Origin of the sequence: Limnoraphis robusta BA-68 BA1 (assembly GCF_034932365.1) — a bacterium.
Classification (GTDB): domain Bacteria; phylum Cyanobacteriota; class Cyanobacteriia; order Cyanobacteriales; family Microcoleaceae; genus Capilliphycus; species Capilliphycus robustus.
In genome coordinates, this window is the sequence record NZ_JAYGHR010000006.1 from 1 (window position 1) to 115,343 (window position 115,343).

The window sequence follows — 115,343 nt, forward strand, 5'->3', positions numbered from 1 at the left end:
ACAGGCGGTTGTTGGTGGATGTTACCCAGTTGCAGAACTGCGCCCAAACGTTGGCGCTTTCGCGCTGCTGTAAGGTAGTTGTCATGTTAGGTATGATTGCTATGTATTTTTCGAGGTTCGTCGGTAGGTGTTTGTTCCTGCCGTTATTACTATATTAATCGAATTTTGAGTTTTGTAAAGGAGTTTAACGAAAGTTTTTTTAATGTAAAGTATCAGGAAAACTAATCAAAACGCAAAAAAGCGTTAGAGTGTCTTTGGGGTAAGGATATTAGCCGATCGCATGGGGAAACGATCCCCTAAAGCCAAAACCGGATATCCTGAAGGCTGAAGACTAAGCGCAGAAAAGCAATTCAATCGTTACTTTTATTCATAAAGGTCATTCCCTGCAATGAGTGAAACAACACTGTCACTATTTTGGCAACTGGTGGGATGGGTATTTGCCCTAAATGCTGAGGCTTTCCGGGTCGTCAGCACAATTGGCCAAGGCTTAAGCATCGCCCTATTTATCGTCTTATTTGCGGGACTATCCCAAGCGATCGCCCAAAGCATTATCTTATTTATCAACCAAGTTCAGCCCATTCGGTATGTCTTCAGCCTGCTGATCAACGCCATTTTGTTTGTAGCGGGTTTTTTATTCTTGGTTTTCAGTACCTGGTTAATTACCCTCTTACCCGGATCAGTCAAAGTTAGCTTAATCACCTTGATCACCGTTTTAGGAATTAGCTACGCGCCCTTAGTCTTCAGCTTCTTAGGAACCTTGCCCTATCTCGGAGTTCCCCTACTCTCATTACTCTCGGTGTGGCATTTGCTAGCGATTGTAGTCGGGTTTGATGCGATTACTGGGATCGGAGTTGAGAAAGCCTTGGGTTATGTCGTCTTCGGGTGGATTATGTTGCAGGTCTTGCAACAAACGCTAGGACGCCCACTCGCGAACTTTGGTCGATGGTTAACGGATACTGTGGCTGGCGTCGATCTGTCCACTCGTCGTCAAGACGTTGCTCATATTGTTCAAACCCGCGCCCAAGAGTCCTCATCCGTTTGGCAAGAACAACTACGAGAACGAATTACAGAAATTCGACAACCCAACAATTTATCAGAATTCACCGCACAAACGACAGGAACAAAAAACAGACCCGTAAAATCGTCAACCTCAACAACAACAGCAACTCTTTCTCGACCTCCAGAAACAATAGAAAACCCTAAAACCCGGATCAACAGAACCCTAAACACGATTCTCGGCCTATTGGGAATGGCCCTGTTAACCTATGTGATCATCGTCTTTCTGAGGCCTGTGCGTGAATGGTGGTTTGGCTGGTACAGTAGTCTACCGACTGTGTTCAGGCTGACTTTCAAACTCTTCTGGATTGGTCTTGTTGCCCTGGTCGTCGCTGGAATACTCGCCCCCTTAGAAACCCTGGGTTGGTGGGCGGGTTGGTATGATGATCAAGTTGATACTATTGATAATGTAGGAGAACTCGCTGAACCTGTTGCTGATCCTAAAAACATCTCTCGCTACATTGTTTATTTGGATGGCATTGGTAAATCAAACTATGAATACTTACCCGATATTGAAGAATTTTTAAACACTTTAGCCCCAGCCTTACCGGATGATATTGCTCTAATTCGGGGAATCTTGCCCTATTCTGTTCTCAGTAAACCCCTTGATCAAGATAGACCTTTAGCTTTTTTCTGGAAACTCGCTGACCAAGCCAGAATTGCCAATCCCGCCAGTTTGCTGGGGTTATTAATTAATATCCGTAATGTTTTAATTGTCGGGGTTTCAGCCGATCAACGTTACGGGCCTCTCTATAATCAAGGAATTGCTCAAGTTGTCTACAACGGCTTAGTTAAAAACGGCTATCCGCTTAACAGCAGCATTCCCATTACCTTAATTGGTTATAGCGGTGGCGGTCAAATGTCTTGTGCTTGTGCTACCTTTTTAAAACGAGCCTTAAGCGCACCTATTGATGTGATTTCCTTGGGCGGTGTGATTAGTGGCAACTGTAATATTCTCAAACTCGAACACCTCTATCACCTCGTCGGAGACAAAGATGGAGTCGAACAAATAGGGCCTATCATGTTTCCCGGACGTTGGAAACTCCTTCTGTTATCCTATTGGAATCGAGCCAAACGACGGGGAAAAATCTCTATTTTCTCAATGGGGCCTGTCGGACATCAAGTTCCCGGTGGTATTCTTGACCCTAACGTGATTTTATCGGATGGTCGGAGTTCTCTCCAACAAACTATCGACTATATTAAAAAGATTGTACAAGGTGATTTACTTCCTCCCATAGATTTAAGTGCGGTTCAACCCAGCAATTATCAACTCTATCGCCAAGCTGATTTTAACCATCCTGATTACTATCCCATTGATCAAAGCGTTAATCCAAATCTCTACAAACCTATCGGGACTTGGATGGGACGGTTAATTTTACCAAAACTCGAAGAACGTCAACAGATCCGAGGGGTTTTATTTGAAGTTCATCATGGGGATGCTGACCATCAACATCTTATCGGACAAGTGGTTAAATTACGGTGGGTTGCTCATCGGGAAGTTCAAAAACGGGTTCAAGCGGTCACTCAAGATGTTCACTTCAGTGCTGATGCTGAATATACCAGCAAATATGGTGGACTGGTTCATCCTGTCCGTCTCAACCATTGGCAGCAAGTTGATCCGTTAGAATCTTTAGCAGGTTCTCATCCGGTTGATGATGTCATCGTCATGTTGGAGGGTGCAGTCAGCGTCGAAGAAAACCCCACAACCACTTCTAACTATCCGGTAACATTGGGAATTTATCACACTCCGATTCAAATTACTGGACGTTACTATGGTTTAATTCAATTTGTCGAACCCATTGCTGATACCGATCAATTTCGAGTCATTCACTTTAACCGGATTTCCCGTCAGTTTGACGGCCCTGAAGAACGGGTGCGTTTACCGCAAGTGGTTCTGGGGAAAGATTCTGCAAGTTATCCCTCTACAACCCATGACATTGAACGATCGCCTTTAAACGAAACAGGTTGGTATATCTATGGGGCTAAAGATAAAAATGGACAGTTTGTTGTTCAGTCCCTCGCTCCGCGATCTCTGTTGCGTCTGCAACCAGAGCAAGTAATATTTGGCAAAGCGGCTTCTCGCTACATTCGCTCACAGGCTTGGGATAATATTGTCGCGCAAAAAGGACGAATTTCTTCTGTATTGTGTTTAAATGGCGAGGATGAGTCTTCATCGGCGATTCAAAATGCAATTGATGCTTGGCAAGAAGGCGATCGCGCTCTTTTACTTCATACTTATGGGGGTATTGGGGGTAAAAACAAAGAACCTGCGGCATCTACGCCGATTTTCTTTGGACATTTTGCCTATGGGGTGGCGCAAGTGGTTCGTGATCCATTAGCCGATGAATTGCGCTTCGAGATTAGTTATCATCAGGTTTACACCCACAACCCCGATGGATTAATTGCCGGAACCCTACATTGGTCAAGGTATTTAGGCGATCGCCAATTCGGTTGGCTGGGAAGTCGTCCGGTTTGCGATATCTTGGTTAAACTGGATGCCTTTACCGGAGATTACGATTTTGAAGGTTTACAGCGATCGCCTCTAACAAGGATGTTGGCACAGTTGCAAGTAATGACTGCCCGTTATCGGATTGGAGATGGCACCGGAGGAACCTATGTTGGGCCTGCGAATAATTGCGCTCAAGACTCTAACCAAGCGTTATTTGCCAGTATTCAACAGACAAAAGCTATCATTCAATCGAATCAGGATTGGTTGCAAAATTGGGGAAGTGTTTATCCTCAACAAGCCGAACGTTTTGGACAGTTGATCAAGTTGGGCGCAGATCTCAAACGTGAACTGCAACCGTTTGGTAAACCTCGTCCCGACTGGGAGAATCAGGAGTATAATCTCGGCAGTACCTTAGAAGATGAACCCCTGAGAAATTTGGCGATGGGACTGGGGAGTTGGCGAACTTTGCTTCCCCGCAAAGCTAGTGATACGGTTGTTCAAATTTTCCTCAAGTACAACGCTTGCGTGTGGGTGCTACGAACCAATCAAGTTGGCGGATATGACCCGGATATTGAACCTGTTGCGCCGATGACGTTTTAGGGAACAGGTTACAGGGAAAAGGCTATCTTGCAAGAGGTGATGGGGTTACTTTTCACTTTTGACTGTCTCCTCTACTCCATGCACAGGAAAGCTAGATACATTAACCTATAGATGAAAATGCGTCCCGACAGATTTCTAAAAAACATGGTGAAACAGCTTACCTCGCCCTATTCTGCGACTTGGATTAGCAATCTGGCCGAAATCCCCAAATCTGAATGGGATACTTTGGCAATACCGTTAAAAACGCCTTTTTTTGAATGGGATTGGCTGCACAACATGGAAACCTCAGAAAGTGCAACCGGACATACGGGTTGGCTTCCGCATCATCTAACAGTCTGGCGTGATGGTCAACTGGTGGCTGCGGCGCCGTTATATATTAAAGGTCACAGTCGGGGTGAATTTGTTTTTGATCATCAATGGGCAGATTTAGCCTATCAGCTTGGGATTCAATATTATCCGAAAATGTTAGGAATGTCGCCGTTTACTCCGGCTGAAGGCTATCGATTTTTAATGGCACCAACGGAAGATGAAGAGGAATTGACGGCTTTTATGGTGCATGAAATTGATCAGTTTTGTATTCGTAATAATATTTCGGGGTGTAATTTTCTCTATGTTGATCCGCAGTGGAAAGCGTTAATGGAACGCCAGGGATTTACGGCTTGGTTACATCATAGCTATATTTGGACGAACCAAGGCTTTAATTCTTTTGATGACTATTTGCAGGTATTTAATGCCAATCAGCGTCGAAATATTAAACGAGAACGCAAAGCCATTGAGAAAGCGGGATTACAGTTAAAAACATTAACGGGAGATGAAATTCCAAAGTCTTTGTTTTCTTTAATGTATCATTTTTATGCGGATACTTGTGATAAGTTTGGCTGGTGGGGAAGCAAATATTTAACCCGAAATTTTTTTGAACAACTCCATCACGACTATCGCCATCGAGTGTTATTTGTTGGGGCTTATCGTGAACAAGATGAACGGGAACCGATGGGAATGTCATTTTGTTTGACTAAAGGTGATCGCTTGTATGGTCGCTATTGGGGAAGTTATCAAGAAATCGATTGTTTACATTTTAATGCCTGTTATTATACACCGATTGAATGGGCAATTCATAACGGGATTCAAACCTTCGATCCCGGTGCAGGTGGACGACACAAAAAACGTCGGGGTTTTCCGGCGATGGATAATCATAGTTTACATCGATTTTACGATAACCGTCTGAGTAAGATTTTAAAGTCTTATATCGACAAAGTGAATGCGATGGAAGAGCAAGAAATTGAGGATGTTAATCAAGATTTACCGTTCCGTCAGGAGGAGGAAAATCATTAGGATTTAGAATTTAGTGAGGGCGGGTTTATGTTGGTTGTTTGTGGGAAGAGATACATCTAGGCGGAACCCGCCCCTACAGCACTGGTGAGAGTTCACGGATCTAAAGGGGCTATTTCACCTCCCAAGTTGGGAGTCACTGGATTAGCCCCAGGTGTGTCTGAAGGCGGAGGAGACAATAAAAACGGGTTGGGGGGTGCGTCTGAACCTTCTGGGAAAGCGGGAAGCAGAGGATTTTCAGCATCCGGTGAACCGGGAGGAACTAAATTCGTGGGATTGCTTTGAGTGGGGAGTTCCGCCGAACTCGGTAAGGTAGCCAGGGCGACTCGTTCACCGCCAACTGCCCGCAACTTATCTAAGACTTGAACGACATCATTATACCGAGCATCTTTGGGTGCATATAATACCATTAATCCATTGGGATTCCAACGGCGAAATCGCACTAAAGCCCGATCTAATTGTTGATCATTAACGGCTTGCTGATCAATATAGGTTCTTCCCTGATCATCAATTCCGACAATCAACATTTTTTGGATCTGAGTTTCTCCAGTTGTCGCCTTGGGTAAATCGACATTAATCGCTTGCTGACGGGTTAACTGAAGGGCTGCCAAAATAAAAAAGGTCAGAATACAAAAGACCACATCAATCAAGGGCAGGAGTTCAATCCGAGCGTCATCGGGGGAAGAATCAAAATTCAATTTCATAGGTCGCTCTTGGCTGGGTTTGTAGAGAAGTGTGCTGAAAATTGTCAGAGAAGCAAGTCTCCGCTTTCAAAAAGTGGATCAAATTTTAGTTGATCCGATCTTCTTCTTCGTCGGGTTTTTCATCATCTTCTAGATGTTCAGAAGTTTCAACGGATTGAATTTCAGTATTTCTCTGAATTTCTGTGTTTCTATGATTCAAAGAACGTTCTTCTGATTCTTCGGATTTGTCTAGGTCGATTGTAGAAGCATGGCTGTTATTATTAAAAGCATGATTCCTGTCTGCTTCATACTCAAGTTGTGCTTCTTGATTGCGAATCACTTGTAACTGAGATTGCACCTGGGGCCAGTCTTGACGATAGAGTAACTCTAACTCATTACCAACTTTACGAAACACCTTAATCTGACTGAAAGAGAGTGCTTGAAATAAACGATAAAACGTTAAGCTGACAATTGCCACAATCAAACCGGTAGCGGTAGTAATTAACGCTTCGCCAATCCCCAAGGTTACATCCGAAGCTGAAGAAGTTCCAATATCACCCAAGCGAATCGAACCGAGTGAGTTAATCAAACCTAAAACCGTACCCAACAAGCCTAACATCGGAGATAAAGCAATGACCGCTTCTAAAATTTTGTCACCTCGTCGCATGGAAGCGAGTTCATCATCGGCGGCGGCTTCTAACGCCAGTCGAAACAACTCCGGATCTGGATTATTCAGGCGTAACGGGGCATACAGAAATCGACCAACGGGTCGGTTACTCGCCTGTCGGGTGGCTTGATAAGCGACTCCCCACTGTCCTCGACGGGCTGCATCCACAACTCTGTTGACAATTTGCTGTTCCCGAGTCAGGGTATTGGCCCAAAACCACAATCGTTCAATAATGGTACTAACAGATAAAATCGATAATACCAATAGCGGCCACATCGCGGGGCCACCTTTCGCAAAGATTTCTTGAATATCCATTGATTAGCACTCCTCTACAACAGGCTTAACCCCAAGTTTGAACTTTGTAACCGCAAACGAGATCCGACCAAAGCACTCTCAATTTTAATCGCTTGCCAGGGATTGACAAGTCTAAATCGGCGATGGTCAAATTTTCCAACAGTTCTAGAAAGGCTACCATTACTTGAACTCGGCAAAATTGGAAATCTTACGCTAAACTTTAACAGCATATCAGTTGATTATTTATAACTACACTTACTATCTTGACTGGTATAAATCCCGATGGGTTCTATGATCTAACCCCCAACCCGGATATTTTTCAGATCGAGGCAAATTTGCTGACGAACCTGGCGGGTGGGTTGCGGGGTTTAGAAGGCGATGACCGAATTATCGGATCGGAAGTTGCAGAAATCATTAACGGCAATCAAAATAACGATACAGTAGTTGGTAATCAAGGCAATGATACCTTATTTGGCGGAAAGGATTCTGATGTCTTAAGTGGAGAGGAGGGAGAAGATCAACTCTTGGGAAATTTGGGAGACGATCAACTCTTGGGGAACTCGGGGAATGATACCCTGTGGGGCGGAAAACAAAACGATATCTTGACGGGAGACGAAGGAAACGACTGGTTAAGCGGTGATTTCGGTCAAGATACTTTAAGCGGGGGTGAGGGAGAGGATATTTTTGTTTTGGCTCAAGATTTGAGTCGCACTAATATTACCACTTCTGATTTTATCGAAGATTTTGAGATCGGTTTGGATCAAATTGCCCTAACAGATAGTTTAACGGTTGAGAATTTGAGGTTAGAGACGGTTATGATTGGAGAAATTATCGCGACATTAATTGCAGTTGAAAGTACAGGCGAAGCTTTAGCAACGGTTTCGGGTGTCTCGCCCTCCCAATTGAATAACGAACAGTTTATTGTATTAGCAGATAACAATTCTATCACGACCGAAACCCTCAGTCCCACACCCATAGAGATCGAGGTTGAAGAATTACCCCAACCCTACGCCACCGAAAGCGCCAGCAACTCTCCCCAAGTGATTCCTATTCCTGAAAATCCCGTTTTAAAGGTTCCTGAAGGCTTCACGGTTAACGTGTTTGCGGAAAATTTAAACGACCCCCGATGGTTGGCGTTAACCCCAGATGGGGATGTCTTGGTAACGGAAACACCAGACAACCGTATTCGTCTGTTGCGGGATGAAGATGGCGACGGTGATGCGGATGTTTCTAAAACGTTTGCTGGACCGGAAAACGGGTTAAACTTGCCTTTTGGGATGGCGTTTAGCGAGGATGCTTTTTTTGTGGGAAATACAAATGCGGTGTTAAAGTTTCCCTACCGTATCGGTCAAGAACAACTCGAAGGCACCGGAGAAAAAATCACCGACTTACCCGGACAAGGTTACAATCAACATTGGACGAGGAATGTGGTGATTTCTCCCGACGGACAACAGCTTTATGTTTCGGTGGGTTCGGCTTCTAATGTAGACCCAGAACCTCTACCGAGGGCGTCAGTACAAACGATGAATTTAGATGGTTCTAATCAACAAACTTTTGCTTGGGGTTTACGAAACCCAGTTGGGTTAGATTTTCACCCCGTAACAGGTCAGTTGTTCACAACCGTAAATGAACGAGATGGACTGGGCGATAATTTGGTCCCCGACTATTTAGCAGGGTTGAATTTTGGCGAGTTTTATGGTTGGCCTTACGCTTATATTACCCCGAATAATATTGACCCTCGTCGGGAGGGAGAAAATCCCGATTTAGCCGCAAAAACCACAACGCCGGAAGTGTTATTTCAGTCTCATTCGGCGGCGTTAGGGTTACAATTTTATGATGGGGAAACGTTCCCCGAAAAATATCAAAATGGGGCGTTTGTCGCGTTTCGGGGAAGTTGGAACCGTGACCCTGGAACGGGTTATAAATTGGTGTTTGTTCCCTTTGATGAAAACGGTCAACCGACGGGAGAATATGAAGATTTTCTCACAGGTTTTTTGATTGATCCTTCTGTTCCGAAAACTTGGGGGCGCCCGGTGAGTGTGTTGACAATGCCGGATGGTAGTTTACTGTTTACCGAAGAAGCGAATGATCGCATTTATCGGGTTCAATATCAAAATTAGAACGCTCTAAAACCCGACCCTAACCCGATCTTTGAAGGAGAGAAATTTGGTAGGATCTATGTCTACAGAAACTCAAAACTTAAAGCAAAAAGCCGTTATTGTTGGTGGGGGGCCAGCAGGTTTTGCCACCGCATTAATGTTAGCAAAGCGGGGTTGGTCGGAAATTACCGTATTAGAAAAACGTCCCTCGGCTGATTTTTATGAACCGGATAAATCCTTTAATTATTTAATTGATGGTCGGGGGCAAAAATTTACTGATTTATTGGGTTTTACTGAAAAGTTATCAAAAATTGGTGTTCCCAATACCGAGTTTTACTTAACAGAAATCAAAGCGGATGGCACTTGTAAAACTTCAAAAGTACCCGTTGTAGACCCCAACCGAAAAACGGCTTATTGGTTGCCACGTCGAGCATTTTTGCAGTTGCTTTATCAAGAAATAGAGGAAAATTGGCAGGGTTGTATTCAGGTTTTATTCAATACAAAATGTGTAAAACTTGACTCAAGTGTTGAAGAAAATTTGGGGAAATCTAAACTAACCGTTTTTGCTCAAGAAATTAATAACGAAAAAGTTGTCACATTTGAAGCCAATCTCTTAGTTGGTTGTGATGGGATTAACTCTGTTGTTCGGGAAACTTTAGATCGCTGGGAAAACTCGGAAACAAATCAATTTAAAATGCAGTTGTTTCCCTCTGCAAGTTCGGGTTTGAAATACAAAGTTTTGACTCTATCGCCAAACTTTCCCCTCGATAATAATAAGTCTAAACGGGCAGTTTGTACAATGGCTTATGCGATTCGTTCGGCCTTTACAGACCCTCAGCGTTGCTTATCTCTGGGTATTTTACCTTTTGCTGACCCCAACGAACCGAGAACCGCAAATATTATCAGACCACCCGATCATCAAATTTGGAAAATACAAGACGGCGAACAGTTGTATACATTCCTAGAAACCGCTTTCCCCCAGTTGCCAATACCTGAAATTGTATCGCCCGAAGAAAGCGAACGTTTTGCAAAAAGTGAAGGTGGATTTTTTCCCGTCCCTCAATATTGTTCTGGGTTGCATTGGTTAGTATCGGCTAAAAATTATTCAAGTGGTGTGGTATTATTGGGGGATGCTGTGCATTGTTTTCCCCCGGATATTGGACAGGGGGTTAACTCGGCATTGGAGGATGTTTGTATTCTCAATCAAGCCCTATCTCAAAGTAATGATAGAATCTCCGATGCTTTGCCATTATATCAGTCTTGGCGTTCTCCCGATTTGAAACCTTTAATCCGTCTGGCTCAAACGGCTTTTCCCTGGCAATATAATCAAGATATTCTTCGGAAACGACTGTGGATGATTAACTTTTTGCTCCGGTTATTGTTGAGCCGAATTTTACCTTTTATTTTCAGCCCTCCCGCTTTTATTTTAATACAGAATCATCAACTCAGTTATCGTGAAATCTGGAATAGGACGGAAAAAACCACCAAAATTCTTTATCTATTGCTTGGGTTGATATTGGTGGGGAGTTTATTGATTTTATCTTTCGGCTATATCATAAATTAAACTAATCAATAACTGGGTTTAGCTTCTAAAGTTTCTATCAATACCCCAAAATTTACAAAACTTAACTCAAGAATAATTCTCAATAAGCAACGAGCTTGCGTTGTTTCAGCCTTTATGGTATTCTAATCTGTGAAAATAATTCCTGATTGGTGTGACCAATCAGGAATTTTGCTTGGGTATAACGCCTCAAACCCTTATTTTTCCGTTAGTTTATCCCGTCGCACCCCCCAAATTAACACCCTCATCTCAACCGACGACGCACCAATTTTTACCTCTCTCTTTTCACTAGCCTTGACAAAAATCTATAAATGTGCATACTCGCAGTCTGATTTGATAATTTCCGGAATATTTTGTCTGAAGTTTCGGGAATTCTCGATTCCGATGATGTAGGGCTTTTTAGCCAATTTGGGTATTTCTCTATTCATTCTAACCTTTAGGGGTGCAAAAGGCTAGCACCCGAAATAAATAGATTTCGCGGAATTGAAATCTGGTGTAAATTTACCCGTTTACAACATTAATCGAGGGGAACCAATGAACTCTTTTGCAACAGTAATGAATTTGCTGCGAGAAAGACAGCAATTTTTAGAAGATATTCGTCTGGGCGTTAAACTCAAGCCAAAACTTGTAAATTTATTCATTTCAAGCTCGGTTTTTTTTGGAATTTACGGTTTAATTATAGGTTCGTCGAGTAGCTTTTTACAAGCTCTTTTTTCGGCGATTAAGCTTCCCGCTCTTTATTTGCTTACCCTGATTATTTGTTTTCCAACGTTATATTTTTTCAATGTGATGTTTGGGTCTAAGCAAACCTTTGAACAGTATTTAACGCTATTAATGACAGCGATGGCTGAAATTAGTGTTTTACTTTTGGGGTTTGCGCCTGTCACGTTCTTTTTTATGTTGAGTACCCAAGATTATCAATTTTTTAAACTTCTCAATGTGGCAATTTTTGCTCTGACGGGATTTTTAGGGATAAAATTCTTTTATGATGGAATGCAATTTATGTCTGAAAAAGATGAAGAAGGTCATAAGCTGCGTTTAAATATTTTGCGCTTTTGGTTAATTCTCTATGCTTTTGTGGGGAGTCAACTGGGATGGACGTTAAGACCTTTTTTTGGTGCGCCGGGAGAACCTTTTCAACTGTTTAGAGAACAAGATAGTAACTTTTATGTGAATGTTTTAGAATCCTTAAGTCAACTCTTTCAATAAACATGAATTATGACTTCAATTGTTTGATATTTTCTGAAGAAGAACTGGATGAATTAACAGGTTTATCTCGGGAGAGTTTAACGGGTACTCTTTGTCAAAACAAGGGAATTAGACAAGCTGTTTTAAGGAAGATTTGGTGCGATCGCCAAAAACTATTTTCCTTCATTTCAACAGAAATAATCGCATTATTTCTCAGTCTAATTCTCGCTTTTCCTCTGACATTACTGCTACTCGATAGAACAATAACTCCTGATCTTCAAACAACCATCCAGTTTTTACTCAAAGCTATTGCTTTATCTTTTGTTCTCACTCTAGTTGTTAATTTAGGAGTTTGGTTGAAGTTAAAACCTCTGCGAAATGTCTTGCATTTAATGGATGAAGTGGAAAAATACAATGATACAGTCAAAGCGGTTGAAATTTTAGATCAGTTAAGGAGAACCGGAAACGTACAAGAAAATCTCGTTAACCGAGAAGAAGTCATTCAAGCCTTAAAAATTACTCGAGAGAGTTTAGAGAGTGCCTTTCAAACTGAACGAATACTTCGAGAACATCAAGACTTTATTGATCGCCGTTATGAATTATTCGCTCATTTAGAAAACAACTTAACCGCTTTAATGACCTTCAACATGACCAACCAAGCCAATGAATATGGAGAGTTACTCAATGAAGCCTTACAAATTGGGATCAGTGTTCATCGAGAAATCCAAAAAATGAAACGAAATTAAAAAAGACTCAAAAACTTTCTGTCTATGTCTTTGTGTCGAGCGTGTTTTTTTTCACCTACAAGCAAAAACAAGAGGCTTCAGCCTCCTGTTTAGTTTTTATGAGTTTTTATTAATTTGAGGGCTAACTTTCGCTGTAAAATTAGCTTTTGCGACTGATAACCTTCTTTCCGAAAACTACACCACCGAGAGTTAATAATCCTAACAGGGTTCCGGGTTCAGGAACTTCTTGAGGTTCAGGTTCATCAACGAATTGTTTGGAAGCAACAAATAAAGAGGCGTGAGATAAACCTTTTCCTTCGCCATTATTTTCGTTAACTTCAACGCCTAAAGTGTTGAAGAAACCTCCTGTAATGGCGCTATCAAGATTCTCGAAGTAGTAAGCACTCCAAGAGGTTGAAGATTTGAGGCTGAGAATAAATGGGCTTTCGAGTGCAGTGCTGAGACTCCAGTTTCCAGAGTTGCTACCGGGCGCAGTGATACCAAATGGACCTTTATTTCCGTCAGACTTTCCAGATAATTCCCAATCCCAAGAACCGATTTCTTCTCCAAACAAGTCACCACTCTCGAGTAGAGTTAACAAAGGATCACCTGCACCTGTATCATTCCCTTTATAACTACCTGCACATTTTGTGGCTCCGTAAACATTACCGAGTGCGTCTGTAGCGTTTACGGTACCTGCTTCACAACTTAAACTTCCTAAAGCTTGCTCTACGATTTCCTCATTTGCTAAAACGTTATCGTTATTCGGTTTATTGGGATTTGTATTCCCATTGTCTGACTTTGCTTGTGCGGGGGCGGCGATTGCTCCGATAACAACAATAGTAGCGAGTAATCCAGAAGTTAATAATTTGTAAGACATAGTTTTTATCTCCGTTTAACTGTCAATTGTTGACATAGACTGGTTGGGATTGGTTTGCTGTATCCCTTAGTGGGTCAAAGCCTTTTCTTCCCTAGTGTTAACTATATTACTTCTATTTTACGAGAACTGTCTAGTTTTTTTTGATACTTTTACGGTATCTTTACACCGAATTTATCAGAGATTTAATTTTACCTAAAACCTATGTAAAATTAGGGTTTACGGCTTCTTTAAAACACTTTTTAATCTCTATAAATTACATAAGTATTGAATGAATTGATTATTGAATATAGTCAAAGTCAGTAGAAATTCTGAGGATACAAAGTATTATTTATTACAACTGTACTTAAGTAGACTAGGAAAAGCCAAAAATAGCGATAAACAGATCCTTTGTCTATCCCCAGAATTTTCGGAGTCAATTTTGAAAAAATAGGTAGATTTGCTCTATATTTCAAACAAGTTCAAGGGGTTTTTTGATTAGCTGACCCCTAAGCCTGAGTCCTGAATTCTAAAAATCTGGACTGTGTTCTGTATCCCAACACTCTCCGTGCAACCAAATTCTTCCCGTTTTTTGGCAGTCGGCTTGATTTGTTAGCCAAGGAATAGATGTCGGCGCCACCATACCGGAAGGTGAACCCCATTTTAAAATAAGATAGATAGACATGGCGATGGTAAAGGCGAAGCTTCCCAAGGTAATCGCCATAACGAGAATATTCAAGGGAGTCCACAGGCGATGTTTGTGACGTTCAAGTTGGTTGCGTTGACCATTGCGACGTTCTCGACCGGCTAACAGGACCAAATAAAACTTTAAACCCGGAATGGGAACGGTTAGACGCAGGTTAACAGCATGATTATTTTGCCAGGGTTGAACCGTTCGGGCTGTTACCAACGCTTGAGTAATTGCCATCACTTGTTCTTCGTTTAAATTAGAATTGATAAGTGCCTGGGTAATCACAGCAGCCTGTTCTGGAGTCAAAACCGTAGAAACTTCCTGAGATAATCTCAGAACCTGTTTTCTATATTGATATTCTTCTTGCGGTTGGTCGGGTTCCATTGGGAATTAAATTTTAAAGACTACAAGATCTTTCTTATCAAAAAAGTTGGTGATTGAGAAGAAATTTAAGCTTTTAATTGTCAGATTTTGACTAAGGTTGACTCATCTTTTCTAAAGCCACTTGTAACGCTTGAGTCAAATTCTCCACCGCTTGACGCCGACTTGCTTTATAATCTGACCATCGTTGAGAAATAGAAATCGGTTTCCCGACTGTCATTTGCACTCGTCGTTTTCCTAAGTAGGGGGTTTTGCAGGGGTTTGCACCTTTGAGTCGGGCAATCATCGTCCAAACAATTGTAGTAATTTCTGCGAAACGCTCATAAGTAGGATTTTCCTGCACGTATTTCCCACTAACAGCAACAAAACTTTCAACTAATCTCATATGCCACATTCGTAGACTGGCTTCTTCTGCTATGCGATTGGCTAATCCTCGTTCGACAGGTGACAACGCTTCCACATCTTTGATATCTTCTCTATAAATATAATCCCATCCGGTTTGTTCGATGCGACGACAACGCTCTGTTAAACTGCCTTTGGGTTTAATCCCAAAGTAACTTTCTGCTACTTGTAAAGCAATATCTAACAGTCTTTGTAACCGCACGGGTAATTCTTCGCTACTCTCTTTGGGGATATGTTGATGGTAATATTGACGATAGAAATTCTCCATCAAATCTAACAAATAATTCCCTAAGTTAATCAGACGGGGATAGAGTGAACTGGGTGTCGCTTGAGAATTATAAGTCCTTAAACCACAGTCACTTTCCATTTCAGATAAAAGTTGGGCGAGTGCTTCCCAGTTATCTTTAATATAATGATATTGAATGCCTAATGGCACCATGAAAACTTCTTCTGTTCGGTTGGCTTTTTGCAGATCTTCGACACACCAAAACCCCAATTGTGCAATTCCGGGTTCTAGAGGACTAACCCGATAATTATGACCATTTGTGGCACCTTCGGGGGCGGCTGCTATTGGAAAACGACCATTTACAAATAAATCTCGGGCTGATCTTAACCCTTGACGATCTAGTTTTCCCCGTAATATTGAAGTTCCGCCCAATTTGGGAAATAACCAAGTTACATAGTTTCCCGCCCATAACGGAATACCCCGATCATACATAAAATGAGCATGAATGGGAGGTTTTAAAGAAATTCCTTGTTTTTTTGCCTGTTGGGGAATGTGACGCCAAAATAACTGAGAAATCGGTAAAGGATCGTCAGGGTTGGGATGACGAAAGGCTAACATAAACCGAATTTTTTCCTGTTGGAATTGTTGATAAAGTTCAACTAATTGTTCGACGTTTTCGGTTTGAATTTCGGTGATTGGGGTTCGGAAACGTATCCACCAAGGAAATACCCATTGGCAGACTTGCAAAACTCCGGGTTGAAAGTCTGGAGGGATAAATGCTAAGGGGGGTTGTATGTTAATCATTTCATTGGACATTTTTCGGTTTCTCTTGTTATTTGATTTACCCTATTCCTGTTCGGTCTTTTTGTATAGCCTGAAAAAGGGAACAGGGAATAGGGAACAGAGGTAAGATTTTTCGGCTTTTTATCTCTTTTGGGATTTCTGACAAATCATTCCTGATTGTTATCGCTGATTCTGTCTTACTTCCCAATACAAAACCGACTGAATATTCGATCTAAAACAGACTCGGTGACTTCTTCTCCGGTGACTTCTCCTAATGCTTGAATCGCTTCTCTTAAGTCTATTGTCCAAAAATCAAGAGGCAGTTCATTCTCTATTGTTGTTTTCATTTGGTCTAAGGCAATTTTAGCACGAGTAATCGCAGCAGCTTGACGTTGGTTGATGGCAATCTCTAAATTTGAGGCTTGCACGTTTCCCGCGTTAATTGTCGTTAAAATGGCTGTTTCTAATTCGGGAATTCCTTTGTTTAACGCTGCGGCTGTTTTGACTATTAACAATTCTTCTCGGTTGAGTTTGGATTGAACTTGCTGGAGTTTTGACTCTAATTCGTTCTCGGAAACTTGATCAATTTTATTCAGGATTAATATTAAGGGACGATCTTGAACCTGTTGATAAATTTCTTGATCACTGTCTGTCCATCCGGCTTCTGCATCTATGGTTAATAAGACTAAATCCGCAGATTTTGCCACCGATCGCGATCGCTCTATGCCGATTTTTTCGACTTGATCTTCTGAGTGACGAATTCCAGCCGTATCTAATACTTGCACGGGAATTCCACCTACCACTAATTGTGATTCTACAATATCCCGAGTTGTACCGGGAAGATTAGTCACAATGGCGCGATCGCTTTGACTCCACGCATTTAATAAACTTGATTTTCCCACATTTGGACGACCCACAATTGCCACCTTTAAACCACTTCTTAAACGCTCACCTTTTTCGGCAGTTTCTATTAGTATTGACAATTCCGCAGAAATATGGTTTACTTGTGATACAATGTCTGGAACGTTTAGTGGCGGTAGGTCTTCCTCGAAGTCGATCCGGGCTTCTATTTCGGCTAAAACATCCAAACAAGCCGCCCGAAATTGGCGAATGGGCGTGGCGAGTTTTCCCTGTAATCCCGCTAAAGCAGCTTGAGATGCCGCTTGAGATTGAGAACCGACCAATTCTGCCACACTTTCGGCTTGAGTCAAGTCTAGACGTCCATTGAGAAACGCCCGCAGTGTAAATTCTCCGGGTTGAGCGAGTCTGGCTCCGGCTTCCAAACAGAGTTGTAGCACCTGTTGAACGGGGATAATTCCGCCATGACAGTGAAATTCCACCACATCTTCGCGGGTATAAGAACGGGGTGCCAACATCAACAAGAGCAAGACTTCATCGATGATTTGTTGAGTTTGGGGATGGCGAATATAGCCGTAGAGAATGCGATGACTTTCCCAGCGTTGACGTCCGGGCGCATCAAACAACAGTTTAGCGATCGCTTGGGCTTGACATCCCGACAGACGCACAATACCAACGCTCCCCTGTTGAGGAACAATCGCTGTTGCGATCGCTGCAATTGTTTCACCGCCTGTCCGAATTTCAGACATGAGCCGCCCATTAAACAAATCTAGTCTTGATTTTACCAGCAAAGGTGAGATTATTGTTAAGCGAACCCGCCCCGACCTCAGAAAGAAACAATCACAAATCTAAAAACTTAATAGAATTGAAAACAGGTTCAAAACCTCCCGAAGCCTTTAAATTTATTCATTTCGGGGGTAGACCTCAGAGCAAAGGAATTGCTAAGATAATCAGCATTATAAGATTAATTGTCCATAATTGTTATCTATGCAACTTGCTTCCCAAAACGATGTTCAGGTTGAGTCTACTCCGCCGACTCAGGCAGAAACCATTATCTTAGATGTAGGTGGAATGAAATGTGCTGGCTGTGTCAACGCCGTTGAACGTCAGCTAACCCAACAAACGGGGGTACTTTCCGCCCGGGTTAATTTAGCGACTGAAGTGGCAACCGTTGAATGTCAAGTTGATCGCGTCAATGCAGAAGAATTAGCCCAAAAATTAACAGCAACAGGGTTTCCGTCTCAACCTCGGAGTGGGAGTAGCAAACGTGCCGAAGCGAGTGCAAGTTTAGCAGAACGTCACCGCCAAGAAGTTCGCCAACAAATTCGTCGAGTCATCACTTGTGGCTTATTAATTTTACTCTCCGGTTTAGGGCATTTACACCATTTTGGGTTCGGACATTTACCGATTTTAAATAATATTTGGTTTCACTGGGGGTTAGCAACGATCGCGTTATTATTTCCCGGTCGGTCTATTATTATAGATGGGATGAGGAGTCTGCTGAGAAATGCGCCGAATATGAATACGCTTGTCGGGTTGGGAACATTAACCGCTTATACAACCAGTTTTGTCGCGTTGTTGTTTCCGCAACTGGGTTGGGAATGTTTCTTTGATGAACCTGTGATGTTGTTAGGGTTTATATTGTTAGGGAAAACATTAGAACAACAAGCCAGACATCGGGCGACAAATGCGCTGCAATCTTTAATCGCTCTACAGCCAACAATAGCCCGTTTAATTCCGCCACCGCAACCGGAACAAGAGCAAAATATTGCCCAAGCGGTTGAAATTCCCGCCGAACAAGTCAGAGTTGGGGAATGGTTACAAGTCTTACCGGGGGAGAAAATTCCCGTTGATGGCGAGATATTTTCCGGGAAAACAACGGTGAATGAATCGATGTTAACAGGTGAGTCTATGCCTGTAGTGAAACAAGTGGGAGATTTCGTTTCAGCCGGAACAATAAATCAGTCGGGTGCGATGATTATTCAAGCCACTCGTACCGCAGAAGAAACAACTTTAGCTCAGATTGTGAGTTTAGTTGAAAATGCCCAAACTCGTAAAGCCCCTATTCAAAATTTAGCGGATCAAGTAGCGGGATATTTTACTTATGGGGTGATGAGTTTGGCGGCGTTAACGTTTCTATTTTGGTACGGAATAGGCACGAAAATATGGCCCGATGTGATTAACTTTGGCGCGTCAGAAATGGCAACTCAAGCTCCACTATTATTAAGCATGAAATTAGCGATTGCGGTTTTAGTGATTGCTTGTCCTTGTGCGTTGGGTTTAGCAACGCCGACTGCTATTTTAGTCGGTTCGAGTATCGGTGCGGAACGAGGATTATTAATTAAAGGCGGCGATATTTTAGAACGGGTTCATCAACTCGATACGATTGTTTTTGATAAGACGGGAACTCTGACAACAGGTCATCCAACGGTAACAGATTGTTTAGCGATCGGTGATCAAAATTCAGATCATATATTACAACTTGCTGCTACCGTTGAACAAGGTTCAAGTCATCCGATCGCTAAAGCGATAATTAACCAAGCCAAACACCAACAATTATCTCTCCTCCCCGCAGAAGATTTTCAAACCGAAGCAGGTTTAGGAGTTTCTGCAAATGTGAACAATCAACGAGTTTGGGTGGGAAACAAATCGGGGTTATCTCAGCAAGGAATTGAGTTTCTTGAAAATACTCCCGATGTTGCTGGAAAAACGGCGGTTTATGTGGCGCTTGAGAAACAGTTAGTTGGTTTAATTGGCGTCAGTGATCCTTTAAAAGAGGATGCCAAATCGACGGTCAAACAGTTGCAAAAAATGGGATTACGAGTTATAATATTAACAGGCGATCGCTGTGATGTTGCTACCTCTATTGCTGAACAATTGGGTTTAGAACCCGAAAATGTCTTGGCAGAAGTGCGACCGGATGGTAAGGTAAAAGCGATTACTGATTTACAACAGCAAGGTCAGCGAGTCGCAATGGTCGGTGATGGGATTAATGATGCGCCTGCACTCGCTCAAGCCGATGTGGGAATTGGCTTACATACGGGAACCGATGTGGCGATGGAAACGGCTGATATTGTATTGATGAGAGACTCGCTGATGGATGTGGTTGAGTCTATTCGTTTGAGTCGTTCAACCTTTAATAAAATTCGCCAAAATCTGTTCTGGGCGTTTGGTTATAATACGTTAGGAATTCCGGTAGCTGCGGGTTTGCTATTACCGAGTTTGGGGATTATTCTCAGTCCGGCTGCTGCGGGAGCATTGATGGCGTTTAGTTCGGTGAGTGTTGTGACAAATTCGCTCTTATTGCGGCGTAAATTTTCCTGATATTGAAGTGAGTTTGTTAACCCCTTCTTCTAGAGATTATAGCACAGAAGGGGCTTGATTTCAAGATTAACGTTGTTTTTGTGGAAATAGAATACCGAAACCAAACACTGCAATTAAACCGAATAAAGTAGCGGGTTCGGGGATCGGTTTAGCTACCCAAGTTCCCGATGAATACACTTTATAATAACCGTATTCAGCCTCATCAAAATCTTCGTTGAAGAAATCGTAACTTAAAGCATGAGTCCAAGTTCCCGATCCTTGGGTGCCATTCATTCTGAGGAAATATTCTGCAAAGTAGGGATCGCCAAAAAACCAAGAATCATTACTTTGGAAGATTCCATAGCGAGAAATCGTTGCATTATTGGGTGATTTGGTTTCTTCATCCCACCAATAATAACCCGCAGAATCTCCTAAACTCCAGTTATATTCTGGCAGATTGGCGTTGAAGCTGTCAAGCCCCGTTTGAACGTAGAAACCATCATCAGTATAAAAGTTGTCTGGTACAAAACTCTCCGTATCGAGATCGTAGCTAAAACTTCCTTTTCCGACTAACTCTCCTGAGTCACCAAAAAAGTCAATTTGCCATTTTTTAATATTAGTCGCTTGCGAGGGTTCTATGGCGATCGCACTGCATACACAAGCAATGCTAACTGTTGTCAGGGTGAGTTGAGAAATATAGTTTTTATTCATTTTTTGATATTGTCATAGCGTTAAAACAGGTTGTTTCTAAAATACATCGCATCTTTCCTCCTTGATCGTAATAACCGGAGACTTTATCAACTCTTTACAGCATTCCTTCACAAAAGAGGAGTGAATGTAAAGCCATCACCCCTCCTGTTAATTTTTATCAACAATCAACCCTGAGTTTAGATTGATATTTTAAGATAGATCTACAATGCAATACTTTCTAAAAGTTCCCATTCACGGTTATCAATAATCAGCTTACTAATATAATCAAACATCTGACGACAGTGGTTATTCACTTTTAAGGGGAGTTCTTCATTTTTGATCACGAGTGTCATTTTGGTTTCTGAGTCGGTAGAAGTCGCCGTGTCAAATACAACCTCAACGGTGACTAATTGAGGAACGGGAACTCGTCCAATCACTTCTCGACAAATAATTGAACTCGGGGTTTCATACATCATGTCTAAATTACAAGTTTCTAATATCTCAATTAACATCAGTCGTAACTCTTCAATGGGAGTAGCAATCACGAAAAAACCAGTGTAGCGAGCCATACAAAACTCCAGACTTTTTTAACAATAAACAAATGGATTCAGTGGGATTAACCTTGTCAAAAGGCTTGCTCTAAATTGAGAGTGAGGAACTTTTTTTCATCTCGTTAAATTCTGATCATCAGGTGAAAGGGTTTCAGCTAGCTCGTTGGATATAAAATGATATTAGCCAGTTAATGCGAAACTTTTTATGTCCTAACAAAGTTGAGTAAATAACTTACTCTAGCTCTGTCTCACCGATTGAAAGTTTGAGCTTTACTGCTTTGCGGCTAGGCTACTAGAATTGTTCTTCAAATCATTTCTCCCAATATCAGAGAATTTTTTTTCAAATCTCCAAAGATGAATGATTTGATCCCCACAGAGGTTGGACAGATGCCTCCCTTAACCCTCAAAAATCTTGATCACTCTATCAATCCGTCTGCAAAATCTATTGTGTGAATTATATCAAAGTCTAGCCGTTTTCTTCTGTGGGTCAGGTAAAATAGCTAGCTTAGATTTAAACAGGGTGAGCGAGTTATACTAGAGGACAACAAAAACAAGTATCAAGAAGGCCTTGAACCTGAGAAAATAACTTCAGGTTTAGCAAAAACAGTCAATGGACGGAAAATTAATTGTATTTGAAGGGATCGAAGGTGGCGGGAAAACAACCCAGATCCAACAAACTTGTGATTGGTTGCGTGATCAACTGGGATCATCTGCACCTGCTATCCTGACAACGAAGGAACCAGGAGGAACGGCTTTAGGGCGATCGCTGCGGAAAATTCTACTCGATAGCCGTCTCGAAGAACCCATCGCCTCGCAAGCTGAATTGTTGCTGTTTGCAGCCGATCGCGCCCAACACGTGGAAACCTTTCTTAAACCCCATCTCGAACAAGGCGCAATTATCCTCTGCGATCGCTTTACCGATTCTACCATCGCCTATCAAGGTTATGGTCGGGGTTTGGATCAAGATTTAATTGTACAACTCAATCAGATTGCGACAGGAGGTTTACAAAGTGATTTAACCTTGTGGTTCGATCTCGAGGTTGAAAAAGGGCTAGCGCGTACTCAAACCCGAGGTGAGATGGATCGGATGGAACAAGCAGATTTAGCGTTTCATCAACGAGTTAATCAAGGGTTTTGTGAATTGGCCTCTCAAGCAGGCGATCGCATCATCCGCATTGATGCCCATCTTAGTTTAGAACAAGTCAGCGAAAAAATCCAGAGGGTTTTGAGTAAACACTTAAAACAATGGGGCTTTCTCCTAAAATCATGACTTCAGAAAATGCCTTTTCTCCTCTAATCTCCCAAAAAAAAGCGGTTGAGTTGCTAACTCAAACAGTTCTCCAAAATCGCATTGCACCCGCTTACTTATTTGTCGGAAGTTCAGGAATTGGGAGGAGTTTAGCGGCTCGTTGTTTTATAGAGTTTTTATTTTGTCAGACGAGTACAAAACCCCTCAATTCTCAACAGCTAAGACATCGCATTCATCTGGGAAATCATCCCGATTTACTCTGGGTTGAACCGACTTATTTACATCAAGGAAAACGTTTATCCGCCCAAGAAGCAGCAGAAGCTGGAATCAAACGTCGTTCCCCGCCTCAAATTCGCTTAGAACAAGTTCGAGAAATCGGTCAATTTTTGAGTCGTCCTCCCTTAGAAGCCAGTCGTTTAATTGTGGTATTAGATCAAGCGGAAACAATGGCAGAATCAGCCGCTAATGGGTTACTCAAAACCCTAGAAGAACCCGGAAATGCTACAATAATTTTAATCGCCCCAGGAGTCGATTCATTGTTATCAACCTTAGTCTCCCGTTGTGCAAAAATCCCCTTTTATCGGTTAGATGAACAAGCCATGACGCAGGTGTTAAAAACCGAGGGACAGGAAGAAATCTTATCTCATCCTGAAATCATAGCCATGTCTCAAGGAAGTCCGGGGGAAGCAATCGTTTGTTGGCAACAATTACAAGCGATGTCACCGGAGTTTTTAGACAGCGTTAAACAACCGCCTAAAACTCTCTATGATGCTTTGATTTTAGCGAAAGAAATCAGCCAGACATTAGAGATAGAAGCACAACTTTGGTTAATAGATTATTTACAACATTGTTATTGGCAACAGCAACAAAAAACCGGAAAAATTCATCCTTTATTGTTCCAAAAGTTAGAAAAAGCGCGACAATCTTTGCTCAGTTTTGTCCAACCCCGATTAGTTTGGGAATGCACATTTTTGGCTTTTTGTCAAACTTAGGAAAGGGTGCCGCAGCCGAGGCGGTTATAGTAGGTCTTTAAATTTATCGTTCTTCTGCGGGGGGAGTAAAGCGAATTTCAATCCGGCGTCGGTTGGGATCTTCTTGTCGATTGGGTGGTGCATAGTTTCCCGATGTATCATAGAGTTGCGCCGCAGAATAGGCTTTAAATTTTAAGCCTAATGCTTGCAATTCTTGATTATCTTGCAGTTTTTTAACGACTGCTAACGCTCGCATTAACCCTAAGTCAGCATTAGAACCCGGTATTAATTGATTGAAAGATTCATTTCCCTGAATAATTTGTTCTAAGTTCCCGTCTAAATTGCTATAATTTCCACTATTAATTTGACCATCTGTATGTCCGATCACCTCAATAAGATATCCTTGATAATCTTGAGAAAGTGTTTTGATTTGTGCAATTAACTCGTTTTCAACAAATTGATTCAACGGTTCGGATAATTCGGCACTTCCTGACTCAAATCTGCGTTCAGTCGAATCTCTTAAAACAATAATTGGTGGAGATTTTAAGCGTTCTATTTCTTGATTCAGTTGGGTAATGCGGCTACTGCGTTGCTGTAATTCGCCTCTCATTCGGGCGATTTCTCCTTCTAAGTTATTCACCCGATTTGAACGTTGTTGTAATTCCCGTTCAAGCTGTTCGGAACGAGAGGCGTTGGCTTCAGAAACCGATTGCACAAAAACCGATTTAATAATGGCTAAAATTAAAAATAAACTCAAAATCATAAAAGCGTTTGACATTAAATCGGTAAATGCTGGCCAAACATTTAATTCTTCTTCTTCTGTTTTGAAACGAGAATGACGCATTTGAAATTTTCCTCATTGATTTTATATTTTGAAGTTTTAACAGCCTTATGGGGTATAAATCCCCAACCAATTGATTCTGACTCCTGACTCCTGTCTCCTGACTCCTTCTTCAACTTAAATTCACAGTTTAGGATTGTTAGTGGTAGAATGAATTGTCCCTTGAGTGAGGCGATCGCCCAGTTTATCAAGTCCTGAACGAAGCGTTTCTGTATACCGTTCAATTGCAGTTACCAGTTTAGTTAACTCACTTTGAATGTCTTCTAAACTTTCGGTGCGTGTTACCATTCGTCGTTGTAAAATATCTAAAGTATTCATCGCCAGTTGGAAGCCTTGAGTCGCATTTTGAAGCTGTTGAGTCATCTCTCCTAAAGACTGTTGATTGATGCGGTGAACTTCCATTAACTCTTGGGAGGTTTGAGAACTTTGATTCATTTGTTCCCCAAATTTTATCAACCGTTTGCTATAATTTTGTAGCTCAATCATCGCTACATCAACGGATTGAACAGAAGCGGCTAAACTGGTAGCAGACTGAGAAAAACCGCGTTGAGTATTTGCCAGATTTGTGCTTGCACTCGAAAGAGTTTGGGGAAACTGGCTGCGTTCAAAGACTTGTGCAGCTTCCATAAACCGATCTGTTGTCTGTTGAAAATTCTGGGAACTTTGAATCACTTGATTAGAGGCTTCTATTAATCGACTATAGACTTGTTCTGAGAGTTGATTAGTTTTGATTTGTGCGGCGGAAACTTCTTGAATTTTGTCTTGCAGTGCGGATTCTATAGACGTTTGAATACTGCGACTAAATTGATGTAAAAACTGCTCAAAAGTATTGACCATTCCCTGAACAACTCTATCGAGATGGGTTTCTCCTTTGAGACTCGGTTGGTAGATATTATCGAGATAATCTTCTAACGCACTCAACAGTTTATTTTTAGCTAAATTTGTATTAAACATAAAATTAACAATCGTCAGAAAGGCACTAAATAAAATAGCCGTTAAACTGGTAATAAAAGCAATTCCCATCCCTTGTAGCGGTTGTTGAATTTCTTGTAATAAACTGGTAATATCCGTTCCACTGGTTGCACTCACTGCTTGACTCAAAGCCGCTAAATTTATCGTAATTCCGACAAAGGTTCCTAATAATCCAAACGATAATAATAAATTGGGTAAAATCCGAGTGAAATGGTCAACTTGTTCGCAGGAAATGAAGAAAACGCGCTCTAAACTGTAAATATGATCAATTAATGCACCTGTATTCACCTGTTCTAACTCGCGTCTGGCTTGTGCTAAACGGCTTTCTAACTCCTGTACCAATCTGGGTTTACTTCCTGAAACTTTCCCGTAAATTAATCGCCAAACTTGATTTCCTTGACTGGTCAGATAATAGTGAAGTACCATTCGTAAGAAGACCGAAACGATAGCGGGAACAATCACTAAAGCAACAATCAGGATAATTAAATAATCCGGGATGATAGACAACATGGCAATGACGGTGAGATGGGGTCAGCCGTAGAGGCTATATTCTATTGTAATCATCGTAAAATCTCACTCAGGAGATTGTCAGCAAATTAATAACGTCCGACAATTTTTAACCCATCTTTGAAATGAGCAACTGTGGTTACAACGGCGACACAAAAGTAAAAAATACGAATTCCCCAAAAACAAATTCCCATTAACCAAGTGACAACGGTTGGCGGAATACCACTGACTTTTACAAATCTAGAGTTGACTTGTTTTTCCAGTTTGGTTAAATCTTCCATTTGAGAAGCTTTCGTCGGAATCATGGGAAACTGACCCGTGTAGAGATAAAATCCAAATACACCCGGATGATTCACCCGACTTTCTAAAAAAGAGTCTCCTAGACTAATCGCAGCACTTTGGGAAATTTGATCTTCTGTAGAAATATCTTCAATCCACAGATTGTATCTAACATATTGAGGAATCGCTAAAATCAGAGGAACAAGAATCACTAAAAATGCAGCACTAATTTTTCGACCCGCCTGAGAAGGAAGTAAAGCCGTCGCTAAACCAAACCCCATCCCGACAACCGCAAAAACCAATAAATTTAACAAATCGATTAGCTCTAGTCCTCGGAGTAAATCACCAAATATAAAGATGGGATATAAATATCGATGAGCTAAAGTGAGTGCAATAATTTTAATGGCAATTGCAATCCCAAATAGAATCGCTCCACAAGCCACATAGCCTAAAGCACTAATGATGTATAGACCGACACGCCCTAGTTGGTGAATCAACTGCATGGAACTACGAGCGAATTGAGGATTTAGAGGAGGAATGAGAAAATTCTAGTTGGGTTGATTGAACGATTTGCAGGATTTGATCTCGTTCGGGAAACGCTTCACCCTCAACACTGAGCCAAAGCAGGTATTCAATGTTACCTGCGGGGCCTTGGAGGGGTGATCCGGTTAAACCCCGGTATTTCCATCCGAGTGTTTCTGCTGCACAATTGACTTCAAAAATGGCATTGGCTTGATCAACCGGATCACGCACAACTCCCTTTTTGCCAACTCGTCCCTTCCCGACTTCAAATTGGGGCTTGACTAACAGTACGCTTTCACAAGGCGGTTGCAGAAGATGCCAGAGGGCGGGAAGAATCTTGGTTAAAGAAATAAAGGACACATCAACAACTGCCAAATCCGCGTAGCTTTTCTTAGTATCTAGTTCGATGGGATTTTCCGCAAGGGGAGAAACAGATAAATCACCAGCATTATACAATTGCTCAGGAGTCAGATAGCGTAGATTCGTGCGTTCTAGCAGAATAACTCGCGGATCATTACGCAGCCCCCAGTCTACCTGCCCATAACCGACATCAATCCCATAAACCTGCTTGGCGCCTGCTTGTAGAAGACAGTCTGTAAAGCCTCCCGTCGAGATACCGCCATCAATACAGATGCGTCCGGCAACGTTGAGTTGAAAATAATCTATTGCTTTGCTGAGTTTTTCTCCGCCCCGAGACACAAAAGGCGATCGGTGTTTAACTTGGATCTGGGCTTGGGTGTCTATCTCAGTACCAGGCTTGTCAATCACCTGCTGATTAACCATCACCTCTCCAGCCCGAATCAAGCGCTGGGCCAAGTGTCGGGAAGAACACAAGTTGCGTTCAATCAAGAGGGTATCGAGCCGTTGTTTTGCCAAGAGAGGGGTTTGAGAGAGATTTCTAAGAATTAACCTGATTGATTCTACCACATTGACACTCCCCCGTTAAATCAAAGATTATAACGGGGGATTCTTGCTTCACTGACTTTTAACTAGATCAAACAAAGTTAATTGTTTAACCCCCGCCAGATCGTCTCCACAAGCCTTTTGAATCACGGACTGCCCGACCGCAATTTTTCCTCTGTATTTAATTACCTTTGCGCTGGCGGTATCGCGGTTTTCAATGTGACCGCAAAACTGACAATCATGCAAGGGTTGATCCAAACTTTTCTTACCTGTAATTTCATGGCAATTTGGACAGTCTTGAGACGTTCCATTTTGAGCAACTTTTAGATAAACCTTATTCCTTTTCCAGCAGATATAAGGCAGAATCTCGTTGATAAATTGCCCAATATCTGATTCAAGAGACCGTTTACGAACAATCCCTTGACTCCAAGAATTAAAGTTAATATCTTCCACAAAAATATTGTCCGCCAAATCACAAAGATAATGAGCTAACTTGAAATGCCAATCACGGCGAGTATTAGCTACAGATTCATGTAACCGAGCTATCTTTTTTTGGAGTTTTAACCAATTATTTTAGCCTTTGACCTTATGTTTTAAGCGTCTTTGTAGCAATTTAAGCTGACTCTGTACTTCCAACAAAAATCGCGGGGCTTTGATTAATTCTCCTAAGCTAGTAGCAACAAAACTTTCTATTCCTGCATCGATCCCTAAACTATTTCTACCTACGACGGGTTCGGGACATTGTTCTGGGCATTGAAAGGAAATCATCAAGTAATACCCACTTGCTTTTGTGACAATACGAGCTTGTTTAGCCTCAAAGCCAGTTGGATACTCCGCTATGACCAATCACAAATAGGGGTGAGCAAAAATTCACCCCCAATCATTGGTTATCAAATGATTGAACCCAAGTAATTAACCCTAGAAATAGTCTCTAGATATCGGTTTCAGCCAATTCACGGATCAGGTGATCGAAAGGCCGATCAATGTATTCACCCGTGGGAACGCCAGCAGCAGCGATTTGTTCACGAACAATACCCTGAAGAATGCCAATACCGACAACAGTCGGGCCAATAGGAACACTGAGAGAATTATAAGTTTCCCGTAAGCCTTGTAAAACCCGCTCATCGAGAACATCGGTATCCCCAGCGACCATCGCGTAAGTGGCATAGCGCAGATAATAATCCATATCGCGCAAGCAAGCCGCATAACGACGAGTCGTGTAGGCATTACCACCCGGACGAATTAGTTCAGGAATTTCCGCAAACAACTGAGAACCCGCCTGCTTGACTATTGCGGCTGCGTTACTATTAATCACGGCAGCAGCTTGAACCCGTGCGGTACCCGTCTGAAAGTAGGATTTTAACTGATCAATGGCATCTCGGTCTAAATACCGTCCTGTCAGGTCGTAATTTTTAATCAGGCTCGTTACTGCGTCCCGCATGAAAATAATCTCCTTATCATATCTTTCAATTATTCTGAGCCATGTCGTGTTATAGTGTAATGCTTGATACAAAACTTAATCAATCTGAGTCACTATGATCAGCCAGATGCTTGGTTGAGAAGATCTGCTGAGCGCCTCAGATCGCAGACAATATGGAGATCCCTATGCCCGAAACAGCGCAAGACGTCTTGAGTATGATTCAAGACCAGAATATAAAAATGATCGACCTTAAGTTTATTGATATGCCAGGAATCTGGCAGCACTTAACGGTCTACTACGATCAGATTGACGAGAGTTCCTTTACAGACGGCGTTCCCTTCGATGGTTCCAGTATTCGGGGATGGAAGGCGATTAACGAATCGGACATGATGATGGTGCTTGATCCCAAGACGGCTTGGATCGATCCGTTCATGGCCGAACCCACACTGAGTATCATTTGTAGCATCAAAGAACCCCGTACAGGTGAATGGTATAGCCGTTGTCCTCGGGTGATTGCTCAAAAGGCCATCGACTATCTCGTTTCCACGGGCTTAGGAGATACGGCCTACTTAGGGCCTGAAGCGGAGTTCTTTGTGTTTGATGATGTTCGCTTTGATCAAACCCAACATTCCGGCTACTACTATGTAGACTCGATTGAAGGTCGCTGGAATTCCGGCAGAGAAGAACCCGGTGGAAACTTAGGCTACAAACCCCGTTATAAAGAGGGCTATTTCCCCGTCGCGCCTACCGACACCATGCAGGATATGCGGACGGAAATGCTGCTGGTTATGGCCGAGTGTGGCGTTCCGATTGAAAAGCATCACCATGAGGTGGCAACGGGAGGGCAAAATGAATTAGGGTTCCGCTTTGGAACTCTAATTGAAGCGGCTGATAACTTAATGATTTATAAATATGTCATTAAGAATGTGGCTAAAAAATATGGCAAAACGGTAACGTTTATGCCCAAGCCCATCTTTAATGACAACGGTTCAGGGATGCACTGTCACCAGTCGATCTGGAAAGACGGTCAGCCTCTGTTTGCGGGCGATAAATACGCAGGTTTCAGCGAAATGGGCTTGCATTATATCGGCGGTATCCTGCATCATGCTCCGGCGTTACTGGCCTTAACAAACCCGACAACCAACTCTTACAAACGCTTGGTTCCGGGTTTTGAGGCGCCTGTAAACTTAGCCTATTCTCAGGGTAATCGTTCCGCTTCTGTTCGGATTCCTCTGTCGGGTAGCAATCCCAAAGCCAAGCGGCTTGAATTCCGTTGTCCTGATGCGACAGCTAACCCTTATCTGGCGTTTGCGGCGATGCTGTGTGCAGGGATAGATGGCATCAAAAACAAAATGGACCCCGGCGAACCCCTGGATGTAGACATCTACGACTTGTCTCCTGAAGAGTTACGCAAGATTCCTTCTACTCCGGGTTCCTTGGAACTGGCTCTAGAAGCTTTAGAAAATGACCACGCTTTCTTAACGGAATCCGGGGTCTTTAGCGAAGACTTCATCGCTAACTGGATTTCCTACAAACTCGATAACGAGGTTAACCCGATGCGGTTACGTCCTCACCCCTACGAGTTTGCCCTCTACTATGATGTCTAAGGTTTTGAGCTAATTTGACTCTTGAGATTTCACTCGCCACCCTCTGGGGTGGCTATTTTATTGGGAATTAGGGCAAGAGGCAATCTTGCAAGAGGCAAGAGGCAACAGGCAAGAGGCAAAAGGCAATCTTGCAAGAGGCAAAAGGCAATCTTGCAAGAGGCAAGAGGCAATCTTGCAAGAGGCGGGAAAAGCGGGGGGAGCGGGGGAAGCAGGGGAGAAACTGGTCACTGGTCACTGGTCACTGTTAACTGGTCACTGTTAACTGGTCACTGGTCACTGGTCACTGATAACTGTCTTCACTGGTCACTGGTAACTGGTCACTGGTCACTGGTCACTGGTCACTGTTAACTGGTCACTGGTAACTGGTCACTGGTCACTGGTCACTGGTCACTGGTAACTGGTCACTGATGACTGGTCACTGATTACGGAAAATCCATCCCTAAGAGCGTTGCTATTTTGAGGGAAAGTTCACAATAATTAACAATGTGATCTTGCAATTCATTTCATTAATTCACAGATTGTCCATGACTGATCCGTTAACAAAACTCACCTACCAGGCTTTTCAGAAAGGGAAAAGTTACTTTGGTTTAGCTCACAAAACCCTTAGCACCCAACTGTTAAACTGGGTTCTTCCTCCCACACCCGAACGCAAACCCCAATCCCTCAGTCCAGAAACACTGATCACCCTTCAAGGCTGGCTGGATAAAATCATCGAAACAGACTGGCAGGATGCTCAACGGGGAGTTTATCCTGAATCTCTCCTGTTTGAGAACCAATGGGAAGACTTTTTTAGCTACTACCCAACCGTTTGGTTTGACTTGTTGACGATTCAACAACGGGCTAACCAAAAACGCTATCAGGAATTTGCACCGGATATCGATACGGAAGGCTACCCCAAATATTATCTGCAAAATTTCCATCATCAAACCGATGGTTATCTCAGCGAGATGTCTGCCAACCTTTACGATGTACAGGTAGACATTCTGTTTAGTGGTTCGACTGATGCAATGCGGCGTCGGGTATTAACACCTCTCAAACAAAGCCTAGAAACCACGTTTAACGCGGTTCTCCCTAAACAAATTCGGGTTTTGGATGTCGCTTGTGGGACAGGTCGAACGCTCAAATCTATTCGGGCTAGCCTTCCCAAAGCTTCTTTATACGGGATAGACCTTTCACCCACCTATTTACGCAAAGCCAACCAACTGTTATCTGAAATTCCCGGAGAATTACCCCAACTGGTTCAGGGAAATGGCGAGGAACTGCCCTATTTGGATAATTACTTTCACGGGATAACCTCGGTGTTTTTGTTCCACGAACTGCCCCCAGAAGCCCGTCAAAGGGTGATTGATGAATGTTTCCGAGTGATTCAACCGGGCGGGGTGTTCGTGATTTGTGACTCCATGCAAGCGAGCGATTTTCCCGAAATGAAAACCATGATGGAGAATTTCCCCGTGATGTTCCATGAACCCTACTACCGTCACTACACAACGGATAATCTGATTGAACGTTTAGAAAAAGCAGGCTTCGAGAAGATTACCACTGAAAATCATTTTGTCAGCAAATACTGGATTGCTCACAAACCTGTTGAAGCTTAACCTCGGCTGACTGTAGAGATGTTCCTCTAAAAGATATTTTGGGGGAATCTCTCTACCCAGAGGAGGCAACAGACAAGATAATATGGGTGCAGACCTGCTATTAAAATCAGAGGAAATGACGGATGAGTAGCACCACACCAGAGAGTCTTGAATCTGTCTCTGAGGATTTCACTCAAGACAAAACAATTACCTACACAGAAGAAATTGAAACCGTGATCGCAGGTTTGGCCAAAGACCAGAAAGTTCTAGTCGGTCAAAGCGACGCGGGTCATCTGTGGAAGTTTCAGTATGGGAGTGCAGAAGTCTTTGTCCAGTTAACGGGAGACACAGAAGAAGACAGCCTAACGGTTTGGTCCCCTGTACTGACACTTCCCGCTAAAAATGAAGCAACATTAATGCGGGCGTTGTTGGAGATGAATTGGTTGTCTACTTATGAATCTCATTTTGCGATTACAAATAGCCAAATTGTGGTTCTTTCTAACCGAACTCTCGCCGGAATTACCCCGGCTGAAATTTCTCGGATTATTACCGTTGTCGCTACAATTGCCGATGATAACGATGATCACTTACAAGCAGAATTCGGACAATAAAATCTAACGATTGATCCGATTTTCCCTGTTTCCCTGATTCTGTTTCTATGTCCAACAACCGTTCGGTTTGGCGTTTCATCCCGTTGTTGAAGGCTTCTGGAAACCTTCAAATGGCGATTGATGCTTGGTTACTCACTCAACACAGTCAGGGGAAACATCCGCCCACCCTGCGGTTTTACACCTGGGAACCTGTGGCGATTTCACTGGGTTATCATCAACGCCATTGGCCGCCAACCTGGCAAAATTTAACGTGGCGAGGAAAACCTGTAGAATTGGTGCGCCGTCCAACGGGGGGGCGGGCTGTTTTACATCAAGGGGATTTAACCTATGGGGTTGTGACGTCGGGACTCTCTCAACGCCGCCTAGAAGCTTATCAAAGCCTCTGTCAATTTTTAATCGCAGGTTGGCGAACATTGGGTTTTGAACTTGATTACGGTTCAGCAGGACGGGGCTACATTCATAATCCCAATTGTTTCGCCACCGCTACGGGTGCAGATTTAATCTTATCGGATGGTTATAAATTAATTGGTAGCGCTCAACTGCGACGCAATGGTGCTATTTTACAACAGGGTTCTATGCGTTTGGAACCCGATGCTGAACTGCATCAACAGGTTTTTGGCGTTGAGTGTTTACCTTCTATTGTTCAACGGTTTAATTTGGGGTCAAGTTCAGCAGATTCTCAACTCTCCTCAATTGAGAATAGGATTATTGAGGCTTTAATTCAAGCTGCTTGTCACTGTTTTCAAATCGAGTTCAAGACTGAACCGCTTTCAGATGACGAATGGCAAGCGATTAAAGTCTATGCCAAAACCTTGCACCTGTGTCCCTAAACAAATCATCAATATCAATTCTTGCAAGAAGCAGGATTTTCTGTTATCTTAAATAGGGAAAGATTGCCTACACCCTAACAGGAATTAGGGCATAGACTCAGCAATCATAGGGGATAGCTAATTACGTTCACCACCTCAGACCGATCTGATCGAGGATTGCGCCTCGCCTTGGGGTGATAAAGAGAAGGAAGCGATAAAAACTTCTCAACGTATTGGCTAATGGTTATTTGTTGTACCGTCTTTTCACCTGTCAATTCGCTCTCCTTCGGTGAAAAGCAATGAGTCACAACGGCAAAACCCTCATCCGGTACAGTTGTCATTCACATTTACTAAGGTATCAGTCAAAGCGGTATCATTCCATCAGTCTGGAGGGATAAAACTGGACTCATTCATGGGATAGAGACGGATATTTCCTGTGATCAGTTATGCTTCCCGTTCTAATAGTAACGTTACAGGCCCGTCGTTTTGGATAGAGACTTGCATCATTGCACCAAACACCCCTGTTTCGACCTTTAAGCCACTTAAACGCAGCTTTTCAACAAATTTTTCATAAAGTTTTTTCGCGGCTTCTGGGGCGGCTGAACAGTCAAAAGATGGACGACGACCTTTGCGACAATCTCCATAAAGAGTAAACTGACTAATCACTAAAAGTTCACCTTCTATCTCTTGAACGGATTTTTCCCAGCGTCCAGTATCGCGATCAGGATCAGGAAATAACCGTAATTCTAAACATTTGCGAGTCATCCAGTCAAGTTCCGCTTCGGTATCGGTTTGGGCGATCGCAACCAGTAAATTTAATCCTTGACCAATTTGACCGACAATTTGACCATTGACTTCGACTTGAGAAGCGGTAACTCGTTGGATAATGACTCGCATTTTGTTAACCCGAATTAGACTTAGATCAGTAGGGCGCATCAAATTTGACTAATTTTTTCCCGAAATCAGGAGATTGATAGTTTGATGCACCCTACTATACATCGAACAATAATTGAGAAACTAAGAATTTCCAAACCCTTTTCCACGTTTTTCAACTGGGAACGTTAAACACTTTTCAAGTTGCGATCGCAACGTTTCGTGATCAAGATTTTGACCAATTAATACCAATTGATTTTTCTTCTCGCCTTTCCACTCAGAATCATCAATTGAAAAACGCTTTCCACTCAAATGGAAAATATGACGTTTTGGACTTTCATCAAACCACATAATTCCTTTCGCTCGAAATACATTACTGGGAAGTTGGTTATCGAGGAAATATTGGAATTTTCGCAGAGACAACGGACGATCACTTTGAAAGGAAATAGAAGTAAAGCCATCATTTTCTAAGTGATCGGAATGGTGGTGATGTTCGTGATGTTCGTGATCATGATCATGGTGATGATGTTCGTGATCATGATGTTCGTGATCGTGATGTTCAGGTTCAAAATAGTGATCCGACTCAAACAAACCCACACTCAAAATTAAGGGTAAAGGAACTTGAGATTTACGGCTTCGCAGAATTCGTGCATCTCGTTTGATATCTCGAATTTTGACTTCTAAACTATCAACATCCGCCTCATCAACCAAGTCAGTCTTATTCAGAATAATAATATCACCGTAGGCAATTTGACTGTGAGCAGCTTGACTATTAAATAGATCTAAACTGTAGTTTGCACAGTCTACCAATGTCACAATAGAATCAAGGCGAGTCATATCTCGCAATTCCGTTCCCAAAAACGTTAACGCCACCGGAAGCGGATCAGCAAGTCCAGTGGTTTCTACCACCATATAATCCACTTTTTCTGGACGTTCTAGAACCTTGTAAACTGCGTTCACCAAATCTTCATTAATTGTACAGCAAACACAGCCATTGCTTAACTCAACCATTGTATTGTCTTCGTCGGTGGTAACGATGAGTTCATTATCAATTCCGATCTCTCCAAACTCATTGACTAATACGGCGGTTTTTACCCCTTCTTGATTTGAGAGAATGTGATTGAGTAAAGTCGTTTTCCCACTCCCCAAAAAACCTGTAATAATCGTAACAGGTAAACCCCGTTTGGGATCATTCATCATTGATTCAGCGTTGGAAGCAGCGATTGAAGTCATAGCAAACTGACCTGAACGAAAATATTGTATTCTTTAGTTTATCGTATTGTTTTGCTGAAAGTGGGGAGATCGAATTGATTCTTTAAGTTTTCCGTCTGATCTCCTCTGCTGACTGGATATCAACGGAGTAGCGTTGGCCTCGCTCATAAGGTTAGCACATCCATCAGGGAAAGAAGAAAAAAACACCCTCGACACACCAGACACAAAGAGGGAATTTTAATGTCTTTGTCGATCAACTTTTCTCAAAAACCCGGTAACTTTCACGCGCACTGGGTTTTTTATTGTCCTTAGACAATTATTGAAACAAAATATTAACGAGTTGATCAACAACTTGTTTCCAAGTAAACTGATTCGCTACAAATTGCGGCCCGGTATGATAAGCTTGAGTGCGGAAGGTGGAATTTTCAATCATCGCCTCCATCAAATTCAGTAAATGTTGGGTATTAGGTTCTAGGAAGAGTTTAATATCTCCATTTTTTTCGGTCATCATTTTAAATTTACTCTCTATTTTCCAAGCAAATTCTGGCTGAACAAAATCATCGGTAGATCCTCCATCTGTACAAATAACAGGTAAACCACAAGCCATTGCTTCTAATACGGGAAGATTAAACCCTTCCGCAGAATAGGGCGAAACATAAGCATCAGCCGCTTGATAAAGTTCCGCCATTTCTAAAGCGGATAAACTCTCACCAATATAATACATTCTCGATTTAATTCGCTCAATTTCTGCTTCGGTTAAAACATTTTTACTGGCTTGTTTAATGGATTCTTTAGAAGGAAAAATGGCATCTCTTCCCTTAAGCACTAAACGAATCTCTGAATATTTTTCAGTTAAAATCGCAAAGGCTTTTAATAACCGATCAATTCCTTGACGTTCATTCCACATCACGCCAATATTCAGGAAGACAAAAGCGTTATTCCATCCAAACCTTTGGCGTAAAGCTTGACGTTTTTCAGGTTTTAATGGATAATAAATATTAGGTTCAATCCCCAAAGGAACAACAACAACTCGTTCAGAAACAGCACCACTATTCAGAAATCCTTGTTTTGACCAATGAGAAGAGGTAATAATAACCGTATCAGAGTTTTGATGGGCTTTTCGGAAGCAAGAAACTTTCATTCCTCTTAAAATGGATTGCGGAACAATTCCCCATTCTGTACATCCAAATACAAAGGTTTTTGGACTTCTAGAATTGCTTAAATTAAACGGACAATACACTCGGAAGGTGACATCTGCGGCTTGGTTTTCTATCCCTCGAGGAATTGTTTTTAAAGTCTGTTCAGCTTCGGGTGCTAATAATCCTTCAACGGCTTTCCAACTCTCACTCACATAGGGCATATCTTGATGGAAAAGTTCAATATTTTGTCGTTTATTGAGTTCTAATAATTGATAGCTATTAATTAAAGCATAGGAATGAGGAATAAAACGCCAACCTTCAATCAATAACGACTGGGTTTGTGTTGAGAGTTGAGGAATGGAGTCTCGAGGAACGGCATGAACAACGGTTGGGTTTTTTGCAACTTCTAACAGTTGATTAACCCTGTGTTTCCAGGTATAATTTTCTTCAACCCATTCAGGTAAAATTTCTCTCGCTTGCTGACGAATTTGCGGTTTTTCGATCACCGTTTTCATCAACTCAAGCAAATGTTCCCAGTCGGGATGTAGAAAGAAATGAATGCGTTGGTTGATGATACGAGTTCTAAATTTACTCTCGATTTTCAAGCTAAAATCAGAGTGAACAAAATCATCCGTCGCGCCACCTTTCGTACAAATAATGGGTAAACCTACAGCCATCGCTTCTAAAGCCGATAAATGAAATCCTGAAGCCACATAAGGACATACATAAACATCAGCCGCTTGATAGAGTTGTGCCATTTGTTGAAACGAAAAAGTCTCACCAATATAGGCAATATTCGGTTTAATCTTAGCGACTTCTGCCTCACTCAAAATACTCCGACTTGCCGTTAAAAGAGATTGTTTAGACGGATATAAAGCATCACATCCTTTTAAAACCAGTCGTGCATTGGGATAACATTCAACAAGGGAAACAAACGCTTTAAGAAGGGGACGAATTCCATTTCGATCTTCTTGGTGGCTGACATTTAAAAAAACAAAATAATCATCCCAGCCCAATTGTTGACGAAGGGTTTTTCGTTCGGGAGGAGTTAAAGGTTTATAAAGTTTAGAATCAACTCCCCAGGGAACAATTGCTATTTTACCTTGATCAAAACCATAACGAATCAATCCTTCTTTTGACCATTTTGAAGGCGTGACTATCGTTATATTTGAGTCGAGAGAAATCGGACTTTTCAAAGAGGTTAGAGTCAAACTTTCATCGAACACCGTTCCCCATTCCGCCATTGCAAAAACAAGAGTATGTGAAGCGTTAGACGGTTTTAAATTCAACGGTTCAGCCATTCTCAACAGAACATCTGGAGAGGGAAAAACCGCGTTGCTGAGTTGATCGAGATGTCGTTGATAGGGCGAGTCCCATAAATTCTCAACAGCCTGCCAATTCGGGTTCAAGTAAGGTAAATCTTGATAAGATAGCTGAAGTTCCTGTCGGTTCAGGATTTCCAGTAATTGAAATTGATTCGCGATCGCAATAGAATGAGGAAGGAAACGCCAGCCTTCAATATGAATTTGCATCGGTAAAGTGATCAAAAGTTCTCAACTAGATTCGGCTTAAATTTGCACAAATGGCAATCCTGGTTACATCATTTTACTCTAGGATTGTTCAACAAACAAGACCAGGAAGCCGTGAGAGAATAGAGATGAAGATTCAGTTTCACCTTGAAAAGATAGTCTGTTCTCGCTAAAATAAAAGAATTGAGTTGAAACATTTTATCTCATGTCCGGTTGAACAGTTATAAATAAACGACAGAGGAGTCAGGAGTCAGGAGACAGGAGTCAGGAGGAAATCAAGAAGAAAGAGGAGGATTATGAGAAAGTTTTTGATCACTAATTATCCGGACATGATATTAATTATAAACCTCAAAAAAAAATCAATAGATCATTTAATAATCAGCAGAAATAGGCTAAAATAAAACCAGATAGACGATCATTAATAATTCAAGTTAACCCCGTCAAAACCACCCAAAATGTACTCAAGTTTATCCGGCTTATTCCCAGTCGCAATCCTTAAAAAATCGCCAACGAAGCTTTAAGCTGTCCCCCGAAAAACCCCTTCAATCCTTGAGACTCGAGCCATGATCGATGATGAACGTCCATTAATTTCAGAGCGCCGCATTACCCTATCGCTGTCGAATCTGGTGGTAGTTTTATTAGCCGTCCTCATTTTAGTATTGCTGTGGCAGCTTCAAAGTTTAATTGTGCTGTTAATGATCTCAGTCGTTCTGGCCGCTTCAATTGTACCCATTGTAGATTGGGCAGAAGCCAAAAAACTCCCCCGTTGGTTAGCCGTTATTTTAGTGTATTTAACCCTAATTGCGGGATTAACCGGATTTGGTTTAATTGTCGGCCCCCGAGTCATTGACCAAATCAGCTTATTAGTAGGTCAGCTTCCCCTATTTTCCGAACGTATCGTTGATATTGCCAGTGGTTTAACGAGTCGGCTAGGCGAAGACACCCCCACCCTGATCGAAGAACTACTCGATACCCAATCTCTAACCAACTGGGCAATTCGTTCGAGTCAACAACTGCTTTTGCGATCCTACAGTATCACACGCGGTATCGTGGGCGGCGTTTTCAGCCTGATCATCGCCCTATTTGTCTCCGGCTACATGGTTGCCGATAGTAACACCTTAATCAAAAGCCTCGTGCAACTGTTTCCCTACCCCTGGAACGAACGACTCAACAGCCAAGTCGGACAAGTCAGCCGTCGCATGGGGGGATATATTCGCGGACGTCTACTCGTCTCGGCTATTTTAGGCATTGCCACGACAATGGGGTTAGGATTTTTAGGACTGGGAGAATTTGCACTCGGTTTAGGTGCGATCGCAGGCGTGACTAACCTCATCCCCTTTCTCGGGCCAATTCTCGGCGCCATTCCCGCCTTGATCGTTGCTTTAGCCCAAGGAGGATTTCTGTTTTTCTGGGTGCTGCTGTTATATGTGATCGTTCAAAACGTCGAAACCTACGTTCTTGATCCCTTATTAGTCGGAACCTCTGTCGGAGTTCATCCCCTGTTCCAACTTTTGTCTGTCTTAGGGGGTGTACAAGTGTTAGGAATTTTGGGGGCTTTAATTGTTCCGCCTTGGTTTGCAGGTGTCGCCGCCTTAGTCGAGAACCTCTATCTTAAGCCCAAAGAAGAACAAGAAAAGCTCAAAAAAGCCCAAGCCTTAACTCTGACAGCAGAAACACAGAGATAATGAACCTCGAACTTGTGCCTGAGAACGATAATATTAAAACCCATGAAATTGGAAACCTTTTTCTGGCATCCCCAAAACGGATGGTCAGTCAAAAAACTTCCCTCACTCGACTCTGAACACAGCTTAGTTTTTCTATTTGGTGCTTCTGAGTTTATCAACAATTCTCATCCCATTGACCAACTCACAAAAACCTATCCTCATTCTCATTTTATTGGCTGTTCAACCGCAGGAGAAATTTTTGACACCTGTTTGTTAGATGGAAGCCTCTCCGTTGGTATCGTGCAGTTTGAACACACTCAACTCAAAAGCGCCAGTTATCTACTCAATCCAAGCAATAATATCAGCAATCAGTCCTATAATGCAGGTCGAACCCTCGGCAAACAACTCAATCACCCCGACTTACAAGGCTTGTTTATCTTAGGAGATGGACTCCAAGTTAATGGTAGCGAACTGATACGCGGCTTGAATTCCATTATTAACCCTCGTTCTAAACCCTCTCGAAAGCTGACCATTACCGGAGGGTTAGCCGGAGATAACCATCAGTTTAAACAAACCTGGGTGCTAGCTGAAGGGATTCCCCGTAGTGGTGCAGTAGCAGGCGTTGGGTTTTATGGTAAACAAATCCAAATTGGCTTTGGTTGTCAAAGTGGATGGACAATTTTCGGGCCAGAACGCCGGGTAACTCGCTCTAAACACAATATTCTCTACGAACTCGATGGTAAACCCGCTCTGCAATTGTACAAAGACTATCTCGGTGAACAAGCCCGAGACTTACCCACCACCGCCTTATTTTTTCCCCTGGCTGTTCATACCCCATCCACCCGTAAAGCCACTGTACGAACCCTTGTCAGCCTCGATGAGCATACCCAGTCCATGTGCTTTAGCGGTAATATTCCCCAAGGCGCTCTCACCCAACTAATGCGCGGAAACTATGAAAGACTTGTTAATGGTGCCTTAGCTGCGGCTTTAGTGAGTCGTCACAACATTCAACGTCAATTTACACCCAGGAATGACGAACAAGGGTTTAAAGACTTCTACGCTGATCACAACGAACCCTCACTGGCGATCGCCATTAGTGGTTCAGGGCGTAGACTGGTTTTAGGCGAACGAACAGAAGAAGAACTAGAAGTTACACTAGAAGAGTTACCCGCCCACACTCAACAAATTGGCTTTTATTCCTATGGCGAATTTGCTCCCTACGGAGTGGAAACCATCTGTCAACTGCATAATCAAACAATGACTTTGACTATTATTCGAGAAAATCGAGATAGTCCTTCACTCGTTATCCGTTAACAGTCTTGTAGGGGCAATTCATCTTTTCTCTGGCAGGAGACTCCCGTTATAATCTTCGATTTAACGAGAGAGGAATGCCAGTCCTTTATGTAGGTTTACAACTAGGTGACTTGAATAGCGAAGTAAACAAGTATTTTTGTCGTTTACTCCTTGCTTTAGTCTCTTTTTCTTCGGAAAAAACTGATACAAATCGTTGGCACTGATATAACCCTTGAGGGTAGAACGCCTAGTTTTGTATTCAACGTAGTCTCCGTTTTTGAAAGAATGCGTTCCATCAAACCCACCATAAGTATCACGAACTCCACCTTTTTGAACGGTTAAGTCGTGCATTTTACGGGGTCTTGAAGGAAGACGTTCTACGATACCAAAGGTAAAAGGCGTCACCTGAATTACCCCTTTCCATTGGTATCCGGTCTGAAAACCAGTCGTATTAGGTGCGTATCGGATGAAGTGTCTAGATGCTAGAGCTATGGCATCCGATACATGAGCATTGGGGGTCTGTTCGGCTTTGTTTTTTGACTTGGCAAGTTTAAGCCACTCCCTTGTCCCTGATGTCTCCCATCCCTTCACTAACGCAACTGGAAAATATTTTCCTAGTTCTTTAATTAGGAATGTTTGACCTTGTGCTGCGACTGTAAAGCCCTGACTGTCAGACTTGTTAAGCCGTTCTATGTATGCGTGGGCAATGGGATATAATCGCCGCAATTCATCTACAACTCTCAGTTCCAGTTGCTTGTTAGCTTGAATACTGGGAGGTAATTTAGTAGCCCGTCGATTATCAAACCGCTTTTGTCTGTGGTTGCGTTTTTTGAATAGCAGGCTTCTTTTAATCCGTCGCCCACGTCGAGTTCTTCGTAAAACTCTCCTTTCCTCTAGACGTTTTTGAACCTGCTTTTTGGGTAAGTTCAAGTTTAATCCAATCAATGTGTCTCGTTTGGACTGAACGGCCACACCTGTGAAACACGAACCTGGGTCAATACCAAGACTAATATCTTGGGTTTCTCTCCCTGTCGGTTCTTCTAGTAACTGAACGCAGAATACCTGTAAGTCGTTCTGTACTACTTTTGCCTTGCCATCTCTAACCCAACGCCTTGCCCTAGATGCTTTGGTAGGCATCGCTGGTGAGCCATCGGGATTGAGAACGGGTAGACGCTTGTTAAACATTGGAGATAATCCAGTTAACTGTACTTGTTGGATTTCCAACTACACCTCGCCCATTCTTTGCCGCGATTCCCAACAACTGGTTGGGTCAAACAGGGAGTCCTTGCTGGTGTGGTACAAGGAAGTGTGTAACGTCAAAGAACTCAGTGGGCTATTCAGCTTGCTTACTGCTTGGAGTCCAGTGTTTCTCCGCAAGCTCCCGTTATAATCTTCGATTTAACGGGAGAAGCTGACCTCTGATTTTCAGTCTAGATTAGACTAGGATTTTAGCGAATCACTACCAGCAATTATGCATCCTTTGCTCAAGCGTCAACTCAAACGGCTTGCTCTTAGCGAAAACACGCCTCCAAGCAATGCTGTCGCATGGCAGGAATTCCTTGATCGTATCAGTCGTAGCTACACCGAAGCCGATCAAGAGCGATATCTCGTAGAGCGATCGCTCACACTCTCGTCTCGGGAAATGTTACAACTGTACGAGCATCAACGACAGGAAACCGAAACTCGTCTGGCAACAGAACGAGATCGACTGCAAGCGGTGATTAGCTCTTTGGGGGCAGGATTGTGTATTCTTGATCCCAAAGGTTGTCTCCTCTCAATGAACCCTGAAGCTGAACGGTTACTCGGATGGAAACAGACCGAACTTTTAGGCCAACCTTTATTACAGCATATTGCACCCGATTCAAAACTCTCTTCGGTTGATTTTCCTTCTACTTTTCAAGACGGCTTAGATTGTTCGTCTTCTGCCACTTGTGTTCCGCAAATTTTAAAGTCGAGTGACGATCAATTTCTCTGCCGCAATCATCAAATTTTAGCAGTTTCTTATGTTCTTAATCCGATTCTGGATCACGAAACCCTGATCGGTGCGGTGCTGATTTTTCTCGATATTACGGATCGCAAACGCGCTCAACTCGAAGCCGAGCGATCGCTGTCTTTATTACAAGCAACGTTTAATGCGACTGATGCGGGAATTGTTGCCTTAGATCGTTATGGAAAAGTCTGCAATTTTAATCAAAAATTTGTGGAAATGTGGCAAATTCCCGAAGCGATGTTATACTCACCTAACCCTCAATCTGCTCTGACTTTTGTCCTGAGACAGCTTAAATATCCGCCTCGGTTTTTGAATACCGTTATGCAACTGTCCGCCGATCCGAAAACTCCAACCTATGACATTGTAGAGTTTAAAGATAGTCGGATTTTTGAAGTGTATTCTCATCCGTCAAAAGTGGGTGAAAAAATTGTCGGGAGAGTTTGGAGTTTCCGCGATATTACCGAACGAAAACGAGTTGAAAAATCGCTTAAGCATCGTGTTGAATTTGAACAACTTATTACCAACTTATCCACTTATTTTATTAGTTTAAGCACCGAAGAAATCGATTATGGTATTGAACAAGCTCTCCAAAAAATTAGTCAATTTATTGGTGTTGATCGCGGATATATCTATCTATTTCCTGATGATGAATCTCTGATAAAATCGTTTTATGAGTGGAAAAAAGATGCCAATAAAACTGATTTACAGGAGGAATCCACAGCAGCATTACCTAAAAACAATAAATTAATTAACATTCTCGAAGATCGACTCAAACCCAACTCAAATGAAAAGCTCAATCCTTCAGAAATACCCTGGATTATGCAGCAACTCAATCAGCTAAAAAGTATTCATTTATTGGCTGATGATTTGTCCGAAGAAGCTCGATCAGATTTACAATATTTGCAGCAATTCCACTCAAAAGAGAGTTTATTTGAGCCTCAAAAAAAATCTCTTGACAACTTACAATACCTGAGCATTATTCCTTTAGTTTGTAGTAAATCCGTCGTGGGATTTCTCCGCTTTGATGCCGTAAATTCCGCTTTTACCTGGTCATCTGATAGCGTCGCTTTATTAAAAATGGTGGCCGAAATGTTTTCTAACGCCATTCAACGCAAACGAACCGAAGCCGTTCTTCGACAAACAGAAGCCAAATATCGCAGTATCTTTGAAAACGCAGCAGAAGGCATTTGTCAAACCACTCCCCAAGGTCGTTATCTCAGTGCAAACCCCGCTTTAGCCCGAATATTAGGTTATGCTTCGCCGTCCGCGTTGATTGAAGGGATCACCGATATCAACCAACAACTCTATGTTAAACCCAATCGACGGGCTGAATTCATCGCCGCCATGCAAGCCAACCCCCTTGTTTCGGGATTTGAATCGCAAGTTTATCGCCAAGATGGTAGTATAATCTGGATATCAGAAAATGCTCGAGCCGTCCGCGATGCAACAGGCCGAATTGTTTGCTACGAAGGCACAGTTGAAGACATTACTGAAAGCAAAGAAGCCTCCGTTGCCCTCAAACAAGCCAAAGAAGCCGCAGTCGCCGCCAGTCGGGCTAAAAGTACCTTCCTCGCCAATATGAGCCATGAACTACGGACTCCCCTAAATGCGATTATCGGCTATGGAGAAATTTTAGCAGAAGAAGCAGAAGATTCAGGATATGGGGATCTGGTTCCTGATTTAGAACGGATTTGCAACGCCGGACGAAATCTGCTCACCCTGATTAATGATATTCTCGACATCTCAAAAATAGAAGCAGGTCGGATGGATTTGTATCTAGAAGCCTTGAATATTTCCGACCTGATCGAAAGTGTGATTTCCACCGCTCAACCTCTCGTTGATCGCAATGGTAACACCTTAGAAGTGGAATGCGATAGCGAGATTGAGATGATGATTGCCGATGTCACCAAAGTTCAACAGATTTTATTAAACTTACTGAGTAATGCGGCTAAATTTACAACCGCAGGTCAGATTAAATTAAAAGTCTCTTCGCTATTACCAGAACCTCAAAACCTAGTAGAATATGGGGAGTCGGAAAATTCAGCAACTTCTTTTATTCAGTTTCAAGTCAGTGATACAGGAATTGGGATGAGTCCTGAACAATTGGATATTTTATTTCAACCATTTACTCAGGGCGATGCGTCTACAACACGCCGCTATGGGGGGACGGGATTAGGTTTAACAATTAGCCAACGTTTTTGTCAAATGATGGGCGGATCGATTACAGTAGAAAGTCAGCTTGATCGCGGTTCCACCTTTACGGTGATTCTACCCACAGAGGTTAAAAATCAAACTGGGGAACTGATAGAGGAGGAAGACAACTGGAAACCTCCAATTTCATCGTTGATCACTCAACATTCCATTACCCCTGTGACTGCAACTGCCAATCTTGATCATACGATTTTAGTGATTGATGATGACTTGATAGCACAGGATCTGATTGTGCGATCGCTAACCGCAGAAGGGATAAAAATCGAAACCGCATCTTCAGGACAAGAAGGACTCCGCAAAGCCAAAGAACTTCATCCTGATGCCATTACCCTGGATATTATGATGCCGAGTATGGATGGTTGGACGGTATTATCGGCACTGAAAGCTGATCCCGAGTTAGCCGATATTCCGGTAATTGTGTTATCCTTCGTGAGCAATAAAACCCGAGGTTTTGCTTTGGGGGCGTCCGACTATCTGATTAAACCCGTTGATGGAAAACGTCTAGCGAACCTCGTCAGCAAATATCAACATCAACATCACGATGATGATTCTAATCCCATCAATCACATTTTGATTGTTGAGGATGATCTTAGCGCCCGTCAGATGTTGCGAGAACTCTTAGAACGAGATGGTTGGCGGGTTTGGGAAGCCGAAGATGGTTCGACGGCTTTGAAACAACTGAGCCAAAATACACCGAGTTTAATTTTACTGGATTTGGTTTTGCCTCAAATCAGTGGTTTCGAGCTGATTGATCTTTTGCGAAACACGCCTGACTGGGCTAGGATTCCAATTATAGTAACAACAGCAATGGACTTAACCTCCCGAGAAAGTTCGCAACTGCAAGGTTGTGTGGAACAAATCCTGCAAAAAGGAAGTTATAACTGTGAGGATCTGTTGCGTGATATTCGGGGGCTAGTCAATGCTAGTCTGAGAACATCATCTTTAGTTTCCCCGAGTCGGAATACTGAACTGTCAACGCTCAAATCAGATCATGGCTAAGATTTTGTTGGTTGAAGATAACGAAATGAACCGAGATATGCTAGAACGCCGTCTCAGTCGCAAGGGATATGAAGTTTTGATCGCGGTTGATGGGGCTGAGGGAGTAGAACTGAGTCGCTCCCATCAGCCTGATATTATTCTCATGGATATGAGTTTACCCGTCATGGATGGATGGAGTGCGACACGCGAGATTAAAAACTATCCTAAAACAAACACTATACCCGTGATAGCACTGACGGCTCACGCGATGGCTGGCGATCGCGAAAAGTCTATTGCAGCCGGATGTGATGATTACGACACAAAGCCCATAGAATTTACCCGACTTTTAGAGAAAATCGAAACACTCTTAAAAAAAACAGCAACTCCGTGAGTAAGCTATTCTATTCGTGATTGATCAAGCTTAGGTTGAATATTCAATTTAGGCACAGGAAAGAACGCAGGAGAGAGTGATGACTCTATTGACTGCTGAAGTTCCATCCAGCCTTGCTTGAAAGATCTTTTGTAGCAAGTCAAAGGCGGTGCAATTGCGACCATCCTATCTTAAGTTTCTGGAGTTGGGCTTGAATCCAAAGGCTTGAGAAGGACATTTATTAGAAAGGCAGATGAACGCTTACCCAGAATCATCTCTTGTTCTCATCGTTGATGATAACGAGGTTAATCGCGACTTACTAGCCCGACGGATCAAACGAGAAGGCTGCCGAGTTATACTGGCGACTAACGGCTTTGAGGCGTTGGAGATGATGCGTTCTCAACCGCTTGATTTGGTGTTGCTGGATATTATGATGCCTCAGATGAACGGCTATCAAGTCCTAGAAGCCCTGAAAGCTGATCAGAGTTTGCGCTACATTCCGGTGATTATGATTTCGGCGGTTAACGATATTGAGAGTGTAGTCCGTTGTATTGAACTCGGGGCTGAAGATTATCTCTCCAAACCCTTTAACCCGGTGTTATTACGCGCTCGCATTAATGCCTGTTTGGAGAAAAAGCGACTTCGGGATCAAGAACGGGCCTATCTCAAAAAATTGGCGGCTGAACAAGAAAAGTCTGAGCAGCTTCTTCTGAATATTCTCCCTAAAGCCATTGCAGAACGCCTTAAACGCGGAGAAAGCACCATCGCTGATAGTTTTGATGATGTGACGGTTTTGTTTGGTGATATTGCCAATTTTACGAAGCTGTCGGCTGATCTGTCTCCGGCGGAACTGGTGGAAATTCTCAATCGCATTTTTTCTCGGTTTGATGAGTTGGCTGATAAGTACCATCTTGAAAAAATCAAAACTCTCGGTGATGCTTATATGGTGGTTGGCGGACTCCCGACTCCTCAAGCGGATCATGTTGAGGCGATCGCCGAAATGGCTCTAGATATGCAGCAGATTATTGGTCAGTTTAGTCTCAAAGAAGGGGAACCTCTGCAAATGCGGATCGGGATTAATACAGGGCCAGTGGAAGCGGGTGTAATTGGCATGAAAAAGTTTACCTATGATTTGTGGGGGGATACGGTGAACACGGCGAACCGCATGGAGTCTCATGGAATTTCTGGGAAAATTCAAGTCACCGCCACGACTTATGAACGCTTGAAGGAAAAATATCTCTTGGAAGAACGGGGTACAATCACGGTTAAGGGCAAGGGAGAAATGCTTACCTATTTTCTGACGGGTCGAAAAGACAGGGAATAGGGGAGGTCACTGGTCACTGTAAACTGTAAAGACTGCTATGCTTTTGTTGAGTTAACTAGACCTATTCAAACAAAAACTGATGTTATCTACGGGCGAACTTCTCAATTATTCTAAATGGATTGGTATTTTTACCTTGTTTTGCGCTTTTTTGACTGTACTGGCATTGATCTTTAAATGGGGGATTCGCTTCCGGTTGGTGGGGATAACGGCTTTTATGGGCGTTTTAACCCTGGGTGTCTTTGGCCTCGGTTTGGGACTGTTTAACCGGGTTGCGGTTCCGGGTGCGGTTCGCTATTCTCGGGTTTATGATGATGGCGATCGCCAAATTGTGATTGTGGTTGCGCCGGAGATTACGCCGACGGAGTTAGAAGCAACATTACAGCAAGCGGCGGCGGATTTGTTTTCTCCGGGACGCACGGGACAGCCGGATGAACGTTTAACTATTCGGGCGCGGACTTTAATTCATCCTGAACCGGGGGTTTCTGAACCTGTGTATTTGGGTGAGGTACGACGTTCTAATGTTCAAGGAAACGGTCAAGATTTAGAGGTGGATATTGATCAAGAACGGTTTGCTCATCTGCAAGAAGTGGTTGAGAATTCCCCGGCTTAATTCGTAATTTTAATGCGATATCTTTTGTACAAAAATTATGAATCCGGATTGAACAATGATTTAATGTCTTTGGAATTAGCCGTCGGATTAGCATATCTGACGAAACGGCGGCTTGTTTATTACGGTTCGGCCGGAGAACAAAAACAATTAAAGCCTGTGGCTGGAGGATTATATAATCGAGTTCCAGAGCATCGCAAAGCTATCATTAATAACCAACGAATTCCAACAATTCTTGATCTCTTAGATCCGATACCGATTGAGTGGATCACTTATTCAGAGTTTTTAGCGGAAAATCACTTAAATACTTTGAGTTTGTCTAACTGTGATCTGCGGTTAGTGAATGCTGTTTTTGTTCCCAATCATGCAGTTGTTATTCCTGATGTTATCGAAGAATTTGCTGAAAATCGATTAATTTTAAGAGATGTTCAGCAGGATATCTGGCATTTAAGTCAATGTAATTTTGGATTTTATTCTCGCTTTTTTTATTTGCCTCATCCTTCGCTTTATACTTTGATGGAATCTATCCGTCCTCATGTGATCTATCGTAATTTAGCCGATAAAATTAGCCATAAACTGGGTCGGTTTAATGGGATTCATGTGAGACTCACTGATTATCGAAAACATATTCCCGGTATTGATCAATGTTATTCTCAAAAGATACTCAGCAATATTAAAGCCAATTTTCCTCGAAATGAATTATTAGTTATTTGTACCGATGAATCCGATAACAAACATTTTTTTACGGAGATTATGAATTATTATAAAAACCATCTCTTTATTGATGAATTTATCATCAATGAATTCGTCTATGATTTCAAAGATTTACCCTTTACCGACGAACAAACTTTAGGACTGATTTGTAACTTAGTCATGGCAAAAGCGGCTCAATTCGCCGGAACACTTCGTAGCACATATACGGGAATCATTCATCGCAATTGGCTGAGAAATCGACTCAACATTAATCCTGATATTTCTCAACTGTCTTTTCAATATATAGATAGTGGTTTTGACGGTCAAGATGTAGATTTTCAAGATGGATTTTATCCCGAAAAAAACACAGGCTTATTTAGTTGGAACCGTATTCAATTCCCCGTTTCCCCCGAAGGCAAATCTTGGTATCGAGAATGGCCGGAATCTGTGGTTGTCAGCATTTAAATTCATAAAAAATTGATAAAATTGTATGACTGGGTTCTGAGTTAGGCTTGAATTTTCACCCGTAACATTGTTTAAGCCTTCTCACTTAGAGATGATCGCATTTGATGGCGCAGGTAGAGCAAGATTTGGACGAAGAACTCAAAAAGGTTTCAAGCAGCCCCTACGGGTTGTCAAAAAACAGATAATTTCCGGTTTGCAGTCTTTGTAGCGATCGCCAATGCGTTACAATTATTAAGATACGTCAACAAATGCCAATAACCTTATAACTTCTGCTACTAGGCACTAACCTATGTCTCTCCCCATTCGCAACGTTGCTATTATTGCCCACGTCGATCACGGCAAAACCACCTTAGTAGATGCCTTGTTAAAACAGTCCGGTATTTTCCGTGAAGGGGAAGATGTTCCGGACTGCGTGATGGACTCTAACGATATTGAACGAGAACGCGGAATTACTATTTTATCGAAAAATACAGCCGTTCGATACAAAGAAACCCTAATTAATATTGTTGATACTCCCGGTCACGCGGACTTTGGCGGTGAAGTTGAACGAGTTTTAGGCATGGTAGACGGGTGTATCCTGATTGTGGATGCGAATGAAGGCCCGATGCCTCAAACCCGCTTTGTGTTGAAAAAAGCCCTGGAAAAAGGCTTGCGTCCGATTGTTGTTATCAATAAAATTGACCGTCCTCGGGCTGAACCTTACGGCGCCGTTGATAAAGTCTTGGATCTGTTCCTCGAACTCGGTGCCGATGATGATCAATGTGAATTTCCCTATTTGTTTGCATCGGGCTTAGAAGGCTACGCCAAACGAGGCTTAGAGGAACAAGGCGTCGATATGCAGCCCTTGTTTGAAGATATCCTCGAACACGTTCCGCCCCCTGTCGGTGATTCGACCAAACCCCTGCAATTACAAGTGACAACCCTAGATTATTCTGAATATGTGGGGCGAATTGTGATTGGCAAAATTCACAATGGCACCATCAAAGCTGGACAACAAGCGGCTTTAGTCAGAGAAGATGGAACAATTTTCAAAAGCAAAATTACCAAGTTAATGGGCTTTGAAGGCTTAAGTCGTATTGATCTTGAAGAAGCCACCGCCGGAAATCTGGTTGCAGTTGCAGGGTTTGCTGATGCGAATATTGGCGAAACCATTACCTGTCCGAACGAACCTCAAGCCCTGCCTTTAATTAAGGTCGATGAACCGACATTACAGATGATGTTCTCGGTGAATGACTCACCGTTTGCAGGTCAAGAAGGATCTTACGTCACTTCGCGTCAGTTGCGCGATCGCTTGATGCGGGAGTTGGAAACCAACGTCGCCCTGCGAGTCGAAGAAACAGACTCCCCGGATCAGTTTATGGTGTCGGGACGAGGTGAACTTCACCTGGGTATTTTAATTGAAAATATGCGGCGGGAAGGCTACGAATTCCAAGTGTCTCAGCCGCAGGTGATTTACCGTGAAATCAGTGGTCAACCCTACGAACCGTTTGAATATCTGGTGTTAGATGTTCCTGAAGAGGCTGTGGGGAGTTGCATGGAACGCTTGGGCCAGCGACGGGCCGATATGCAGGATATGCGGGTTGGTGGTAATGGACGCGCCCAGTTAGAGTTTGTTGTCCCTGCGCGGGGGTTGATTGGTTTCCGGGGTGATTTCATGCGAATTACTCGCGGAGAGGGAATTATGAACCATAGTTTCCTAGAATATCGGCTTCTCTGTGGAGAGATTGAAACTCGCCGTAATGGGGTGTTAATTGCCTTTGAAGAAGGGGTGAGTACCTTCTACGCAATGAAAAACGCCGAAGATCGGGGTTCATTCTTTATTACACCGGGAACGAAGGTTTATAAAGGGATGATCGTTGGGGAACACAACCGTCCTCAAGATTTAGACTTGAATATCTGCAAGGCGAAACAGTTGACGAACCATCGTTCCGCAACGGGTGATGAACTGGTACAATTGCAAACACCTGTAGACATGAGTTTAGAACGGGCTTTAGAATATATTGGCCCGGATGAACTGGTGGAAGTCACACCCGAGTCGATTCGTCTACGGAAAGTCAGTAAAAAGTTAGTCAGACGTTAAAAATTTCCTAAACAGCACGACATCTTTCCAAAACGGTAAAATGTCGTGCTTGCTACTTTTTTTGAAATTAGTTTTCGTCAAAGATTAAGAGTTTTAGAATAGAAAGAGTTGCAGCGTTCCCTCTCAATTTCTAAGGATTTAGAAAATCATGCCTCTTTTTGAGAAAAACTTAAAAGGGATCATTGATTAGTTGCCAACTCTCGGGTTGAGACGCGCCATCCCCTGTGATACGATTGGTTTTTCCTGCAAACAAGTTAGCTTTTCTTGACAAAAGCTTCAGGAATAGGATCTTATACATCTTGTTAAAAGGTGCTATGATCTGATAACAAGAAAACTCAAATCAATCTCCCCCAATCACTGAACTCAAACGTAGAGGCACAGCGATCGAGGAAGACCAAAACCGGGATTTATCCCGTATGCGTTAATCTGGTCACAAGCTAGGGACGCGCTCGATTTTAACCTTTGAGAGGGGGTAGCCCTAAATGCTAGTACCTGATTTAGTCTATCTGTCAATGTCTATGTTGGCAGTTAGTATTAGTGTGATAACCACTGATGAGATTGCCAAGATCATGGCTCGAGGAATTGCTTTATTGCTTGTATTTCTAAGCATTGCCTCTGCGCCCTGGTTAGTTTTACTCATCCTGCTCGTTCCTGTGCTTAGTTATAAGCTAATTGAACGATTTCAGTGGTAACGATCAATACAAACCTCAAAAAAAGTCGATGCAGGTTTGTATCGGGTGAATTCGATGACGGGGAAGACTGCAAAATCTAGCGCAGCCTAGCAAACTGCTTTAGTTCTCTCCCCCGCCTGACGGTTAACAGAAAGATTAACTTGATTTCAAATCTTGAAGCTTAGGCTTCTATTCTATCACTTCGGTAGCTCATACTGCTCAACAATTTTTTTCGCAAACTCAGGAACGTGGGCATCTAGCTTTTCAGGATGGTTGCGCTTCACATAGAGATAATTGCGCGTAAAATGAGAATCGATGGAAAATCGAGCATATTCTAACCCTTTGGGGCCTATTTTTTCAATCACCACCCCCATCAGTTTCGCTGCCCACATCGGTAACGTTACGCCTTTGTCGTAAGCGGGAATACTTTGTTGGACTGCTTGTTGACGCTTGCCTTCAGAATGAACAGGTTGGGTGTCGAGTTGACCTGATACCAAGTCTAACATCTCTTTGCCCGTTTCATTACGAACCACAATCCATTGCCAACCAAAGGGCGCTCCCATATATCCTACCACTAAATCGGCTAAGGAGTTGACATAATCAAAACAACTCAAACAAGAGGGGGCGAAAATATCTTTGAGTTCTTTAGTATTTAACCCAAAAAACGGCACTTTTTCTATCGATCCATCTGAGTGTTTGAAGTGAACCCGAAAGTCTTGCATAAATTCATAATGCACGACAGTTTCAGGAGATTTACTGGTGGTTTCGAGAAACTTTTGTAAACCTGCGCGAGTCACATTATCAACACAAGGCGTTCCCAACACATAGAGTTTTTCTAATCCTAATTGTTTCTCAACTGCCCGTAACGCTTGAATTTGACAACCAACTCCAATCACTAATAACCGCTTCATTCCCGATTTTTCGATTTCTTCGAGAACGGAAAGATTGGGTGAAAGGGTGGGTTTGTTAACTCTTGCTGCTAGAATTTCTTCAGGCGTTCTCGCAATTACAGGCATGGGTTGAAAGCGATCTTCTTTGGTATTTTGAACACAAACCACGCCTTCAACAATTCCCTGAGTTAACATTTCACAAGCGATACTGCTAACAATTCCCGTCCATTGGGCGCCTTCGATGGGTTGTTTTTTTCGCGCCGCCATCATCGTTTGATGAACCCCAAAATAGAGATCATCCTCGTTTTCTAAATTGCGACTTCGCCCGTGAGTTTGGGTTTCCAGTTGGGTAATTTGTTGGTTGATGAAAGCGCAGGCTTCTCTAACGTAATGAACGTAATAGGTGTCACACAGTCCACACTCGCTACACAGTTCTTTAGCGGGACGGCGACTCCCCGGTTTCAACGCTTTGGCTTTCTGATGTTTGGGTGTTTCCTGTATTGCGGTCATTGAAACTTTGTTTATTATACCAAGTTTTAGGTTTATCACATTTTGTCACCGAGTTTCCCTTTTGTCATATTTTTTAAGGTTGAACATCAACAGGGTTGAATTCGTGTTATAAAATAGTTCGATAAACGCATCAAATTAAATCGGAATATTGGTCTAAGTGTATTTACGGACAAGAGAGGTAAAATTATATTCTAAAGTTCCGTAAAAACGCTGATGCGGTAAACTTCCAACTTTGGTAGATTGAATTTAAAGTGTTATTCAAGCTTTGGATTAAATAAGCAAAGGAAATGTAAAATTATGTCCTCACTATATGATCCTTTAATACAAATGCGTGTAGCCGTAAAACAAGCGGTTTTGGCTCAACAGCAAACTCAGCAACAATACGAGCAATATAAATCTGAAGTAGATAAGTGGTATTCTCGCGTTCAATTAGCATTGCAAAAGGGAGATGAAAACCTAGCACGAGAAGCATTGCTGCGAAAGCAATACTATGAGGAGCAAGCAAAAAAAACAAAAGTTATTCTTGATAATCATAGGATTCAGGTTGAGAGACTTAAACGCAATTTAAGTCAGTGTGAGGGTAAAATATATGAGCCTGAAATTAAAAAATATCAACCTGTACAACCCAAGATTGAAGAAAAAGAAGATAGTACAAAGCTTTTAGAAAAGGCAATTCAAGAAACACGTTTAGCAATGAATCACGCTATTAAAAGTAAAGAGTATCTTCAAAAACAGTTGAGTGAACAGGATTCAATGATTTTACAACTAAAACAACATCTCATAACTCTAGAAAGTCTCAAAACTCAGTTGAAAGAAAATGTATCAGAAAAAGCTAATAATACGAGTATACAAAAAGGTACAAGTTTAGAAGAATGTTTTTTTGCTCAACTTGAAGACGGAAGTGATTATGATGATTTAGAAGCTTTGAAAACGCAAATGCTTGGCTCTGCTAAAACTCAAGGTCAACTCCCCGTAGGTGAAGAAACGACGACTGCGCCTCAAACTCCCGCCCAAAAAACAGAAGTTGATAGTGAGTTAGAAAAACTGCGAGAACAACTAGACAATCTGTAAAACTATCAACATTCTTATCAATCTAAAAAACATATCAACCTTATTGTAGGGGCGGGTTCCGCGTTAATTGATGTTTCTCACAATTAATACTATTAAACCCGCCCAATTTTTTAAAATTGTTGTGGGGGTGGGCGGGTTTTACAGTGAACAGTAGACAGTGAACAGTAGACAGTGAACAGAGAATCTTGATCACGAATATCTTCAAGAACTGTAAACTGTTTTCACTGGTCACTGCATAACTGATAACTGATAACTGTTCTGAACCCGCCCCTACAAACCCGGTTTTTCAATGTTATTGTGGGGGTGGGCGGGTTTATTTAGTCACTAGGTTTGCTATTTGTCACATTTTTTAAGGTTGGACCTCAAGGGAGTTAAATTCGTATTATAAAATAGTTCGATAAACGCATCAAAGAAAATCAGAATGTTTGTCTAAGTAAATTTACGCAGAAGACAGGTAAAAGTTTATTATAAAAATTTCCGTATCAACCCGAATAGGTTTGATTCAACCCGTATGATAAATTAGAATAGAGTTGTAATTTTTTTCGAGATCGGAGTCATAAACAGTATGCCTGAATTTAAAGAATACAGAAGTGTCAGTGAATTTCCTGCAAAAGCCGAGAACTTAACTTACGAAGAATTGATTGCCAACTATTATGATTTGCGGAATACTTATAGAAGTTTAACCAGTAGTCGGGGACAGCTTGTTCGTCGTCAAAGAGAAGCAAAAGAAAAAATTGTTGTCCTTAATCAAGATATTCGGGAAAAAATTAAGCAGTTAGAAACTCTCGAACAAGAAAAACAAGAAATTGAGAGAATACTTGAAAGACGAAACTTTGAATTGCAACAGAAAGACATTCAAAAGCAAGAACTTAAACAAGAACTCAATACAATAACCGCAGAAATTATTTATTTGAAAGAAGAAAGACAAGCAATCTCAAACATGATTCAAAACTTAAAAAATACTTATGATGATGTTCAAGGAACAAATGGTATACTAGGTACATTTGAACGTCTACAAAACATCATGCGAGCCGTTAAGATTTTCTTTACTACAGATATTGGCGAACTGATTAAACAGCAAAAAGCGGAGATTAATTCTAATCCTGACAGTCAAGAAAATTCTCGAACAATCGGAAAAAATTTGTTAGATAAGAAATAGGAGTAAAAAAAATGCCAAATATTTTAGAAACCCTGCAAGATGAAAGCCGCTTTGACAAAATAAAGAAAAGTATTAACAAAGTTAATCAAGGTGTAGAAAATCTGAGCGATATTGCTGAAAATTTAGCCGATCAAACCGTTGATGCAGTTGAGTCTGGAATGCGACTGGGATATGCTTATGCACAGGTAGAAGAAGCTGAAGAAAAGCAATCCGTTAACTCTGATGAATATATTGATGTTGAAGTTGCATCTTTATCACCCAATACATCTCAGGTTCTCGAACAAGAATATCTCAAAAATGCAGATTATTGGACAAAAGATTCTTTAAAAGCTCGTTTTGGGAGTTGTCAGAAAGCTTATCAATACTTACAGAAAACTTATGGTTTTAAGTTTCAACCCAGTTGGGATAAAGTTCTAGAAGCTTTTAATACGGGTGGAAAAAAGGAAAGTCTAACTCTTGAACAGGAAGTAGAAACTTTAAAACAAACCGTGAGTTTACAACAACAGCAACTCCACAAGTTAGAACAACAAAATACTCTGTTAGAAGCCAAACTGAATGAAGTTTTGAGATTGCTGAATTCTGCTAGCTAAGGGGTGGGGCGGGTTTTACAGTGAACAGTAGACAGTGAACAGAGAATCTTGATCACGAATATCTGCAAGAACTGTAAACTGTTTTCACTGGTCACTGCATAACTGATAACTGATAACTGTTCTGAACCCGCCCCTACAAATAGATTTTAATTCGTTTTATTGAGGAAAAATAATGAATAATTCTCACAATTTTAACACAATCAAACCCCTAACAGAAGCAACAACATTTGCACTCGCAGGAGTCACAACAGGCGCCAGTTTAGCCACAACAATAGGAGGGATGGGGTTAGTGGGTGGGTTTGGTGGGGTTGCAGTGGGAAGCCTACCCATTACTTTAACAGGTGGCGTTGTAGGTGTGGCGGCTTATGGTGCAAAACAAGCCATTCAACAATCAGATTCTTCTGTTATTTTACCTCTGGTTGGAGGTGCGATCGCAGGCGTAGGGGTTGCGAATATTGTTGGGGGAATGGGGTTAACTGTTGGGGGAACTGCTGTTAGTATTGGAGTTGTACCTGTCGCCACAGCAGGCGCAATTCTGGGGTTAGCGGGATATGGGTTTCAACAGATGATCGAACATTATTCAACTGTTAAAAATTCGCCCGCGAAACAATGGGAATATGCAATTTATCGGAAATTGAATGAAGATTTAGGCGCAGCAAAAAAAGCCAAGTTAGAAGCAGATCAAGCCAAACGAGATGAATTCTGGAAACAGCGAGATGCTGAATTTAAACAGAATAAATTGATGTGATTTAATTTTAATTAAAAACACCGACCTTTAGAACAGATTCAAAAAAGTCGGTGTCTCTAAAACCTCAAAATCAAAGTCTTGTTACTGAACTCCAATGATTTGATAAATGACAGAATTGATAATTCCTAATGCAATTGAACCAATTAAAGCACTTAGGACTCCCCATTGCAAACGAAATCCTGAAACTAACCAAGCCGCTAATCCAAAAACTGCCATATTCAGAATAACGCCAACGATAAAGGTAGAGAAAACGGCATCTAGGGGAACCGCTAACCGAATCAAAAAAGGTCGAACCAAAACATTTAAAACTCCAAAAATAGCCGCCGACCATAAAGCTTTTTGAAAGCTATCAATTTCAACGCCAGTAATCGGACGAAGTTGAGCAATAACAAACAAACTAATCGCATTAACAACCCAAATAATTAGTAAATTAACGGGGTTGTCCATTATATTGTCCATCTGAGTTTCCTCTTCAGTGATGTTTTTTGGATTACACCCTAAACATTAAACCGGAATAGTAGCACATCTCCTTCTTGTACAGTATAATCTTTACCTTCTGAACGTACCAACCCTTTTTCTTTCGCCGCAGTCATCGAACCTGTCGTGACTAAATCTTGATAAGCAACGGTTTCCGCGCGAATAAAACCTCGTTCAAAATCGGTATGAATAACACCTGCGGCTTGCGGGGCTAACATTCCGGCTTGAATTGTCCAAGCGCGAGTTTCTTTTGGCCCAGTGGTTAGAAAGGTTCGTAAACCTAACAGTTGATAAGTGGCTTTAATCAAAGATTTTAAACCACCTTCTTTCACGCCCAAAGACTCGAGAAAATCCGCTCGTTCTTCTGGGGGTAATTCAATCAATTCTGACTCAACTTGAGCCGAAATAATCACCACTTGAGCATTTTCTTTAGCAGCAATTTCTCTAACTTGTTCAACCCATTTATTCCCGGTTGCTAAGTCTTCTTCGGAAACATTAGTTGCGTAAATAATCGGCTTTTGAGTTAACAATTCTAAGACTTTCACGGCTTCGATTTCTTCGTCAGTTAAGTCGGCTTGTCGAGCCGCTTTTCCGGCGTCTAATACTGCGGTGATTTTCTCTAACGCGCCTAACTCTAATTGAGCCTCTTTACTGGTACGGGCTAGCTTACGAACTCGTTCTATCCGACGTTCGATTTGTGCTAAATCGGCGAGTCCTAATTCTAGGTTAATGATCTCAATATCGCGTACCGGATCTATGGAACCAGAAACATGAATAATATCATCATCCTCGAAACAACGAACCACATGAATAATCGCATCAACTTGACGGATATTCGCCAAAAATTTATTTCCCAATCCTTCACCTTGACTGGCGCCTTTCACCAATCCTGCAATATCAACAAATTCAATCCGAGTGGGGACTATTTGTTCAGAATTGGAAATTTTAGCTAACACCTCTAGGCGCTCATCGGGTACGGCGACAACACCCACATTCGGTTCAATCGTACAAAACGGAAAATTCGCGGCTGTGGCTTTAGCATTAGCAACGACAGCGTTAAAAAGGGTTGATTTACCAACATTCGGAAGTCCAACAATTCCAGCTCTGAGCATATCGCAGATTAAAAGGTGTTACCCCTGTAACAATAGCAGACAAAACGCTCTTTTTGTGAACCTTTTTTATGAATTCGGGTTGTTTAGGTTTACTCCGACTTCAACGGTTTGAGAAGAAAGCGATTTCGTCCTTCTATTTTAGCTTGGTAGAGTGCTTGATCGGCAATTTTAATCAAGGTAACAGGAGACGCTTCACAACAAGGAATTCCCCCAGAAACGCCAATACTAAGCGTCACAAATGCGCTAATTTCCGAAGCGGAATGAGGAAGCGCTAGGGTTTGTATAGCAGCTTGAATTCGTTGAGCCATATGAATGGCGCCTTGAGCGGAAGTATTGGGTAAAATAATCCCAAATTCTTCACCCCCATAGCGAGCCACTAAATCAGCCGGACGCCGAATAACTTGGTGAAGCGTTTGAGCGACTTTGATTAAACATTCATCTCCGGCGAGATGTCCGAAAGTATCGTTGTAAGTTTTAAAACAGTCAATGTCACACAAGATTAAAAATAAAGATTGTTGCTCTCGACATAACCGCAACCATTCTTGATTTAACATCTCATCAAAACTACGACGGTTAGGAATTTGCGTTAAACCATCTAGAGTCGCTAAGGTTAATAAAGTTTTATTTTTAGCTTCAAGTTTTTGATTAATTAAATGCTCTTGTTCTATCTTTTCTTGGAGTTGTAGAGACATTCGTCGCACTCGCATTAACCCTTCGATTCTTAAAAAGAGTTCGGGTTTTTCAATCGGACTAAAAATGACTTCATCAACACTTTTCCACACTTGATCGGTTAAGTGTTTCGCTTGTTGTCGAGGCGTAATTAATAAAAAGGGTAAAAAAATCGGTTCTAAAACGGTTCGTTGATATTGTATATATTGATAATATTTTTTGAGCATTATTCCATCTAGCAAACACAAATCAAAAGGTTCTTCTAGTGCTTGCTCATTATCACCCCAAATCATTTGATAGTGATGCTCAAGCAGTTCAACTAAAAGACGACAATTTTCTTTGTGAGCAATTAACAAGAGTAAAGTATTATTCATCACAGTTTACCAATAAAACTGCCAATTCTGTTCTGTAACTGACCCTAACAAGAGTGGCACTAAAACTAGGGTCATTCAAGTCTAGCCCTTTGGAAAAACTCTTAGATCATCGATTTTTATCTGAAAAGTCTCACCTTTCATCAGCGAGTTTTACCAAGCTTATTTGTTACTTTTATTTGAAGTTTTCCCGTTCATCAAAGCGGATAAATTCGGGATTTCCACTTAGCATTCCCCGCAGGTTTGTCAAGGGTTCGCCGACTTTAATTCCATAACGAGTAATTTCAATTTCTCGCAAGGTTTTTTCAAAATCGCTCAGTCGTTTTTTCAGAACGCCTATCGCTTTGCGAAGTTCCCCTCGAATTTCCAGATACCGCATGAAAATAATGTTATCTGCTAGATAAGAAATCCCCAACTCCGTCACCCTAAAATCGCCTGTGATCCATTCCATTTCATTAATCAATAATGTCGCAACTCCCATATTTTTGAGATAGCGACACAGACTATGAAGATGATTGGTTAAGTTTTCCTGCTGGAAAGAAAGCCGATAACCTGCCATACTATCAATCATAACAATTTGAGCCGAATATTTCTCAACTTCTTGCCGAACGGTATTGGCAAACTCATCGGGTGTGTACAGGAGGGGTTCGATCGACAGAAGATTTAAGGTTCCTCGTTCGATCATGGCTTTTACAGGTATATTGACGGACTCACAGCGACGAATTAATGTTTCGGGTGCTTCTTCAAAACTACAAACTAATGAACGCTCTCCTCGCCCTGCTGCTTCTTTCATAAACTGCATTCCTAACGTCGTTTTCCCTACTCCCGAAGGGCCACTAATAATCGTAATATTTCCTCGTTCTAAACCGCCTTGTAAGAGTTGATCTAAATCAGGAATTCCAGAAGAAATGGTTTCGGGCGCAAAAGATTGTTGAAAGTTCTCGGGAAGCAGTCGAGGAAAAACCACCATTCCGCAGTCTGTTAGTCGTACAGAATGATATCCCGGACGAAAGTTTGAACTGCGAAACTTTAAAATACTGAGGTAACGTCCTTGCTGAGAAAAGTCTAAGTGAATGATACCATCACTAATAAATTGTAAGTCTTCATCTGGAGCTTCTGAACTGCTTTCTGTTGTAAATAATACGGTTATTTTATGCTCTTTTAAAAATCGTAAAAAAGCACTCACTTGTTTTCTGAAAATAAACGGATCATTCGCTAAATAGCGAAATTGAGTCATCGAATCAATAAAAACTCGCTGAGGTTTGAGCCTTTCAACTTCCTCAACAATTTTTTGAGTGAGGGGATCTCGTTCAACATCCGCAGGTGAAAAAATATCATAGCTTTGAACTTGAGTAAAAAAATCAGAACTCGGACTCAAATCCAGAAAATGAATAGAATTTACATCAAAATTCAATTCTGAACCAATGTGACGTAACTGAGCTTCAGATTCTCCTAAAGTAATAAATAGGCTGGTTTCTCCAATTGAATGACCAGCCTGCAAAAAGTGCATTCCAATCGTTGTTTTACCACAACCTGGCCCTCCCCTGACTAAATAAGCGCGTTCTGAAATAAACCCCCCATAAAGAACTTCATCTAAGCCAATAATCCCTGTTGAAAGTCGAGCTTGAGTCATGTTTTGAATTGCAACCAATACTAAAAGCTTTATTAAATCTTTAACAAAATTATCCTTTAATCATCATAGCCTAATGAATGACCTTTCAAAACTCTAATTTTAGAGGATGATGTTGTTGCCAAAAAATTTCAGTAGAAATTCCTATCCGATTTTGAGCAGAGGTTGGAACTTCTCAATACAGTTACAGGTTTGGCGATCGCCAAAAATGATCATCTTTTAACTCTCTTTCACCCAACGCTCCACTGCTTCCCATCCTTTTCCTTGTCGAACTAAAATCGGCTCATCCTCAGTTAAATCGAGAATGGTAGACACTTGATAACCCGGATCAGAAGTATCATCAACAATGATATCCACCAACTTTTCTAAACTATCAAATAACTCCGCTTTCCCGAGATTTCTTGTCATCTCCAGGCTGACAGGTGCTTCTCCTTCTTCTTCATTGGTAATATGAGCCGAAGTCGAAATAATTGGATTACCCAACTTCTCAATTAATGTTAAACAAAAATTATTATCAGGGACTCGAATACCTGTAGTTTTTCGCTTAGGAGACATCACCAGACGCGGTACCAGCTTCGTCGCCGGGAGTAAAAACGTATAGCTTCCCGGAATTAATCGTTTAATAATTCGATAAGCCTGATCGCTGACAATTGCATAGTTAGAAATATTTGACAATGACGAACACAGGAACGTCAACGGTTTATCATTAGAAAGTTGCTTGATTTGTCGTACCCGTTCAACGGCTGACTTAACATTAAGATCGCAGCCGATCGCATAAACGGTATCCGTCGGATAAAGCATCACCGCGCCAGATCGCAGATCCGCAATTACCTTTGTGATCGCCCGTTCTTGGGGGTTTTGGGGATGAACTTCGTAGTAAGTCGCCATAATTTTTAATTCTAGAACTTCAGTGGATTCAACGTTTAAAGTTTAAATTAGATCGTCAGGATGTTAACGAACCATGACCAAAATTGCCTATCTTCAATGTTCAACGGGTATCGCAGGGGATATGTGTTTGGGTGCTTTAGTTCACGCCGGAGTACCCCTCGAATATATTGCTGAAAAGTTAGAGCGTTTGGGGCTTTCCTCAGAATATCGGCTTTGGGCTGAACCCACTCACCGCAATGGTCAGTTAGCCACAAAAGTTCATGTCGATCTCACCCATTCCCCTCACGATCATTCTCACCACCATCATCACCCTGATCATCCTACTCCAGTTCGTCATCTCCCTGACATCGAGAATATTATTCTATCCGCTCAATTACCCAAACAAGCCGAAGCTTGGAGTTTAGCTATTTTCCGCCAACTCGCTGAAGCTGAGGGGGCAGTTCACGGCATTTCACCGCAAAAAGTTCATTTTCACGAAGTCGGGGCGACAGATGCCATTGTAGATATCGTTGGCACTTGCTTAGGCTTGGACTGGTTGAAAATTGAACAGTTGTATTGTTCGGCGTTACCCACCGGAGGAGGCGTCATTCGGGCGGCTCATGGCCAGTTACCCGTTCCTGCACCTGCGGTATTAAAGTTATTAGAAACCCGCCAAGTTCCAGTTTACAGCAATAATATCGAACGAGAATTAGTTACACCCACCGGAGCGGCGATCGCTATAACTCTCGCTCAAACCTTCGGACAACCTCCAGCAATGTCAATTCAAAAAGTCGGTTTAGGTGCAGGTTCAAAAGATTTACCCCTACCGAATATTTTACGACTTTGGATCGGGGAATCTTCCCAAAATACAATGTCTCATCACGTTTCCTCAACCTCTAACCATTCTTCAGTTGAAATCGAAACTATTTCTGTTTTAGAAACCCAAATAGACGATCTCAGTCCCCAAGCGATCGCCTTTACCTTAGAAGAATTATTAGCCGTCGGTGCGTTGGATGTATTCACTCAACCCATCACCATGAAAAAATCTCGTTTGGGCATCTTATTAACCGTCATTTGTCATCCTGAAAAACAATCCGTTTGTGAGGATATCTTATTTCGCCAAACCACAACATTAGGCATTCGTTCGACCCAACAAAAACGGCGAATTTTACACCGAGAAATGCAAACAGTTGAAACATCCTACGGTTCAGTTTCGATAAAAGTTGCCTATTCAGGAGAAAATATCGTTAATGTTCAACCCGAATATGAAGACTGTGCTAAACTCGCTCGACATCATCATGTAACTTGGTTAGATGTTCATCGAACAGCATTAGAAAATTGGCATCGTTCTCAGCGTAACCTCTCCCCAACCCTCTCCTGAAAGGCGAGGGAGCCAATAGCTTCCTCCTTTTTATTAATAAATGGAGAGGGAGCCAATAGCCTCCTCCAACCCCCCTTTCTAAGGGCAGGGCTGTTTCAAAGTCGATAAACATTTGCTTAGAACCTCTCCCCCAACCCCTCTCCACCTCTCCCTACCCTCTCCTACGAGGAGAGGGAAATGGTGTCCCTATGGGACTATTATTTAATGGAGAGGGGAGTATTTTTTTTTATTATTAAATGTCTAAAACTATTAATTACTCCTCCTTCCAAATAAAAAACTTTTTTCCTTTTCCCTCTCCTTGTAGGAGAGGGCTAGGGAGAGGTAGGGAAGGGGGTTGGGGGGTTAGGTCATCAAATTTCTGGTTGAGAATGAAACGGCCCTGCTTTCTAAGGGGGGCTAGGGGGGATTGGGGGAGGTTGGTGGGGGTTAGTTGGAAATAAATGGTAAGGGGAGAATTTTAACGTTTAAGCCGCTTGAGGAGGACTCGGTAACGACAAACTCGACGCCAACACCATAGGCGGTTCAGGCGAAAAAGTGCTTAAGTCAAACCAAGCAAAAGCGGTTCCATCTGGGTTGTATTTTTCTCCAAATTGAATAGAACTTTTATGACGACGAATCATGTGCGATCGCCAACTTTTTAGGTTAATAATAAACCAGGGATTAATCGTTGTTTGAGTTTCGGAAACGGCGTGTCCATAAAATAAATAATCCCCCCAACCGTCGGTAATTTTTTGAAGTTCGGTGTTTTTTCCCGATGGAATACGACTCCGCAAGGTGAACTGATAGGGATATTTCGCCGCAAAACCCGGACGTCGAACCCGACAGGCGATCGCTAAGTTTCGAGCGTTCAGTAAAATAAGATCAGTGGCTTGCTGGCGATCCATTTCTAGGGAGGATTGAACAATTAGATGTTCTCCCAAAATGGCTTTAATAGTCGGAAGATATTTATTTGACCATTCTTTATTGTTTTCGTAAATCATCATGTTCAGTTATCCTCAATCTCTCTACGACTTCATTCTGGAAAAAAACGAAGAATTTGTCGGTACTATAAATTAAGGAGTTGAAAGTCCGATTTGGTACTGAAAAGTAACATTAAGTCACATCACGAGTTTATATGGGTTGTTCTATGAACGTAGAAGAAGCATTAGAAATCGCAGATAAAGCCATTTTTGACAAGACAGGGAAGCATCTGACTGATGTACAGAGGTCTATATTTGTGGGTTCTTTGAAAGATCAGGAGTATAAGGTAATTGCACAAACTTGTTATCGAGAAGAACAGCACGTTAAAAACGAAGGAGCGAAACTTTGGAAGCTACTGTCAAAAGCACTCGAAGAAAAAGTTAGTAAGAAAAACTTTCAAGCTGCAATAGAAAGAAAAAAAGAATCTAACTCTACCCCAACTCCATCACCTGAACAAGAAACAGTCTTTAATGAGGAATGCGATCAACAAGAAGATGATATTGATGTGTTGGTTGCAGAAGTGCGATCGCATTTTCAGCGAGAACTTAACAAACAATGCAAAAGCCTAGAACTCTTTGATCTGTTTTATAATCCTTTGGAAGTTCATCTAGATGAAATTTATGTTGATCCTAATCTTAATGAGTTGAAGCCGTTCGGTGTAATGGGTGAAACTCAACTTTGGAAACAGGTTGTACTGGAAAATACTAATTTAATTGTGTTGGGTTGTCCCGGTGCAGGTAAAACTACGCTGTTAAAACATATTGCGACTCACCTTGATGAACTGAATTTTCCAACTCAGCTAATACCTATTTTCATCAAGTTAAACTCTGTTCATAAAATTGTTGATTTTGAGAGCCAGACTGATTTTATTAGTTGCGTCATCAGAAAACAATATAGTAAGCAGTACGTCTCAGAAGATAAACTAAAACTTTTACTGTCTCAAGGACGATTTATTTTATTATTAGATGGTTTGGATGAAGTTCCGCAGCAATATATAGATCAAATTATTGAAGGTATTGATTTGTTAAAATCTTCAGACTATCAGGAAAATAAGCTGGTGATTTCTTGTCGAAAGGAATATGAAGCATATAAATCAACCCGATTTACCAAATTCAAACAATTTCAAATCAAAGAGTTTGACTTAAAAAGTCAGATTCCCCAGTTTGTGGAAAACTGGTTTAATAATGCTTCTCTACTTTTAAAAAATGATTTATCTGGTAAAGCCAACCTATTAATCGATAAAATACAAAAAAATCAAGGATTAAAAGAGATAGCTTCTACTCCTCTGTTACTTCATTTGATGTGCTTGGTTTTTCTAGAAAAAGATGACTTACCCTCCAAGCGTTCCGAACTTTATGATGAAGCAATAAACTTGATGCTCAAAAATTGGAACAAGTTTAAAGGATGCAATCATCAAACACTATCTGATTCGGAAATTGAGTTAGTTAGAAAAGCTTTAACTCAAATAGCAGCAATCTCTTTTGAACAAGATAGATTAGACTTTGAAGAACATGAGGTTAGACATTTATTAAAAGATTGTCCTCTGAGTCTTTCGGAAATACAAGTTCAGTCGGGATTAATTGTTAAACAAAGTTGGAGAAAGTACGCTTTTCCTCACAAAACTTTTCAAGAATATTTAACTGCCGAGTCTATTGTGAATAGTTGTGATCCGTCTTCAATAGAAGATCAAATATTGAATAATTTTGCTAGTCATATTACTGAACAACGCTGGCGAGAAGTCTTTTTATTAGTTATTGGAATGTTACCTAATGCTGGCTGTTTATTGCTAATTTTGAAAACAAAAGTTGATCGGATTATAGCTAATGAGCAGAAATTACAAAATGTTCTCGCTGAGATTCACAAAAAATCTCTATCAGTTGAAACTCAATACAAATCAGTTTTTATTAGAGTGTTGAGCTTTGAAAGGAGTTTTAATAGTATAGTATTATCTATTATGTTCAGTAATTTTAATTTATCTTTTTTTATCCCAGAAGATATTGACAATAATCGCAAGGATACTTTTTTCCTTTTGTCAAATTTTTTTAATGTTGATTTTGGCACTTTGAAACGCAAGCTATTATTAGATCGATTTATATTTAAGCGGGGGAACTTTGTTGGACTAAAAAGGGAAGAAATAAAGGAATATCTATTTTATCAATGGTCGCCCGAAGAAAAGTGCAATTATAACAAAATCAAATCCGAACTCATAAAACTAGAAATAGCAACCTTAAAAAGAACCCAAGTAAATATAAGTCAAAAAGGATGGATGAGACAATACTATGAAAGCAATATATTTTTAATGGAGTGTCTGAGAAGTAATTGCAGTGTAAGTCCTGAAGTTCGAGAAGAAATCGAAGAAACGCTACTACTTCCGATTGAAGAAATTGAAAAATGGAAACAACAACATCGCCCCAACAGTTAAATACTTCCAAGCAAAAGGATTATGATTGATCGCGATCCTCCTGTAAAAGTTGTAAGGTAGAAGGCCCAGAGTTAGGGGGATTCCAAATATGAGAATCAATCGAGTTAAAGAGTTGTTGCAATTGCTGTTTATTGAGTTTTTCTTGGATCACGTTATGTTGTCTAAGTCTTTCATCAACAATGGAAATAACTAGGGTTTTTAATTGTTCAATGCTGAGATTCGATAAAGGTTGTGATACCATAATCTTTATGTTGTACCGTTATTATCATTACAGCCTAACAAGATCCGGTGAAATCGGGTACTGTGCATGAGACAATCGCCTCTTAAGTTGTAGCTAGGGTTAAGTGAAGTGAAACTTAATATTTGATTTATTAAAAATGGCTCACTCTAAGATCGCACAAAACCCCCCTTGTCAGACGATTATTTTTATGATAGGATTCATCGCTGAAATTCTCGATTAGATATTAGGAGAGCGTATGAAACTTCACAGCATTTTTTTGACCATTTTTTTGGCGATCACTATTCTTTTCAGTGGCTTTGGCTGCTTCCTACCTGTTCAAGCAAATCCGATTGAAAATACATTGATACAGATTGCTGAATCCCCAACACCTGTAACCTACATGACTCCGCAAAATGCGAATGAAATTGCGGTTCAAATTAAAGAAGGTGAATTCTTTTTCGCAGAAATTCTCAAGCGAACTACAGGCAACAATTTTATCGCTACAGATGGACGAGTTCGCGTCATGTATGATCGTGATACAGGTCGAGTTGTCGTGATTAACGAGGTGACAGGTGATGAATTCTACAACTACTTTTTCTCGGAAGTAGATGAAGGTTCTCTCTAGTTTCAGGAGTGCTGACTGTGGTCATACAGAGTTGACATCTAGGATGCTAATCAAAAAGTAAAGCAGGACAGTTAATATCATGGGGAAGGATTTCAAGATTCCTCCCCAAAAATACTATATAATCGGGTTAAATACTCACAAAAAAGGATCATGTAGCGATCGCCTGCAAAGTCCCAATCAATGAAACTCAAACAACAGTTGACTCAACCCCTACATGAACCCTAATTAAACTACAGATTTTCTGTTGCAAAAGTATTGCATTCGTCAATATTTCCCGTTTGTAAACCTTGGTTAAACCAACGAACTCGTTGAGCCGAAGTTCCATGAGTAAACGAATCCGGTACCACATAACCTTGAGATTGCCGTTGTAAATGATCATCCCCAATACTACTGGCTGCATTCATCGCTTCTTCTACATCCCCTTGTTCGAGAACTTGTTCAGCTTTTTGAGTTCGATTTGCCCAAACTCCGGCAAAACAATCCGCTTGCAATTCTTGTCGCACAGAAAGTTCATTAGCGCTGACTTTATCAACTTTACGTTGTAAATTATTCACCTGTTGGGAAATACCCAATAAAGTTTGAACATGATGTCCGACTTCGTGAGCAATAACATAAGCTTGAGCAAAATCTCCCGGTGCATTCAGGCGGTTCTTAAGTTGTTTATAGAAACTCAAGTCAATATAAACTTTTTGATCCCTCGGACAGTAAAAAGGGCCTGTCGCCGCTTCAGCATAACCACAAGCCGACTCAACCGCATCCGAAAATAAAACTAATTCCGGTTCGACATAAGTTTCACCTCTTTCACGAAAGATTTGCTGCCAAGTATCCTCGGTATAACCGAGAACAACAGAAACAAAATCAACTAATTCTTCCTCCTCTGGAGAACGACGAACTGAAGAATCTGGATAAGAACTTTGTTCACGCGGTTCTTGTAAAATAATGCCAGGATCGATGCCTAAAAATAGTGCAGCGAGTGCTAGAAGAATTGAACCAATCCCTCCACCTATAGCGATACGACCTCCAGGAGAACTCCCCCGTCTATCCTCCACATTGTCACTGCGACGCCCCAATTGCCAACGCATAGATGATCACCCTCCACAGGTTTTTTTGCTAGAAATAGAATTAATTTTAGCTCAATATTAAGCTGAATCCAAGCTATTCTTTCTCTTCCTAATGGAAGAATTCGCTTCTTTTGTACCGAGAAAACTTGTGTAGAGTTAGCCCTGGAGTGTTAGGTCGAGAATCTAGATCTTAACCCATTGAGAAAATTTTCAGAATAGTGATCTGTCAGCTTCTCAGAACAGTCAAAAATGTTTCCAGGCGATCGCTTGCGATTCTGAGATAAGAGTGTCAAAATATGTAGAAAATCTCAAATGCTCTATAAAGCCTTAGATTCTTGTGACAGGTCAAGAAGCCACCTCGGGTCATACAAGACAAGCCGCCTCAGAACATCCTTCTCGGGCTGATAGCTACTATTGCTTATTAGGGCTGCATCCTTCAGCTTCAGCAATAGAGATTCGCCGAGCCTATCGAGAACTGAGCAAGCGTTATCATCCAGATACAACGCAGTTAGCCAAAACCGTCGCCACCGCCAAGTTTCAACAGCTTAATGAAGCCTACGCAACGCTTAGTAATCCTGAGCGCCGTCAAGCCTATGACATCGAGATTCGCTATTCTCGCTATAATGTCATTCAACCAACTCATCCTGTGAATGATTTTAGGGTAAACCATTCACAGAGTTCTTCTTCCTCAGCTTACCTCGATCCAACAGATCGCCCCTTATCCGCCGGAGAACTCTTTGCTTTATTTATCATGGTATTTAGCTTAATTGCTTGTTTGATTCTGGCAATTGTCATCGGTTTAACTCGCTCAGATGTAATTCTAGAACCCATTCAGCCACCCACAGCCATGATAGACTTAAAACTTGTTTCCGCTCAAGCGGTGAGTTGCTACCTCGAAATTAACAACTAAATGAACAACTAACTTCTATGACTATTGAAAATATTACCTTGCCGTCTTCTCAAACCCCCTTATACAATCACACCCTTCCTAAAATCGAAGAATGGTTGCGATCGCAAGGATGTCAGCAAGATACCCACGAACTGCACTGCTGGCGGATAGAACGATCCACCTGGAAAGCGGAACTGTGGCTAGATGTGGAGCAGATCACAGTCCGCTATATTAACGCCGCAGAAGGAAATCAAGATATCCAACGCTCCTTCAAATATTCCCTCAGTCGTCAGGATATAGAAGAAGCCGTTTTTTCAGGCCCCTAAGCGTTGGATCAAGTAAACGGTTAGCCAGAAAGTTCAGATCTTGCCAAACCGTCGTTCACGTTTTTGATAAGAACAGAGGGCGCGATGAAACTCAGAACTGTCAAAATCCGGCCATAAGGTATCGGTGACATAGATTTCAGCGTAAGCCATTTGCCACAGTAAGAAATTGCTGATCCGCATTTCTCCACTGGTGCGAATCAGCAAGTCAGGGTGAGACAATCCAGCCGTATAAAGATGTTTTTCAAATAAAACTTCATCAATATCATCAGGATTTAATCGTCCTTGCTGAACTTGAGTGGCAATGTCCCGACAAGCGCGGATAATTTCCTGACGCCCGCCATAGTTCGTCGCTACATTAAATAAAATGCCGTGATTGTTGCGCGTAGATACCATCGATTCTTCAATTTTGGCTTGTAGAGAAGTCGGTAAAGCCTTCAAATTTCCTACAAATTGAATTCGTACCTGCTCTTCCATCATCTCACGCAGTTCCCGCATTAACACCCGCTCAAATAAAGCCATTAAAAAATCCACCTCTTCGAGGGGACGGCCCCAGTTTTCCGTCGAAAACGCATAAGCGGTTAAAGCTTCAATTCCCCAATCCCGACAGCAGCGCAACAGTTCTTTGAGCGTGTCCACTCCCTGCCGATGACCCATTGTACGCGGCCAGCCCCGACTTTTCGCCCAGCGACCATTACCATCCATAATGACGGCAATGTGTTTTGGCAGTCGGTTGGGATCGAGGTCGGCAGGTAACTCGTATACAACCCTTTGCTTTGCAGTCATTTTTTCTCCCGAGAAGCTGATGAACGAAGACGAAACACCCGCGATATTAATGCCCATCCCTTTGATCCGATCTGGCGCTTGAGACTTCCAATCGAAATCGGAGTTGCTTTTCTTTCATCACCAGACGGAAATGAACGAGCCTCTAGTAATTCTTTTAGTTTACTGCTAGTTAGCGGTCGATTCAGAACACCTTTCTCTGCTAGCGAGATTGATCCAGTTTCTTCAGAGACGACAACACACAAACATTTAGCTACTCGCTCTGTAATTCCCATCGCAGCGCGGTGACGAGTTCCGAGTTGTCGAGACGCCATCCGTTCAGATAGGGGTAAAATGACTCCGGCGGCAGCTATTCGAGAGGCTCGAATCAAAACTGCACCATCATGGAGTAATGTTTTGGGTTGAAACAGAGTTTGTAGCAGTTCTTTGGACACTTCAGCATTAAGTTTCACACCCGGCACCGAAAAGTCCCGTTCATCAATGGGACTTCCGGTTTCAATAATGATTAAAGCACCTGTACGGTTTTGGGATAGCTCCTTAACAGCTTCTACAATCTGATCAATCACGCTATCCGGTTCGGGGATAGCCTTGCGCCCCCTTCCAAACAGTTGTAAAACTTCTCCTCGACCCAATTGTTCTAGAAACTGGCGAAATTCGGACTGCAACATCACAGCCATTGCTACCGCAGAACCCGTCACCAGACTATTGAGGGCGATTGATAATAATCTCAAGTTTGCCCAGTTGCTGATTGCTGTAGCCAGCATCAGGATGATAAACCCCCTGACCATCCAGAGCGTTCGACGCTCTCCAATGATGACAAGCACCATATATGCGACAGCAAAGACCAGTCCAATATCAATACTGTGAATTAACCAGGACTGCATCCAACCAGGGTCATTACTAGGACCCGATTTCATTGAACTTGATGATAAGATTAACTATTGGTCTTGTGTATGTAATCCAGCAAACCGTTAGAAAGTTCGATCCCCGTCAGGAAAACGCCTCTGTTGAGGAGGATTTGAATTAATCCCAAAGACCTCCCCTCAACGATTATGGTCTTAATCCTCCCCAGATCCCCAGCCTCTGGGTAAGCCTTGACCCTCAGTTTTACCTATCAAACACAGCGTTTCTTATTTGTCCTTGAATGTACCCAGTCGTTCGGGTAGACGATCTTGGCGAATCAAGTCTAGATAGGTTTCTCGTTCTAAAATCAAGTTACTCTCTCCCTGGGAGACTAAAACCGCCGCAGGTCGAGGTAAGCGATTATAGTTAGAGGCCATGCTGTAATTGTAAGCTCCCGTTGTCAGAACCGCCAAAATATCACCCGTTTCCCACTGGGGTAACTGGGCATCTTTGATTAAAATATCTCCTGACTCACAATGTTTTCCTGCGATGGTTGCCGTTTCACTTAAAGGTGCAGACATCCGGTTAGCCAACACCACTCGATAAACGGATTGATAAGTGATCGGACGAGGATTATCTGACATTCCCCCATCTACCGCCACATAGGTGCGAATTCCCGGAATCTGTTTCTGAGAACCGACAGTATAAGCGGTAATACAAGAAGGCCCAACAATCGATCGTCCCGGTTCACATAACAACTTCGGTAGGGCAAGATTTCGCTGTTGACAGGCTTGAACCATCGCCTGGGCTACGGTTTTTACCCAAGTGTCAATACTGGGAGGATCATCGCCTTCAGTGTAGCGAATTCCTAAACCTCCGCCAATATTCACTTCAGAAATATTTAACCCATATTGACTGGCTTTTTCTACAGCTTCTACAATCACCCCAGCCAGATCATCATGGGGTTGCAGTTCAAAGATCTGGGAACCAATATGAGCGTGTAAACCCACACAACTGAGGGAAGGTTGTTGAGCGATCGCACTAAAAACGGCATCAAATTGATTCGGATCAAAGCCAAATTTGCTATCGAGATGACCTGTACGAATATACTCATGGGTATGACATTCGATTCCCGGTGTCAAGCGTACCATGACTCGAATCGGGGCAGATGTCGAGATTTGTTCAGACAACTGCGCCAGCATTTGCAAATCTAGCCAATTGTCGATCACAATCGTACAACCTGTCTCGATCGCCAATTCCAGCTCATCTAAGGATTTATTATTCCCGTGCAGGTAGAGCGTCTTGGGATTAACATTGGCTTGGATAGCGGTGTAGAGTTCACCACCCGAAACCACATCTAAACCTAAGCCTTCTGATGCGACTAACGCACAAATTGCTAGACAACTCCAGGCTTTGGAAGCATACAAAACGAGAGACTCACCCGGATAGTAACGCTCAAAGGCTTCCCGATATTGACGACAAGCGGAACGGAGGGTTTGTTCGTCTACAATGTAGAGGGGTGAGCCAAATCGCTCAACAAGGAGTTTCACATCGCAGCCCCCGATTTCCAAGTGATCCTGATCGTTCACCCGCGCACTCAGGGGTAAGAGTTCCTGGTTCGGTGATCGAGTTTTGGAGATCTCTGTAGATTGAGGTAGATATTGGAGTCCTGACTTTTCCACTTGATGTATATTGAGTTAATCTCGGTGAGCTACTACCCGCCTAATGGCTTGGTCACTTCGGGTTTCATCGGCTTGTAGCCTCTACCCACCGAAGTCAGCTTTGGTCTTCGGGTGTCTCCGCAGCTTTGACTCAACCCAAGTTAGTGCTGACTGATCTGTTGGACTATCCTTAGACCTTGGCAGTCTTCGGGGGTTCGCTTCGGCGCTTGAATACTCTATTGGCTTCTACGCCCTAGAAGGATTTGGCGTAAACACGGGTTTCAGCTTCCCGGAAACGGTGCGAGTCGCACTTATTCCCCCACAGTCACTCAGGCGGGTCAATGACCACCTAGATTGTACATCAAAATTAGGGTTAACAATACTCGGGCTGCTCTTTTCATTGATACAAGGGATTAAACGTGGTTTGCTTAGAACTGCTTGCTTTAACATCAGAACAACTCCCCGCCGCCGTTGAACTCGATCAACAGTGCTTGGGGGGACTGTGGACGCTCTCCGGTTATCAACGAGAGTTAGAAAGTCCCAATAGTGATTTACTCGCTTGGGGGGTTCAAGAGTCTCCGAGTCCCAAATCCGGGCTGAATTTGAGTGTGGAGGTGCCGAATTTGGATTTTATTGCTCCCCCCTCTTTAGTCGGGGTTGGCTGTTTATGGGCGATTTTAGAAGAAGCTCACATTACGCTGTTATTGATTCATCCTGATTATCAAGGGCAAGGTTTAGGACAAGCTTTGTTGTATGCTTTACTAAAGTCGGCTTGGCAACGTCAACTCGAACGAGCAACTTTAGAAGTTAGAGCTTCTAATCATCCCGCCCTTTCTCTTTACCGCAAATTTGGCTTTAAAGAAGCTGGACGACGACGCCATTATTACCCGGATACCGGAGAAGATGCTTTGATTCTCTGGAAAAACGGCTTACAATATCGGGAATTTGAACAATCTCTCGCCGATTGGTATCAACACATTTGCGATCGCTTCCAACACCAACCTTTTAGAAAAAATTAAGATAAAATCCAAGAACCCTGTGAAAATTTGCCGCAAGGGTAATTTGACAGGCGGTTGGAGAATCTCTGACCCGTTATTATAGCTGATCCCACTCAGATGAGAACCCAGGACACGTCCTCAGAAGATTGTGCTAGAATCCATCATTAAATCTAAAACAAACAGTGTTTAACGATTAACACCAGAGACAACCCCTATACAGAATGAAAATTCTGTTCCCAGTAGGTTAGCTCTATGAACTTACCAGCTTCTATCTCCTTCAACCCCAGTTGAAATTGATAATCAAGTTGCTGTTCAATTCTAGGGTCTGTATTCTCCGTTACAGTAATCTTCTGTACAACTCAGACAGAGAATTCGGTGAAAAACTAGACAAACTTTAACTGAGAAATCAGCCCAAGTGCCTAGCGATCAACAACAGAGAAACAGACAAAAAACCGATCCATGAAGAGAAATCTTCGTAGGCTGAAAGGGAAAGGTTGTTAGTCTACTCCCCAATTGGATTTTTCCAGTTGCATCAGACGACTCAGCCCCAACCTAGAGGCTACCCCAGAAAAATTAAACATTGTTATTATCATTTAATTTTTCGGGAGTTGAAAGTGTCACGCTAAAATTAGCGTACGGGTATGCAGCAGGTGGTGGAAATTTGCCATGTTTGAACGCTTCACAGAAAAAGCAATTAAGGTAATCATGTTAGCCCAGGAGGAGGCACGTCGCCTGGGTCATAACTTTGTGGGAACCGAGCAGATCCTTCTGGGTCTGATTGGAGAAGGAACAGGCGTTGCTGCCAAGGTACTCAAATCTATGGGGGTCAACCTCAAAGATGCCCGGATCGAGGTCGAAAAGATCATCGGTCGGGGTTCGGGATTTGTTGCCGTTGAAATTCCCTTCACTCCCCGAGCCAAGCGCGTTCTAGAACTCTCCTTAGAAGAAGCTCGCCAGCTTGGCCATAACTATATAGGTACAGAACATTTACTTCTGGGTCTGATCCGCGAAGGCGAAGGGGTCGCCGCCAGGGTTCTGGAAAATCTGGGCGTTGACCTGACGAAAGTCAGAACTCAGGTGATTCGGATGCTGGGTGAAACGGCAGAAGTCACAGCAGGAAGCAGTGGCAGTCGCACCAAGACTCCAACGCTCGATGAGTTTGGCTCGAATTTAACCCAAATGGCCGCCGAAGGCAAGCTAGATCCCGTCGTCGGTCGTCAGAAGGAAATTGAACGAGTCATTCAAATTCTGGGTCGCCGGACTAAAAATAATCCCGTGTTGATCGGAGAACCCGGTGTGGGTAAAACCGCGATCGCCGAAGGACTCGCTCAACGCATCGCCCAAAACGACATTCCCGATATCCTCGAAGATAAACGGGTCGTTACCCTCGATATTGGTTTATTGGTTGCCGGAACCAAGTATAGAGGAGAATTTGAAGAACGACTGAAAAAAATTATGGATGAGATCCGCTCGGCGGGTAATGTCATCCTGGTGATCGACGAAGTTCACACCCTGATCGGGGCAGGTGCGGCAGAAGGGGCGATTGATGCGGCAAATATCCTCAAACCCGCCCTAGCGCGAGGAGAACTGCAATGTATCGGTGCAACCACCCTCGATGAATACCGCAAGCACATTGAACGGGATGCGGCTTTAGAACGCCGTTTTCAACCCGTGATGGTCGGTGAACCGAGCGTTACCGAAACCGTAGAAATTCTCTATGGTCTACGGGAACGTTACGAACAGCACCACAAGCTGAAAATTTTGGATGAGGCTTTAGAAGCAGCCGCCAAACTCTCAGACCGGTATATTAGCGATCGCTATTTACCCGATAAAGCGATTGACTTGATCGATGAAGCAGGTTCTCGCGTGCGGTTGATTAACTCCCAACTGCCCCCGGCGGCCAAAGAACTGGATAAAGAACTGCGTCAAGTCCTCAAAGAAAAAGACGAGGCTGTACGTTCCCAAGACTTTGATCGGGCAGGAGAACTGCGCGATCGCGAGATGGAAATCAAGTCGCAAATTCGGGCGATCGCTCAAACCAAAAAATCGGAAACCCGCACCACAGAGGATGATTCCCCAATGGTAACGGAAGAAGATATCGCCCAAATTGTTGCCAGTTGGACAGGCATCCCGGTGAACAAACTCACCGAGTCCGAGTCCGAAAAGCTGCTGCACATGGAAGACACCCTGCATCAGCGTCTGATCGGTCAGGAAGAAGCCGTCAAAGCCGTTTCTCGCGCCATTCGTCGCGCCCGTGTCGGCTTGAAGAACCCCAACCGACCGATTGCTAGTTTCATCTTCTCAGGCCCCACTGGAGTCGGTAAAACGGAACTCACCAAGGCGTTAGCGTCCTACTTCTTCGGTTCAGAAGATGCGATGGTGCGCTTAGATATGTCGGAATTTATGGAACGCCATACTGTTTCTAAGCTGATCGGTTCGCCTCCGGGTTATGTGGGGTATAACGAAGGCGGTCAGTTAACTGAGGCGGTGCGTCGGCGTCCTTACACGGTGGTTCTGTTCGACGAAATCGAAAAAGCCCACCCCGATGTCTTCAATATGTTGCTGCAAATTCTCGAAGACGGACGGTTGACTGATGCTAAAGGTCGCACGGTAGACTTCAAGAACACCTTGATCATTATGACGTCCAACATCGGATCGAAGGTGATCGAAAAAGGTGGCGGTGGCTTAGGATTTGAGTTCTCTGAAAACGAATCCGATGCTCAGTATAACCGCATTCGCAACCTGGTTAACGAAGAACTGAAGCAATACTTCCGTCCTGAGTTCCTCAACCGTCTCGATGAGATTATTGTCTTCCGTCAGTTGACGAAGGATGAGGTTAAGGAAATTGCGGTGATTATGCTCAACGAAGTCTTTAGCCGTCTGACGGAAAAAGGCATCAGGCTGGAAATCACTGACCGTTTCAACGAACGTTTAGTTGAGGAAGGCTATAACCCCAGCTACGGCGCTCGTCCGTTGCGTCGGGCGATCATGCGCTTACTCGAAGATAGTTTAGCCGAGGAAATTCTCTCGGGTCGGATCAAGGATGGTGACACCGCTATTGTTGATGTCGATGGCGATGGACAGGTGACTGTTCTGCGCGGAGAAAAGCGGGAATTGTTACCCCAAGCGGCTGAATAAGCGAATAATCAACTCGTATTAACAATTAAGGGTGCGGCATACCGTACCCTTTTTTATTGCTACTATCAAAAAATCAATTACCAAATCAGTCGATGAATCTTTCGGAGTTACCCCAGACTGCTTTTATTGACCCTCAAGGGAAAAATCGTCAGGAAATTGAACAACTGGCGAGTCAAATTTTAGACCTAATATTATCTCACCTAGCTACGGCTGTTGATCATTCACCCCTTCCAGAAATAGGTGACTTAACAGATTTTATCTCAATTCCAGAAACCTCAACGCCAGAGTCGGTTTTACTGGAAAAATTAAACACAATTATTAAAAGTTCAACGAATGCAGCAAATCCCGGTTATATGGGTCATATTGTCAGAAATTAAACGGAATTGAACAAGCAGACTCTATCACGTTTAACCCGCAAAAATGGTTGTATGTGGCGAGAACTTGTGCAATGGTTTTATTTCGAGAGTTTCAACAGTTAGAAACTGAATTTAGAATTAGTGCGCCCTATATGCAAACCGTCGAGGATGTAATGAATTTAGGGGAAATTACTATTCAAGGAACTCGTCATGCAGATGTGTTAAAATTGTGGTTATAACTGCAACATTTAGGCAAAAAGGGTTATGCTCAATTAATTAATGAAAGCTATCAATTAACCGATTATTTATTCCAAGAATTATCAAAAATACAAGATTTAGAAGTGGTGAGTCAACCGGACACAAATATTATCTGTTTTCGGAGTATTCCTGCAAACATTTTACCGGAAGAGCAAGAGCAATGGAATGCTGATTTACAAGCTTATTTACTACAAAATGCTAATATATTTTTGTCACTTCCTCTGTATCGCGGACAACGCTGGTTAAGAATTATTTTACTCAATCCTTACATTAACCAAACGCAACTTGATAATCTCATCCAACAAATTAACACCTTTACTCGTGTAAGACTGACGCATTCTTGACTCTAAAACTTGGGTTTTTTGGATAAAAAATAGCAGTGAGTTCTGGTATTTTTACAAGGATAAAGCCTTATTTAACCACAAAGAGACAAAGAACACAAAGAAATAGAAAAAGAAATCCAACAAATTTTATATGAAATACGGAACATAATGCTACACTGGGGAACAGTGTAAATCTGTAGCAAATATTTATAGCGGTGTGCGCTCCTATGAGGTACAAACCAGAAACCCGGTTTCTGCTAGAAACCGGGTTTCTACCCAAACAGAACTGAAAACTGCTATAAGTATTTCATATTAGATAATTTTTTGAGGCACTCTTCAAGAGCGCCTCTACAAAAGCAAAACTAAGAGACTTTCTATTGAGCGTCTGCAAGATATTGAACAATCAGAGTTATCCGTTCAAAATGGCTTGTTCAACCTGAGTTAAATTCAATTCTCGTCCGATAAAGACTAAGCGAGTTTGTCGAAGTTCATCACTCAACCAAAGACGATCATAAAAGGAATCAAAACGATTTCCGACGCCTTGCAATACCATTCGCATCGGTTTATTTGGAACATGAACAAAGCCTTTTATTCGATAAATTTCCTGTTGTTGAACTAATTCTTGTAATTTTTCAATTAAAGTTTTCGGTTCAAAGGCTTGATCAACAATAAACTGTACTGCATTAATTTCATCATCATGTTCGTGTTCTTCTTCGTGATCATGATGACTCGGACGACTTTCTAAATGGTCTTCGACTGCGGCATTAAACCCCAACAAAAGATTAGTATCAATCTCTCCTTGCTGACAAGAAACAATTTTCACACCTGCGGGAAGTTCTCGGTGTAACCATTCTCGAACTTTAGTTAACGAATTTTCATCTACTAAATCGGTTTTTGTTAATAAAACCAGATCCGCACAAGCTAATTGATCTTCAAATAACTCTTCAATGGGCGTTTCATGTTCTAAATTCGGATCAGCTTGGCGTTGAGCTTCTAAAGCTTCTAAATCTCCCACCAAAGTCCCCGCAGCTAATGCTTGAGCATCCACTACCGTCAGAACCCCATCAACGGTTGCACTATTGCGAATTTCCGGCCAACGAAACGCTTGTATCAGGGGTTTAGGTAAGGCTAATCCAGAGGTTTCAACCAGAATACAATCAATTTTATCACGTCGCTTGAGAAGTTCCTGCATCGTCGGATAAAATTCTTCTTGAACCGTGCAGCATAAACAGCCGTTTGTTAGTTCGACAATATTATTTTCTGGGGTTTCGTCTTCTTCGCAAATTTGACAGGAACGTAAGAGTTCCCCATCTATTCCCATTTCCCCAAATTCATTCACTAAAACGGCAATTCTCCGTCCTTGATTATTTTGCAAAAGATGACGAACTAAGGTGGTTTTACCTGCTCCGAGAAAGCCGGTCACGACGGTAACGGGTATTTTGTGCATAGCGTTTTTTGAGGATTTTTTACAGGTGAGAATCAGTTGATTGAAGATATTAACCGAGCAATGTTGTTGCTAGAAAAGCCGCACCTACACCACAGATTGTAAATCCAGCAAACCGCAGATTGAGATTGGGTTGATCCGGAATGGTTTTCAGAGTGAATCGTCCGATTTGATAAGCTATTAAACTAACAATCAGTTGCACAAGAGCAAAGCCTGATAAATAGGCAATGAGCGGTGTCATTTGCGCCCCAACAATGGCTTCTCCGTAAGCATAACCATGAAAAATTCCAGCGATAATACTGAGGCTAATTAACCCTACTAAATTGGGGCTATTTTTCTGGGTGAGCAAGATTCCAAACGCGAGTACAGAAGCCGAAATTACCACTTCTGGAACAGGTAAATTAACATTGAAAAGATGAAGTCCGGTTCCGCTAAGAGTTGCTAAAATAAACGAGAAGGGAATGAAAAAGCCGGCTGTAGAACCTTTGAGTGCAGCGAATAACCCGATAGCCACAACAAAGGTAAAATGATCTAAACCGATGACGGGATGGGCTAAACCCGAGAGAAATCCTTCCAGCCAATTTGAAGGGGTTTCACCGCCAAAAGCATGATGAGCGCTGGCGGGGGAAGCGGTAATCATCAGGCTGAGACTTAATAATAAGCCGACAGCAATAGAAGAGTTGAGTTGAAAATTTCTGAGTTTAGACATCTTGATTGAATTCAATTTTAATGAGAATAAAACAACCTGCTGAGGAAAGCAGTTCCTCCCTTGATTAACTTGCTTTCCACACAAAAATAGACCCCAATAACTGTTAGCCAGCCAGGGGGAAAGGTGAGTTAAGATCTGGATTTAAACTGTTGAAAATTATTAACTTCCCGATGTAGCGGCGGAAGTCTAGATTGCCAGCAATCAAAAAAAATCACATTCAACACTATCTGTACCTCGCAGACGCGCTCACGGTGGACTGAGATGATCGGCGGGCATTCTGACTCTGAGAACGTGCAAGCGTCTCATTACAGTTGCGGGACAGCGCCAGATTTCCACTGGACTTTCCCCCTTAAGTCTGATAGCTGACCCCTATCAGAACCGATCTATCCCTAAACAATATCACAGATAGGAGCAATTGCTGCGTTTATTTACAGTTGAAATCAAAATTAATTGAAAAGAGGAAGATTAAGCGGAGGTAGATGATCGAAGTTGTTTGAGAGGAAGTTAGGCAATGTTGTTCGTGTTATTGAAATATTTGTTATCAGATGGGGAAGCACTGAGTTGAGGATTTTGACGTTCAACCAAGGGCGGCGCAGAAAGACGATACTGCACGGTGGGTTTATTAAGTTGAATCTCCTCAACATGAGTATAGCGATCGCTACGATGCCCATTGGCTTCACGTTCAAGGTAGGATAATGGCAAAGTAATCGGCCATAATAGGGTGGCGAGTCCGAGAACTATCCAAGAACTGGTGTCAGTTTTGGGAGTTGATTGATCTTTGAGGAATATTTTGAGACAGTGAGCAAAAAACACCAGACCGATTAAAATATAGCCCCGAATCATCAGTGTAAAAATTAACATTTTTTAACTCGATTCCTTTCGGAAATGAAAAAACAGAGGGATTGCCCCAAGTCTTTTCACCGTAACAATTTTTTGTGGGAACTGCCTCCGTTAATTCCCTAATTTTCAGTTAAACAGCAAGTATGATCTTCTGAAATTTTTTATGTAAAAATACGGAAGCCAGTTTGAGCAATTGAGCAGAACCGTCGTTCTATTCGGGTGGTGTGTTTTCATCCTGGGGAGTCGGCGTTGGCTGAGTCGGTGCAGGTAAAGTGGGTAGAACATCATCTTTGATTTTGACAAAAGCATCATAACGAGTGCTGCGATCGCTAACGACTGCGGCAGTTACCCCAATGGAACGAATTGCATTCATCCAAATCGCTTGTTGGGGAGGAAGCTGAGGTAAAGACAGATTTCGCCGATCAAAGACTCGTTCGACATCCACAAAGAAACTGCCATTATTTGGACTCAATTCAGTGGGTAGCGTTTCCTTAAATAAGGGATTTGAGCTAATCACTTCTGAAGGTAAAGGTAAAATTTGATTAGCCACAGGCGCTCCCAAGGTGGCAAACAGCACATTTTCATCCAGCCAGCCACGAGTTACACTAAATCCACCGTAGGGAGAGGTCCACTGGATTACAGGTTTGCCTTGAATTTGAGTAGATTCTACCTGAAATTTTTTGGACTTCATCACCTGATCCAACTTTTCTAAAGTCGTTTCAGCCGCTTTGCGATCGCTGGTTTCGAGCATCAAAGCCAATCCCGCCGAAAACTTTTGTGGGGTTTGTTTGTTCGGAATTGCTGGAATTAATGATAGTGCAAATTCTCCGCCCATCCAACTCAAAAAGTCTTTTTCTAAATCCATCTCAGTGGCTTTTTTTAAGCTGGAACTGAGCGCTTCTGGACTTAAAGGTGCAATCGGATTTGAAGCCGCATCTTTACTGTAATCTTGCCACAATCGCTGCAAATTTCCGCCTGCCATGACCATGATGGCATCATTCGGAATCCGTCGCAGCATATCCTGAGATTTGTTTTCAACCACTAGGGTTTTTTGACTACTCGGTTTGTACCAAGAAATGCCTTTAAATCCAATTCCTCCTGATTCTAAAACCACACTGCTGGCAAATCCTTGATGCTGCTGCAATTTTTCTAAATTTTCGGGCGCAATGGGTTGAGCGGAGGTGAAAGAGGCGACACTCGCAGCCACCGGAATATTCAGATAAATTTCTGCAAAAGCTCGGGAAGTTTTAATTTTTTCGATCGCACTTGCATAACCTGTGGTTTTGGCAATGGAGGCTTCTCCGCGAAAAGTATCAATGGTGCGATCTGTGGCGTTTGCATCGGTTGTCACGAGTAGAAACTTTTCACCCAAGACGGCGATTGAATAATTTTGCGTCGGTAAGCCTTGGGTTTCTATAATTTCAATCCCGCGATAGGTACGCTCGACGACATCACCTTCTGTCAGTAATTTCGGTTGAGCGAGGACTTCTTGGGCTTTTTGAGGGTTGTCAATAGGAAACACCATCACCATTGCGGGTTCTGTGGGGGAAGAAGGGGGTGAGTCCGGTTTGGGGAGTGTACCGGAGGTGATGGTTTGATGGGGTAGCCATGCTACCATGACTTGATCTCCCACCCAAGGTTGAATGTCTTTTTGGTAGTCAAAACCACTGTTGGTAAACAGGCGATCGCGCCATTGTCCGATGGTTTTGTTGAGAGCGGCTTTAGATTCTGTCGTGCCGTACTCGCGCAGTTTTTCCCACTGTTTAGGTTCGGTGGAGAACGAAACCGCCATCATTGCATCTTGAGGCACAATAGTCGCCCCAATGGGAACGTTTTCGAGTGCTTTTCTCGAAACGACAACGTAGTAGGTAGCGAAACCCCCTCCGATCAGAAGGGCAGCCGCTCCCAGGGTCAGCCAGAGGGATGATTTGTTTTTGTACATCATGGGGGGCAACGATTTAAAACGGATAGTGAGCGGAAGAACAGATTAACTTAACTATAAAACGCATAGATATAGACTTCTTACAGATAGCTTAATCCGTTTTTCCTTATAAGAATCTGTTTTCTTGACGTTCGGTGATGGTCTTTGATCTTCCAAACTATCACATATCAAAGGGAGATTTGGCAATATCTCTATTTCATATGAGATCTCTATCACGGTGAGGGTTGCATTTTTTGACTTTCCGACCTTCAACTTTCTTTGACTTCTTTCTTAGGTTTCAAGCCCGAAAAGTCTTCAAACCAACCTCTTCGCCAAAAGAACATAAATAAACTAATTCCAACTGCAAACATCACCCCCAAGCAAATGGGATAACCCCAAGACCAATTTAATTCGGGCATATTCCAGGGAGAGGCTTCTGGATTGAAGTTCATCCCATAAACTCCGGCAATGAACGTTAAGGGAATAAAAATGGTCGAAATGACGGTGAGAATTTTCATAATCTCATTCATTTTATTGCTTATTGTGGACATATAAACATTGATCATATCTGCGGAGAGTTCGCGATAGGTTTCGAGCATTTCTAGGATATTAATCGTATGATCATAACAATCCCGTAGATAGACTCTAACCCTTTTGTTAATTAAGCTTGTGCGATCGCGAATTAAAATATTAATCGCTTCTCGTTGCGCCCAAATTGCCCGTCGTAAAACCAACATTTCTTGTTTTATTTCATAGATTTTTCTCAACGTATCAGAAGTGGGTTTAAACAGAACTTCATCTTCTAATTCTTCGAGTTGATCGCTGTAGTATTCTATCACGGGAAAAAATCCATCAATAATCGCATCCAAAATGGCATAAGCCAAATAATCCGATCGATGCTTGCGGATGCTACCCTGATTATTGCGAATCCGATCACGCACAGGTTGTAAGCAGTCGTATCGGGGTTCTTCCTGAACGGTTATCAGGTAATTCTCTCCCAAAATCAAACTCACCTGTTCTCGATGCAGCGTCATGGAGTTTGGTTTGAGCAGAACCATCCAGGCAACGATAACAATTTGATCGGGATCTTCATAGTAAACGACTTTAGGACGTTGAGGAACATTCACCACATCTTCTAAAGCCAAGGGATGAAACTTAAAAATCTCCGACATTTGTTGCCAAGTTTCAATATTTCCCAATCCTTGAATATCCAACCAAGTGACGGTTTCTGTTGTCAGGTAGGGAATACAGTCTAGAGGTTGATTGAGTAATACCCGTGTAGATTTCGTGGAGTCATAGTTAATCAGGACTATTTTCGGCTGCGGGTCATCAGGTTCAAGGTCAAGCTCTCCCGGTATTGTTCCGGGTTCATCATAGAAATAGTCTAAGTTTGAGTCCTCTTCCTCTTCTTCAGTTAAGTATTCTGTCGTCGGGGAAGGAGTAAGACTGTGTGCCATAGGATTCCATTCTCACAGGTTGAGTTGAGATTTTGGATATTTTCTAGGATTTGATCGCCGAGACAACGGCTCAAACCCTCTGAAAACAGCATTCCCCTGAACCCCGAGCAACAAAACCATTAAGCCCTTTGAAACTGGGGTTGATTCTGCACGTACTCGAGTAAACCTTCACAGGCATCTAATAGAAGATCAATCACCCGATTGAATCCTTCAGAGCCACCATAATAGGGATCGGGAACTTCCTTGATCTGGTGATGGCGACAGAACTCGCACATCAGCTTAACTTGATCTCGATATTGACCGGTCCTATCGAGGTCAAGAATCGATTCATAGTTATCTTGATCCATTGCCAAAATCAAATCAAAGCCTTCAAAGTCTTCTCGCCTAAACTGGCGTGCTTGACCTTTTAGGACAATTCCTCGGGCTTTAGCTGCGATACTCATCCGAGCATCGGGGGGACTACCGATATGATAACTAGAAGTTCCGGCTGAATCACAGATAATCGAGCCAGTTAGATCCGCTTGATCAATCAGGTGATTCATAATATTTTCTGCCGAGGGGGATCGGCAGATATTCCCCAGGCACACAAATAATAATTTATAGGGCATCGCTCAAGGGCTAGAATTTCGGGTTACATTCCGGGCAGATTCAGTCCCCCTGTCAACTCTTCCATGCGAGAACGCATGGTAGAGGTAGAGTTGTCGTAGGCTTGTTGCATTGCTTCTAAAACCCATGCAGAGAGGACTTCCGCGCCTTCACCCATAACATCGGGTGAGATTTCCACACGACGGGGTTCTTGGTTGCCACTCAGATAGACTTTCACTAAACCTCCTGCGGCTTCTCCAGGAATTTCTAGCCGATCTAAATCTTCTTGAAGCTTTTTCGCTCCTTCTTGAACCTGTTGAGCCTTTTTGAAAGCGTCGGCTAGTTCTTTCATTTTGCCCATGCCGAAGCCAAATCCTTGTCCTTGCTTTGTCATAATTCTATCCCGTAGCGCCGTTGGACGCTTCCAAGTTGTACTCTATTTTCTCAAAAAACTTTCAGTCCAGCACTCAAGCATTTTCTCTGATTCTCAAGAGAACTGCAAGAGTCCGGTCTAGTTTTTGATGGTGTTAGGAGCCTCTGCCACCTCCGAATCACATTATAGTGCCAAGTTTCATCAAAAGATGGAAAACGAATCAGTTTCGATCAAAATTTTAGCAATTGCGATCTGTATGTGAGTGATGAACACCTCACCCCCTGACAAGATTTAGAGGCACCGTCAGATGTTTGTCAATTTTATCGTATTTTTCCGGCTTCGACAGGCAACAGGCCTAGTCGGAAGTCCGTTCAGTTGAGGGTTCAATCAAGCCTGTAGTCTCAAGACCTAACGCTGCGGAATTGCTTAGGACTGTTGAAACTCTCCGATAATCCTGACTTCCGGTTCTAGCAAGTAAGACCAACGCTGTTCAACCTGTTGTTGAACATGGCGGATCAGTTGGAAGATATCGGTAGCCGTTGCGCCGCCACAATTGAGAATAAAATTGGCATGGCGTTCAGCAACTTGGGCGCCCCCGATTTGGTATCCTTTTAAACCAGCTTGTTCAATCAACCAACCTGCGGGTTGAGATCCCGGGTTGCGGAAGACACTGCCACAACTGGGCAGATGATAGGGTTGAGAGTTGCGCCGTTTTTGCAGTTGTTCTGCGGTATCTGCTAAGACCTTGGCGGGGTCTGCACCCGGTTTCAACTCAAAAGTCGCTTGTAGGACAACGCGATCGCTATTTTGTAAATTTGAAGTCCGATAGCGATAGTCCAAATCTTTAGCCGTTAAGACTTCCAATCGGCCAAAGCGGGAGAGGATGTCAGCTTGGACGAGAATATCGGCGGTACAGCTCCCATGAGCGCCTGCATTCATCACCACAGCCCCGCCAACGGTGCCCGGGATACCAACAGCCCATTCTAGTCCTTGCCAACCCAAGCGGGCAGCTTTCCAAGCCAAACGGGGCAAGGATTCGCCGGCAGCGGCACTCAATCGTCCGGTTGCTAAATCAAAATGAATGTGGCGCAAAGCCCGAGTGCCAATCACTAACCCCGATAAACCCTGATCGCTGATTAAAAGATTTGATCCGCCTCCCAGTAAGGTCGTTGAGAGTCCAAGTTCTGCTGCCCATTGTAAACAGGCTTGGATTTCATCGAGATTTTTGGGGGCAACATACCATTCAGCCGGGCCTCCAACTCGATAGGAGGTAAAGGAAGCTAAGGAAACTTTTGATTGAATCAAACAGTCTCTTCCTAGCAAAGCAATGCAGCTTGGGGCTGCTTGGCAACTGTCGGGAGCAGATTGCCTGTTGACCTGACCTGGAGAGTCGTAGGAAAGCGTCATAACCATAACAAATAATTCAAATGCTCATCAATCGAAACAACAGCACATTGAGAGTTCCTTCACCGAGTTGAGCGGGCTGATGGTTGCCGTGGCTCTACCTCGGGTTGATGCTGACTTTGATAGAAGGCGAGCGCCTCTGGGATAATTTTGTTGAGGTTGCCTGCCCCAAGAAACAGAGCCAAGTCACCAGGTTGAAGAATTTCGGTCAACAGGGTTTTAACTGAGTCCAAGGATTGTCGGTAGTCCACTTGAGGGTGATAGGTAGCAATTAAATCGGCCAACTGTTGTCCGTTGATCTGAGTCGTGTTGGGTTCCCCTGCACTGTAGATGTCCGTGACTACAACCCGGTCAGCATCGCTAAAGCATTGGGCAAATTCCGACAAGAAGGCTTGAGTACGGCTGTAACGATGGGGTTGAAAGATCGCCACAACCCTTTTAACTTGGGGGTTGCTAGGGGAACCCGGGGTTTTGCGAAGACGAGCCGCCGCAAGAGTCGCCCGAATCTCACTAGGATGATGGGCGTAGTCATCGACAAATAGGATACCATTGCAACTCCCCCGATGCTCAAACCGTCGTTTTGCTCCTTCAAAGGTGGCAATGGCTTGGGCAATAGCGGAAAACTCCAGACCTAAGTAACGTCCAACGGCAACTGCCGCGAGAGCATTTTGCAAGTTGTGCTGACCGAGTAACTTGACGTGTAACTCACCCAACCGTTGACCCCGCTCCCACACTTGAGCCTGGGAACCCTCTGAGTGATATTTCACAGCCTCAACGGTATAGTCGGCACCGGAATTGGGGTTGAGGCTATAGCTAATGTGGGGTTGAATCCGCTCTCGTAGGGTTTGGCAGTCAATACAGCCAATTAGGGTTTTGCAATGCTCGGCAAAAATTTCAAAGGTTGAAACGACTTGATCGAGACTTTCATAGTGATCGGGGTGATCGAGTTCGATGTTGGTGATGATTCCAATCGCTGGGGCAAATTTGACTAGAGATCCATCGGATTCATCGGCTTCGGCAACCAGGTAAGGACTTTGACCTACCCGGGCATTTCCTTCCCAAGCACTGACTTCACCGCCGACTAAAATGGTCGGATCTAAGCCTGCTTTGAGCATCATGTAGGCGATCAGACTGCTGGTTGTGGTTTTCCCATGAGTTCCTGCTACGGCGATACTCTGGTATTCCTCGATCAAGGCAGCCAGTAAATCCGAACGGTGAAAGATTGGACATCCCAACTCCAGAGCCGCTTTGTACTCGGAGTTTTCTGGATGTATGGCAGTCGAACAAATGACTTGCGGTAAGTGCATCGAGGGTGATGCTTTGCCGTTGACCTTCGGTTCAATCATTCCGGTTGTGATCATTACCGCTTGCTCTGATCCGTTCGTCTGCCCCAAGTTTAAGCTTTTCGGGGTGCTGTTTGGATCGATTTGAGGGGGAAAAGCCGCAAAATTGCTGGCATCTTGACTCCAAAAAATATGAGCGCCCAAGGTTTGCAAACGCTGGGTGATATGGGTCGTTTGCAAGTCAGAGCCAGAGATTGGCAGGTTGCGCTTTGCTAGAATATAGGCAAGAGCAGACATCCCGATTCCACCGATGCCGATGAAATGAAAGGGTCTGCCACTGAAATCAACAGAACTAGGCATTGATCGCTCCTTAACACACCACACCGCGCCAATAACAGGCGATATCATATCAAGAATTGTTTTTTCCCGATACAGTTTGGTTAATCTTTTCTCAAGAAGCATTCTACGCCATCCTTCACGAAGAGGGGGCGAAATGCTTTAGTAGTTGTATACTATATCCCTTGTCTCTAGGCAAATACCGGATTCCTGTTGAGAAAATTTCGAGGGGATAGAAGGGGGACAATGAAATTGGGGATCAGCTTGTGGGGTATAAGCACCCGAACTGACAAGAGCCTTGGAGTCAAAACCCTCTCCTGTAGGGGGATTTCGCTGATGTAGGGGGCGACCTGTTGCATCTCTACAAGAAGTTTGGATAGCTAAACGTAAGAATGGGTCTGCCTTTAGGGTATGATTGGGGTCATTAGAAACCTAAATCATAAAAGGCTCGTGCCTGAGTTGGGCAATGCCATTGTTAGGAGGAACAAGGTGATTAAAGTCGCAATCAATGGTTTTGGACGGATCGGACGCAACTTTGTGCGTTGTTTGTTGACTCGCGAGAATAGTAATCTCGATTTGGTCGCAATTAATGATACCTCAGACCCCAAGACAAATGCTCATTTACTGAAGTATGATTCGATGTTGGGGACACTCAAAGGGGTTGATATTCAAGCGGATGAAAACTCGCTGACTCTCAACGGAAAAACCATTAAGTGTGTCTCTGATCGCAACCCCCTCAATTTACCCTGGGCTGATTGGGGTGTTGATTTGATTATCGAAGCAACAGGCGTCTTTATTAGCGAAGAGGGCGCTTCTCTGCACTTACAAGCCGGTGCGAAGAAGGTATTAATTACAGCCCCTGGTAAAGGCGGAAACATTGGTACTTTCGTGATGGGTGTTAATGACAGCACCTACAAACACGAAGATTACAACATCCTGAGTAACGCTAGTTGTACCACTAACTGTCTCGCTCCTTTTGCCAAAGTGCTACACGAACACTTTGGGATCGTTAAAGGGACAATGACGACCACCCACAGCTACACTGGGGACCAACGCATTTTAGATGCGAGTCACCGGGATTTACGTCGGGCTCGGGCAGCGGCTATCAACATTGTACCGACTTCAACCGGAGCTGCTAAGGCGGTGGCTTTAGTGATTCCAGAACTGAAGGGGAAACTCAACGGAATTGCTATGCGGGTTCCGACTCCTAATGTCTCAATCGTAGACTTGGTGGTTCAGGTTGAGAAGAAAACTTTTGCTGAAGAGGTCAATCGAGTCCTACAAGAAGCAGCAGAAGGCCCACTCAATGGGATTCTCGAATACAGCGATCTGCCTCTGGTTTCCAGCGACTATCGCGGACGGGATGCTTCCTCTATCATCGATGCTAGCTTGACGATGGTGATGGATGGTGACATGGTGAAAGTTATCGCTTGGTACGATAACGAGTGGGGCTACAGCCAACGAGTTGTAGACTTGGCTGAGTTAGTCGCTAAACATTGGCCGGCTGCCTAAAATGAACTTGGGATTAAGGATTAGGAACTCGGATGCTAAAGTCGAGCCATCGATGAAAAGGTAGCTTGTTCCTACTCCATTATCCCTGCTTCCGAACGCTCAGGTGGATTTTTTAATTGAAAATTAAGCTTTGCACCGAGCAAATCTTTCAAAAGTGCTGAAATCCTTTGTTCAAAACAAGGGGAGTTTCTGTCTGAGGTGACATCTGATTAACGAGAAGAATTTGGGAGTCAGGGGTTGTTTTTCCTACAACTGCTGCTCCCCCTCCCAATTTCTCAACGAACTGTTCGGCTAAGGCTAAAGGAAGACACAAGACTAACTGAAAATCTTCGCCTCCATACAGCGCCCAGTCTAAAGCCTCTGAGGGAGATACAAGCTGTTGTAAAGCAGCCGAAAGGGGTATTTGATGGCTGTGTATTCTCGCCCCGACGTTGCTAGCTTGACAGATTTGTACAATTGCATCGGCTAAACCATCGCTACTATCCATTCCGGCGACTATCACTCCTTCGGGGAGTATTTCTTGTAAAATGGCGATCGCATCGAGTCTGGGTTGGGGTCGTTGATGGGCTTGAATTAATGATGAACGTTGCCCCTGGCTTAAAGATTGTCCCATCTCTGGCTTCAGCAATAATTCTAACCCCGCCCTGGAATCTCCATGCACTCCGGTGACAACAATTGCATTTCCGGCTTGGGCGGTATTTCGGCGAATGGCAGACTGAGGGTTAACTTGTCCAAAAGCGGTAATGGAAACACAACGCACCGCAGACTGACAGAGATCTCCCCCAACGATAGGCGTATTAAAGGGTTCTAAACATTCAGATATTCCCTGATAAAATTCCTCAACCCAAGCAACAGGGGTATCACCTGTTAACCCCAACGCCACTGTAATTCCCAACGGAGTCGCCCCCATCGCCGCAATATCGGATAAATTAGCCGCAGTCGCCCGCCAACCGACATCACGGGCTGAAGTGGTGCGATCGCTAAAATGCACCCCATCGATTAACATATCTGTAGTCACGACTAAGGATTCATCCGGTTTGGGGGTAATAATCGCTGCATCATCTCCGACTACTTCCACTGGACAGAAACCCTTGACAATCGTTAATAAACCTTGTTCACCAATATCTTGAATATTCATAGTAAAAGAAACAACTTTTCCTGATAGGATATTGCTTGATTCCTGAAAATTTAGGGAATATATTAAATTAGGACTACCTCCATGATCACAAAAGATCTTGACAATATCAACCTTCTAGCCTTTCAACAACCGATCAATTGCTGTAATGTAACAGCGATCGCTTATGCGTTAACAGCGCTGGGACATTCGACCTGTGTTGATGATCTTTTTTATGTGACCCGATTACCAATTGCTTCTGTTCTTGATGACGGGATGACTCTGGCAGAGACCTACGATACCTTCATCAGTTATATCGAAAATGGCAAATTACCCTTTTCTGTCAGAATGGAGTATTTCGACCAACGAAATATGACTTTTGAGACTTTTATTCAAGAAATTGAAAGGGCAGTTTCTGATGATAAAGATATTCACATCTTAAACTTTAGTGTGAGCATCGCCCACGACAATTTCAATTTGAGCGGTGGTCACTTCTCCTTAGTGGCTGACTACGATCCCAATACACAGGAAATCACAATTGCGGATACAAACCCTAAGAAATATACTCGCTTTTGGAAGTGTCCTGCTGAACGAATGTATAAGGCTTGTGTAGACAAAGATTCTTCTTCTACCCGCTCTCGGGGAATGATTGTTGTTCGTAAACTTGACGAATCACACCAATAAAAATTGATGTAAAAAGAGAATGGATGTTCAGCAGAGTTAACTTCTCACAAGAGTTGTGACTCTCTGCTGTGCTTGTATTTGTAATTTTTTGTAAAGTTGCAGGGGTCAACTCAAATGGTATCCTAATCCAATAGGGGTTAGAGACGGTTCTCTAGAACGTTTCTAGCACTTTGTACTGGATTCTCTACAAACAAATCTATGAGATTGCCTGATGGCCCCAGGCTACCTGCGTTAGTCCAAACCTTACAAATTATCGCCCAACCGACCCAATTTTTAGAACGGTGTGCGAACCAATTTGGAGATTGTTTTACATTGCGGGTACTCGGTTTAAACTCGCCTCCGATTGTATTGTTTAGCAATCCTGAAGCCATTGAAGCCATTTTTACCACCGATGCGGATAAATTTGAACTCGGCAAAATTACCCACGTTTTTCAACCGTTAACGGGTTCTCAATCTTTAATATGCACCGATGGTAAACGTCATCAACGCCTGCGTCAATTATTGATGCCTCCTTTGCATGGAAAACAACTCCCTGCCTATGGTAAAACCATTTGTAATTTAACCCTAAAAGCGACTCAAAATTGGTCTCCGGGTGATTTTATTTCGATTCGAGATTATACCTCCCAAATCGCTTTAGAAGTCATTTTGCAAGTGGTTTTAGGACTGAAGGAAAATCAACGTTATTTTCAACTTAAACATCGAATTGAACCCTATTTAGAAAGTGTCAATCAACCTCTGAATTCAATTCAGTTTTTCTTACCGCCTTTACAACAAAATTTAGGAAGCTGGAGTCCTTGGGGGAAATTTATTCAACAGCGACAACAAATCGATGATTTAATTTACGCTGAAATAGCCGAACGTCGTAGAAAACCTTTAGGGGAAGATGTGCTTTCGCTGTTAATTTCCGCCCGAGATGAAGCGGGTAAACCTCTAACGGATGAAGAACTTAGAGATCAATTAATTACGTTATTACTGTTAGGACATGATACCACAGCATCGGCTTTAGCTTGGGCGTTTTATTGGATTCATCGTTATCCTAAAATTCTCGATCAATTAGTGGAGGAATTAAACGGTTTAGATGAAAATCCTGATCCGATGGATATTGTCCAACTGCCTTATCTGAATGCAGTTTGTCAGGAAACGTTACGCATTCATCCCATCGCGTTAATTTCTCAACCGAGAGTTGTTAAAGAAAGTGTCAAAATCGAGAATTATCAGTTTAAACCGGGTACAATTTTAGTACCTTGTATTCATTTAGCCCATCATCGGGAGTCAGTTTATCCGCATTCTAAACAGTTTAACCCGAATCGTTTTCTAGAGCAAAAATTTTCGCCCTATGAATATTTACCGTTTGGGGGCGGAAGTCGTAGCTGTATCGGAATGGCGCTTTCTTTGTTTGAAATGAAGCTAATTTTAGCAACCCTGTTGTTAAACTATCAGTTAGCGTTTAATCAAACTCATGTTGTTAAACCTGTTAGACGAGGGATAACGATAGTTCCTTCGAGTAATTTTAGACTCACGGTGTTAACCGGAAAACAAACCCATATTTCAACAAAAGCTGTAAACCTTTAAGTTCATCTCTACTCATTTAAACTCAAACTATGACAACAAAACTGATTACAGAAAACAATCAAAATAAGCTTTGGTTAGCGGCAATTAAACCCCCCATGTATAGCGTGGCAATTATGCCGATATGGTTAGGGACAGCTATTGCTTGGTTTGAACAGAAATATATCAACTTGGCAGTTTTTACAACATTTATTAGTGCGGCTATTTTAATTTTAGCCTGGGAAAACATTCATAATGATGTGTTCGACTCGGAAACGGGAATTGACAAAAATAAAGCCCATTCTTTGGTTAATTTAACCCAAAAAAAGAATTTAGTTTTTGTCATCGGTTTGCTGTGTTTAACGGTTGGGATTCTTGAAATACTGTTAATTTGTTGGTGGCAAAAAGACTTAACGGTTATTGGTTTAATTTTGGCTTGTTGTTTCCTGGGATATGCTTATCAAGGGCCGCCTTTTCGCTTAGGTTATCAGGGTTTAGGGGAATTTCTCTGCTTTTTTGCCTTTGGACCGTTGGCGGTTTCTGCGGCTTATTATAGTCAAACTCAGAGTTGGTCAAGTGTCAGTTTTGCGGCTTCTATTATTCTGGGAATTTCGACAACTTTAATATTATTTTGTTCCCATTTTCATCAAGTCGAAGATGATTTAGCTGCGGGGAAATATTCCCCAATTGTTCGTCTGGGAACTCAACGCGGAGCGCAACTTTTGCCGATATTTTGTGGTATAATCTTTGCAATTACCGGGATTGGTGTTATCTTGGGAACGTTTCCGGTTTGGACGTTATTGAGTTTTGTGGGTTTACCTTCTGCGATTAAACTTTGTCGTCATGTGGGTTTAAATCACGATAAACCGGAGTTAATTAGTAATTGTAAATATATTGCGGTTTCCCTGCATTTTTGGAGTGGGTTGCTGTTGGGGTTGGGGTTTGTGATTCATTTCTAGACTTGATACCCAATACCAGAGAATTAATTCTCTGGCTAAAATTCTAAGTCCTCTCAAGAGGACTATTATATTGTGTAAAAAGGATTCACAAATAGGCATTCAGCAAGCAAGATGCTTGCACGAAAATGTTGATTCTCTTAACTCCCCTCTCGATTAATAAATAGTCCCTAATGGGACACCTTTTCCCTCTCCTTGTAGGAGAGGGTTAGGGAGAGGTGGAGAGGGTTAGGGAGAGGTGGAGAGGGTTAACCAGAGGTTTAACTCCAGCCAATTTGAACCGCTATAAACAGAAAAAACATCGCCCCTAAAAACAGATAAACCATTAATGGCATTATCCAACGTAACCAAATTTCATAGGGGATTTTGGCGATAGAAAGGACACCCATTGTTACCCCACTGGTGGGAATAATTAGATTATTTAAACCATCTCCCATTTGAAACGCTAATACTGCGGTTTGTCGAGAAATTCCGAGTAAATCACTCAACGGCGCCATAATAGGCATGGTTAACGCTGCTTGTCCTGAACCGGAGGGAACAAAAAAGTTTAAAATGGCTTGAAACCAAAACATCGCTTGTACCGAAACCACCGCAGGTAAACTTTCAACAGTTTGGGTAATTTGAAATAAAATAGTATCGATTATTTTCCCTTCTGTCGCGACGATTAAAATCCCTTTGCAAAATCCCACAATTAAACAAGCCATCATCATCTCTTTTGCACCATCTACAAAAGAATTTGTGGTTTGAGTCAGGGAAAGTCCTCCAATTAACGACGAAAAAATTCCTAAAGCAAAAAATAATCCGGCTATTTCGGTAATATACCATCCTTGAGTTGTCACACCCCAAGCTAATATAAAAATTGTTAGTAAAAATAGGATTAAAACGATAATTCTATTAACAGTGAGGGGATATTCTCGAACTGGTTTTTCTAATGGGGTTGCGGTTTCAACGGAATATAATAGACTATTTTCTCGACTAACATCTTGACGGTAAATATACCACAAAATATAAGCGATCGCCATCAAAGAAAACACTGCCCAAACTAAGAGTCTGTAGCGAATTCCACTAAATAACGGAACTTGAGCAATTCCTTGGGCAACGCCAACGGTAAACGGGTTTAAAAATGCTCCTGCAAAGCCAACACCCGCCCCAACAAAGGGAATAGCAACCCCTGTTATTGTATCATAGCCTAATGCTTGCGCTAAGGGAATGGTAATTAACACAAAAACTAATATTTCTTCACTCATTCCAAAACTACCTCCACAAAAGGAAAAAGCGAGGATTAATAGAGGAATAATCACCCATTTGTAAGCCGGATTTCTAACGGTTAAATTGACTAATTTTTCGAGTCCAGCATCAATGGCACCTGTGGCGTTTACCATGCCAAATGCACCGCCAACAAAGAAAATAAAAGCAATCACTTCAGTTGCAGAAATAAATCCTTTTACAGGGGCAATAAAAAAGCTGAAAATATTTTGAGGTGCCGGGGTGACAACCTGATAAGAACCTGGTACAACAATACTTCTATTTTCAACAATTTCACGGCTATATTCTCCGGCTGGAATTATCCAGGTTAGCACAATTACTAGAAGAAGAATAAAAGAAGAAATCACAAGAGTATCCGGCAACTTAAATTTGTTCATTCGGTTTTGAATATGGCTAAACTGACTCCAATAGATATTGTATACTTTAGGCGGTTCAAAGAGATTTATTTATCGCAAAAATTAATCATTTAGGGGCGGGTTTATCTGAATCTATTTGTTTTCCCAAATCTCGGGGTGAACCCGCCCCTACGGTAGGTGTTTTTGGGAATTTTTTATGGGGTTTGGGCGGGTTTATCTGAATCTATTTCTTTTCCCAAATCTCGGGGTGAACCCGCCCCTACGGTTGCTGTTTTTGGGAATTTTCAGGTTAAATAATTCCTTCTAAAAATTCAGGTTTTAAGTCTCGTTCCATCAACGCTTCTACGGCTTCTTGGGGGGTAATTTTATTGTTTAATAGCTGATAAACTTGCCAAGAAATCGGAACAGTCATCTGTTCTCTGCGGGCAATTTCAATTAATACATTGGTTGTATTAACGCCTTCGGCGGTACTTCCCAACTCTGATAAAACTTGTTGTAAATTTTTACCTTGGGCGAGTCCATAACCGACGCGATAATTGCGGCTTAAAGGACTATTACAGGTTGCTAACATATCCCCTAAACCTGACAACCCAAAGAAGGTTTCTGCTTGTCCACCCAGATGCGTTCCGATTTTAATAATTTCGGTTAAAGCACGGGTTAATAATCCTGATTTGGCATTCGTTCCTAAGTGTAAACCATCGCAAACTCCGGCTGCAATGGCAATCACATTTTTTAACGTTCCGCCTAATTCTGTGCCTAGTGGATCGGGACTCGTATAGACACGAAAACGCTTAGAAGAAAGTAGCTGCTGTACTATTTTTGCTGCATTCATATCTTGACAAGCAACAACCGTCGTCGCAGGTAATCCTTGTTCAATTTCTTTGGATAAATTAGGCCCAGATAGCACAACAATCGGATGATCAGAACAACAATTTGACCAAATTTTTGAAGGGGTATAAGTTGTCTCGGTATCCAGTCCTTTTGTTGCGGTAACAATGGGAATATTATCTTTTAATTTTGTCTCTTTAATTTGAGTGGCAATGGGGCAAACTCCAGGCATAGAAACCGCAGAAAGCACTAAATCTGCATCGGCGATAATTTCCTCTAAAGAACTGTGGTTACTCCGTGACCAAACCTGCACTTGATGACCATTATAACGCGCTAAACCTGCCAACGCTGAACCCCAAGCCCCCGAACCTAAAATAGCAATTTTTTGTGGAGAATTAGCCGTTGAATCGAGATTTTTTTGAGGATTTGGGTTGAGGTTAGATTGCATCATAAATTCACCAATAGAAAAAGGGGGTTGGGTATTGGGTTAAATCTAAAATATACCTTATATATACAGAACTGGCATCAAACCCAATGCTATTAAGGAGATGCAATCAGACGCGATCGCCCTGACCTCAGCCCCTCCCAAACAGGGCAGTACAGTATTTAATTGAATTTAAGCGACACAATGACCTATCAACCGATTCAAAATTACGGCATTATTGGCAATATGTACACTACCGCCTTGGTGGGACGCAATGGATCAATAGACTGGTTTTGTTTTCCCCATCACGACTCGCCGAGTGTATTCGCATCAATTCTTGATGAAAATAAAGGCGGATATTTCAAAATTGCCCCGGCTATTCCTGATGTTACCTACAAACAACTTTACTGGCCGGAAAGTAATATTTTGATTACCCGTTTCTTAACCTCTGATGGTGTGGGCGAAATTGTTGATTTTATGCCTGTCGGTTTAGGAGAAAATGAAATCGGCTATCATTCCCTCATCCGAGAAGTGCGAGTAGTTCGGGGGAGTATGACCTTTTTAGCAGAATGTGAACCTGCTTTCAACTACTGTCGGGATGAACACGAAATTGATATCACCCCCAAAGGTGCCTGTTTCTACTCCTCAACCCTCAGTTTAGGACTCGCCACCGATATTCCCCTCGAACCCCAAAATAAAGGCGTCTGCGCTAAATTTACCCTAGAAGCGGGGCAAATAGCGGTGTTTGTCTTGCAAGGTACCGAATCGGGGGCGGGTTGCGGTTTACCCATCAAACCTTCCCAAGCCACAGAATTATTTAAACATACTGTCAATTATTGGCGCAATTGGCTGTCTAAATGTACCTATCGGGGACGTTGGCGGGAAATGGTGGAACGTTCGGCGTTAGTGTTAAAATTACTGACGTTTGAACCCACTGGGGCGATTATTGCGGCGCCGACTTGTAGTTTACCCGAAGGAATTGGCGGTGAACGAAATTGGGATTATCGTTATACTTGGATACGCGATGCTGCTTTTACCTTGTATGGTTTGATGCGAATTGGCTTTACTGAAGAAGCCGAAAAATTCATGGAATGGATCGAAAATCGTTGTGAAGAACTCAATCCTGATGGTACGCTACAAATTGTTTATGGGATTGATGGTCGTCATGTTTTAACAGAAGAAACTCTCGATCATTTAGAAGGATATCGTCAATCCCGTCCGGTTCGCATTGGCAATGAAGCTTACCAACAACTTCAATTAGATATTTATGGCGAGTTGATGGATTCGGTTTATTTGTACAATAAATATGGCACTCCGATTTCCTATGAACTCTGGACTCAACTGCGAAAACTGATTAATTGGGTTTGCAATCATTGGCAAATGAAAGACCAAGGAATTTGGGAAATGCGAGGAGATGAACAGGCGTTTGTTTATTCTCGGTTAATGTGTTGGGTTGCATTAGATCGGGCGATACGACTGGCTGATAAACGTTCTTTTCCGGCTGAACGTCAACATTGGTTAGAAATTCGGGATAAAATCTATGAAGAAATCATGGAAAAAGGCTGGAATAAAGAACGACAAGCTTTTATGCAATATTATGGCAGTGATACCCTTGATGCGGCTAATTTAATGATGCCTTTAGTATTTTTCCTCTCTCCCACTGATCCGCGAATGTTAAAGACTTTAGATGCTATGAATAAACCGCCGGATCAGGGTGGATTAGTTTCTGATAATCTCGTTTATCGCTACAATGTTGATGAAACCCACGATGGTTTAGAAGGGGAAGAAGGCACGTTTAATATTTGTACCTTTTGGTTAGTTGAAGCCTTAACTCGTGCGGGACATCTCGACAAAAAACGTCTAGAATCAGCCCGTTTAATGTTTGAAGGAATGCTGGGTTATGCTAACCATTTAGGACTCTATGCTGAAGAAACCGGCGCCACAGGAGAAGCATTAGGAAATTTCCCCCAAGCCTTTACTCATTTAGCGTTAATTAGTGCGGCTTGGAACCTGAATAAAGCCCTCGGAGAACAAGAATAATTGTAGGTTGGGTTGAACCCCAGTGAAACCCAACAAATTTTTAGCAATGTTGGGTTTCGTTCCTCAGCCCAACCTACGAGTCTTTACAAAACCCCCCCTTATGTAAAGTTGGATCGGTTGGTTGGGGGTGAAAGTTTAAAGATTCCGTAAAAATACGGTTGGGGTCTTGCCATAACGGAGTTAATCCAATTAGTATGTGTTCATAAATTTCGTCAATTAGACCTCCCAATTTCAATAACCAGTTACACGGGAAAGCCTAGCAGTTCATCAAGATTTAAGTTACGAATAGGGTTGGTGTTTGGGTGAAATCACAAGATGTTGACCCACCTCAATAGATTTTCAAAATAAAGTCTAGCCCGATAATTGTGTTCATTGAAATCGGGAAATTATCAGTTAACCTTATGCTTTCAGGTTAACGGGGAGAGATTTAAACGAGTTTCCAGGGGATTAACTATCTCTGTTTGAACTTGCTTTTCTACCAGCAATCTAGTTATCCACTTCTACCTAACTATCTAACCATGACTCTGAAAAATATCTTCACTCAAGTTACATCTACCGTAGCTACTGCTGTTGTGTTGTCTGCTGCGATCGCCTTTGAAGCACCCAAAGCAGAAGCTGCTATTTTTCAATGGGAATTCTCTAACGTTGTTGGTGGCATAGATGGAACCGTTTCAGGAATACTAGAAGTACCTGAAGGAGACAATGTTTCAGCAACGTCTGTTATCCTGACTTCTACAACAAATCCGTTATTTGACTCTTTAGTTGGATTTGATTTTACTACACTTACTAACTTCTCTAATCAATTTAAAGTTGAAGGGAAAAAGATCACCGCATCACTTTTTGGAACTGATTTTTTCAGTAATACAACTAATCTGAGTCTAGAATTTAATTCCGGGGAATTCGGAGATTTAAATAGTCAAAATATAGCTTTACTGACAATCGCTGGAAATCCCTTTGATGTTTGTACTGAAGATTGTTTACAAACCGCCGAACTGTTTGGAGACAATACAGGACAAACTCAGTTTGCTCCCACTTTCACAGCCGTACCTGAAGCGTCACCTGCTACGGGATTATTAGTGACATTCGGATTAGTTGGAGTCTATCAGCTTCGCAAAACAATTCGTCGGTTTCATTAATAGCTACTTGTCCTCTTAAATAGAGTATTAGATTAGGATGGGCTAAATAGTATTGGTGGGATGGGTAATAGCCATCCTACTTTTATTTTAGATTGTGCCTATTGACTTTAAATAACCCTCCTCTATGTCAAGAAACTCCCGAAATAATTTACACAACTTTTCAAAATAAACTTGCTTTTTTATGATAGACTTTATAGAGTTCTCTTAAGACTAAAGATAACTTTTAACACTGTTGTAACTCACAGATCAAGTATTCTATTCTACATCTGTAGAACTCTTGAGATTCATAAATTTCTGAAATTTTTCTGAAATTTAGGGCGAATTTACTCTAGGTTTAAAGCATGAAAAACATCTTCACTAAAATTGCTGCTACCGCAGTAACAACGGTTGCCTTTTCCAGTATTATTGCTGTTGACGCTTTTGCAGCTACAATAAAACCGACTCCCCTGATTTTTGATGACGATGGTAGCCAAGATGGATTAGCAGCTCTTTCATATATACTAGCTAATCCTAAATTTGATCTCAAAGCAATTACAATGTCTCATGGGGTTGCTCGGCCTGAAAGTGAAGATTTTCAAATGGGTCTAAAGCGAATGCTCGGTTTCCTTGATGCAACCGATATTCCAGTTGGTATTGGTTCGGCTGTACCACTTACAGGTGATAACGCTTTTCCTGACTTTATTCGCAATGATGCCGAAAAATTTTACGCTCCTTTTGTTACTTTACCTGAAGAAGTACCCGATATTGAATTTGGTACTGCGGCAGAATTACTGGTCGAAACCATTAACAACTCTCCTGAACCTGTAGCAATTCTTTCTACAGGTTCAATGACCAATATGGCGGAAGCTCTCCGAATCGATCCAGGTATTATTGATAATATTTCTGTCCTTCAGATTATGGGCGGAGCCTTATTTGTCCCAGGAAATTTAGGAGTTATTCCTGAGCCTCCCTTCTCTACAAATGAAGTAGCGGAGTTTAATATTTGGCTTGATCCTGTAGCTTCTCAGGAAGTGTTTCAAGCGGGAGAAAATGGCTTAAATATTCAACTCACTCCTCTAGATGCAACGAATAAAATTGAGTTTACTCGTGAGGACTATGAAGCCTGGTTAGCAACAGGTACACCAGAAAGCATTTTAGCAGCAGAGTTCTTAGATTTTTCTCTGGTCGTTGTTGGGGGTGATGTTAATCCTAACCCTCTCTGGGATATGGTTGCTGCGATTAACTTGAGCGAGTTGGAGTTCTCGCCTGAAACCGGATTACACATTGAAATTGACACTGAATCTGCTCCTGGAGAAACTCAAGGACAGACACAAGTCATTCCGGGTTTACCTCCGAATACTCTTGTTTCTCTCGATCCGAGTTTCGATAATTTGTCTTTTAATGCAGGTAATTTATTTGCATACCTCGAAGAAAGTAAGTCTGTACCTGAACCGACAACAGCAGCAGGTTTACTGATATTTGGTGCGTTAGGGGCTGTATTAACTCGTCAGAAAAAACAAACTAAATAGAGTATTAGATTAGGATGGGCTAAATAGTATTGGTGGGATGGGTAATGGCCATCCTACTTTTATTTGAGATTGTGCCTATTGACTTTAAATAACCCTCCTCTATGTCAAGAAACTCCCGAAATAATTTACACAAATTTTTAAAATAAACTTGCTTTTTTATGATATACTTTATAGAGTTATCTTAAGACTAAAGATAACTTTTAACAGTGTTGTAACTCACAACTCAAGTATTCTATCATACATCTGTAGAACTCTTGAGATTCATAAATTTCTGAAATTTTTCTGAAATTTAGGGCGAATTTACTCTAGGTTTAAAGCATGAAAAACATCTTCACTAAAATTGCTGCTACCGCAGTAACAACGGTTGCCTTTTCCAGTATTATTGCTGTTGACGCTTTTGCAGCTACAATAAAACCGACTCCCCTGATTTTTGATGACGATGGTAGCCAAGATGGGATGACCGCCTTAGCTTATATGTTAGCGAATCCTAAATTTGACATTGAAGCCATTACGATCGCTCAAGGGATTGCTCGTCCTGAAGTTTTTGTGAATAATGTTGAGCGAATGTTGGGACGCTTAGATATAACAGGAATTCCTTTAGGAATTGGTAGACCTGATCCGGTAGCTGGAAATAACGCTTTTCCCGACTTTGTTCGGGATGGTTCTGATAGTTTTTGGCCGCCATTTGTAACGCTACCAGATACCGCTCCTCCTGTTGAAAAAAGATCGGCGGCTGAACTGATTGTAGAAACTGTTAAAAACTCTCCTGAACCTGTTGCCATTTTAGCCACTGGCCCTTTAACAAATATTGCCGAAGCCCTACGACTTGATCCCACTATTATCGATAATATTTCAGTCGTACAAATCATGGGCGGAGCAGTATATGTTCCCGGAAATTTGACCACATTTCCTGACCCACCTTTCTCTACAAACTTGACTGCTGAGTTTAATATCTGGATTGATCCGCTAGCTGCTCAAGAAGTATTTAGTGCGGCTGAAAAGGGATTAAAAATTCAGTTAACGCCCCTAGATGCAACCAATAAAGTAGAATTTAGTCGCGAAGATTACTCAGCCTGGATCGCTACAGGAACACCAGAAAGTTTAATCGCGGCTGAGTTTTTAGACTTTGCGCTTACTGTTATTCAAAGTGATGATGATCCGAACCCCGTTTGGGATTTAATTGCTGCAATTGATCTGAGTGAAGCTAACTTTTCACCCAAAACTCTGATCCCGTTAAATGTTGATACAGAATCCGATCCAGGCGCAAATCAAGGACAAACATTTGTTGATCCGAACGGATTTCCCATTTTTGTTTCTCTCGATCCAAGTTTTGATAATCTGCCTTTTAATGCAAGTAACCTTTTTGCATACCTTGAAGAAAGCAAGTCTGTACCTGAACCGACAACAGCAGCAGGTTTACTGATATTTGGTGCGTTAGGGGCTGTATTAACTCGTCAGAAAAAACAAACTAAATAGAGTATTAGATTAGGATGGGTCATTCTCATCCTACTAATATTTCAAGAAAAATTGTTGGGAATTAAATTGTAAAATTCTGTAAATTTTTTGCCTTTCCTAGAGAAATTTACCCTATCCTAATGGTAAATTAATCACCTTTCTCTAGGGAGAAATTTATGTTCTCAAAACTTTCTGTTAACCTGCTATTAACCTCAGCGTTTGCTTTGGCGGGAACGGCGGCGAATGCGTTAACACTCAACGGTTCAGAGGGGAGTTGGAGTCATCCCATCGGTGGAAGTTTTATTGAATATCAAACGATAGGCGAAGAAAACCAAATTCGTTGGGGTGATCCAGTTATTCCCGGTGCAAAAAGTGGACTCGGGTTTACCGGAGTTGATGGGACAGATTTGGAACTCGAAAACGTTTTTCAAATTGGAATGTTGCGTCATTTCAATAACGTTATTTACGGAAATACAGCCGCCTCTGCGGTTAATCTCGCCCTCAGTTTAGACTTTGCGGAATTTGGGCTAAAAACCTTTGATTTTAACTTAGAAATTGACGAAACTCCGAACACAGAAGGAACCTGTATTTATCCCAGTATTACCGCTTGTTCTGACAAAATTTCCTTTCCCATTACTTTTTCACCTGAAAGCTTTGAAATCGATGGAGTCAGCTACACTTTATCCTTAGTTGGCTTTAGCTATGGTTCGGATCAATCCCTTCTCAGTGATTTTATTTCCGAAGAATACACCACCTCAGAAGCCTTATTATTTGGGAAAATAACTGCGGTTGAAAACCTGACTGCCATCTCTACACAGCCGGAAACACAAGTTCCCGAACCGCAAACAATCGGAGGTTTTTTGGCTTTGGGCTTAATCTTAACTAATCGGTTTTTAAAACGAGATTCGTTAAAATAGTATTCATTTTGTTCCCACATTCAATGTACTCTTTTTGTGGAATAGATTCGCCCATAATTCCCGCTCCTGCGTTCAAATGAATGCTATTTCCATATTGATAAGCTGAACGAATCGGAATCGCAAAATCAGCTTTCCCTTCACAGTTAAACCAACCAATAGCGCCCGCATAAATCCCTCTGGGTGTATCTTCTAAACGATCAATCCAAGCAATCGCCTGACTTTTTTCAATTCCCGAAACCGTAATCGCCGGAAACAACGCTTTTAACGCATCCCAAGGTGTTTTATCTGCTTGAAGTTGTCCGACAACATGAGAGGATAAATGTTGAACATAGGGATACTGTTTCACCTGCATAAAATCTAATATTTTAACCGTATTTTGAACACAAATTTCAGCCATTTCTTGTTGAACCAATAAAATTGAAAGTGCGTGTTCTTTCACTTCTTTCGCATCGCTAAATAATTCTCGCTGAAGTCGCAAATCTTCTTCTATATTCTCCCCTCTAGGTCGAGTTCCCGCTAAAGGATTCGTCACCGTCCAATTATTAGCATGAATCTCCATTAAAATTTCTGGACTGAAGCCAACACCTTGCACTTCTCCAAACTGAAAACAATAGGAACGTGCTGAATGATTTCCTTGATAACCCAGCGCATAAGTTCCTAAAATATCCAATTCTCCTGGAAACTTGATCGAACGACAAATAATCGCTTTTTGCAGTTCTCCCGCTTGAATGGCGTCAATTAACTGCTGAACTTTTTCGATGTACTGTTGTTTTTCAGTCAAATATAATTCCGGTAAGGAAGTCGAAGAATAGTTGTGAAAAGCGCTCGTTTCGATTTCACAAAGGCTTTGCAATTTAGACAAATGCTTTAAACTCTTAATATAAACCCCTTCTGCGGTAATGCGGAGTTCAGTTTCAGGGACAAAAAAATAAAGTAGGGGTTGATCAATCGCTTTGGTATAGGGATAATAAAAACGAGCCATATCAAAGCTAACATAACCATATGCTGTCCAATTCTCAATCGCTAATTTGGAAAACGCTGACTCGACTTGTTTAAACGGATCTCGGATCGCTTGAAATTCCTGTTGATCTAAACCATTGATCGAAATCGCCTCCAGACTGACTGATACAGTTGCTAAAGCGTTAGCCGCGATGCGAACCTCCTGTTGCTGGTGGTACATCATATAATCAAAAAATAGCCCAGATTCTAGCAGATTTTGCAACAAAATCAGGGAGTCTCTTTGACCGGGGATAAATCGTTCTTGATAAGTCAGCATTTAGTATAGATTAAGGTACACCAACACGGTTAATGGTGTTTGGGGTGAAAGTTTCAATTTTTTTAATGTACCATTTCAATTCCGATTAAAAACTTTTGCAGATTTCAATCTGTTAAGCGATTTTTTATCCAGAGAACAGCTTTCGGCTTGGGTTGATTGTTACTGATTGATCCTTGGCAACTCCGATGAAGCGACGATTGAGGACGTTGCCAGCCAACAGTAAACAAGATCACGAGTAAGTAAAGATATCATTGTTGTCAACTTCTGTCAAGCTAACCTGTTGAGCAACTTGATCTGAACTGAATAAGATCGTACTCACCGAAATAATACACTCAATGAGATTATACGGTTGCATTAAACAAACAACAGATGAGCAGTAAACCATCATCGGTAGCCGGGAAAATTCTGTTGGTCTTGGCTTTGGGGAGTCAACCTGCATTTAGTCTACCCCCATCCGACTCACCGGATCAAACCCTGCAACAAAGCCGACAACTCTATGAAGCGGGAAACTTCACCGCAGCATCTGAACTCCTCCAACAAGCGGTTTCCGACTTCGCCGCCACTGGAGATCACCTCAACCAAGCGATCGCATTGAGTAACCTAGCCTTAGTATGGCAGGAGTTGGGACAGTGGGAACAAGCAACAACTGCCATTAATAGCAGTATCACCCTCCTAAAACCCCTTTCAGAACCCCGTATTTTCGCCTCTGTCCTCAATATTCAAGGTCAGCTATACCTGAGTCAAGGACAGCCTGAACAAGCCTTAGAGACGTGGAAACAAGCCGCTAAACTGTTTGATCAACTCAAAGATCTCAACGGACTTCTCACCACTGAGATTAATCAAGCCACCGCCTTACAAGCTTTGGGGCTGTATCGCCAAGCCTTGAGAACTTTACAGGCAATTGAGGAAAAATTGCGATCGCAACCCAATTCCTTACTCAAAGCCACCGGACTGCGAAGTTTAGGGGACACTTTACGAGTTGTGGGCAATCTTAACCAATCTCAAGCCATTTTACGGGAAAGTTTAGAAATTGCTCAACAGTTAAACGCCAGTCAAACCCAAGCCGAAATTTTACTCAGTTTGGGAAATACCCACCGCGCCCAACAACAGCCGGAAATTGCGATCAACGCCTACCAAGATGCTGCGATCGCCGCGACTTCATCCCTAACTCAAATTCAAGCCCAACTCAATCACCTGCGTCTGTTAGCCGAAGCACAAAGTCAGTTACAATTTCAGGCGTTATGGCCACAAATACGAGTCCAACTCTCTGATCAACCGAAGAGTCGGATGACAGTTTATCTGCGGGTGAATTTAGCCGAAAGCTTGCTACAATTCCCTTCCGAAGCCGAACACATATTAGTCGCCGTTGAATTGTTGACTGAAGCCATTGCGATCGCCAGACAACTGCAAGATACCCGCGCCGAAGCCTACAGTTTAGGTAGTTTAGCAGCAGTTTACGAACAAACACAACAATGGTCAATCGCCCAACGTCTGAGTGAACAAGCCTTACTGTTAGCCCAAGCGATCAATGCACCCGATATTAGTTATCGTTGGCAATGGCAACTGGGTAGACTGTTAAAAGCACAAGGAAAAACAGAAGCGGCGATCGCAGCATATACCCAAGCCGTCGAAACGTTAGAATCATTGCGAACCGATTTAGTCGCCGTTGATCCTGATGTACAGTTTTCATTTCGAGAGACTGTTGAACCCGTTTATCGGCAGTTAGTTAGTTTAATTTTACAACCGCCTGCGGTGGGTGAAGTTCCCAGTCAGAAAAATCTCAGAAAAGCCCGAGAGTTAATTGAGTCCTTACAACTAGCAGAATTAGATAACTTCTTTCGAGAAGCTTGTCTGGATGCGAATCTTCAACCCCAGTTGATCGATCAAGTTGATCCTCATGCTGCCGTGATTTATCCGATTATTTTGGCAGATCGTTTAGAGGTGATTTTGTCTTTACCCGGTCAACCTCTGCGTTCCTATTCTACACCAATAGACGCCCAAAAAGTGGATGTGACAGTCGGACAACTGCGACAGTTGTATGTTCCGATATTTTCCTCTCAAAAACGTTTAGCTTTATCTCAGCAAGTGTATGATTGGTTAGTTCGTCCGGCGGAAGCCGATCTCAACAGCAGTCAAATTGAAACGTTGGTGTTTGTGTTGGATGGTTCCCTGCGAAATCTGCCGATGGCTGCACTTCACAACGGACAACAATATTTGATTGAAAAGTATAATCTTGCGCTCACTCCAAGTTTACAATTGTTGACACCCCAACCGCTTGCGGAAAAATCCCTAAAGACGTTAATTGTGGGGTTAAGTGAAGCCCGTCAAGGGTTTGTCGCCTTACCTGCGGTTGAGTATGAACTTGAACAAATTCAAGCCCTAGTTCCGACAGAAGTGTTACTGAATCAACAGTTTACCCGTCAGGAGTTAGTCGAAAAACTGCGTCAAACGTCTTTTTCAATTGTTCATTTAGCCACTCATGGTCAGTTTAGTTCCCAAGCTGATCAAACATTTTTGTTAACTTGGGATGGTCGAATTAATGTTAAAGAATTTGATCAATTATTACGAAGTTCCCAAAATGATCTTGAACCGATTGAATTATTGGTTTTAAGTGCTTGTCAAACAGCGACAGGAGATCAAAGGGCGGCGTTAGGGTTAGCAGGTGTAGCGGTACGATCAGGGGCGCGGAGTACCTTAGCAACCTTATGGCAGGTTAATGATGTTTCTACAGCCCTCCTAATGACAGAATTTTACCGCGAATTGACTCTATCGGGAGTGAGTAAAGCGGAGGCACTGCGTTTAGCTCAGTTAAAATTATTACAAACAAGCCAATATCAAGATCCCTATTATTGGGCGGCTTTTGTGCTTGTTGGGAACTGGCTCTAATCCGGTTGACCATTCCCTAATACGTCTAATTTTTATTAGTAGAGGTACCAACTTATACTTAAGAAAAGCTTAAACATTTTCACCCTAAGCCAGAGCTAGAATTGTTATCTTAGATCAAGAGATCTAAAAAAATAGCTCCCCTTATTAGAGCTACAGTTCACCCGTTTAATCAAACCCCTCAATTCTTAGAGGACATCATAAACTGGGGCATCTGGCGATCGCAATTATAACTTTCACCATGAGGATTCACCCCATATGCAAAGAAAACTTTTTTCTCAACAGTTCATAAGCGTTTTAGTGACCGTTTCCGTTGGACTGGCACTCAATCCGAGTCTACCCGCCCAAGCCGAAAAACGACCCTCACAGCAAAGAACGAGAACCAGTGTAGCGTTTCAACCGCCTGCCGGACAAGGAATGCCACAACGAACTGCGGGAGGGGCTTCTCGCACAGGCTTCAATTGTCCTGTGTTAAGCGAAGATCAAACCGAACTCACCGCCCTCGTCCCGGCGTTTAGTCAACCCAATAATATCAGTTCCGATTTAACTGGATTAACCACCGAAGCCAGCCCAACATTTTACTTCTTTGTACCTGCAATGGCAGCCCAAGAAGCAGTATTTAGTCTCAAAGATCAAAAAGGTCAGGACGTCTATCAAACGAGTATACCGCTTTCTGGCAAAACAGGCATTGTGAGTGTTAAACTGCCCTCAGATGCGCCATCACTCAAAATCGGTCAATCCTACCGTTGGTCTTTTGGGATTATTTGCCAAACTCAGTCCCCTCAAAATCAGCCCGAAGTTGTTTTCGTCACCGGGGAAATTCGCCGAGTCAAAGCTGATAGTGCTTTAGCGCGTCAACTTCAGCAATTGACTCCCCTAGAAAAGGCTGCTCTTTATGCTCAAAATGGCATTTGGTTCGAGAGCATAGAAATCTTAGCAAATTTGCGACAAACCCAGCCGGAGAACTCAATGCTCACCAGTAAATGGCAAGAACTTTTACAATCAGTGGGATTAGAAGAAATTGCCAATCAGCCCTTCATCGATTAAACAAATTTTGTAGGGGTTGGTCTAGTAGAATGAAGTGTGATCACTCTAGAAATGTTTCTTCAAAACCTGCTCCTACTCACAAACCAATCGGTGTTATGGAGTTTGAAGTTCACAACCGAAAAAAAAAAGCTTTTTTAGGCTTAAGAACTTCCAACTCTCGCCCTGGGAAACCGTTCTTTAAGTCAATTCGCCGTGCGTTAATTGTGCCTGCGGTGGCGATCCTGGTGATTGGACTACGTTCAACCGGAGTATTACAACTGTTAGAATGGGCGACATTTGATCAAATGATCAGTCTGCGCCCTCTTGAGCCAATCGATCAACGGATTGTCGTTGTTACCATTGATGAACCCGATCTTCAACAAATTGGAAAATGGCCGATTCCTGATAGTCTTCTGGCTGAACTCATCGAAAAAATCAAGCAACAACAACCCCTCGCTATTGGTTTAGATCTCTACCGGAATTTACCTGTCCCCCCCGGACATGAACACCTCCTAGAAACCTATCGAACAACACCCAATCTCATCGGAGTTGAAAAAGTCGTCAGTGATGCAAACGGTTCTACAGTTGCTCCCCCTGAGTTATTAAAAGAACAAAATCAAGTGGGTGCGGCGGACTTGCTTTTGGATGGAGATGGGAAAGTTCGACGAGCGCTACTCACGATACAACCCTCAGAGAATCAAACGGTTGTTAACCTGGGCTTACAACTGGCACTGATGTATTTAGAAGCCCAAGGCGTTATACCCGAAATCACCGATAATGGAGAAGTCAAACTCGGACAAGCCGTGTTTACCCGTTTTACCCGTAACGACGGCGGTTATGTGCTAGCCGATGACGGCGGCTATCAAATTCTATTGAACTATCGCGGTTTACTTGACAACTTTCCCACCGTTTCAATTTCAGACATTTTAGCCGATCGCGTGTCACCAGATTTGATGCGTGATCACATTGTTTTAATTGGGGCGACGGCTCAAAGTCTCAACGATCTATTTTTTACCCCTTACAGTAGCAGTTTATTGGGAATTAGCGATCGCACACCAGGGGTGATTATTCATGCGAATATCGCCAGTCAAATTCTCAGTAGCGCCCTCGATGGACGAGTCTTATTTAACGTCTGGTCAGAAAAAACCGAGTGGCTGTGGATTTTAGTTTGGTCTGCGGTGGGAATGACCATCGGATTAAGTTATCGTCCGCTACAGGGAACCGTTGTGATTATGCTTACCGGAGTGAGTTTAACGGTTATTTGTTATTTGGCGTTTCTGCGGGGCTGGTGGATACCGATGATTCCGCCATTGTTAGCTTTGGTCGGTTCAGGAATAGCGATTACAGGTTATATTGCCAATCAGGAACGTCAAGAACGACAAACTTTGATGAATTTGTTTGGCCGTCATGTCACCCCGAAAATAGCGGATGAGATTTGGCGAAGTCGCGATGAACTGCTCACTCAAGGTCAGTTGATCGGACAAAAGATGACGGCGACAATTCTATTTGCTGATATTCGAGATTTTAGCGCGATCGCCGAATCAATGGAACCGGATCGCCTGATGTTTTGGCTTAATGAATATATGAATACAATGGCGGATACGGTTCTCAGCCATGACGGAATTATTGATAAGTTTATTGGCGATGCCATTATGGCAGGTTTTGGCGTACCTTTACCCCGAACTCACGAGTCAGAAATCGCCCAAGATGCTATTTTAGCGGTTTCCTGTGCGCTGGAGATGGCGGAAAAATTGCGAGATCTTAATCAAAGGTGGAGACAAAGTGGACAGCCGACGGTTTCGATGCGAATTGGCATTGCGACGGGGGTTGTGGTAACAGGTAGTTTGGGAAGTTCTCAACGGATGGACTATACGACTTTGGGCGATACGGTGAATATTGCAGCCCGTTTGGAGAGTTATGATAAATCTTTTGGTCAGGGGTTGTGTCGGATTTTAATTAGTGACAACACTTACCAATATATTCAGGATCTATTTCCTACAGATTTGGTGGGTCATGTTCAGTTAAAAGGGCGACAAAAGGCGGTGGATGTTTATCAGGTGCTGGGTATTAAATAATCTATAGCAGAGAAAGAGTTGATTAGGACACTGTTTTTCTGTCAAATCCTTTTATGATAAAGGTTTCAATTCTGTCTCCTGTCTCGGTGTCTCCTGACTTCTGCTATAGTCTGACTCCCGTCGCTTGGGTTAAGCCTCAACGCCTTTAACCCCAATACCCCACCCCTCAATTTCCCACAAACTGCATAAGCTTCGTGATGTGAGACATATGTCAAAGTAGATAACCCAATTGATGAATTGTCTCTAAGCCATGCAACCGCAAGCCACCGTAATTGAAAAATTGATCCTCAGTGCGTTGACTGCTTTTGTGACAGTCGCTTCCGCCACTGTGGAAATACAACCGAAGGTTGAGAATGCGCTTTTGAACCTGACTCCCCTGATCTTAGCGGCTCAGTGAACCGTTTGAGACTCTCAAATTTTACCCTTGTATCTTCTAAGTTGCTGACTTCTCTATAATGACCATGAAATCTACCTCCTCCCTACAATCTCGGTTAAAAGTTCTGCATCAAACAGGTGTTCAACAATTGAGTCAAGAACAACTGGTTTCAGCTCTTAATACGTTTCAACAGATGTTAGCAATTGCTCAAGAAACCGAAAGTTTAGAGTATCACGTTGAAGCCTTACATAAAATTGGAATTATTCACTATTCTCTAAAACATTATACTGGGTCTATCCACTGTCTCAAACAAATTATCAAACTAGCCCCTGCTGAGTCTAAGTCTGTGAGAGTGGCAAAGGCTTATAATGATATTGCTCGGGTTTACTGTGCAACTAAGCAATATTCAGAAGCTTTGCGATATTCGGCTCAAGCTCTCGAAATATTTATCAAAATCCCTAATATTAATGGCGTGGGGATGACCTTAAATTATTTAGGAGAAATCTATAATCATCTCGGTTTATTTGAAGAAGCCCTGCAATGTTGCCATAAAGCACTCGTTATTTTTCAAGATATTAATGATACCGTTCAAGAAGAAAACTTAAAAAATAGTATTTATGAAGCAGCAGCACTCTATAATATCGGATTGGCAGAATATCATCTCGGTAGACCGAGGCAAGCCTTAGCCTTTCTCAATCAAGCTCTCGAAATTCGTCAAAAACTATGTTCATCTTGTTCCGCAAAAAATCAAAATAAATTGCCAGAAAACCAGATAAAAATTTATTCGGAAACGGCTAAAACTTTAGGTCAAATTGGGATTGTTTATTTCAGTATGAAAAACTACAAAACTGCGATTGAGTTTTACCAGAAAGCCATCAAAATCTATCAACAAAATAACCAACAGGAAGAACTTGCCAAACTGATGAACTATATTGGATTGGCTTGCTACAAACAAAACCATATTTCTCAATCTCTGTGGTATCATCTTAAAGCTTGGGAACTCTTTGATAAAATTCAAGATCCCCAACAAAAAGACAACTATCTACCCCATATCCTGTCAGTCTATCAGCGATTCAACCTAGCGGATGACGGCGTAAAATTGTATCAACGTGTGCAGCAACTTTTCCACCTGATGGGAACAGAAGTTAGCTAAAATCATAGGTAACAGGGAACAGGGGACAGTGAACAGTAAACAGTGACCAGGGAACAGTTAGCAGTTAAAGACTTCCCCTATTGCCTGTTGCCTATTGCAAGATTGCCTCTTACAAGATTGACTTTTACAAGATTGCAAGATTGCCTTTCCCTGTTAAGTTTGTCGGTGAAAGATCCCCAATTTGTTAAGATGAATTCAACGGTTTCTACATTTCATTTAAAAGTTCAACAAGTCGAACAAGTTTGTCTGTTTGAGTTATCTTGGGGTCAAAGACAACATCTCAGCGTGAATATCCCCTATCCACAAATTCTCACCCGATTGTACCAAGACTGGCAACAAACCTACTTAAACTTCTACAAAAAACAAGCATTACGAGGACGAGTCGAGGGAAAAGGTCAACTCAGTGTGTCAGTGGATTGGCACGCTAAACTGGTAGAAGCCGAAGCCAAACTCTTGTCAGAATTTCATCGCTGGTTACGACACGAAGAACTGTATGAGATCAGAGCGACTATTGCTAAAGCGGCTTTAGATTACTCACGCTTAGAAGTCTTCCTGTGTATCTCTCCTTTAAATTTATCCCGCCTCCCTTGGGAAGCCTGGGAAATTGGCACAGAATTCGCAGCACCGGGAAAAATTCGCATTGTTCGTACCACTGCCAATATTCGATCTAAAAGCATTCAGCCCTCGCCTCGCAAACGTAAAGCCAGGGTTTTGGCAATTTTGGGAGATGATACCGGATTAGATTTTCGAGCCGATAAACAGGCCGTAGAATCCTTATCTTACATCGCTGATATTGAATTTGTCGGTTGGCAACCCGGACAAAGTTCAACGGAACTGAAGACTAAAATTGCTGAAGCGATCACCGATCATCGAGGTTGGGATGTATTATTTTTTGCAGGTCATAGCAACGAAACCACTTTAACAGGCGGAGAACTGGCGATCGCACCGAATATTTCTCTATCTCTGAGTGAGATCGAAAAACCATTAACTCTCGCCATGCAACGGGGACTCAAATTTGCCCTATTCAACTCCTGCATGGGTTTAAGTTTAGCCAATCGGTTAATTGATCTGGGGTTAAGTCAAGTGGCTATTATGCGCGAACCTGTTCATAATGATGTTGCTCAGGAATTTTTGCTGCAATTTCTCCGCAGTTTAGCCGAATATAATGATGCTCACGATGCGATGCTGGCGGCTTGTCAGTTTCTCAAGTTAGAAAAACAGTTAACCTATCCGAGCGCTTATTTAATTCCCTCTCTGTTTCGCCATCCCGACGCGCCTGTTTTTCGCCTAGAACCCTATGGCTGGAAACAAAAACTCAAACGCTGGTTGCCCACCAAAGCCGAAGCATTGGCTGTTGGGGTATTGTG

96 protein-coding genes and 1 riboswitch (1 of these 97 running past the window's edge) are annotated in these 115,343 nt (G+C 42.4%); of the genes, 51 read left to right on the top strand and 45 right to left on the bottom strand.

All coding sequences use genetic code 11. The annotated features are described in order from the left end of the window. The first annotated feature begins 388 nt into the window (after window positions 1-388). Window positions 389-4,105, top strand: coding sequence for a CAAX protease (locus VB836_RS04515; protein ID WP_323218200.1), 3,717 nt, complete (start codon window positions 389-391; stop codon window positions 4,103-4,105). 144 nt (window positions 4,106-4,249) lie between these two features. Continuing rightward, on the top strand, window positions 4,250-5,437 hold the full coding sequence (locus VB836_RS04520) for a GNAT family N-acetyltransferase (protein ID WP_323218305.1): 1,188 nt from the start codon (window positions 4,250-4,252) through the stop codon (window positions 5,435-5,437). A gap of 92 nt (window positions 5,438-5,529) precedes the next feature. Here VB836_RS04520 and VB836_RS04525 read toward each other — a convergent pair whose 3' ends face one another. From VB836_RS04525 to VB836_RS04535, 3 genes are all read right to left on the bottom strand, one after another. Continuing rightward, on the bottom strand, window positions 5,530-6,138 hold the full coding sequence (locus VB836_RS04525; protein WP_323218202.1) for an ExbD/TolR family protein: 609 nt from the start codon (window positions 6,136-6,138) through the stop codon (window positions 5,530-5,532). A gap of 85 nt (window positions 6,139-6,223) precedes the next feature. Then, window positions 6,224-7,099: a MotA/TolQ/ExbB proton channel family protein gene (locus VB836_RS04530; RefSeq protein ID WP_323218203.1), complete on the bottom strand. Its 876-nt coding sequence runs from the start codon at window positions 7,097-7,099 to the stop codon at window positions 6,224-6,226. A gap of 14 nt (window positions 7,100-7,113) precedes the next feature. Then, entirely contained in the window at window positions 7,114-7,308 is a 195-nt protein-coding gene (locus tag VB836_RS04535) for a hypothetical protein (RefSeq protein WP_323218205.1), read from the bottom strand. A gap of 33 nt (window positions 7,309-7,341) precedes the next feature. On the opposite strand from VB836_RS04535, the gene VB836_RS04540 reads away from it, so the two are divergent. The 4 genes from VB836_RS04540 (at window position 7,342) to VB836_RS04555 (ending at window position 12,672) form a co-directional block, all read left to right on the top strand. Next, the gene (locus VB836_RS04540) at window positions 7,342-9,198 is read left to right on the top strand and encodes a PQQ-dependent sugar dehydrogenase (RefSeq protein ID WP_323218206.1); all 1,857 of its coding nucleotides are present in this window, start codon (window positions 7,342-7,344) and stop codon (window positions 9,196-9,198) included. Between the two features lie 58 nt (window positions 9,199-9,256). Next, on the top strand, window positions 9,257-10,741 hold the full coding sequence (locus VB836_RS04545; protein WP_046280580.1) for an FAD-dependent oxidoreductase: 1,485 nt from the start codon (window positions 9,257-9,259) through the stop codon (window positions 10,739-10,741). Window positions 10,742-11,272: 531 nt separating this feature from the next. Then, window positions 11,273-11,947, top strand: coding sequence for an actin-binding WH2 domain-containing protein (locus tag VB836_RS04550; RefSeq protein WP_323218207.1), 675 nt, complete (start codon window positions 11,273-11,275; stop codon window positions 11,945-11,947). 2 nt (window positions 11,948-11,949) lie between these two features. Then, a complete protein-coding gene (locus VB836_RS04555) occupies window positions 11,950-12,672 on the top strand; it encodes a hypothetical protein (protein ID WP_323218208.1) in 723 nt (240 codons plus the stop codon). 139 nt (window positions 12,673-12,811) lie between these two features. Here the strand turns inward: VB836_RS04555 and VB836_RS04560 are convergent, their stop codons facing one another. The 4 genes from VB836_RS04560 to mnmE form a co-directional block, all read right to left on the bottom strand. Continuing rightward, window positions 12,812-13,531 carry a PEP-CTERM sorting domain-containing protein gene (locus tag VB836_RS04560; RefSeq protein WP_323218209.1) on the bottom strand — a complete coding sequence of 240 codons (720 nt, stop codon included), beginning with the start codon at window positions 13,529-13,531 and terminating at the stop codon, window positions 12,812-12,814. Window positions 13,532-14,036: 505 nt separating this feature from the next. Next, window positions 14,037-14,582: a hypothetical protein gene (locus tag VB836_RS04565; protein ID WP_323218211.1), complete on the bottom strand. Its 546-nt coding sequence runs from the start codon at window positions 14,580-14,582 to the stop codon at window positions 14,037-14,039. 91 nt (window positions 14,583-14,673) lie between these two features. Beyond that, window positions 14,674-16,023, bottom strand: coding sequence for a lysophospholipid acyltransferase family protein (locus tag VB836_RS04570; protein WP_323218212.1), 1,350 nt, complete (start codon window positions 16,021-16,023; stop codon window positions 14,674-14,676). A gap of 164 nt (window positions 16,024-16,187) precedes the next feature. Beyond that, window positions 16,188-17,597 carry a tRNA uridine-5-carboxymethylaminomethyl(34) synthesis GTPase MnmE gene (mnmE, locus tag VB836_RS04575; RefSeq protein WP_323218213.1) on the bottom strand — a complete coding sequence of 470 codons (1,410 nt, stop codon included), beginning with the start codon at window positions 17,595-17,597 and terminating at the stop codon, window positions 16,188-16,190. 238 nt (window positions 17,598-17,835) lie between these two features. Between mnmE and VB836_RS04580 the strand changes: the two genes are divergently transcribed. After that, window positions 17,836-20,172, top strand: coding sequence for a heavy metal translocating P-type ATPase (locus VB836_RS04580; RefSeq protein ID WP_323218214.1), 2,337 nt, complete (start codon window positions 17,836-17,838; stop codon window positions 20,170-20,172). Between the two features lie 66 nt (window positions 20,173-20,238). Here VB836_RS04580 and VB836_RS04585 read toward each other — a convergent pair whose 3' ends face one another. After that, window positions 20,239-20,862, bottom strand: a complete 624-nt coding sequence (locus VB836_RS04585) for a hypothetical protein (protein ID WP_323218215.1) — start codon at window positions 20,860-20,862, stop codon at window positions 20,239-20,241. A gap of 200 nt (window positions 20,863-21,062) precedes the next feature. Next, a complete protein-coding gene (locus VB836_RS04590; RefSeq protein ID WP_046280588.1) occupies window positions 21,063-21,410 on the bottom strand; it encodes a hypothetical protein in 348 nt (115 codons plus the stop codon). 592 nt (window positions 21,411-22,002) lie between these two features. Between VB836_RS04590 and tmk the strand changes: the two genes are divergently transcribed. Together tmk and holB are read left to right on the top strand one after the other, a co-directional pair. Continuing rightward, window positions 22,003-22,662 (top strand): dTMP kinase, encoded by a 660-nt coding sequence (gene tmk, locus VB836_RS04595; protein ID WP_323218216.1) that lies wholly within the window; start codon window positions 22,003-22,005, stop codon window positions 22,660-22,662. After that, window positions 22,659-23,633 carry a DNA polymerase III subunit delta' gene (holB, locus tag VB836_RS04600; RefSeq protein ID WP_323218217.1) on the top strand — a complete coding sequence of 325 codons (975 nt, stop codon included), beginning with the start codon at window positions 22,659-22,661 and terminating at the stop codon, window positions 23,631-23,633. Before tmk ends, holB begins: the two co-directional genes overlap by 4 nt. Window positions 23,634-23,676: 43 nt before the next feature. Here the strand turns inward: holB and VB836_RS04605 are convergent, their stop codons facing one another. From VB836_RS04605 to apcB, 7 genes are all read right to left on the bottom strand, one after another. Next, entirely contained in the window at window positions 23,677-24,456 is a 780-nt protein-coding gene (locus VB836_RS04605; protein WP_323218218.1) for a hypothetical protein, read from the bottom strand. Window positions 24,457-24,576: 120 nt separating this feature from the next. Then, the gene (locus VB836_RS04610; RefSeq protein WP_323218219.1) at window positions 24,577-25,935 is read right to left on the bottom strand and encodes a hypothetical protein; all 1,359 of its coding nucleotides are present in this window, start codon (window positions 25,933-25,935) and stop codon (window positions 24,577-24,579) included. 86 nt (window positions 25,936-26,021) lie between these two features. Next, complete coding sequence (locus VB836_RS04615) at window positions 26,022-26,714, bottom strand: hypothetical protein (protein WP_046281805.1); 693 nt, start codon at window positions 26,712-26,714, stop codon at window positions 26,022-26,024. Between the two features lie 4 nt (window positions 26,715-26,718). Continuing rightward, window positions 26,719-27,609, bottom strand: coding sequence for a TlyA family RNA methyltransferase (locus VB836_RS04620; RefSeq protein ID WP_323218306.1), 891 nt, complete (start codon window positions 27,607-27,609; stop codon window positions 26,719-26,721). Between the two features lie 99 nt (window positions 27,610-27,708). Then, entirely contained in the window at window positions 27,709-28,107 is a 399-nt protein-coding gene (locus tag VB836_RS04625) for a zinc ribbon domain-containing protein (protein WP_323218220.1), read from the bottom strand. Window positions 28,108-28,209: 102 nt separating this feature from the next. Then, a complete protein-coding gene (locus tag VB836_RS04630) occupies window positions 28,210-28,482 on the bottom strand; it encodes a hypothetical protein (RefSeq protein WP_323218222.1) in 273 nt (90 codons plus the stop codon). Window positions 28,483-28,567: 85 nt separating this feature from the next. Then, window positions 28,568-29,077, bottom strand: coding sequence for an allophycocyanin subunit beta (gene apcB, locus VB836_RS04635; protein WP_046279201.1), 510 nt, complete (start codon window positions 29,075-29,077; stop codon window positions 28,568-28,570). 164 nt (window positions 29,078-29,241) lie between these two features. On the opposite strand from apcB, the gene glnA reads away from it, so the two are divergent. The 4 genes from glnA to VB836_RS04655 all read left to right on the top strand — a co-directional run bounded on the left by glnA (window position 29,242) and on the right by VB836_RS04655 (window position 33,678). Further along, window positions 29,242-30,663 (top strand): type I glutamate--ammonia ligase, encoded by a 1,422-nt coding sequence (gene glnA, locus VB836_RS04640; RefSeq protein WP_323218223.1) that lies wholly within the window; start codon window positions 29,242-29,244, stop codon window positions 30,661-30,663. 524 nt (window positions 30,664-31,187) lie between these two features. After that, a complete protein-coding gene (locus tag VB836_RS04645) occupies window positions 31,188-32,258 on the top strand; it encodes a class I SAM-dependent methyltransferase (RefSeq protein WP_323218224.1) in 1,071 nt (356 codons plus the stop codon). Window positions 32,259-32,380: 122 nt separating this feature from the next. Next, a complete protein-coding gene (locus VB836_RS04650) occupies window positions 32,381-32,848 on the top strand; it encodes a YbjN domain-containing protein (protein WP_323218226.1) in 468 nt (155 codons plus the stop codon). Window positions 32,849-32,895: 47 nt separating this feature from the next. Further along, complete coding sequence (locus VB836_RS04655; RefSeq protein WP_323218228.1) at window positions 32,896-33,678, top strand: lipoate--protein ligase family protein; 783 nt, start codon at window positions 32,896-32,898, stop codon at window positions 33,676-33,678. Between the two features lie 423 nt (window positions 33,679-34,101). On the opposite strand, the gene dtd is transcribed toward VB836_RS04655, so the two are convergent. From dtd to VB836_RS04670, 3 genes are all read right to left on the bottom strand, one after another. Continuing rightward, entirely contained in the window at window positions 34,102-34,554 is a 453-nt protein-coding gene (dtd, locus tag VB836_RS04660; protein WP_323218307.1) for a D-aminoacyl-tRNA deacylase, read from the bottom strand. A 120-nt stretch (window positions 34,555-34,674) separates the two neighbouring features. Continuing rightward, entirely contained in the window at window positions 34,675-35,763 is a 1,089-nt protein-coding gene (locus VB836_RS04665; protein ID WP_323218229.1) for a CobW family GTP-binding protein, read from the bottom strand. A gap of 295 nt (window positions 35,764-36,058) precedes the next feature. Next, on the bottom strand, window positions 36,059-38,413 hold the full coding sequence (locus tag VB836_RS04670) for a glycosyltransferase family 4 protein (RefSeq protein WP_323218230.1): 2,355 nt from the start codon (window positions 38,411-38,413) through the stop codon (window positions 36,059-36,061). A 560-nt stretch (window positions 38,414-38,973) separates the two neighbouring features. Between VB836_RS04670 and VB836_RS04675 the strand changes: the two genes are divergently transcribed. Both VB836_RS04675 and VB836_RS04680 read left to right on the top strand, forming a co-directional pair. After that, window positions 38,974-40,095, top strand: a complete 1,122-nt coding sequence (locus VB836_RS04675; protein WP_323218231.1) for an AI-2E family transporter — start codon at window positions 38,974-38,976, stop codon at window positions 40,093-40,095. A gap of 42 nt (window positions 40,096-40,137) precedes the next feature. After that, complete coding sequence (locus tag VB836_RS04680) at window positions 40,138-41,388, top strand: FIST signal transduction protein (protein ID WP_323218232.1); 1,251 nt, start codon at window positions 40,138-40,140, stop codon at window positions 41,386-41,388. 60 nt (window positions 41,389-41,448) lie between these two features. Here VB836_RS04680 and VB836_RS04685 read toward each other — a convergent pair whose 3' ends face one another. Further along, window positions 41,449-42,552: an RRXRR domain-containing protein gene (locus VB836_RS04685; RefSeq protein ID WP_323218233.1), complete on the bottom strand. Its 1,104-nt coding sequence runs from the start codon at window positions 42,550-42,552 to the stop codon at window positions 41,449-41,451. A gap of 286 nt (window positions 42,553-42,838) precedes the next feature. On the opposite strand from VB836_RS04685, the gene VB836_RS04690 reads away from it, so the two are divergent. The 7 genes from VB836_RS04690 (at window position 42,839) to VB836_RS04720 (ending at window position 52,777) form a co-directional block, all read left to right on the top strand. Next, a complete protein-coding gene (locus VB836_RS04690; RefSeq protein WP_323218234.1) occupies window positions 42,839-46,567 on the top strand; it encodes a response regulator in 3,729 nt (1,242 codons plus the stop codon). Beyond that, a complete protein-coding gene (locus VB836_RS04695) occupies window positions 46,560-46,937 on the top strand; it encodes a response regulator (protein ID WP_046282207.1) in 378 nt (125 codons plus the stop codon). The genes VB836_RS04690 and VB836_RS04695 overlap by 8 nt, the downstream gene beginning before the upstream one ends. Window positions 46,938-47,169: 232 nt before the next feature. Further along, window positions 47,170-48,240, top strand: coding sequence for an adenylate/guanylate cyclase domain-containing protein (locus tag VB836_RS04700; protein ID WP_046282206.1), 1,071 nt, complete (start codon window positions 47,170-47,172; stop codon window positions 48,238-48,240). 79 nt (window positions 48,241-48,319) lie between these two features. After that, entirely contained in the window at window positions 48,320-48,850 is a 531-nt protein-coding gene (locus tag VB836_RS04705) for a Ycf51 family protein (RefSeq protein WP_046282205.1), read from the top strand. A 63-nt stretch (window positions 48,851-48,913) separates the two neighbouring features. Continuing rightward, entirely contained in the window at window positions 48,914-50,005 is a 1,092-nt protein-coding gene (locus tag VB836_RS04710; protein WP_323218236.1) for an O-fucosyltransferase family protein, read from the top strand. A 289-nt stretch (window positions 50,006-50,294) separates the two neighbouring features. Continuing rightward, window positions 50,295-52,085 carry a translational GTPase TypA gene (gene typA, locus VB836_RS04715; protein ID WP_046282203.1) on the top strand — a complete coding sequence of 597 codons (1,791 nt, stop codon included), beginning with the start codon at window positions 50,295-50,297 and terminating at the stop codon, window positions 52,083-52,085. A gap of 482 nt (window positions 52,086-52,567) precedes the next feature. Beyond that, the gene (locus VB836_RS04720) at window positions 52,568-52,777 is read left to right on the top strand and encodes a hypothetical protein (RefSeq protein ID WP_323218237.1); all 210 of its coding nucleotides are present in this window, start codon (window positions 52,568-52,570) and stop codon (window positions 52,775-52,777) included. Between the two features lie 176 nt (window positions 52,778-52,953). Here the strand turns inward: VB836_RS04720 and VB836_RS04725 are convergent, their stop codons facing one another. Beyond that, window positions 52,954-54,156 (bottom strand): Coenzyme F420 hydrogenase/dehydrogenase, beta subunit C-terminal domain, encoded by a 1,203-nt coding sequence (locus VB836_RS04725; protein WP_323218238.1) that lies wholly within the window; start codon window positions 54,154-54,156, stop codon window positions 52,954-52,956. Window positions 54,157-54,483: 327 nt separating this feature from the next. On the opposite strand from VB836_RS04725, the gene VB836_RS04730 reads away from it, so the two are divergent. From VB836_RS04730 to VB836_RS04745, 4 genes are all read left to right on the top strand, one after another. Continuing rightward, window positions 54,484-55,227: a PspA/IM30 family protein gene (locus VB836_RS04730; RefSeq protein ID WP_323218309.1), complete on the top strand. Its 744-nt coding sequence runs from the start codon at window positions 54,484-54,486 to the stop codon at window positions 55,225-55,227. Window positions 55,228-55,792: 565 nt separating this feature from the next. Then, window positions 55,793-56,386 (top strand): hypothetical protein, encoded by a 594-nt coding sequence (locus tag VB836_RS04735; RefSeq protein ID WP_323218239.1) that lies wholly within the window; start codon window positions 55,793-55,795, stop codon window positions 56,384-56,386. 11 nt (window positions 56,387-56,397) lie between these two features. Next, a complete protein-coding gene (locus VB836_RS04740; protein WP_323218240.1) occupies window positions 56,398-56,976 on the top strand; it encodes a hypothetical protein in 579 nt (192 codons plus the stop codon). Between the two features lie 172 nt (window positions 56,977-57,148). Further along, window positions 57,149-57,724, top strand: coding sequence for a hypothetical protein (locus VB836_RS04745; protein WP_323218241.1), 576 nt, complete (start codon window positions 57,149-57,151; stop codon window positions 57,722-57,724). An 81-nt stretch (window positions 57,725-57,805) separates the two neighbouring features. Here VB836_RS04745 and VB836_RS04750 read toward each other — a convergent pair whose 3' ends face one another. The 5 genes from VB836_RS04750 to VB836_RS04770 form a co-directional block, all read right to left on the bottom strand. Beyond that, window positions 57,806-58,183 (bottom strand): phage holin family protein, encoded by a 378-nt coding sequence (locus VB836_RS04750; protein ID WP_323218242.1) that lies wholly within the window; start codon window positions 58,181-58,183, stop codon window positions 57,806-57,808. Between the two features lie 38 nt (window positions 58,184-58,221). Then, window positions 58,222-59,313, bottom strand: a complete 1,092-nt coding sequence (gene ychF, locus VB836_RS04755) for a redox-regulated ATPase YchF (protein ID WP_046278511.1) — start codon at window positions 59,311-59,313, stop codon at window positions 58,222-58,224. Between the two features lie 89 nt (window positions 59,314-59,402). Beyond that, window positions 59,403-60,356 (bottom strand): diguanylate cyclase domain-containing protein, encoded by a 954-nt coding sequence (locus tag VB836_RS04760; protein WP_323218243.1) that lies wholly within the window; start codon window positions 60,354-60,356, stop codon window positions 59,403-59,405. A 172-nt stretch (window positions 60,357-60,528) separates the two neighbouring features. Continuing rightward, entirely contained in the window at window positions 60,529-61,986 is a 1,458-nt protein-coding gene (locus VB836_RS04765; RefSeq protein WP_323218244.1) for an ATPase domain-containing protein, read from the bottom strand. 216 nt (window positions 61,987-62,202) lie between these two features. Continuing rightward, window positions 62,203-62,871 carry an L-threonylcarbamoyladenylate synthase gene (locus VB836_RS04770; protein ID WP_323218245.1) on the bottom strand — a complete coding sequence of 223 codons (669 nt, stop codon included), beginning with the start codon at window positions 62,869-62,871 and terminating at the stop codon, window positions 62,203-62,205. A 73-nt stretch (window positions 62,872-62,944) separates the two neighbouring features. On the opposite strand from VB836_RS04770, the gene larC reads away from it, so the two are divergent. Then, the gene (gene larC / locus VB836_RS04775) at window positions 62,945-64,231 is read left to right on the top strand and encodes a nickel pincer cofactor biosynthesis protein LarC (protein WP_323218246.1); all 1,287 of its coding nucleotides are present in this window, start codon (window positions 62,945-62,947) and stop codon (window positions 64,229-64,231) included. A gap of 464 nt (window positions 64,232-64,695) precedes the next feature. On the opposite strand, the gene VB836_RS04780 is transcribed toward larC, so the two are convergent. Further along, window positions 64,696-65,214, bottom strand: a complete 519-nt coding sequence (locus VB836_RS04780; protein WP_323218247.1) for a hypothetical protein — start codon at window positions 65,212-65,214, stop codon at window positions 64,696-64,698. 143 nt (window positions 65,215-65,357) lie between these two features. On the opposite strand from VB836_RS04780, the gene VB836_RS04785 reads away from it, so the two are divergent. Next, window positions 65,358-67,613 (top strand): NACHT domain-containing protein, encoded by a 2,256-nt coding sequence (locus VB836_RS04785; RefSeq protein WP_323218249.1) that lies wholly within the window; start codon window positions 65,358-65,360, stop codon window positions 67,611-67,613. A gap of 19 nt (window positions 67,614-67,632) precedes the next feature. Here VB836_RS04785 and VB836_RS04790 read toward each other — a convergent pair whose 3' ends face one another. Continuing rightward, window positions 67,633-67,854, bottom strand: a complete 222-nt coding sequence (locus VB836_RS04790) for a hypothetical protein (protein WP_323218250.1) — start codon at window positions 67,852-67,854, stop codon at window positions 67,633-67,635. Between the two features lie 235 nt (window positions 67,855-68,089). On the opposite strand from VB836_RS04790, the gene VB836_RS04795 reads away from it, so the two are divergent. After that, entirely contained in the window at window positions 68,090-68,458 is a 369-nt protein-coding gene (locus VB836_RS04795; RefSeq protein ID WP_323218251.1) for a hypothetical protein, read from the top strand. A gap of 230 nt (window positions 68,459-68,688) precedes the next feature. Here the strand turns inward: VB836_RS04795 and ypfJ are convergent, their stop codons facing one another. Next, the gene (gene ypfJ / locus VB836_RS04800) at window positions 68,689-69,540 is read right to left on the bottom strand and encodes a KPN_02809 family neutral zinc metallopeptidase (RefSeq protein WP_323218253.1); all 852 of its coding nucleotides are present in this window, start codon (window positions 69,538-69,540) and stop codon (window positions 68,689-68,691) included. 316 nt (window positions 69,541-69,856) lie between these two features. Between ypfJ and VB836_RS04805 the strand changes: the two genes are divergently transcribed. Together VB836_RS04805 and VB836_RS04810 are read left to right on the top strand one after the other, a co-directional pair. Then, window positions 69,857-70,429: a J domain-containing protein gene (locus tag VB836_RS04805; protein WP_323218254.1), complete on the top strand. Its 573-nt coding sequence runs from the start codon at window positions 69,857-69,859 to the stop codon at window positions 70,427-70,429. A 32-nt stretch (window positions 70,430-70,461) separates the two neighbouring features. Beyond that, the gene (locus tag VB836_RS04810) at window positions 70,462-70,734 is read left to right on the top strand and encodes a DUF3143 domain-containing protein (protein WP_046278533.1); all 273 of its coding nucleotides are present in this window, start codon (window positions 70,462-70,464) and stop codon (window positions 70,732-70,734) included. Between the two features lie 33 nt (window positions 70,735-70,767). On the opposite strand, the gene VB836_RS04815 is transcribed toward VB836_RS04810, so the two are convergent. From VB836_RS04815 to lysA, 3 genes are all read right to left on the bottom strand, one after another. Continuing rightward, window positions 70,768-71,517 (bottom strand): isoprenyl transferase, encoded by a 750-nt coding sequence (locus VB836_RS04815; RefSeq protein WP_323218255.1) that lies wholly within the window; start codon window positions 71,515-71,517, stop codon window positions 70,768-70,770. Then, window positions 71,514-72,431 carry a diadenylate cyclase CdaA gene (gene cdaA / locus VB836_RS04820; RefSeq protein WP_046278517.1) on the bottom strand — a complete coding sequence of 306 codons (918 nt, stop codon included), beginning with the start codon at window positions 72,429-72,431 and terminating at the stop codon, window positions 71,514-71,516. Before cdaA ends, VB836_RS04815 begins: the two co-directional genes overlap by 4 nt. Before the next feature lie 213 nt (window positions 72,432-72,644). Beyond that, entirely contained in the window at window positions 72,645-74,039 is a 1,395-nt protein-coding gene (gene lysA, locus VB836_RS04825; protein ID WP_323218256.1) for a diaminopimelate decarboxylase, read from the bottom strand. 398 nt (window positions 74,040-74,437) lie between these two features. Between lysA and rimI the strand changes: the two genes are divergently transcribed. From rimI to VB836_RS04850, 5 genes are all read left to right on the top strand, one after another. After that, a complete protein-coding gene (rimI, locus tag VB836_RS04830) occupies window positions 74,438-75,037 on the top strand; it encodes a ribosomal protein S18-alanine N-acetyltransferase (protein ID WP_323218257.1) in 600 nt (199 codons plus the stop codon). A 645-nt stretch (window positions 75,038-75,682) separates the two neighbouring features. Then, a complete protein-coding gene (locus VB836_RS04835; RefSeq protein WP_046278521.1) occupies window positions 75,683-78,154 on the top strand; it encodes an ATP-dependent Clp protease ATP-binding subunit in 2,472 nt (823 codons plus the stop codon). Window positions 78,155-78,246: 92 nt separating this feature from the next. Continuing rightward, window positions 78,247-78,531, top strand: coding sequence for a hypothetical protein (locus VB836_RS04840; protein WP_323218258.1), 285 nt, complete (start codon window positions 78,247-78,249; stop codon window positions 78,529-78,531). Between the two features lie 47 nt (window positions 78,532-78,578). After that, on the top strand, window positions 78,579-78,749 hold the full coding sequence (locus VB836_RS04845; protein ID WP_323218259.1) for a hypothetical protein: 171 nt from the start codon (window positions 78,579-78,581) through the stop codon (window positions 78,747-78,749). A 105-nt stretch (window positions 78,750-78,854) separates the two neighbouring features. Further along, a complete protein-coding gene (locus VB836_RS04850; protein WP_323218260.1) occupies window positions 78,855-79,112 on the top strand; it encodes a hypothetical protein in 258 nt (85 codons plus the stop codon). A gap of 388 nt (window positions 79,113-79,500) precedes the next feature. On the opposite strand, the gene cobW is transcribed toward VB836_RS04850, so the two are convergent. The 9 genes from cobW to murC form a co-directional block, all read right to left on the bottom strand. Continuing rightward, window positions 79,501-80,538, bottom strand: coding sequence for a cobalamin biosynthesis protein CobW (gene cobW, locus VB836_RS04855; protein ID WP_323218261.1), 1,038 nt, complete (start codon window positions 80,536-80,538; stop codon window positions 79,501-79,503). A 49-nt stretch (window positions 80,539-80,587) separates the two neighbouring features. Further along, window positions 80,588-81,244 (bottom strand): HupE/UreJ family protein, encoded by a 657-nt coding sequence (locus VB836_RS04860; RefSeq protein WP_323218262.1) that lies wholly within the window; start codon window positions 81,242-81,244, stop codon window positions 80,588-80,590. A 250-nt stretch (window positions 81,245-81,494) separates the two neighbouring features. Continuing rightward, a riboswitch (cobalamin riboswitch) is annotated at window positions 81,495-81,642 on the bottom strand. A gap of 106 nt (window positions 81,643-81,748) precedes the next feature. Further along, complete coding sequence (locus tag VB836_RS04865) at window positions 81,749-82,105, bottom strand: hypothetical protein (RefSeq protein ID WP_323218263.1); 357 nt, start codon at window positions 82,103-82,105, stop codon at window positions 81,749-81,751. 190 nt (window positions 82,106-82,295) lie between these two features. Continuing rightward, entirely contained in the window at window positions 82,296-84,029 is a 1,734-nt protein-coding gene (locus VB836_RS04870) for a DUF3352 domain-containing protein (RefSeq protein WP_323218265.1), read from the bottom strand. 245 nt (window positions 84,030-84,274) lie between these two features. After that, on the bottom strand, window positions 84,275-85,462 hold the full coding sequence (corA, locus tag VB836_RS04875) for a magnesium/cobalt transporter CorA (RefSeq protein ID WP_046278526.1): 1,188 nt from the start codon (window positions 85,460-85,462) through the stop codon (window positions 84,275-84,277). Window positions 85,463-85,581: 119 nt separating this feature from the next. Continuing rightward, on the bottom strand, window positions 85,582-86,070 hold the full coding sequence (locus tag VB836_RS04880; RefSeq protein WP_323218266.1) for a low molecular weight protein-tyrosine-phosphatase: 489 nt from the start codon (window positions 86,068-86,070) through the stop codon (window positions 85,582-85,584). Between the two features lie 23 nt (window positions 86,071-86,093). Next, entirely contained in the window at window positions 86,094-86,441 is a 348-nt protein-coding gene (locus VB836_RS04885; RefSeq protein ID WP_323218267.1) for a YbaB/EbfC family nucleoid-associated protein, read from the bottom strand. A gap of 405 nt (window positions 86,442-86,846) precedes the next feature. Continuing rightward, window positions 86,847-87,833, bottom strand: coding sequence for a UDP-N-acetylmuramate dehydrogenase (gene murB, locus VB836_RS04890; protein WP_323218268.1), 987 nt, complete (start codon window positions 87,831-87,833; stop codon window positions 86,847-86,849). Between the two features lie 53 nt (window positions 87,834-87,886). Further along, complete coding sequence (gene murC, locus VB836_RS04895; RefSeq protein ID WP_323218269.1) at window positions 87,887-89,467, bottom strand: UDP-N-acetylmuramate--L-alanine ligase; 1,581 nt, start codon at window positions 89,465-89,467, stop codon at window positions 87,887-87,889. Between the two features lie 465 nt (window positions 89,468-89,932). Here murC and VB836_RS04900 point away from each other — a divergent pair, with 465 nt between their 5' ends. Further along, on the top strand, window positions 89,933-90,955 hold the full coding sequence (locus VB836_RS04900; RefSeq protein ID WP_323218270.1) for a type I glyceraldehyde-3-phosphate dehydrogenase: 1,023 nt from the start codon (window positions 89,933-89,935) through the stop codon (window positions 90,953-90,955). 148 nt (window positions 90,956-91,103) lie between these two features. Here the strand turns inward: VB836_RS04900 and thiL are convergent, their stop codons facing one another. Continuing rightward, window positions 91,104-92,093, bottom strand: coding sequence for a thiamine-phosphate kinase (thiL, locus tag VB836_RS04905; RefSeq protein WP_323218271.1), 990 nt, complete (start codon window positions 92,091-92,093; stop codon window positions 91,104-91,106). A gap of 81 nt (window positions 92,094-92,174) precedes the next feature. Between thiL and VB836_RS04910 the strand changes: the two genes are divergently transcribed. From VB836_RS04910 to menA, 3 genes are all read left to right on the top strand, one after another. Further along, a complete protein-coding gene (locus tag VB836_RS04910) occupies window positions 92,175-92,753 on the top strand; it encodes a phytochelatin synthase family protein (RefSeq protein WP_323218272.1) in 579 nt (192 codons plus the stop codon). A gap of 198 nt (window positions 92,754-92,951) precedes the next feature. Next, the gene (locus tag VB836_RS04915) at window positions 92,952-94,325 is read left to right on the top strand and encodes a cytochrome P450 (RefSeq protein WP_323218273.1); all 1,374 of its coding nucleotides are present in this window, start codon (window positions 92,952-92,954) and stop codon (window positions 94,323-94,325) included. 29 nt (window positions 94,326-94,354) lie between these two features. Beyond that, on the top strand, window positions 94,355-95,260 hold the full coding sequence (menA, locus tag VB836_RS04920; RefSeq protein WP_323218274.1) for a 2-carboxy-1,4-naphthoquinone phytyltransferase: 906 nt from the start codon (window positions 94,355-94,357) through the stop codon (window positions 95,258-95,260). 257 nt (window positions 95,261-95,517) lie between these two features. On the opposite strand, the gene VB836_RS04925 is transcribed toward menA, so the two are convergent. Both VB836_RS04925 and VB836_RS04930 read right to left on the bottom strand, forming a co-directional pair. Continuing rightward, a complete protein-coding gene (locus VB836_RS04925) occupies window positions 95,518-96,900 on the bottom strand; it encodes a YfcC family protein (protein ID WP_323218275.1) in 1,383 nt (460 codons plus the stop codon). A 268-nt stretch (window positions 96,901-97,168) separates the two neighbouring features. Then, window positions 97,169-98,158, bottom strand: a complete 990-nt coding sequence (locus tag VB836_RS04930; RefSeq protein ID WP_407659566.1) for an NAD(P)H-dependent glycerol-3-phosphate dehydrogenase — start codon at window positions 98,156-98,158, stop codon at window positions 97,169-97,171. A gap of 177 nt (window positions 98,159-98,335) precedes the next feature. Here VB836_RS04930 and VB836_RS04935 point away from each other — a divergent pair, with 177 nt between their 5' ends. From VB836_RS04935 to VB836_RS04955, 5 genes are all read left to right on the top strand, one after another. Beyond that, window positions 98,336-100,171 carry a glycoside hydrolase family 15 protein gene (locus VB836_RS04935; RefSeq protein WP_323218276.1) on the top strand — a complete coding sequence of 612 codons (1,836 nt, stop codon included), beginning with the start codon at window positions 98,336-98,338 and terminating at the stop codon, window positions 100,169-100,171. 518 nt (window positions 100,172-100,689) lie between these two features. Beyond that, window positions 100,690-101,307 (top strand): hypothetical protein, encoded by a 618-nt coding sequence (locus VB836_RS04940; protein ID WP_323218277.1) that lies wholly within the window; start codon window positions 100,690-100,692, stop codon window positions 101,305-101,307. Window positions 101,308-101,648: 341 nt separating this feature from the next. Beyond that, a complete protein-coding gene (locus tag VB836_RS04945) occupies window positions 101,649-102,815 on the top strand; it encodes a nucleoside hydrolase (RefSeq protein ID WP_049560958.1) in 1,167 nt (388 codons plus the stop codon). Window positions 102,816-103,133: 318 nt separating this feature from the next. Continuing rightward, on the top strand, window positions 103,134-104,291 hold the full coding sequence (locus VB836_RS04950; RefSeq protein WP_323218278.1) for a nucleoside hydrolase: 1,158 nt from the start codon (window positions 103,134-103,136) through the stop codon (window positions 104,289-104,291). A gap of 155 nt (window positions 104,292-104,446) precedes the next feature. Beyond that, window positions 104,447-105,187 carry a THxN family PEP-CTERM protein gene (locus VB836_RS04955; RefSeq protein ID WP_323218279.1) on the top strand — a complete coding sequence of 247 codons (741 nt, stop codon included), beginning with the start codon at window positions 104,447-104,449 and terminating at the stop codon, window positions 105,185-105,187. Here VB836_RS04955 and VB836_RS04960 read toward each other — a convergent pair. After that, window positions 105,153-106,463, bottom strand: a complete 1,311-nt coding sequence (locus VB836_RS04960; RefSeq protein ID WP_323218280.1) for an anthranilate synthase component I family protein — start codon at window positions 106,461-106,463, stop codon at window positions 105,153-105,155. The genes VB836_RS04955 and VB836_RS04960 overlap by 35 nt on opposite strands. Before the next feature lie 369 nt (window positions 106,464-106,832). Here VB836_RS04960 and VB836_RS04965 point away from each other — a divergent pair, with 369 nt between their 5' ends. The 6 genes from VB836_RS04965 to VB836_RS04990 all read left to right on the top strand — a co-directional run. Further along, window positions 106,833-109,349, top strand: a complete 2,517-nt coding sequence (locus tag VB836_RS04965) for a CHAT domain-containing protein (protein ID WP_323218281.1) — start codon at window positions 106,833-106,835, stop codon at window positions 109,347-109,349. A gap of 255 nt (window positions 109,350-109,604) precedes the next feature. After that, window positions 109,605-110,393: a DUF928 domain-containing protein gene (locus tag VB836_RS04970; protein ID WP_323218282.1), complete on the top strand. Its 789-nt coding sequence runs from the start codon at window positions 109,605-109,607 to the stop codon at window positions 110,391-110,393. 95 nt (window positions 110,394-110,488) lie between these two features. After that, entirely contained in the window at window positions 110,489-112,447 is a 1,959-nt protein-coding gene (locus tag VB836_RS04975) for a CHASE2 domain-containing protein (protein ID WP_323218283.1), read from the top strand. Between the two features lie 250 nt (window positions 112,448-112,697). Beyond that, the gene (locus VB836_RS04980) at window positions 112,698-112,844 is read left to right on the top strand and encodes a hypothetical protein (RefSeq protein ID WP_323218284.1); all 147 of its coding nucleotides are present in this window, start codon (window positions 112,698-112,700) and stop codon (window positions 112,842-112,844) included. Between the two features lie 64 nt (window positions 112,845-112,908). Next, window positions 112,909-113,976: a tetratricopeptide repeat protein gene (locus tag VB836_RS04985; RefSeq protein WP_323218285.1), complete on the top strand. Its 1,068-nt coding sequence runs from the start codon at window positions 112,909-112,911 to the stop codon at window positions 113,974-113,976. 189 nt (window positions 113,977-114,165) lie between these two features. Further along, window positions 114,166-115,343, top strand: the 5' end (the start) of a protein-coding gene (locus VB836_RS04990) for a CHASE2 domain-containing protein (protein ID WP_323218286.1). It continues 1,264 nt past the right edge of the window; the window shows 1,178 of its 2,442 coding nt (coding positions 1-1,178); its start codon is at window positions 114,166-114,168; its stop codon lies off the right edge, out of view.

Bases quoted from the DNA above. Each gene is read 5' to 3' on its own strand.
- VB836_RS04515 (WP_323218200.1), top strand. From the start codon at position 389: ATGAGTGAAACAACACTGTCACTATTTTGGCAACTGGTGGGATGGGTA.
- VB836_RS04520 (WP_323218305.1), top strand. From the start codon at position 4,250: ATGGTGAAACAGCTTACCTCGCCCTATTCTGCGACTTGGATTAGCAAT.
- VB836_RS04525 (WP_323218202.1), bottom strand. From the start codon at position 6,138: ATGAAATTGAATTTTGATTCTTCCCCCGATGACGCTCGGATTGAACTC.
- VB836_RS04530 (WP_323218203.1), bottom strand. From the start codon at position 7,099: ATGGATATTCAAGAAATCTTTGCGAAAGGTGGCCCCGCGATGTGGCCG.
- VB836_RS04535 (WP_323218205.1), bottom strand. From the start codon at position 7,308: ATGCTGTTAAAGTTTAGCGTAAGATTTCCAATTTTGCCGAGTTCAAGT.
- VB836_RS04545 (WP_046280580.1), top strand. From the start codon at position 9,257: ATGTCTACAGAAACTCAAAACTTAAAGCAAAAAGCCGTTATTGTTGGT.
- VB836_RS04550 (WP_323218207.1), top strand. From the start codon at position 11,273: ATGAACTCTTTTGCAACAGTAATGAATTTGCTGCGAGAAAGACAGCAA.
- VB836_RS04555 (WP_323218208.1), top strand. From the start codon at position 11,950: ATGAATTATGACTTCAATTGTTTGATATTTTCTGAAGAAGAACTGGAT.
- VB836_RS04560 (WP_323218209.1), bottom strand. From the start codon at position 13,531: ATGTCTTACAAATTATTAACTTCTGGATTACTCGCTACTATTGTTGTT.
- VB836_RS04565 (WP_323218211.1), bottom strand. From the start codon at position 14,582: ATGGAACCCGACCAACCGCAAGAAGAATATCAATATAGAAAACAGGTT.
- VB836_RS04570 (WP_323218212.1), bottom strand. From the start codon at position 16,023: ATGTCCAATGAAATGATTAACATACAACCCCCCTTAGCATTTATCCCT.
- mnmE (WP_323218213.1), bottom strand. From the start codon at position 17,597: ATGTCTGAAATTCGGACAGGCGGTGAAACAATTGCAGCGATCGCAACA.
- VB836_RS04580 (WP_323218214.1), top strand. From the start codon at position 17,836: ATGCAACTTGCTTCCCAAAACGATGTTCAGGTTGAGTCTACTCCGCCG.
- VB836_RS04585 (WP_323218215.1), bottom strand. From the start codon at position 20,862: ATGAATAAAAACTATATTTCTCAACTCACCCTGACAACAGTTAGCATT.
- VB836_RS04590 (WP_046280588.1), bottom strand. From the start codon at position 21,410: ATGGCTCGCTACACTGGTTTTTTCGTGATTGCTACTCCCATTGAAGAG.
- tmk (WP_323218216.1), top strand. From the start codon at position 22,003: ATGGACGGAAAATTAATTGTATTTGAAGGGATCGAAGGTGGCGGGAAA.
- holB (WP_323218217.1), top strand. From the start codon at position 22,659: ATGACTTCAGAAAATGCCTTTTCTCCTCTAATCTCCCAAAAAAAAGCG.
- VB836_RS04605 (WP_323218218.1), bottom strand. From the start codon at position 24,456: ATGCGTCATTCTCGTTTCAAAACAGAAGAAGAAGAATTAAATGTTTGG.
- VB836_RS04610 (WP_323218219.1), bottom strand. From the start codon at position 25,935: ATGTTGTCTATCATCCCGGATTATTTAATTATCCTGATTGTTGCTTTA.
- VB836_RS04615 (WP_046281805.1), bottom strand. From the start codon at position 26,714: ATGCAGTTGATTCACCAACTAGGGCGTGTCGGTCTATACATCATTAGT.
- apcB (WP_046279201.1), bottom strand. From the start codon at position 29,077: ATGCGGGACGCAGTAACGAGCCTGATTAAAAATTACGACCTGACAGGA.
- glnA (WP_323218223.1), top strand. From the start codon at position 29,242: ATGCCCGAAACAGCGCAAGACGTCTTGAGTATGATTCAAGACCAGAAT.
- VB836_RS04645 (WP_323218224.1), top strand. From the start codon at position 31,188: ATGACTGATCCGTTAACAAAACTCACCTACCAGGCTTTTCAGAAAGGG.
- VB836_RS04650 (WP_323218226.1), top strand. From the start codon at position 32,381: ATGAGTAGCACCACACCAGAGAGTCTTGAATCTGTCTCTGAGGATTTC.
- VB836_RS04655 (WP_323218228.1), top strand. From the start codon at position 32,896: ATGTCCAACAACCGTTCGGTTTGGCGTTTCATCCCGTTGTTGAAGGCT.
- dtd (WP_323218307.1), bottom strand. From the start codon at position 34,554: ATGCGAGTCATTATCCAACGAGTTACCGCTTCTCAAGTCGAAGTCAAT.
- VB836_RS04665 (WP_323218229.1), bottom strand. From the start codon at position 35,763: ATGACTTCAATCGCTGCTTCCAACGCTGAATCAATGATGAATGATCCC.
- VB836_RS04670 (WP_323218230.1), bottom strand. From the start codon at position 38,413: ATGCAAATTCATATTGAAGGCTGGCGTTTCCTTCCTCATTCTATTGCG.
- VB836_RS04675 (WP_323218231.1), top strand. From the start codon at position 38,974: ATGATCGATGATGAACGTCCATTAATTTCAGAGCGCCGCATTACCCTA.
- VB836_RS04680 (WP_323218232.1), top strand. From the start codon at position 40,138: ATGAAATTGGAAACCTTTTTCTGGCATCCCCAAAACGGATGGTCAGTC.
- VB836_RS04685 (WP_323218233.1), bottom strand. From the start codon at position 42,552: ATGTTTAACAAGCGTCTACCCGTTCTCAATCCCGATGGCTCACCAGCG.
- VB836_RS04690 (WP_323218234.1), top strand. From the start codon at position 42,839: ATGCATCCTTTGCTCAAGCGTCAACTCAAACGGCTTGCTCTTAGCGAA.
- VB836_RS04695 (WP_046282207.1), top strand. From the start codon at position 46,560: ATGGCTAAGATTTTGTTGGTTGAAGATAACGAAATGAACCGAGATATG.
- VB836_RS04700 (WP_046282206.1), top strand. From the start codon at position 47,170: ATGAACGCTTACCCAGAATCATCTCTTGTTCTCATCGTTGATGATAAC.
- VB836_RS04705 (WP_046282205.1), top strand. From the start codon at position 48,320: ATGTTATCTACGGGCGAACTTCTCAATTATTCTAAATGGATTGGTATT.
- VB836_RS04710 (WP_323218236.1), top strand. From the start codon at position 48,914: ATGTCTTTGGAATTAGCCGTCGGATTAGCATATCTGACGAAACGGCGG.
- typA (WP_046282203.1), top strand. From the start codon at position 50,295: ATGTCTCTCCCCATTCGCAACGTTGCTATTATTGCCCACGTCGATCAC.
- VB836_RS04720 (WP_323218237.1), top strand. From the start codon at position 52,568: ATGCTAGTACCTGATTTAGTCTATCTGTCAATGTCTATGTTGGCAGTT.
- VB836_RS04725 (WP_323218238.1), bottom strand. From the start codon at position 54,156: ATGACCGCAATACAGGAAACACCCAAACATCAGAAAGCCAAAGCGTTG.
- VB836_RS04730 (WP_323218309.1), top strand. From the start codon at position 54,484: ATGCGTGTAGCCGTAAAACAAGCGGTTTTGGCTCAACAGCAAACTCAG.
- VB836_RS04735 (WP_323218239.1), top strand. From the start codon at position 55,793: ATGCCTGAATTTAAAGAATACAGAAGTGTCAGTGAATTTCCTGCAAAA.
- VB836_RS04740 (WP_323218240.1), top strand. From the start codon at position 56,398: ATGCCAAATATTTTAGAAACCCTGCAAGATGAAAGCCGCTTTGACAAA.
- VB836_RS04745 (WP_323218241.1), top strand. From the start codon at position 57,149: ATGAATAATTCTCACAATTTTAACACAATCAAACCCCTAACAGAAGCA.
- VB836_RS04750 (WP_323218242.1), bottom strand. From the start codon at position 58,183: ATGGACAATATAATGGACAACCCCGTTAATTTACTAATTATTTGGGTT.
- ychF (WP_046278511.1), bottom strand. From the start codon at position 59,313: ATGCTCAGAGCTGGAATTGTTGGACTTCCGAATGTTGGTAAATCAACC.
- VB836_RS04760 (WP_323218243.1), bottom strand. From the start codon at position 60,356: ATGAATAATACTTTACTCTTGTTAATTGCTCACAAAGAAAATTGTCGT.
- VB836_RS04765 (WP_323218244.1), bottom strand. From the start codon at position 61,986: ATGACTCAAGCTCGACTTTCAACAGGGATTATTGGCTTAGATGAAGTT.
- VB836_RS04770 (WP_323218245.1), bottom strand. From the start codon at position 62,871: ATGGCGACTTACTACGAAGTTCATCCCCAAAACCCCCAAGAACGGGCG.
- larC (WP_323218246.1), top strand. From the start codon at position 62,945: ATGACCAAAATTGCCTATCTTCAATGTTCAACGGGTATCGCAGGGGAT.
- VB836_RS04780 (WP_323218247.1), bottom strand. From the start codon at position 65,214: ATGATGATTTACGAAAACAATAAAGAATGGTCAAATAAATATCTTCCG.
- VB836_RS04785 (WP_323218249.1), top strand. From the start codon at position 65,358: ATGAACGTAGAAGAAGCATTAGAAATCGCAGATAAAGCCATTTTTGAC.
- VB836_RS04790 (WP_323218250.1), bottom strand. From the start codon at position 67,854: ATGGTATCACAACCTTTATCGAATCTCAGCATTGAACAATTAAAAACC.
- VB836_RS04795 (WP_323218251.1), top strand. From the start codon at position 68,090: ATGAAACTTCACAGCATTTTTTTGACCATTTTTTTGGCGATCACTATT.
- ypfJ (WP_323218253.1), bottom strand. From the start codon at position 69,540: ATGCGTTGGCAATTGGGGCGTCGCAGTGACAATGTGGAGGATAGACGG.
- VB836_RS04815 (WP_323218255.1), bottom strand. From the start codon at position 71,517: ATGACTGCAAAGCAAAGGGTTGTATACGAGTTACCTGCCGACCTCGAT.
- cdaA (WP_046278517.1), bottom strand. From the start codon at position 72,431: ATGAAATCGGGTCCTAGTAATGACCCTGGTTGGATGCAGTCCTGGTTA.
- VB836_RS04835 (WP_046278521.1), top strand. From the start codon at position 75,683: ATGTTTGAACGCTTCACAGAAAAAGCAATTAAGGTAATCATGTTAGCC.
- VB836_RS04840 (WP_323218258.1), top strand. From the start codon at position 78,247: ATGAATCTTTCGGAGTTACCCCAGACTGCTTTTATTGACCCTCAAGGG.
- cobW (WP_323218261.1), bottom strand. From the start codon at position 80,538: ATGCACAAAATACCCGTTACCGTCGTGACCGGCTTTCTCGGAGCAGGT.
- VB836_RS04860 (WP_323218262.1), bottom strand. From the start codon at position 81,244: ATGTCTAAACTCAGAAATTTTCAACTCAACTCTTCTATTGCTGTCGGC.
- VB836_RS04865 (WP_323218263.1), bottom strand. From the start codon at position 82,105: ATGTTAATTTTTACACTGATGATTCGGGGCTATATTTTAATCGGTCTG.
- VB836_RS04870 (WP_323218265.1), bottom strand. From the start codon at position 84,029: ATGATGTACAAAAACAAATCATCCCTCTGGCTGACCCTGGGAGCGGCT.
- corA (WP_046278526.1), bottom strand. From the start codon at position 85,462: ATGGCACACAGTCTTACTCCTTCCCCGACGACAGAATACTTAACTGAA.
- VB836_RS04880 (WP_323218266.1), bottom strand. From the start codon at position 86,070: ATGCCCTATAAATTATTATTTGTGTGCCTGGGGAATATCTGCCGATCC.
- VB836_RS04885 (WP_323218267.1), bottom strand. From the start codon at position 86,441: ATGACAAAGCAAGGACAAGGATTTGGCTTCGGCATGGGCAAAATGAAA.
- murB (WP_323218268.1), bottom strand. From the start codon at position 87,833: ATGGTTATGACGCTTTCCTACGACTCTCCAGGTCAGGTCAACAGGCAA.
- murC (WP_323218269.1), bottom strand. From the start codon at position 89,467: ATGCCTAGTTCTGTTGATTTCAGTGGCAGACCCTTTCATTTCATCGGC.
- thiL (WP_323218271.1), bottom strand. From the start codon at position 92,093: ATGAATATTCAAGATATTGGTGAACAAGGTTTATTAACGATTGTCAAG.
- VB836_RS04910 (WP_323218272.1), top strand. From the start codon at position 92,175: ATGATCACAAAAGATCTTGACAATATCAACCTTCTAGCCTTTCAACAA.
- VB836_RS04915 (WP_323218273.1), top strand. From the start codon at position 92,952: ATGAGATTGCCTGATGGCCCCAGGCTACCTGCGTTAGTCCAAACCTTA.
- menA (WP_323218274.1), top strand. From the start codon at position 94,355: ATGACAACAAAACTGATTACAGAAAACAATCAAAATAAGCTTTGGTTA.
- VB836_RS04925 (WP_323218275.1), bottom strand. From the start codon at position 96,900: ATGAACAAATTTAAGTTGCCGGATACTCTTGTGATTTCTTCTTTTATT.
- VB836_RS04930 (WP_407659566.1), bottom strand. From the start codon at position 98,158: ATGATGCAATCTAACCTCAACCCAAATCCTCAAAAAAATCTCGATTCA.
- VB836_RS04935 (WP_323218276.1), top strand. From the start codon at position 98,336: ATGACCTATCAACCGATTCAAAATTACGGCATTATTGGCAATATGTAC.
- VB836_RS04940 (WP_323218277.1), top strand. From the start codon at position 100,690: ATGACTCTGAAAAATATCTTCACTCAAGTTACATCTACCGTAGCTACT.
- VB836_RS04945 (WP_049560958.1), top strand. From the start codon at position 101,649: ATGAAAAACATCTTCACTAAAATTGCTGCTACCGCAGTAACAACGGTT.
- VB836_RS04950 (WP_323218278.1), top strand. From the start codon at position 103,134: ATGAAAAACATCTTCACTAAAATTGCTGCTACCGCAGTAACAACGGTT.
- VB836_RS04955 (WP_323218279.1), top strand. From the start codon at position 104,447: ATGTTCTCAAAACTTTCTGTTAACCTGCTATTAACCTCAGCGTTTGCT.
- VB836_RS04960 (WP_323218280.1), bottom strand. From the start codon at position 106,463: ATGCTGACTTATCAAGAACGATTTATCCCCGGTCAAAGAGACTCCCTG.
- VB836_RS04965 (WP_323218281.1), top strand. From the start codon at position 106,833: ATGAGCAGTAAACCATCATCGGTAGCCGGGAAAATTCTGTTGGTCTTG.
- VB836_RS04970 (WP_323218282.1), top strand. From the start codon at position 109,605: ATGCAAAGAAAACTTTTTTCTCAACAGTTCATAAGCGTTTTAGTGACC.
- VB836_RS04975 (WP_323218283.1), top strand. From the start codon at position 110,489: ATGGAGTTTGAAGTTCACAACCGAAAAAAAAAAGCTTTTTTAGGCTTA.
- VB836_RS04980 (WP_323218284.1), top strand. From the start codon at position 112,698: ATGCAACCGCAAGCCACCGTAATTGAAAAATTGATCCTCAGTGCGTTG.
- VB836_RS04985 (WP_323218285.1), top strand. From the start codon at position 112,909: ATGAAATCTACCTCCTCCCTACAATCTCGGTTAAAAGTTCTGCATCAA.